102 protein-coding genes, 3 tRNA genes and 1 pseudogene (2 of these 106 only partly in view) are annotated in these 115,343 nt (G+C 56.1%); 28 read left to right on the forward strand and 78 right to left on the reverse strand.

From position 1 onward, the window contains the following. Window positions 1-380, forward strand: the 3' portion of a protein-coding gene (locus GA0071314_RS19545; RefSeq protein ID WP_156524122.1) for a hypothetical protein. Its footprint begins 265 nt before the window's first position; 380 of the gene's 645 nt are visible here — the last part of the coding sequence; its start codon lies off the left edge, out of view; the stop codon is at window positions 378-380. A gap of 390 nt (window positions 381-770) precedes the next feature. Here GA0071314_RS19545 and GA0071314_RS14335 read toward each other — a convergent pair whose 3' ends face one another. From GA0071314_RS14335 to guaB, 9 genes are all read right to left on the reverse strand, one after another. Then, on the reverse strand, window positions 771-1,220 hold the full coding sequence (locus GA0071314_RS14335) for a selenium binding protein (protein WP_074397281.1): 450 nt from the start codon (window positions 1,218-1,220) through the stop codon (window positions 771-773). Window positions 1,221-1,570: 350 nt separating this feature from the next. Then, a complete protein-coding gene (gene tnpC / locus GA0071314_RS14345) occupies window positions 1,571-3,166 on the reverse strand; it encodes an IS66 family transposase (RefSeq protein ID WP_074398367.1) in 1,596 nt (531 codons plus the stop codon). A gap of 46 nt (window positions 3,167-3,212) precedes the next feature. Continuing rightward, a complete protein-coding gene (gene tnpB, locus GA0071314_RS14350) occupies window positions 3,213-3,569 on the reverse strand; it encodes an IS66 family insertion sequence element accessory protein TnpB (protein ID WP_074394877.1) in 357 nt (118 codons plus the stop codon). Further along, window positions 3,566-3,778 carry a hypothetical protein gene (locus GA0071314_RS14355; RefSeq protein ID WP_074394876.1) on the reverse strand — a complete coding sequence of 71 codons (213 nt, stop codon included), beginning with the start codon at window positions 3,776-3,778 and terminating at the stop codon, window positions 3,566-3,568. The genes tnpB and GA0071314_RS14355 overlap by 4 nt, the downstream gene beginning before the upstream one ends. Window positions 3,779-4,018: 240 nt before the next feature. Beyond that, the gene (locus GA0071314_RS19550; RefSeq protein WP_156524123.1) at window positions 4,019-4,840 is read right to left on the reverse strand and encodes a hypothetical protein; all 822 of its coding nucleotides are present in this window, start codon (window positions 4,838-4,840) and stop codon (window positions 4,019-4,021) included. Further along, a complete protein-coding gene (locus GA0071314_RS14360; protein WP_074397282.1) occupies window positions 4,840-5,928 on the reverse strand; it encodes a DUF3696 domain-containing protein in 1,089 nt (362 codons plus the stop codon). The genes GA0071314_RS19550 and GA0071314_RS14360 overlap by 1 nt, the downstream gene beginning before the upstream one ends. Further along, a complete protein-coding gene (locus tag GA0071314_RS14365; protein ID WP_074397283.1) occupies window positions 5,921-6,958 on the reverse strand; it encodes a hypothetical protein in 1,038 nt (345 codons plus the stop codon). Before GA0071314_RS14365 ends, GA0071314_RS14360 begins: the two co-directional genes overlap by 8 nt. 586 nt (window positions 6,959-7,544) lie before the next feature. After that, window positions 7,545-9,122, reverse strand: a complete 1,578-nt coding sequence (gene guaA / locus GA0071314_RS14370) for a glutamine-hydrolyzing GMP synthase (RefSeq protein WP_074397284.1) — start codon at window positions 9,120-9,122, stop codon at window positions 7,545-7,547. Window positions 9,123-9,214: 92 nt separating this feature from the next. Next, entirely contained in the window at window positions 9,215-10,684 is a 1,470-nt protein-coding gene (gene guaB, locus GA0071314_RS14375; RefSeq protein WP_074397285.1) for an IMP dehydrogenase, read from the reverse strand. A gap of 170 nt (window positions 10,685-10,854) precedes the next feature. Here guaB and GA0071314_RS14380 point away from each other — a divergent pair, with 170 nt between their 5' ends. Both GA0071314_RS14380 and xseA read left to right on the forward strand, forming a co-directional pair. Further along, window positions 10,855-11,448: a DsbA family oxidoreductase gene (locus tag GA0071314_RS14380; protein ID WP_231896464.1), complete on the forward strand. Its 594-nt coding sequence runs from the start codon at window positions 10,855-10,857 to the stop codon at window positions 11,446-11,448. Window positions 11,449-11,452: 4 nt separating this feature from the next. Beyond that, window positions 11,453-12,796, forward strand: a complete 1,344-nt coding sequence (gene xseA / locus GA0071314_RS14385; RefSeq protein ID WP_074397286.1) for an exodeoxyribonuclease VII large subunit — start codon at window positions 11,453-11,455, stop codon at window positions 12,794-12,796. A gap of 35 nt (window positions 12,797-12,831) precedes the next feature. On the opposite strand, the gene GA0071314_RS19635 is transcribed toward xseA, so the two are convergent. Beyond that, window positions 12,832-12,975 (reverse strand): hypothetical protein, encoded by a 144-nt coding sequence (locus tag GA0071314_RS19635; RefSeq protein ID WP_172822107.1) that lies wholly within the window; start codon window positions 12,973-12,975, stop codon window positions 12,832-12,834. Window positions 12,976-13,362: 387 nt separating this feature from the next. On the opposite strand from GA0071314_RS19635, the gene GA0071314_RS14390 reads away from it, so the two are divergent. Beyond that, entirely contained in the window at window positions 13,363-14,217 is an 855-nt protein-coding gene (locus GA0071314_RS14390) for an SDR family oxidoreductase (protein ID WP_074397287.1), read from the forward strand. Here the strand turns inward: GA0071314_RS14390 and argA are convergent. The 3 genes from argA to GA0071314_RS14405 all read right to left on the reverse strand — a co-directional run bounded on the left by argA (window position 14,214) and on the right by GA0071314_RS14405 (window position 17,657). Then, complete coding sequence (gene argA, locus GA0071314_RS14395) at window positions 14,214-15,530, reverse strand: amino-acid N-acetyltransferase (protein WP_074398544.1); 1,317 nt, start codon at window positions 15,528-15,530, stop codon at window positions 14,214-14,216. The two genes, GA0071314_RS14390 and argA, sit on opposite strands and share 4 nt — an antisense overlap. Window positions 15,531-15,661: 131 nt before the next feature. Then, on the reverse strand, window positions 15,662-16,930 hold the full coding sequence (locus GA0071314_RS14400) for an inorganic phosphate transporter (protein ID WP_074397288.1): 1,269 nt from the start codon (window positions 16,928-16,930) through the stop codon (window positions 15,662-15,664). Between the two features lie 46 nt (window positions 16,931-16,976). After that, window positions 16,977-17,657, reverse strand: a complete 681-nt coding sequence (locus tag GA0071314_RS14405; protein ID WP_074397289.1) for a TIGR00153 family protein — start codon at window positions 17,655-17,657, stop codon at window positions 16,977-16,979. Between the two features lie 136 nt (window positions 17,658-17,793). Between GA0071314_RS14405 and GA0071314_RS14410 the strand changes: the two genes are divergently transcribed. Then, window positions 17,794-18,681, forward strand: coding sequence for a CYTH domain-containing protein (locus tag GA0071314_RS14410; RefSeq protein WP_074397290.1), 888 nt, complete (start codon window positions 17,794-17,796; stop codon window positions 18,679-18,681). Window positions 18,682-18,717: 36 nt separating this feature from the next. After that, entirely contained in the window at window positions 18,718-19,635 is a 918-nt protein-coding gene (locus GA0071314_RS14415; RefSeq protein ID WP_074397291.1) for an ion transporter, read from the forward strand. Between the two features lie 49 nt (window positions 19,636-19,684). On the opposite strand, the gene GA0071314_RS14420 is transcribed toward GA0071314_RS14415, so the two are convergent. Both GA0071314_RS14420 and GA0071314_RS14425 read right to left on the reverse strand, forming a co-directional pair. Further along, window positions 19,685-20,308, reverse strand: coding sequence for an L-threonylcarbamoyladenylate synthase (locus GA0071314_RS14420; protein ID WP_074397292.1), 624 nt, complete (start codon window positions 20,306-20,308; stop codon window positions 19,685-19,687). A 46-nt stretch (window positions 20,309-20,354) separates the two neighbouring features. Continuing rightward, complete coding sequence (locus GA0071314_RS14425; RefSeq protein ID WP_074397293.1) at window positions 20,355-21,275, reverse strand: PHP domain-containing protein; 921 nt, start codon at window positions 21,273-21,275, stop codon at window positions 20,355-20,357. A gap of 132 nt (window positions 21,276-21,407) precedes the next feature. On the opposite strand from GA0071314_RS14425, the gene GA0071314_RS14430 reads away from it, so the two are divergent. Both GA0071314_RS14430 and mnmC read left to right on the forward strand, forming a co-directional pair. Next, complete coding sequence (locus GA0071314_RS14430; protein WP_074397294.1) at window positions 21,408-21,707, forward strand: YciI family protein; 300 nt, start codon at window positions 21,408-21,410, stop codon at window positions 21,705-21,707. 157 nt (window positions 21,708-21,864) lie between these two features. Beyond that, window positions 21,865-23,871 carry a bifunctional tRNA (5-methylaminomethyl-2-thiouridine)(34)-methyltransferase MnmD/FAD-dependent 5-carboxymethylaminomethyl-2-thiouridine(34) oxidoreductase MnmC gene (gene mnmC / locus GA0071314_RS14435; RefSeq protein ID WP_074397295.1) on the forward strand — a complete coding sequence of 669 codons (2,007 nt, stop codon included), beginning with the start codon at window positions 21,865-21,867 and terminating at the stop codon, window positions 23,869-23,871. Here the strand turns inward: mnmC and GA0071314_RS14440 are convergent. The 13 genes from GA0071314_RS14440 to ccmA form a co-directional block, all read right to left on the reverse strand. Continuing rightward, window positions 23,868-24,143, reverse strand: coding sequence for a YheU family protein (locus GA0071314_RS14440; protein ID WP_074397296.1), 276 nt, complete (start codon window positions 24,141-24,143; stop codon window positions 23,868-23,870). The two genes, mnmC and GA0071314_RS14440, sit on opposite strands and share 4 nt — an antisense overlap. Further along, window positions 24,140-26,176 carry an NAD-dependent DNA ligase LigA gene (ligA, locus tag GA0071314_RS14445; protein ID WP_074397297.1) on the reverse strand — a complete coding sequence of 679 codons (2,037 nt, stop codon included), beginning with the start codon at window positions 26,174-26,176 and terminating at the stop codon, window positions 24,140-24,142. The genes GA0071314_RS14440 and ligA overlap by 4 nt, the downstream gene beginning before the upstream one ends. A gap of 112 nt (window positions 26,177-26,288) precedes the next feature. Beyond that, window positions 26,289-27,917: a cell division protein ZipA C-terminal FtsZ-binding domain-containing protein gene (locus GA0071314_RS14450; RefSeq protein ID WP_074397298.1), complete on the reverse strand. Its 1,629-nt coding sequence runs from the start codon at window positions 27,915-27,917 to the stop codon at window positions 26,289-26,291. Between the two features lie 471 nt (window positions 27,918-28,388). Then, window positions 28,389-31,880 (reverse strand): chromosome segregation protein SMC, encoded by a 3,492-nt coding sequence (gene smc, locus GA0071314_RS14455; protein WP_074397299.1) that lies wholly within the window; start codon window positions 31,878-31,880, stop codon window positions 28,389-28,391. A gap of 18 nt (window positions 31,881-31,898) precedes the next feature. Further along, window positions 31,899-33,143 (reverse strand): c-type cytochrome biogenesis protein CcmI, encoded by a 1,245-nt coding sequence (gene ccmI, locus GA0071314_RS14460; protein WP_074397300.1) that lies wholly within the window; start codon window positions 33,141-33,143, stop codon window positions 31,899-31,901. Continuing rightward, entirely contained in the window at window positions 33,140-33,610 is a 471-nt protein-coding gene (locus GA0071314_RS14465; RefSeq protein WP_074397301.1) for a cytochrome c-type biogenesis protein, read from the reverse strand. The genes ccmI and GA0071314_RS14465 overlap by 4 nt, the downstream gene beginning before the upstream one ends. Next, on the reverse strand, window positions 33,601-34,128 hold the full coding sequence (locus tag GA0071314_RS14470; protein WP_074397302.1) for a DsbE family thiol:disulfide interchange protein: 528 nt from the start codon (window positions 34,126-34,128) through the stop codon (window positions 33,601-33,603). Before GA0071314_RS14470 ends, GA0071314_RS14465 begins: the two co-directional genes overlap by 10 nt. Beyond that, window positions 34,125-36,107, reverse strand: a complete 1,983-nt coding sequence (locus GA0071314_RS14475; RefSeq protein WP_074397303.1) for a heme lyase CcmF/NrfE family subunit — start codon at window positions 36,105-36,107, stop codon at window positions 34,125-34,127. Before GA0071314_RS14475 ends, GA0071314_RS14470 begins: the two co-directional genes overlap by 4 nt. A gap of 49 nt (window positions 36,108-36,156) precedes the next feature. Next, a complete protein-coding gene (gene ccmE / locus GA0071314_RS14480) occupies window positions 36,157-36,645 on the reverse strand; it encodes a cytochrome c maturation protein CcmE (RefSeq protein WP_074397304.1) in 489 nt (162 codons plus the stop codon). Continuing rightward, window positions 36,629-36,841, reverse strand: coding sequence for a heme exporter protein CcmD (gene ccmD / locus GA0071314_RS14485; protein ID WP_074397305.1), 213 nt, complete (start codon window positions 36,839-36,841; stop codon window positions 36,629-36,631). The genes ccmE and ccmD overlap by 17 nt, the downstream gene beginning before the upstream one ends. Next, on the reverse strand, window positions 36,841-37,581 hold the full coding sequence (locus GA0071314_RS14490; protein ID WP_074397306.1) for a heme ABC transporter permease: 741 nt from the start codon (window positions 37,579-37,581) through the stop codon (window positions 36,841-36,843). Before GA0071314_RS14490 ends, ccmD begins: the two co-directional genes overlap by 1 nt. Before the next feature lie 13 nt (window positions 37,582-37,594). After that, window positions 37,595-38,293, reverse strand: a complete 699-nt coding sequence (gene ccmB / locus GA0071314_RS14495) for a heme exporter protein CcmB (RefSeq protein WP_074398545.1) — start codon at window positions 38,291-38,293, stop codon at window positions 37,595-37,597. 47 nt (window positions 38,294-38,340) lie between these two features. Beyond that, window positions 38,341-38,961: a cytochrome c biogenesis heme-transporting ATPase CcmA gene (gene ccmA / locus GA0071314_RS14500; RefSeq protein WP_074397307.1), complete on the reverse strand. Its 621-nt coding sequence runs from the start codon at window positions 38,959-38,961 to the stop codon at window positions 38,341-38,343. A gap of 246 nt (window positions 38,962-39,207) precedes the next feature. Between ccmA and GA0071314_RS14505 the strand changes: the two genes are divergently transcribed. Both GA0071314_RS14505 and GA0071314_RS14510 read left to right on the forward strand, forming a co-directional pair. Further along, window positions 39,208-39,582, forward strand: a complete 375-nt coding sequence (locus GA0071314_RS14505; protein WP_074397308.1) for a LexA family protein — start codon at window positions 39,208-39,210, stop codon at window positions 39,580-39,582. Between the two features lie 14 nt (window positions 39,583-39,596). Beyond that, window positions 39,597-40,220 (forward strand): IMPACT family protein, encoded by a 624-nt coding sequence (locus GA0071314_RS14510; RefSeq protein WP_074397309.1) that lies wholly within the window; start codon window positions 39,597-39,599, stop codon window positions 40,218-40,220. Between the two features lie 89 nt (window positions 40,221-40,309). On the opposite strand, the gene GA0071314_RS14515 is transcribed toward GA0071314_RS14510, so the two are convergent. The 3 genes from GA0071314_RS14515 to GA0071314_RS14525 all read right to left on the reverse strand — a co-directional run bounded on the left by GA0071314_RS14515 (window position 40,310) and on the right by GA0071314_RS14525 (window position 43,803). Further along, window positions 40,310-41,632 (reverse strand): sodium ion-translocating decarboxylase subunit beta, encoded by a 1,323-nt coding sequence (locus GA0071314_RS14515; protein ID WP_074397310.1) that lies wholly within the window; start codon window positions 41,630-41,632, stop codon window positions 40,310-40,312. A gap of 10 nt (window positions 41,633-41,642) precedes the next feature. Beyond that, a complete protein-coding gene (oadA, locus tag GA0071314_RS14520; protein ID WP_074397311.1) occupies window positions 41,643-43,454 on the reverse strand; it encodes a sodium-extruding oxaloacetate decarboxylase subunit alpha in 1,812 nt (603 codons plus the stop codon). A gap of 91 nt (window positions 43,455-43,545) precedes the next feature. Beyond that, window positions 43,546-43,803: an OadG family protein gene (locus GA0071314_RS14525; RefSeq protein ID WP_074397312.1), complete on the reverse strand. Its 258-nt coding sequence runs from the start codon at window positions 43,801-43,803 to the stop codon at window positions 43,546-43,548. Between the two features lie 172 nt (window positions 43,804-43,975). Between GA0071314_RS14525 and GA0071314_RS14530 the strand changes: the two genes are divergently transcribed. Then, window positions 43,976-44,926 (forward strand): tRNA dihydrouridine synthase, encoded by a 951-nt coding sequence (locus tag GA0071314_RS14530; RefSeq protein WP_074398546.1) that lies wholly within the window; start codon window positions 43,976-43,978, stop codon window positions 44,924-44,926. Window positions 44,927-45,044: 118 nt separating this feature from the next. On the opposite strand, the gene GA0071314_RS14535 is transcribed toward GA0071314_RS14530, so the two are convergent. From GA0071314_RS14535 to GA0071314_RS14575, 9 genes are all read right to left on the reverse strand, one after another. Next, window positions 45,045-45,121, reverse strand: a tRNA-Arg gene (locus GA0071314_RS14535). 58 nt (window positions 45,122-45,179) lie between these two features. Next, window positions 45,180-45,256: transfer RNA gene (locus tag GA0071314_RS14540), tRNA-Arg, on the reverse strand. A gap of 17 nt (window positions 45,257-45,273) precedes the next feature. Continuing rightward, window positions 45,274-45,366 (reverse strand) — tRNA-Ser (locus GA0071314_RS14545). A 121-nt stretch (window positions 45,367-45,487) separates the two neighbouring features. Beyond that, a complete protein-coding gene (csrA, locus tag GA0071314_RS14550; RefSeq protein ID WP_066321318.1) occupies window positions 45,488-45,676 on the reverse strand; it encodes a carbon storage regulator CsrA in 189 nt (62 codons plus the stop codon). Window positions 45,677-45,869: 193 nt separating this feature from the next. After that, the gene (locus GA0071314_RS14555; RefSeq protein ID WP_074397313.1) at window positions 45,870-47,120 is read right to left on the reverse strand and encodes an aspartate kinase; all 1,251 of its coding nucleotides are present in this window, start codon (window positions 47,118-47,120) and stop codon (window positions 45,870-45,872) included. 95 nt (window positions 47,121-47,215) lie between these two features. Then, the gene (alaS, locus tag GA0071314_RS14560) at window positions 47,216-49,825 is read right to left on the reverse strand and encodes an alanine--tRNA ligase (RefSeq protein ID WP_074397314.1); all 2,610 of its coding nucleotides are present in this window, start codon (window positions 49,823-49,825) and stop codon (window positions 47,216-47,218) included. Between the two features lie 157 nt (window positions 49,826-49,982). Continuing rightward, window positions 49,983-50,444 (reverse strand): regulatory protein RecX, encoded by a 462-nt coding sequence (locus GA0071314_RS14565; protein ID WP_074397315.1) that lies wholly within the window; start codon window positions 50,442-50,444, stop codon window positions 49,983-49,985. Window positions 50,445-50,459: 15 nt separating this feature from the next. Then, window positions 50,460-51,527, reverse strand: a complete 1,068-nt coding sequence (gene recA / locus GA0071314_RS14570; RefSeq protein WP_074397316.1) for a recombinase RecA — start codon at window positions 51,525-51,527, stop codon at window positions 50,460-50,462. Window positions 51,528-51,617: 90 nt separating this feature from the next. Beyond that, the gene (locus GA0071314_RS14575; protein WP_074397317.1) at window positions 51,618-52,151 is read right to left on the reverse strand and encodes a CinA family protein; all 534 of its coding nucleotides are present in this window, start codon (window positions 52,149-52,151) and stop codon (window positions 51,618-51,620) included. A 107-nt stretch (window positions 52,152-52,258) separates the two neighbouring features. Between GA0071314_RS14575 and mutS the strand changes: the two genes are divergently transcribed. Together mutS and fdxA are read left to right on the forward strand one after the other, a co-directional pair. Beyond that, window positions 52,259-54,829 (forward strand): DNA mismatch repair protein MutS, encoded by a 2,571-nt coding sequence (gene mutS / locus GA0071314_RS14580; protein WP_074397318.1) that lies wholly within the window; start codon window positions 52,259-52,261, stop codon window positions 54,827-54,829. Window positions 54,830-54,989: 160 nt separating this feature from the next. Then, a complete protein-coding gene (fdxA, locus tag GA0071314_RS14585) occupies window positions 54,990-55,313 on the forward strand; it encodes a ferredoxin FdxA (RefSeq protein ID WP_074397319.1) in 324 nt (107 codons plus the stop codon). Window positions 55,314-55,784: 471 nt separating this feature from the next. Here fdxA and eno read toward each other — a convergent pair whose 3' ends face one another. The 12 genes from eno to pilM all read right to left on the reverse strand — a co-directional run bounded on the left by eno (window position 55,785) and on the right by pilM (window position 72,850). Next, entirely contained in the window at window positions 55,785-57,074 is a 1,290-nt protein-coding gene (gene eno / locus GA0071314_RS14590; RefSeq protein WP_074397320.1) for a phosphopyruvate hydratase, read from the reverse strand. A gap of 59 nt (window positions 57,075-57,133) precedes the next feature. Next, window positions 57,134-57,997: a 3-deoxy-8-phosphooctulonate synthase gene (gene kdsA, locus GA0071314_RS14595; RefSeq protein WP_074397321.1), complete on the reverse strand. Its 864-nt coding sequence runs from the start codon at window positions 57,995-57,997 to the stop codon at window positions 57,134-57,136. Between the two features lie 12 nt (window positions 57,998-58,009). Continuing rightward, window positions 58,010-59,665 carry a CTP synthase gene (locus tag GA0071314_RS14600; RefSeq protein WP_074397322.1) on the reverse strand — a complete coding sequence of 552 codons (1,656 nt, stop codon included), beginning with the start codon at window positions 59,663-59,665 and terminating at the stop codon, window positions 58,010-58,012. A gap of 286 nt (window positions 59,666-59,951) precedes the next feature. Continuing rightward, window positions 59,952-61,370 (reverse strand): FAD-dependent oxidoreductase, encoded by a 1,419-nt coding sequence (locus tag GA0071314_RS14605; RefSeq protein ID WP_074397323.1) that lies wholly within the window; start codon window positions 61,368-61,370, stop codon window positions 59,952-59,954. Between the two features lie 36 nt (window positions 61,371-61,406). Further along, entirely contained in the window at window positions 61,407-65,849 is a 4,443-nt protein-coding gene (gene gltB, locus GA0071314_RS14610; protein ID WP_074397324.1) for a glutamate synthase large subunit, read from the reverse strand. A gap of 450 nt (window positions 65,850-66,299) precedes the next feature. Further along, window positions 66,300-67,406 (reverse strand): 3-dehydroquinate synthase, encoded by a 1,107-nt coding sequence (gene aroB / locus GA0071314_RS14615; protein ID WP_074397325.1) that lies wholly within the window; start codon window positions 67,404-67,406, stop codon window positions 66,300-66,302. Continuing rightward, entirely contained in the window at window positions 67,403-67,966 is a 564-nt protein-coding gene (gene aroK, locus GA0071314_RS14620) for a shikimate kinase AroK (RefSeq protein WP_074397326.1), read from the reverse strand. The genes aroB and aroK overlap by 4 nt, the downstream gene beginning before the upstream one ends. Next, complete coding sequence (pilQ, locus tag GA0071314_RS14625) at window positions 67,966-70,005, reverse strand: type IV pilus secretin family protein (RefSeq protein ID WP_074397327.1); 2,040 nt, start codon at window positions 70,003-70,005, stop codon at window positions 67,966-67,968. The genes aroK and pilQ overlap by 1 nt, the downstream gene beginning before the upstream one ends. Window positions 70,006-70,057: 52 nt before the next feature. Continuing rightward, entirely contained in the window at window positions 70,058-70,600 is a 543-nt protein-coding gene (locus GA0071314_RS14630) for a pilus assembly protein PilP (protein ID WP_074397328.1), read from the reverse strand. Continuing rightward, on the reverse strand, window positions 70,597-71,223 hold the full coding sequence (locus GA0071314_RS14635) for a type 4a pilus biogenesis protein PilO (protein ID WP_074397329.1): 627 nt from the start codon (window positions 71,221-71,223) through the stop codon (window positions 70,597-70,599). The genes GA0071314_RS14630 and GA0071314_RS14635 overlap by 4 nt, the downstream gene beginning before the upstream one ends. Then, a complete protein-coding gene (locus tag GA0071314_RS14640; protein ID WP_074397330.1) occupies window positions 71,223-71,792 on the reverse strand; it encodes a PilN domain-containing protein in 570 nt (189 codons plus the stop codon). The genes GA0071314_RS14635 and GA0071314_RS14640 overlap by 1 nt, the downstream gene beginning before the upstream one ends. Beyond that, window positions 71,789-72,850, reverse strand: coding sequence for a type IV pilus assembly protein PilM (gene pilM, locus GA0071314_RS14645; RefSeq protein ID WP_074397331.1), 1,062 nt, complete (start codon window positions 72,848-72,850; stop codon window positions 71,789-71,791). Before pilM ends, GA0071314_RS14640 begins: the two co-directional genes overlap by 4 nt. A gap of 193 nt (window positions 72,851-73,043) precedes the next feature. Between pilM and GA0071314_RS14650 the strand changes: the two genes are divergently transcribed. Then, complete coding sequence (locus GA0071314_RS14650) at window positions 73,044-75,575, forward strand: penicillin-binding protein 1A (protein ID WP_074397332.1); 2,532 nt, start codon at window positions 73,044-73,046, stop codon at window positions 75,573-75,575. A gap of 69 nt (window positions 75,576-75,644) precedes the next feature. Here the strand turns inward: GA0071314_RS14650 and GA0071314_RS14655 are convergent, their stop codons facing one another. Genes GA0071314_RS14655 through GA0071314_RS14665 form a run of 3 tightly spaced genes read right to left on the reverse strand, consistent with a single transcriptional unit; the run spans window position 75,645 to window position 79,215 of the window. Then, window positions 75,645-77,651: a TRAP transporter permease gene (locus GA0071314_RS14655; protein WP_074397333.1), complete on the reverse strand. Its 2,007-nt coding sequence runs from the start codon at window positions 77,649-77,651 to the stop codon at window positions 75,645-75,647. A 26-nt stretch (window positions 77,652-77,677) separates the two neighbouring features. Next, window positions 77,678-78,235, reverse strand: a complete 558-nt coding sequence (locus tag GA0071314_RS14660; protein ID WP_082934268.1) for a DUF1850 domain-containing protein — start codon at window positions 78,233-78,235, stop codon at window positions 77,678-77,680. 20 nt (window positions 78,236-78,255) lie between these two features. After that, window positions 78,256-79,215 (reverse strand): TAXI family TRAP transporter solute-binding subunit, encoded by a 960-nt coding sequence (locus GA0071314_RS14665; RefSeq protein WP_074397334.1) that lies wholly within the window; start codon window positions 79,213-79,215, stop codon window positions 78,256-78,258. A 287-nt stretch (window positions 79,216-79,502) separates the two neighbouring features. On the opposite strand from GA0071314_RS14665, the gene GA0071314_RS14670 reads away from it, so the two are divergent. Beyond that, on the forward strand, window positions 79,503-80,249 hold the full coding sequence (locus GA0071314_RS14670) for a sulfite exporter TauE/SafE family protein (RefSeq protein WP_074397335.1): 747 nt from the start codon (window positions 79,503-79,505) through the stop codon (window positions 80,247-80,249). A gap of 15 nt (window positions 80,250-80,264) precedes the next feature. Here the strand turns inward: GA0071314_RS14670 and lhgO are convergent, their stop codons facing one another. Next, on the reverse strand, window positions 80,265-81,461 hold the full coding sequence (lhgO, locus tag GA0071314_RS14675) for an L-2-hydroxyglutarate oxidase (RefSeq protein WP_074397336.1): 1,197 nt from the start codon (window positions 81,459-81,461) through the stop codon (window positions 80,265-80,267). A gap of 100 nt (window positions 81,462-81,561) precedes the next feature. Here lhgO and csiR point away from each other — a divergent pair, with 100 nt between their 5' ends. The 6 genes from csiR (at window position 81,562) to gabT (ending at window position 88,087) form a co-directional block, all read left to right on the forward strand. Then, window positions 81,562-82,251, forward strand: a complete 690-nt coding sequence (gene csiR / locus GA0071314_RS14680; RefSeq protein WP_074397337.1) for a DNA-binding transcriptional regulator CsiR — start codon at window positions 81,562-81,564, stop codon at window positions 82,249-82,251. 132 nt (window positions 82,252-82,383) lie between these two features. Next, entirely contained in the window at window positions 82,384-83,562 is a 1,179-nt protein-coding gene (locus GA0071314_RS14685) for an acyl-CoA dehydrogenase (RefSeq protein ID WP_074397338.1), read from the forward strand. A 19-nt stretch (window positions 83,563-83,581) separates the two neighbouring features. Continuing rightward, window positions 83,582-84,796 (forward strand): CaiB/BaiF CoA transferase family protein, encoded by a 1,215-nt coding sequence (locus GA0071314_RS14690; RefSeq protein WP_074397339.1) that lies wholly within the window; start codon window positions 83,582-83,584, stop codon window positions 84,794-84,796. Window positions 84,797-85,015: 219 nt separating this feature from the next. Further along, window positions 85,016-85,828, forward strand: coding sequence for an EAL domain-containing protein (locus tag GA0071314_RS14695; protein WP_074397340.1), 813 nt, complete (start codon window positions 85,016-85,018; stop codon window positions 85,826-85,828). Further along, entirely contained in the window at window positions 85,821-86,756 is a 936-nt protein-coding gene (locus tag GA0071314_RS14700; protein WP_074397341.1) for a GGDEF domain-containing protein, read from the forward strand. The genes GA0071314_RS14695 and GA0071314_RS14700 overlap by 8 nt, the downstream gene beginning before the upstream one ends. A gap of 56 nt (window positions 86,757-86,812) precedes the next feature. Continuing rightward, the gene (gene gabT / locus GA0071314_RS14705; protein WP_074397342.1) at window positions 86,813-88,087 is read left to right on the forward strand and encodes a 4-aminobutyrate--2-oxoglutarate transaminase; all 1,275 of its coding nucleotides are present in this window, start codon (window positions 86,813-86,815) and stop codon (window positions 88,085-88,087) included. 64 nt (window positions 88,088-88,151) lie between these two features. On the opposite strand, the gene GA0071314_RS14710 is transcribed toward gabT, so the two are convergent. From GA0071314_RS14710 to GA0071314_RS14730, 5 genes are all read right to left on the reverse strand, one after another. Next, the gene (locus GA0071314_RS14710) at window positions 88,152-88,400 is read right to left on the reverse strand and encodes a YkoF family thiamine/hydroxymethylpyrimidine-binding protein (protein ID WP_074397343.1); all 249 of its coding nucleotides are present in this window, start codon (window positions 88,398-88,400) and stop codon (window positions 88,152-88,154) included. A gap of 9 nt (window positions 88,401-88,409) precedes the next feature. Continuing rightward, the gene (locus tag GA0071314_RS14715) at window positions 88,410-89,237 is read right to left on the reverse strand and encodes an alpha/beta fold hydrolase (protein WP_074397344.1); all 828 of its coding nucleotides are present in this window, start codon (window positions 89,235-89,237) and stop codon (window positions 88,410-88,412) included. 112 nt (window positions 89,238-89,349) lie between these two features. Beyond that, window positions 89,350-90,396, reverse strand: coding sequence for a DNA polymerase IV (dinB, locus tag GA0071314_RS14720; RefSeq protein WP_074397345.1), 1,047 nt, complete (start codon window positions 90,394-90,396; stop codon window positions 89,350-89,352). A 44-nt stretch (window positions 90,397-90,440) separates the two neighbouring features. Further along, complete coding sequence (locus GA0071314_RS14725) at window positions 90,441-91,904, reverse strand: protein adenylyltransferase SelO (RefSeq protein ID WP_082934269.1); 1,464 nt, start codon at window positions 91,902-91,904, stop codon at window positions 90,441-90,443. A 186-nt stretch (window positions 91,905-92,090) separates the two neighbouring features. Further along, on the reverse strand, window positions 92,091-92,948 hold the full coding sequence (locus tag GA0071314_RS14730; protein ID WP_074397347.1) for an NAD-dependent protein deacetylase: 858 nt from the start codon (window positions 92,946-92,948) through the stop codon (window positions 92,091-92,093). Between the two features lie 120 nt (window positions 92,949-93,068). On the opposite strand from GA0071314_RS14730, the gene GA0071314_RS14735 reads away from it, so the two are divergent. After that, window positions 93,069-94,241 (forward strand): UbiH/UbiF/VisC/COQ6 family ubiquinone biosynthesis hydroxylase, encoded by a 1,173-nt coding sequence (locus tag GA0071314_RS14735; protein WP_074398548.1) that lies wholly within the window; start codon window positions 93,069-93,071, stop codon window positions 94,239-94,241. A 109-nt stretch (window positions 94,242-94,350) separates the two neighbouring features. On the opposite strand, the gene GA0071314_RS14740 is transcribed toward GA0071314_RS14735, so the two are convergent. After that, window positions 94,351-95,256 (reverse strand): alpha/beta fold hydrolase, encoded by a 906-nt coding sequence (locus GA0071314_RS14740; protein ID WP_074397348.1) that lies wholly within the window; start codon window positions 95,254-95,256, stop codon window positions 94,351-94,353. A 92-nt stretch (window positions 95,257-95,348) separates the two neighbouring features. Here GA0071314_RS14740 and GA0071314_RS14745 point away from each other — a divergent pair, with 92 nt between their 5' ends. Continuing rightward, on the forward strand, window positions 95,349-95,921 hold the full coding sequence (locus tag GA0071314_RS14745) for a CGNR zinc finger domain-containing protein (RefSeq protein ID WP_074397349.1): 573 nt from the start codon (window positions 95,349-95,351) through the stop codon (window positions 95,919-95,921). A 36-nt stretch (window positions 95,922-95,957) separates the two neighbouring features. Beyond that, window positions 95,958-96,380: a hypothetical protein gene (locus GA0071314_RS14750; RefSeq protein WP_074397350.1), complete on the forward strand. Its 423-nt coding sequence runs from the start codon at window positions 95,958-95,960 to the stop codon at window positions 96,378-96,380. Window positions 96,381-96,844: 464 nt separating this feature from the next. On the opposite strand, the gene GA0071314_RS14755 is transcribed toward GA0071314_RS14750, so the two are convergent. The 5 genes and pseudogenes from GA0071314_RS14755 to GA0071314_RS20000 form a co-directional block, all read right to left on the reverse strand. Beyond that, window positions 96,845-97,801, reverse strand: a complete 957-nt coding sequence (locus GA0071314_RS14755) for a ribonuclease Z (protein WP_074397351.1) — start codon at window positions 97,799-97,801, stop codon at window positions 96,845-96,847. Between the two features lie 252 nt (window positions 97,802-98,053). After that, complete coding sequence (locus tag GA0071314_RS14760; protein ID WP_156524125.1) at window positions 98,054-99,331, reverse strand: hypothetical protein; 1,278 nt, start codon at window positions 99,329-99,331, stop codon at window positions 98,054-98,056. A gap of 124 nt (window positions 99,332-99,455) precedes the next feature. After that, on the reverse strand, window positions 99,456-100,646 hold the full coding sequence (locus GA0071314_RS14765) for an MFS transporter (RefSeq protein WP_172822108.1): 1,191 nt from the start codon (window positions 100,644-100,646) through the stop codon (window positions 99,456-99,458). A gap of 67 nt (window positions 100,647-100,713) precedes the next feature. Next, a complete protein-coding gene (locus GA0071314_RS14770) occupies window positions 100,714-101,472 on the reverse strand; it encodes an SRPBCC family protein (RefSeq protein WP_231896466.1) in 759 nt (252 codons plus the stop codon). A 21-nt stretch (window positions 101,473-101,493) separates the two neighbouring features. Beyond that, window positions 101,494-101,868, reverse strand: a pseudogene (locus GA0071314_RS20000) (aromatic ring-hydroxylating oxygenase subunit alpha); the annotation flags it as partial. Between the two features lie 195 nt (window positions 101,869-102,063). Here GA0071314_RS20000 and GA0071314_RS14775 point away from each other — a divergent pair. The 3 genes from GA0071314_RS14775 to GA0071314_RS14785 all read left to right on the forward strand — a co-directional run bounded on the left by GA0071314_RS14775 (window position 102,064) and on the right by GA0071314_RS14785 (window position 103,919). Next, a complete protein-coding gene (locus GA0071314_RS14775; protein ID WP_074397355.1) occupies window positions 102,064-102,957 on the forward strand; it encodes a LysR family transcriptional regulator in 894 nt (297 codons plus the stop codon). A gap of 399 nt (window positions 102,958-103,356) precedes the next feature. Continuing rightward, window positions 103,357-103,602 (forward strand): type II toxin-antitoxin system CcdA family antitoxin, encoded by a 246-nt coding sequence (locus tag GA0071314_RS14780; protein WP_074397356.1) that lies wholly within the window; start codon window positions 103,357-103,359, stop codon window positions 103,600-103,602. Then, window positions 103,602-103,919 (forward strand): CcdB family protein, encoded by a 318-nt coding sequence (locus tag GA0071314_RS14785; RefSeq protein WP_074397357.1) that lies wholly within the window; start codon window positions 103,602-103,604, stop codon window positions 103,917-103,919. Before GA0071314_RS14780 ends, GA0071314_RS14785 begins: the two co-directional genes overlap by 1 nt. 68 nt (window positions 103,920-103,987) lie before the next feature. Here GA0071314_RS14785 and GA0071314_RS14790 read toward each other — a convergent pair whose 3' ends face one another. The 11 genes from GA0071314_RS14790 to GA0071314_RS14840 form a co-directional block, all read right to left on the reverse strand. Continuing rightward, entirely contained in the window at window positions 103,988-104,608 is a 621-nt protein-coding gene (locus GA0071314_RS14790; protein ID WP_074397358.1) for a LysE family translocator, read from the reverse strand. A gap of 90 nt (window positions 104,609-104,698) precedes the next feature. Further along, window positions 104,699-105,043, reverse strand: coding sequence for a nuclear transport factor 2 family protein (locus tag GA0071314_RS14795; RefSeq protein ID WP_172822109.1), 345 nt, complete (start codon window positions 105,041-105,043; stop codon window positions 104,699-104,701). A 249-nt stretch (window positions 105,044-105,292) separates the two neighbouring features. Further along, window positions 105,293-105,574, reverse strand: coding sequence for a type II toxin-antitoxin system RelE/ParE family toxin (locus GA0071314_RS14800; RefSeq protein ID WP_074397360.1), 282 nt, complete (start codon window positions 105,572-105,574; stop codon window positions 105,293-105,295). Further along, a complete protein-coding gene (locus GA0071314_RS14805; RefSeq protein WP_074397361.1) occupies window positions 105,571-105,843 on the reverse strand; it encodes a CopG family ribbon-helix-helix protein in 273 nt (90 codons plus the stop codon). Before GA0071314_RS14805 ends, GA0071314_RS14800 begins: the two co-directional genes overlap by 4 nt. A gap of 732 nt (window positions 105,844-106,575) precedes the next feature. Beyond that, window positions 106,576-107,100, reverse strand: a complete 525-nt coding sequence (locus tag GA0071314_RS14810; protein WP_074397362.1) for a hypothetical protein — start codon at window positions 107,098-107,100, stop codon at window positions 106,576-106,578. 100 nt (window positions 107,101-107,200) lie between these two features. Further along, window positions 107,201-107,761 carry a super-infection exclusion protein B gene (locus GA0071314_RS14815; protein ID WP_082934270.1) on the reverse strand — a complete coding sequence of 187 codons (561 nt, stop codon included), beginning with the start codon at window positions 107,759-107,761 and terminating at the stop codon, window positions 107,201-107,203. A gap of 113 nt (window positions 107,762-107,874) precedes the next feature. Beyond that, a complete protein-coding gene (locus tag GA0071314_RS14820) occupies window positions 107,875-108,222 on the reverse strand; it encodes a hypothetical protein (RefSeq protein ID WP_074397363.1) in 348 nt (115 codons plus the stop codon). A gap of 242 nt (window positions 108,223-108,464) precedes the next feature. Continuing rightward, on the reverse strand, window positions 108,465-109,334 hold the full coding sequence (locus tag GA0071314_RS14825) for a DUF7281 domain-containing protein (protein ID WP_074398550.1): 870 nt from the start codon (window positions 109,332-109,334) through the stop codon (window positions 108,465-108,467). A 14-nt stretch (window positions 109,335-109,348) separates the two neighbouring features. Further along, the gene (locus GA0071314_RS14830; protein WP_074397364.1) at window positions 109,349-110,593 is read right to left on the reverse strand and encodes a hypothetical protein; all 1,245 of its coding nucleotides are present in this window, start codon (window positions 110,591-110,593) and stop codon (window positions 109,349-109,351) included. Continuing rightward, on the reverse strand, window positions 110,590-111,231 hold the full coding sequence (locus tag GA0071314_RS14835) for a condensin complex protein MksE (RefSeq protein WP_231896467.1): 642 nt from the start codon (window positions 111,229-111,231) through the stop codon (window positions 110,590-110,592). The genes GA0071314_RS14830 and GA0071314_RS14835 overlap by 4 nt, the downstream gene beginning before the upstream one ends. Continuing rightward, window positions 111,228-114,911, reverse strand: a complete 3,684-nt coding sequence (locus GA0071314_RS14840; protein ID WP_074397365.1) for an ATP-binding protein — start codon at window positions 114,909-114,911, stop codon at window positions 111,228-111,230. The genes GA0071314_RS14835 and GA0071314_RS14840 overlap by 4 nt, the downstream gene beginning before the upstream one ends. Window positions 114,912-115,035: 124 nt before the next feature. Between GA0071314_RS14840 and GA0071314_RS14845 the strand changes: the two genes are divergently transcribed. Beyond that, window positions 115,036-115,343, forward strand: the 5' portion of a protein-coding gene (locus GA0071314_RS14845; RefSeq protein WP_442905894.1) for a type II toxin-antitoxin system RelE/ParE family toxin. 121 nt of this gene lie beyond the right edge of the window; 308 of the gene's 429 nt are visible here — the first part of the coding sequence; its start codon is at window positions 115,036-115,038; the stop codon falls past the right edge of the window.

Below are 115,343 nucleotides of genomic sequence, written 5' to 3' on the forward strand. Positions count from 1 at the left end.
TAGACTTAGCATTTAAATCCGATAGCACAATAAAAACATTAGAGACTTTAACAAAACTAAAGGGAGAAATAATATACGAAGAAGGGAAAATAAAAAGAAGGTTTTGGACTTATTTTCCAGATAAAAAGACTTCAACTAAATGGCGGTGGATTTCGTTTGCTTTTTATGTTTTAGCAGCAGTAATGTTTTTTGGTTCTTTACCCATTCAAAATATAGGATTAATACCCTTACCGACTGCAATTGTACTCACCTTAGCAAGTTTAGTACCCGCATGGTTATGTTACGAAACAATGCAGCAATGCTTGAGACTTCAGAGACTTGATCATATAAAAATGATAATAAAAAAACATAAACCAAGCCTTTTACCAACAAAGTGTTAAAAGTAAGCTATCATTTTTTAAACTATGGCCTAATTTTTCAAAAATTATGTAATTTTATGCCCACCCTTTAGAGCTGACTATAGCCTTTGCAGCTCTAAAATAAATTACTTTATGGCTACAACTACTTAAATCGATTGCAAAGTCAGAACGATCATCGAAAGTTGGTATCTGGCAATACAGTGAAAAATGACTAGATGAGCATTTGGTCTACTTAGCATCCGAAATAGCACGCGGTGTTAGCTGCGTAGAGTGCGCATATATTTCAACTCGCCCAAACGGACGATAGCCAATGACCTCAAATAAAACTTGCATACATGAGAACACTCTCGGTGTGGCACAACTGTCGCCTTAACTGAGCATATAGCCTCTTTACAAAAAATATCTTTAATCTTAATAACCTCTGAAAGAATGAAGCTGACTGCTTAATTCGTTGTTATCTCGAATAAACTTAAGAAGAAACTCTTCCGTTATATACTCTTGCTTCCCGTTTTTATACTTTGTGGCCAAGATTTGATTATCTTTATCGTCAGACATACTGCTGCCTTCAGGTGCCGTAACCTGAAAGCTATGCATTATTCTATTTCTTGTTTGTATGATATTACTGAAATTATTGGCAATTTTGGTATTTGATTTTTTTGTGATGGTATCTTTTATAGGTTTGGAAAGCTCACCAGACGTGCAGTCTATCAAATTATACCAACTATATACACCTGAGGCATCATTTTTAAGTATATTTTCAATTATAAAACTATTATTAGAATTAAAAACGCAAACAGCACTCCCTAATAGCTCTCTATATTTTTTAGATGGCAGAGACTGTCGACTGTATGTTTCATACATTTTTATAGCACCCTTTTAACACAAATAGGAATTTCATACTATTCACAAAAAAAATAACCACAGAATAAAATTTAGAAAATATTCACTGCTACAGGATATGTAATTCTTATCATGTTAATAACGACAGTTTAATTAAATATTACTTAATAATATCAAACACTATACAAAATTACAATAAAGCCCCCGCGTTAAGCAGGTTTTTATAGATTTAAATACCTAACACACCTACCCATTCGTAGTGGAGGCCGTCGCCTACTACTCCAACGAATTTCACCGGCAGGAAGACCGCAAAGGCTTGGCTAGTTTTTCGTACGTAAGCGCTCCACTAACCCCATCTATTCACGCGTCGCTTAGACCGGCAATGTCTCTTTCCACTGCCAGGGCAGCAGCGTGTGGAGCTCATCATCGTCGAGGGCGGGCAGTGTCGCAAAGACGTACTGCAAGTAGTCGTAAGGCGAGAGGCCATTGGCTTTGGCGGTTTCGATCAGGCTGTAGATCGCCGCGCTGGCGTGAGCACCGCTCGGGGTGTGGCTGAACAGCCAGTTTTTACGCCCCACCACGAACGGGCGGATAGCGTTCTCTGCCGGATTGTTGTCGAACGGGATCAGGCCATCGTCCAGGAACCGGGTCAGGCGAGGCCACTGGTTATCTAGATAGTGTAGGGCTTTCCCCAGCGCGCTTTTGGGCAACACCTGGGCCAGTGACTTGTCGAGCCAGGTGCGCAGTTGATCGATCAGTGGGCGGCTCTTCTGGTCACGCAGCGCGTGACGCGTCTCAGGCTCAAGGGCCTTCGCCTGTTTTTCCACGCCGTACAGCTTACGGATCTGGTTCAGCGCCCAGTCGGCTTTGCCAGTTTTGCCTTTGGGCTGCACCTTCTGGGCCTCGATGAACTTGCGCCGGGCATGCGCCCAGCAGCCCGCATGGGTGATCCCATTGCGACGCACGATCTCGGCGTAGCCTTCATAGCCATCGGTGATTAAGCGCCCCGCATAGTCGCCCAGCAGGTCAACGGGCACCCGTCCGGCGCGGCTGGCGGCGTAGTCGAACAGAACGACTTGTTGTCCCGGCGGACCACCGCGCTGCACCCACATATACGAGGTGGCACTGGCGGCACGATCCGCTTCTTGATTCACCTGGAGCGTCGTCTCATCCATGTGGATCAGCGGGGCGTTTAAGAGGTGATGGCGCAACGTGTCGATCAACGGGGTGATCCGTTCTCCCGCCTGCACCATCCAGCGTGCCAGGGTATTGCGGGGGATCTCGGCGCCATGGCGGGCAAAGATCTGGCTTTGCCGATAAAGCGGTAGCGCGTCCTGGTATTTAGCCGTCGCGATATAGGCGAGCAGCGTGGCGCTGGCATTACTCTTGGGCAACAGTTTGGCGGGTGCTGGGGCTGTGTTGACGCCCTCTTCGCACGTCGGGCAGGCATATTTGTGTCGCACATGGCGGATCACCTCGATCCGCGCGGGCACCACATGCAACTCCTCGCTGACCTCCTCACCGATCACCTTTAGCGCGGTGCCGTCATCGTGGCAGTGGCGAGCATCGTCGGGCAGTTCATGGACGATCTCGACACGCGGTAGCTCTGGCGGTAGCGCAATACGCCCGCCGCGTGTACGACGCTTAGCAGGCGTGGCAGTGTCGATCGTCGCGTCATCAGCGGTGGCGTCGCACTCCGGTGCAGCATCGTTGTCTTCCTCGTCAACCGACACTTCCGCTTCATTGATAAGCAGATCTTGCTGGTCGACACGGTACTTCTCGGTGGAAGGGCCGAACTGACGCTCCAGGGCAAGCCGGAACTGTTCAAATAGCGACTGTTTGGTGGCTTCCCACTGCGCTTCCTTTTTTTCCATCAACGCCAATAGCCGCGCATTTTCAGCGTCAGCAGCGGCCAGCTTGCGCTCAAGCTGGGTAACCGTCGTCGAGGAAGAGGCCGTGTTTTTCATACCGCGTAGTATACCAAAAGCGCCACCAAAATAGGAGGCGATTTTGTTAGCCAACTCGCTGAAAATACAGCGCTTTGTGAGGCTTCATGGCCTTCAGGTCGTAGCCATCCAGCAGCCAGTTAAGCTCTTGGCCGGTTAACGTCACGGTCTCGCCATTAAGGTGCGTTGGCCATTTAAACCGCTCACGCTCCAAGCGCTTGTACCACACCACAAAACCGTTACGTTCCCAGAACAGCAGTTTCACTTTATCCCGCTGGCGATTACCGAACACGAACAGCGCTTGATCGAACGGGTTCAAGGCCATGGCTTCCTGAACCAGCAGTGCCAAGCCATCGATTTGCTTACGCATATCCACGGGCTCTCGGCACAGGTAAACCTTTAGGTCAGTGCCTGGACGAATCATGCGACCACCTCCACCGCGACAAACCGGGCGGGACGACAACGCGGTGGCACGGGGAAGCCTTGCACGATTAACCGATTTTCCCACGCCATCAGGTCGGCTAACGTCACTGCCTGTGCGTTGGCATATTCACTTAACGGCATCTGCAACGCGGCAGCATAAGACAGATGCCCTAACCAAAACGCTTGAGTGGGATTGAGTTCGCGGCTCATGATGATCTCCAAAGCAAAAGAGACCATCAGTGTGATCAGACAACGTTAATGTGGGTAGATGGGGTTTATGGCGCGCTTACTTTCGTACCAGCCGGAGGCGCGTAGTTCTTCGATGCAGATGGCGTCACGGAGGATGTCTGAAGTGACCCCCTCCAGAGCTGCACAGGCTATAGTGCAGCTCTGGAGGGGGTCACTTCAAAAATAGGCTAATTAAAATTTACACAAGGATGGTATAATCTACTATAGAGCACAGAACTTATAGCCAGTATCTTTATATGGTGGCTCACCAAATACTCTTTTGATTCTATTGATAAACACATTATTCCCAGGCGTGCCAATAGGGTATCCATGATAGCGACCATCCACATGCTGTGGAAACTCATACCATTGCTCATTAGTAAAGAAGTATACATATTTACTATGCAAAACTTGAAACCCATTATTCAAACAGTCTTGAGCTACAGAATCACTCAGATCCATTTTTGAATGTAGTTTTCCTGCTATCACTTTATCTTTTTTAATTTTATGTTTAGGGCTAGACTCATATCTTCGGGTATAATTTTCACAACAGGCATCAGTGATAATATTTATAACCTTAACTACTCTCAGGCCAGGAACTTCAATTTCAAAATATGAAGAATTATATGCTCCAGAATTTTCTGCCGATATTAAAGCATGAATAGATTCTCTTTCTTTTGACAAATAATAATGTAGAGAACTACCGTCAACGGGTTCTTTACAAACACTTTGAATTTCCTTTACATCTGCATTCAACTCAGAATTGTCTATAAATGGGCCTTGAACAACATTCGTTAACAAGACCGTTAACAAAGTCTGATCTTCTGGTTTTTTTGACTTAAGGAGTTCTATTTTAAATTGATCAATTGTCTTGTCGCCGATAAAAGGTCTACTTGCAAGTAGTCTAGTCCTTCGAACCGGTTCGTTTCCGGTTAGTTTTTTAGAGGCTAAGGAAGCAAACGCTATTTTTTTTACACAATATTTTGCCTCATCTAATGATTTAAATTGACCTTTAAAAGACAAGTCGTTAATAGATATTTCCATTAGAACAGCCTCATCAAATCTTTATTAATTTGATCAAAGAACCCATCATCTAAAGCAGTGAGATTTCCATCTGAATCAATATGAATTTCTTTTACACTTCTTTTTCCTGAGTTCTCTGTAACGGAATAAACAATATTATCTCTTTCAGAAAAAATATTGTCTTTCGCAAACACCCTTACACCGTTAATAATATGATCGCTGTGAGTCTCTATAATAACCTGAACACCAGTCTTTGACAGTTCACATAAAATTTTAATCAAATCAGATTGTGCTCTAGGATGTAAATGAACTTCAGGATTCTCTATTATCAAAGTGCCTCCTGGTTTAATTAATGAAGCACTGATAATAATGGGAAGAACATAACTCACACCAAAACCAATATTTATTGGTCTGATACTTTCGGAGCCAGAGGTATACATATTGTATACTCTATCAATCTCATCCGCCTCTATAACTTTCATTGAAAAACCGGGGCATACTCGCCGCATTGCCTCTCTAACTAGTGCATCTGTAAATATTACTTCATCTATCTTTTTTTCAGGGTTAATTAAATGAGAACATATATTTCTAGCAAACTTTTGATTATTGGCTGGTTTATCTTGATTATCATGGTAAGAGGATAAAGAAAATTGACCAAATATACCAATTTCGAGTCTATCTTTCTTAGGCCCCAACTCAAAACTAGATCTTGGCCCAAATCTTTCTGCGCACAAATAAACAAAATCATTTAAAAATAAATTTTCAATATCTGAAAGACCAGTCACACTATCAGATTGCAGTAAAAACTCTTTATCATCTAACTGTTTTGCAAAGAGTTTAATTTTGAACTCATTGATTTCAACTTTTATTTCATTATCAACTGGGTTATGGGTCAACAAATCTTTTATTTTCCCAAAACTGAACAACTCACCATCTAGCCTAAAAACACCTTCAGAAATATGTTCTAAGTTTTGCTTTATACTCAGTATCGATTGTATCGCTGTTGATTTACCTGCGGAGTTAGAACCGCAGAATATAGTCAAAGGCGACAATTGAAAAGATTGCTCACTAAAGCATTTAAAATTTTTAACATGTAATTTTTTAATCATTTCCTAACCGCTCCATTAAACTGCCAATTGTTGTTGACTCATTTACTCTTAAAGAAACATTAACGTTCAGAAATGAATTGCACACAAGATCTAAAAGACTATGTTTATATTTTTCATATCTATAGCTCTTAGACAAGTTCTTACCTATGGTATCAACATCAACAGAATAAACATTAAAAACATCATTCACTATTTCTTTTAATAAACTAATCTCTTCATTCAATCTGTAATCATCAAACTCCAGCATGAACATTAGTTTATTTATAGCAATTTCAAAACTATCTTCTAGTTTAATGTCAATATTTTCATAGCTTGGGTAACTGGATATATGGCTGCGAGAATATGAATAACTTTCCAGACTCATATTATAATCAATCACTTTTTTTTGCCGAACCATATATATTATTAACAAACAAAAAAGAACCTCAGCCTGAAGTTTCAAATAATTACTAAACGAGTGCCTTTTGTTTGAATTTCTATTTGATTTAAATCTATCAAAGACGCTTCCAACATATTTATCTAAATCGTTTGAAGCTCGCTTAAAAATAATATTTCTTGCTAATTGCGCGGCGTTACTACCATACTCATCTCTATTAATGCTTTCAACAAACAAACACTTCAACATTGGGTCTGAATCATATTGAATGACACTAAAACCTATTTCCATTTGCATAAAATGCTTTTGCTCAGCATAATAAACTTCCGAAAAACGCAAACCTTCAAGATGTTTCAAAATCCTCATTCCACTCAGACGCAAGCGATCATTTCTAAAAGCCAGTATATTAGATAATACCTCGAACCCGGATAATAACTGAGTTTTACCCAGAGCATCTTGCTCAGCCCAAATCATTTCTATAGGCAAGCCTAAGATTAAAGATTCTACAATTTTAGATTTCTTGATTCGGGACAATTGATGAGAAGATTCAATATATGGTTTAGGGTTTAGCCGACCTATCTCCACCATATGAATAAGGTAGTCTACAGACACCAAGCGTGTTTCTTGCTGTATACGAGAAGAACTATATCTCATCACTAGGCTCTTTTTTGTCTTAGTTGACAGAAAATTAAACACCAAAAATAGCTCAATAGAAGATGCAGTAAATTATGCCCTAAGACGCATGGAATTAAGCTAAATAATTTTCATTATTTTGCTAATGTGGGCCGATGCTCATTTAGATTGCACACCTGCCTGTTGATTTTATTCGTTAGAGGCTCTACCTTTTCATTTTTCATCTAATTTATTTCCTGGCGTAAGGCATTTAACACCGCTCGGAAGCTAAGCAAACAGAATGTAAGAAAACCGCGCTCACCTATTAAAGTTTTTTAAAGCACGTTCAGAACTTCTACATTATGTAATCGTAATAGTTCTATATGTGTTAGACAGGCCGCTGCTAACAAGCTAAAGAACTAGTCATCTCACTATTAAGTATACAACATACACCTATAATCTCGGTGATCTCTTTGGATAATCATATCACTGCCTCTCAGTATGTGACTAGCGAGCACTGCATTCCTAGTCCTTAATGGGATAATTTCTGAGCTAATTGATTTTTTCAGTAAGGTTCAAAACCCGCCTTTTCCAGCGGGTTTTTGCAAACGTCACTTACGATTATCCCTCACTCCCACTCAATAGTAGCAGGCGGCTTACTGGAGACATCATAAGTCACCCGCGAAACCCCAGCCAACTCATTGATAATACGGTTAGAGACCTTCTCCAGCAGCTCATAGGGCAGGTGGGCCCAGCGGGCGGTCATGAAGTCGATGGTTTCTACCGCGCGTAGCGCGATGACCCATTCGTAACGGCGGCCGTCGCCGACGACGCCTACGGATTTCACCGGCAGGAACACGGCGAATGCCTGGCTGGTTTTTTCGTACCAGCCGGAGTTGCGCAGCTCTTCGATGAAGATGGCGTCGGCTTCGCGGAGGATGTCGGCGTATTCTTTTTTGACTTCACCCAGAATACGCACGCCCAGGCCTGGCCCCGGGAAGGGGTGGCGGTAGACCATGTCGTAGGGCAGGCCGAGTTCCAGGCCGAGTTTGCGGACTTCGTCCTTGAACAGTTCGCGCAGCGGCTCGACCAGCTTGAGCTTCATGGTTTCCGGCAGGCCGCCGACGTTGTGGTGAGATTTGATCACGTGGGCCTTGCCGGTTTTGGAGGCCGCGGATTCGATCACGTCCGGGTAGATGGTGCCCTGGGCGAGGAAGTCGACGCCTTCAATTTTGCTAGCTTCTTCATCGAATACGTCGATAAAGGTGTTGCCGATGATCTTGCGCTTCAGTTCCGGGTCGTTTTCGCCTTTCAGCTTACCGAGGAACAGGTCTTCGGCGTCCACACGAATGACCTTCACGCCCATGTGCTTGGCGAAGGTTTCCATTACCTGGTCGCCTTCCGCTTTGCGCAGCAGGCCGTTATCGACGAATACGCAGGTCAGTTGGGTGCCAATCGCTTTGTGCAGCAGCGCGGCGACGACGGACGAATCCACGCCGCCGGAGAGGCCAAGCAGTACGTGGCGGTCGCCGACCTGCTCGCGAACACGCTGTACCTGGTCTTCGATGATTTGCGCGGGCGTCCAGAGTTTTTCGGCTTTACAGATATCCAGCACGAAGTGCTCAAGAATGCGCTGGCCCTGCAGCGTATGGGTGACTTCCGGGTGGAACTGCACACCGTAGAACTGCTTGTCTTCCCAGGCCATGGCAGCAATCGGGCAGCTGGGTGTGGAGGCCGTCACGGTGAACTGGGCGGGCACTTCGGCCACCTTGTCGCCGTGGCTCATCCATACGTCCAGCAGCGCTTTGCCGGTGGCGGCGTCTACGTGGTCTTTAATGCCGTTGAACAGCGCGTTGTCGGCGTCGATTTGAATCTGTGCGTAGCCGAACTCGCTCTGATTGGAACCGGCCACGCTGCCACCCAGCTGCTCGGCCATGGTCTGCATGCCGTAGCAGATACCCAACACCGGCAGGCCCATCTCAAACGCGCACTTAGGTGCGCGCGGTGAGTCCAATTCGGTCACGGATTCCGGCCCACCGGCAAGGATAATGCCGTTGGGGTTGTACTCACGGATCTCTTCTTCGGTGATATCGAAGGCGCGGACTTCGGAATAAACGCCGATCTCGCGCACCCGGCGGGCGATCAGTTGGGTGTACTGGGAGCCAAAGTCGAGAATCAGAATCTTATGGGCGTGAATGTCACTCATGGCAGGGTCTCGGTTAAGCGGTGCAGGGCCGCAGGTAAGGCCAAAAAGCAAGCGGCGAGCAATGCCCGCCGCGATGTATCTAAACGTGCTGGTTAGCTCACCCGGTAATTGGGGGCTTCTTTGGTGATCTGCACGTCGTGGACGTGGGACTCGTTAAAGCCAGCGCCGGTAATTTGGACGAATTCGGGCTTGGTACGCATTTCCTGGATATCGCGGCAGCCGGTGTAGCCCATGGAGGCGCGTAGGCCGCCCATCATCTGATGAACGATAGCGCTCATCATGCCTTTATAAGGAACGCGGCCTTCAATGCCTTCCGGCACCAGTTTTTCAGCGCCTTCGCTCTTATCCTGGAAGTAGCGGTCGGCGCTGCCTTGATTCTGCGACATCGCCCCCATGGAGCCCATACCGCGGTAGGCTTTGTAGGTACGGCCCTGATAAAGCTCGACTTCGCCGGGGGCTTCTTCGGTGCCGGCCAACAGGCCACCGACCATCACTGCACTGGCGCCCGCCGCAATCGCTTTGGCCAAATCGCCGGAGTAGCGGATGCCGCCGTCGGCGATCACCGGTACGTCTAACTCTTTCAGTGCTTCCGCCACATTGGAAACCGCGGTGATTTGCGGCACGCCAACACCTGCAACAACGCGGGTGGTGCAGATAGAACCCGGGCCAATGCCGACTTTAACGCCATCCGCACCGGCGTCGGCCAGTGCTTTGGCGGCCGCGGCAGTGGCGATGTTACCGCCAATCACTTGAATGGCCGGGAAATGCTCTTTGATCCAGCGAACGCGCTCAATCACGCCTTGGGAGTGGCCGTGGGCGGTATCCACAATGATCACATCCACGCCGGCTTCGGCGAGGGCTGCGACGCGGTCCGGGGTTTCCGGGCCGGTGCCTACCGCCGCACCCACTAGCAAGCGGCCGTCGCTGTCTTTGGCGGCCATCGGGTAGGTGCGGGCTTTTTCGATATCCTGGAAGGTCACCAAGCCACGCAGGTGGAAGGCGTCGTCAACGATCAGCATTTTTTCGATGCGGTGTTCGCGCATTTTGGCTTTGCTGGTTTCGAGATCGGTGCCTTCCTTGACGGTAATCAGCCGCTCGCGGGGCGTCATGATCGCTTCAACGCTGTCGCCGTGGTTGGGCTGGAAACGCATATCGCGCTCGGTCACAATGCCCACCAGGGTTTCGCCTTCAACCACCGGGAAGCCAGAAAAACCGTATTCGCGCGCCATGGCCAACAGGTCTTCGAGCTTGGCTTTGGGGCTGACGGTGACCGGGTCTTTTACAATCACGCTTTCGTGCTTTTTCACCTTGCGCACTTCAGCGGCTTGCTGGGTCATCGCCATACTTTTATGGATAATGCCAATGCCGCCTTCCTGTGCCATCGCAATCGCCAGACGCGCTTCGGTTACCGTATCCATTGCAGCGGAAACCAGCGGAATATTGAGGGTGAGATGGCGAGTCAGGCGGGTTTTAAGGCTCACATCCTTGGGGAGAACGTCGGAGAAGCCGGGCAGGAGGAGTACGTCGTCGAACGTAAGTGCTTCTTGGGCCATACGTAGCATAGCGGCAACACCCAATTTGAAGTGGAAGACGGGGCGTGAAAAGTTAATCCCCCATTATAACGGTTAGAGGGCCGCCCCAGCAATGTAGAGACGCCATTACGCTTATACCAATGGCTAATGACGTTTAATGGTAGGCTGATACGGCGTTAATGTAAGACGAAAAGGGGTCGATGGTGAGCCAAGAGATTATTGTATATAGCGACTACGTTTGCCCCTTCTGCCTGCTGGCGGAAGAGGTGATTGCCCAGGCCACCGAGGGCTTGGATGTTGAGGTTCGCTGGCGCCCCTTCGAGCTGCGCCCTGCCCCGGTGCCTACCTTAAAGGTAGAAGATCCATACCTGCCCCGCGTTTGGCGCGAGTCGGTTTACCCCATGGCGGAAAAGCTCGGCGTGCCCATCAAGCTGCCCACTATCTCCCCGCAGCCGCGTACCGACAAGGCCTTTGAAGTATTCGCCATGGCCGAAGAACAGGGTGCCGGCCACGCCTATTCGATGGCCACGTTAAAAGCGTTCTTCCAGCAGGAGCGCGATATCGGCGACCCGAATGTGCTGGCCGACATTGGCGAAGCTGTCGGGCTGGCGCACCAGGCGGTGCTCGACGCCCTCGCCGATGGCCGCTACCGCGAGCAGCATCAAGCGGCGCTGCGCCACGCGGTTGAAGAGGCGCACATCCAATCGGTGCCTACCTTGATCATCGGCGGTGAAACGGTTCAGGGCGTACCCGACCCGCTGGCTCTGCGACGCTTCCTCACCGAGCGCGCCTAACACCATGGCTGCGACTACACCTCAGGCACTCTCCGTTAGCCAACTCAATCAGCGCGCCAAGCAAACCCTGGAACGCGATGTGGGCGAGGTATGGGTGGAGGGGGAGCTTTCCAACGTCTCGCGCCCGGCGTCGGGGCATATCTACTTCACCTTAAAAGATGACCGCGCGCAGATTCGCTGTGCGCTGTTTCGTCAGCGAGCACGCTTTGTGGCGGCGCCAATGCGCGATGGCGATCAGGTCAAGCTGCGCGGGCGGGTGTCGCTGTTCGAGCCCCGCGGTGACTACCAGCTAATTGCCGATGCCGTGCAGGCCGCGGGGTTGGGCGAATTGCTGGCGGCCTTTGAGCGCTTAAAAGCGCAGCTCGACGCTGAAGGCGTGTTTGCCAATGCGCGCACCCTGCCCTTTCCACCGCGCAAGCTGTTGATTTTAAGCTCGGCCACCGGCGCGGCGATTCGCGATGTGCTGGCGGTGCTGGCGGCGCGCTGGCCGCTTTCGGATGTCACGTTGATACCGGTGCCGGTCCAGGGAGCGGAAGCCGCGCCTGCAATGATATCGGCGCTGGCTCTGCTCAACCGCCAAGCGCGGCTCGACCCCGAGCGGGATGTGATTCTGATTACCCGCGGCGGCGGCAGCCTGGAAGACTTATGGGCGTTCAATAACGAGCATTTAGCGCAGGCGATTTTTCATTCGCGGCTGCCGGTGATGTCGGCGGTGGGCCACGAGGTGGATGTTACCCTGGCGGATTTCGCGGCGGATATGCGCGCGCCTACGCCGTCTGCCGCGGCCGAACGCTTGGTGCCAGACCAACACACCCTCAAGCGCCAGCTTGAGCATCATGAAAACCGCCTTATGCGGGCCATGCAGGCGCGGCTGGAGCGCGATAGCCAACGGCTGGATACCCTGCGCGCCAAATTACGTCACCCCGGCGAGCAGCTCAACCGTCAGCGCCAGCATTTAACGACGCTCAGCCAGCGCTTAAGCCGCGCCATGCAGCAACAGCTGACCCAGCAGAAGGCACAGGTCGCCCAGCTTACCAAGCGCCTCGCCAGCCAGGATATGGTCAAGCTGCACCGTGCGGAGCAAGAACGGGCAAGCCTGTTGCGCCGCCGCTTAGGCGTTGCCATGCAGCGCCAGCTGGAAACCCGCCAAGCGCGGTTAACCAGCGCCGCCCGCGAGCTTAATGCGGTCAGCCCACTGGCAGTCCTGGGGCGCGGTTACGCCATCGCTCAGAATGAACAGGGGCAGGTGGTGCGCCGCGCCGATGACACCGCACCCGGCCAGAAGCTCAAGCTTCAGCTAGGCGAAGGCAGGCTAAGCGTGGAAGTAAAACGGCGCTACAGGAAGTAGCGCCGCTAGTGCTTGGTTGACGGGGTCAACGTCGCTTATTTCTTGCCCTTGTCCGATTTCTGGGGCGAATCATCAGAATCTGGGTTCACGTGGTGCGTGTCGGGCATCGGGTTGGCTTCGTCGTGATGGTCGTCTTGATGCTTGGGATTTTTCTGGTCTTTCTTATCGGGTTGTGCCATATCACGTGCTCCTTACGATAAATGGTCTTTGGCATTACTTTGCCTGCTTTCACTGTAGCCTTTCCCCGGTAACTTGCAACGCAAAGGTTACTCGCTCCCACCTCGATATAAACGATTAAAAAACCTTAAAAACAAACGCTTGATGAACAAAAACCAATCATCAATAAATAAATTAGCAAACTAAATAACGCTAATGCACTGTCGCTATCGCAGTGTTTTTTTGTGTAGCGAAGTTACGTCGTGAATAGGTTTGCCCCTTCTGGCAACCTGGGTCTACATTGAGAACGGGTGCCCAAGGAGACAGGCATCCACCCCAAAATGTTTGCCCATTTTTTACCGGCAATATGTTTGCTAACAAGTTTTGTGCTACCAAAGGAGTGCCTGCACATGAGCGATCAGCATCAACCGCCTCAGCATCAAGCCAAGCAGCCGGGCGACGAGCACGCGATGCACCCCGAGCCCGAGTACATTCGTGAAAGCTACAAAGGGGCCGACAAGTTATTGGATAAAGTGGCTATCATTACCGGTGGCGACAGCGGCATCGGCCGCGCGGTGGCGGTCCACTATGCCCGGGAAGGCGCGGATAGCGTCATTGTACATTTGAAAGAAACCCAAGATGCCAAAGAGACTCAGCGGCTCGTGGAGGCTGAAGGTCGCCGTTGCTTGGTCTTGAAAGGCGATGTAGGGGCACCCAGCTTCTGCCGGGAGATTGTAAAGCGCACCCTGAAAGAGTTCGGCAAAATTAATATCGTGATTAACAACGCGGCCGAACAGTACGACTGGCGCGATATCAGCGAGATTCCTGACGACCAGCTCCAGCGCACCTTTCAAACCAATCTATTTAGCCACTTTTACCTGACCAAGGCGGCACTGCCTCACTTGAGCGAAGGCGATACGATCATCGCCACCTCGTCGATCAACGCCTTTAAAGGCAATGATACGCTAATTGATTACACCGCCACCAAAGGGGCAATTCAGGGCTTGGTTCGCTCGCTGGCCATGTCGCTGATGGATCGCGGCATCCGAGTGAACGCCGTGGCCCCTGGGCCGGTATGGACGCCGCTGATTCCTGCCAGTTTCGATGAGGAAAAAGTCGCTGCGTTTGGCGGCCAGGTGCCGATGAAACGCGCGGGGCAACCCAGCGAAATGGGGCCAGCCTATGTCTATTTGGCCTGCGAAGAATCCTCCTACATGACCGGCCAGACCATGCACTTAAATGGCGGCGTGATCCTGAACACCTAGCCCGTCAGCGTCTTGACCAGCACCTTGGATTTGCGCGCGTGGTTGTAGGTTTCGCGCTTCAGTGGCGGCAGCTCCTCAAGGCTCGCCGTGCGGAAGCCCCGCTCCACAAACCAGTGCGCGGTGTGCGTGGTGAGCACGAACATTTCCTGTAAGCCCCGCTGGCGGGCACGCCGTTCCAGCGCCTCGACCAAACGCTCGCCGCGCTCGCCGCCCCGGTAATTGGTGTGCACCGCCACGCAGGCCAGTTCGGCAATCGAGGTGCTGGGGAATACGTGCAGCGCGGCGCAGCCGATCACCATGCCATCGCGCTCGATGACCATGTAATCGTCGATTTCGTGTTCCAATCGCTCACGCGAACGGGCTACCAGCATGCCGCGATGCTCCAGCGGTTCCAGCAGCTCCAGCAGACCAGCCACATCGTTAAGCGAGGCGGGGCGCAGCTGTTCGTAGCGATGCTGGGTGATCATCGTCCCCACGCCATCGCGGGTAAACAGCTCACCCAGCAAGGCATCGTTGTTGCGCCAGGAAAGCAGGTGTGTGCGGGCCACCCCTTCGCGCGCGGCGGTGCAGGCGGCGTTGAGGTGGCGTGCTAACTCACTGCCGGGGGAGGCGTGCTGCAGGCGTGGTTCGGCCTCAAAGGGCGAAAGCTGGCGCAGCAGCGCGCCCTGCTCATCTTCCAGGCCTTCCGATTCACCCAGCAATATCAGCTTATCGGCTTTCAGCGCCACCGCCGCGTGCTGGGCAACGTCGGAGGCATCCAGATCGAACACCTCGCCGGTGCTGGAAAACCCCAACGGTGGAAGCAGCACTAACGAGCCTTTGTCCAGCAGGCCTTCAATGGCACTGGCGCGCACCCGGCGCACTTCGCCGCTGTGATCAAAATCGATCCCGTCACGCACGCCAAGTGGTTTGGCGGTCACCAGGTTGCCGGAAATCACGCTCAACTCCACGCCGTGCAGCGGCGTGCTGGGCAGGCCCAATGAAAGCCGTGCTTCCAGCCACAGCCGCTGGTGAGCCGCTACTTGCTCAACATGGGCCATTACGGCGCGGTCTGCCACCCAGCGGCCATCAACCCGTGTTGGCTCAACACCCGCCGCGCTCAACGCCTCGTGCACCTGAGGGCGAATGCCAAACACCACTACCAGACGTACGCCTAGAGTATGCAGCAGTGCCAAATCCTGGATCAGCTGCTCCCCTCGGCCAGACGCCATGGCTTCGCCTTCAATTAAGATGACAAAGGTTCGCCCCCGGTGCGCATTAATATAGGGGGACGCATTACGAAACCAGTCGACAAAAGGGAAACGTGTATCCAAGGGGCCGCTCTCCGGCAGCAGGTGAATGAACTCGCTATTGATTACTTTACCAGAGCGCAAAAAATAGCGGCACCTTCTAATGAAGATGCCGCCATGATTTTACGCGTAAGTTAACGTCATACTATGCATCGTTAGCCGCCGAACATACCCTTAAGCATAAAGAAGAACAAAATGGCCAGGCCAGCACCGGCGGGAAGCGTAATCAACCACGACATGGCAATGGTGCCAATTACTCGCAGGTTGAGCGCGGTCATACCCCGCGCCAAGCCCACCCCAAGCACGGCACCCACCAGCGTATGCGTGGTCGAGATCGGCAAGCCTGTGCCAGAAGCCAGCACCACGGTGGTGGCAGCGGCAAGCGTTGCTGCAAAGCCACGACTGGGGGTCAGCTCGGTGATTCCCGTGCCCACGGTGGCAATCACTTTATGCCCGTAGGTGATCAGGCCCACTACGATGCCGCCACCGCCGAGCACCAGCACCCACCAGGGCACCAGCGCCGAGCCTTCAATTTCGCCACCGGTTTGTACCACGCTGATGACCGCCGCTAGCGGGCCAACCGCATTAGCCACGTCATTAGAACCGTGGGCAAACGCCATGGCGCAGGCCGTGAAAATCATCAACACGCCAAAGGCGCGCTCCACATTGGCGTAGCCAAAATGGTCGTCGCTGCTTTGCACGTACTGTACGCGGCGCTCCATCAACACGCCAATGCCAGTGATAATCAAACCAAGAATGATCGACAGCACCAGGCTTTGTGAAAAGGTAATATCCAGCCCCACGTGCTTTAAGCCCTTGGTCATGGTAACCATGGCCACCACAAAACCCACCAGGAACACATAGCCGGGCAAATAACGCTTGGCGGCAGCTAGCGGGTCAGAGGCTTCAAATACCAAGTGGTGTACCGACTTAAACAGTACAAAGCCCACCGTGCCTGCCAACAATGGCGAGACCACCCAACTGGCAGCAATAGTACCCACGCTGCCCCAATCCACCGTCGCTGCGCCCAATCCGGCTACCGCAAAACCGACAATCGCGCCCACAATCGAGTGGGTGGTCGATACCGGCCAGCCTTTCATGGAGGCAATTAATAGCCAGGTCGCCGCCGCCAATAGCGACGCCAGCATACCGTAAACCAGAAGTTGAGGATCTTCTTGAAGCAGTTCGGGGTCGATAATGCCTTTGCGGATGGTGTTGGTCACCTCACCACCGGCAAGCCAAGCCCCTAGGAACTCAAATACCACGGCGATCATAATCGCCTGTTTAATGGTGATGGCCTTCGAGCCAACCGAGGTACCCATGGCGTTGGCGACGTCGTTGGCACCCACGCCCCAGGCCATAAAAAAGCCGAAAAGACAGGCCAGGATGATAAAAATATCACCATACTGAGCAATGATCTGCATAACGCTTCCCTTGTTTGGGGATCAGGTATTAATTTGGGCGCACAAATTAATTGGCGGTCATGATCTGAAGGCGGCTGCCTACGCGCTCAGCGCGGTCAGATAGCTCGCCGACCCAGTCGATAATCTTATAAAGGAAGACCACATCAACCGGTGGCAACTCACTTTCCAGGCTAAATAGCTGGCGGCGAATCGCGACCTGCTGGCCATCCGCCTGGTGCTCAAGGGTATGCAGTTCACGAATCATGTTCTGCATCACATCCGAGACGTTGCGTCCAAAGCCCGATTCCAACAGGTCCTTGAGTTCTTCCAGCGCCTGGCGAGCTTGCGCCACGCACGCCACACTAGTGCGGATGTAGTCACGCATGGGATCCGCCAATTCGGTGGGCACGGTCATTTTACGTCCCAGCATAATGCCGGTAATGTCGCGTGCTTTATTGGCGATTTTGTCCTGTACGCTGATCAGGTCGAGCAGATCAGAACGCGAGACGGGCAAGAACATGGTGTTGGGAAGGTTTAAACGCAGCTCGGTTTTGAGTACGTCTGCATCGTGCTCTAAGCGAGTGACGTTTTCGCGCAGCTGCCCAGCGCTCTCCCAATCGCCTGCCAGCGTTGCTTCGAAGAAAGGCAGGAGTTGGTCAGCACATTCGTTCGCCTTGACGATATGCGCGAGTAGCGGCTGGAATGGCGAGCGGCCAAACATCGCGGAGAAAGGGTTAGAAGTAACCATAAAGCCTTTACGCCTGTTTTCGGGAAGCCAGGAAATGGCGGCCACAGTATAGTGAGTGCGTCTGCCGCCGTCATGAAAAGTTCACAATGTCATTAAAATTTAATCTAAATGTCATAGTATAGAGGTGGCAATTGTTATGAAACCCTCAGCGCCAACCGAGATCGAACTGAAGCTTGCCCTCGCCCCTGATGGCCCAGTGGCACTTTGCCAGCACCCCCTTTTAGAGGGGTTGACGCCTCAGCGGCAAACGCTCATCAATACCTATTTCGATACGCCCCAGGGCGCATTGGCCCAGGCGCACATCGCCGTGCGGCTGCGTCAGGTGGATGATCAGGTGCTGCAAACGGTTAAAACGGCGGGTCACGGGGGCGGCGGATTTTCTCAGCGCCAGGAGTGGGAGTGGCCTGTGGCTTCGCTTGCGTTGGATACCCAAGGATTAGCCGAGCTGCCCCCTTTTCAGGGCGAGGCGAGCCAAGTGATTTCTGCACTTGCCCCCCGCTTAAATACCGACTTTGTACGCCAAAGCTGGCAAGTAGTGTGGCAGGAAAGCCACATCGAGCTGGCCTTGGACCAGGGGGAGATTCATAGCGGCGGGTATCAGGCCACTATTTGTGAAGCCGAACTGGAGCTTAAAAAAGGGGAGCCTGAGGCACTTTGGTCCCTCGCCCTGGCGCTGGCTGAGCATGTACCGCTGCGTCCCTCCGACAGCAGCAAGGCGGCCCGGGGCAATGCTTTAGCCGCTCAACACTGGCCACTGCCCGAAGCCACAACGCCCGCGCAGTGGATGCATCGCGCTACGCTGGCGCTGGACGCCTACCACGACAGCCACAGCGCCGAGCACCTGGCCATCGCTCAAACAGCGCTCGCCACGCTTTCGGCCGAGCCGTCACTCACCGATGAGGAGCATGATGATACCGAGACGATGCGCCATGCCTTGGAAATTTCTAATCAACCCAACGTTGCCTATGGCCAAGCGGCATTGGCCTTTGCCCATCGCTTGGCGTATCAAACCGCGCTACGCTAAACCTGCTGCTTTTACGGCTCTTTCAGGACGGTATTGATGAACTTTCCCTTACACCCGGGCGCAGAAGGATTGCGCACGAAGCTCTTCCATATCATTTTCGAGTCTGATACGCCGGGGGCCAAAGCGTTCGACATCGGCTTGATTTTGGCGATCTTGCTCAGCGTGTTAGTAATTTTGCTGAGCAGTGTTGAGGCCTATGCCGAGCGCTACGGTACGCTTTTATATGTGCTGGAGTGGATATTTACCCTGCTGTTCAGCGTCGAGTTGTTGCTGCGTATGTACTGCTTGGAGCGCCCTACGCTCTATCTGAAAAGCTTCTACGGCATTGTCGACCTGATCGCCATCCTGCCCACCTGGCTGGTGTTACTGATACCCGGTGCCCACGCCTTGGTGATTGTGCGGATCCTGCGGGTGCTGCGGATTTTCCGCATTCTACGGCTGATGGAGTTTGTCGGTGAAGCGCGGCTGCTGATTGATGCGTTAAAGCGTAGTCTGCGTCAGATTCTGCTGTTTTTCTTCGCCATTTTTATGGTGGTCACGCTGTTTGCCGCGCTGATGTATGTGATCGAATCGCCGGAAGCTGGTTTTACCAGTATTCCCATGTCGATCTACTGGGCGATCGTCAGTATGACCACGGTGGGCTATGGCGACATTGTCCCAGCAACGCCGCTAGGCAAGTCCATCACCGTGGTGCTCATGCTGCTGGGTTACTCAATTATCGCCGTACCCACCGGGGTGTTCTCCGCCCAGGTGATTCGTTCGATTCGCGAAGATCGCTATTCCGATGAAGCCTGCCCCGGCTGCGGCCACGACCACCATGAAAAACGCGCCCGCTACTGCCTGCGCTGCGGCACCTGGCTGGACGAAGACAGCGAAGATCCGCGTAAGCAAGACGATGAAAAGAAAGACGACCAGGGGAAAGACGCAGACAAAAACGCGCCCCAGGATAGTTAAACCTGGGGCGAGCATGAGTGACACGTGCCGTCGTTAGGTATAAAGCAATTTAAATAGTAAAGGGAGTGACATCCCCCCGTCCTTCGCGGACGATTTTGGGAGGCAGCTCGCGCAGGTCGATCACGCTGGTGGGGTCCAGATGGCAGGCACCGCCGTCAATAATCAGATCAAGATGGGTGCCAAACCGCTCGCGAATGTCTTCGGCGTCGCTCATCGGCAAATCCTCGCCGACGGGGATCAGGGTAACGCTCATCAACGGCTCACCCAGTGCCGCCAGCAGCGCGTGGGTAATCCGGTGATCCGGCACGCGCACGCCGATAGAGCGGCGTTTGGGATGCAACAACAGACGCGGCACCTCGGTGCTTGCATCTAAAATAAACGTGTAGGCGCCCGGGGTATGCGCTTTAAGCAACCGAAACACGTCGTTGTCGACCTTGGCGTAGGTGCCGATCTGCGACAGATCCGAGCACACCAAGGTGAAGTTGTGCTTATCGTCCAGCGAGCGCAGCCATTTGATTTTCTCAATGGCTTTTTTCTCGCCCAGGTGGCAACCCAATGCATAGCCAGAGTCGGTCGGGTATGCGACCACGCCGCCTTTGCGGATAATCTCAATCGCCTGGTCGATCAACCGCTTCTGAGGGTTTTCAGGATGAATCTGGAAATATTGGCTCATGGCTTGCTCCTGACGGTTATTAGTGGTCGATACCGCCTACCTTAGCTTACGCAGCGGCCAGAGGCCCAGCCGGCGCGTTTTGCAGATGGCGTAAACGCGGATGCTGCCAGATAGGTGGCGCTGCGGTGCGCGGTATCAAACTCATGCTACCGGGGGCGGCGTGGCTGCCGGGAAAGTGAAAATCACTGCCCATTGAGGCGTAGAGATCGCGCTCCACCAGTTGGCGAGCCAAGTCGCGTGTGCTGTCCGGGTTTTGCTGACCGCTGACCAGCTCCACTGCCTGTCCGCCAGCGGCCTGAAACGTGTCCATCAACAAACCGCGTTTGCGCCGGGTCAGCCCGTGTCGCAGCGGATGGGCCAGCACGGCAACGCCGCCCGACGCCACCACCCAGCCGACCGCATCGCTGATCTCCGGCCAGTGGGCCTTTACGTCGCCCTTCTTGCCGCTGCCCAAATAGCGTTTAAAGGCGCTTGCCCAATCGGCCACCATGCCGTCTGCCACCAATGCGCGAGCAAAGTCGGGCCGTCCCAGTGGGCGGTCACTACCCGCTTGCTCGCGCGCCTTGTCCAGCGCATCGGCCAAGCCGGCTTTCTCGAGTCGCTCGGCGATCACCTCGGCACGCTTGATTCGCGCCTCACGCTGGTGGATTAACCCGTCTACCAACGGGCCTTGGAGGCCGCCTGGCATGAGCGCCACCATGTGGATGTTAATGCTCTGCCAGCGGGTGGATAACTCGCAGCCGGGCAGCATGCATATGCCCGCTGAGGCGGCTGCTTGTCCCGCTTCGCTAACGCCATCCATGGTATCGTGATCGGTCAGCGCCATGTGGGTAAGTCCGCGCTCTGCGCACAGCGTTACAAGCTCGGTGGGAGTAAGCGCACCATCGGACGCCGTCGAATGCATGTGTAAATCAACGGGGTAACGCTGGTCAGTCTCAAACGTATTGGGAAGTCGGGGCATAGGCATGACGCCGTGTGGCGAGTTTGTCAGAATAAGGGCGATTTAATTCAATATGGTGCGCGCTTATGCCGGTGCGGTCAATTGCGCCACCCCTGTGGCTCGCCCTTTTGATCCTTTTTCATTCAAGGAGTTATGCACATGTTGTATGCCATCATCAGCGAAGATACCCCCAACAGCCTGGAACGCCGTTTAGCCGCCCGCCCTGATCACCTCGCACGTTTGGAAGCATTGCGCGATGAAGGCCGCTTGGTGCTCGCAGGCCCCCATCCAGCTATTGATGCCAATGACCCAGGCGATGCCGGTTTTAGCGGCAGCTTGGTTGTCGCTGAGTTTGCCAGCCTGGAAGAGGCCGAAAGCTGGGCCGATGCCGACCCCTACATGATTGCCGGTGTCTACACCCGCGTCACAGTCAAACCGTTCAAGAAAGTTATGCCTTGACCCTAGCGGGTGAATATGGAGGGTCCGTCGGCTTTTTCACAGAGGCTGTGGAAAACTCTGTGAAAACACGGCGGACGCTTTTCTGTAAGCCAGAGATAACGCCTCAATTCACAAATTGGTCATTTTTTAACCACCTTTCTTCAACACGGATAACCGCGTGACGCAACGTCCTTGCCTTTTGCCCCCTCTCGTGGCGTTAACGTCGCCATCGCTCACCTGGAACGGTACGGAACCGCATTCGGAGGCCTTCGACGACGTTTATTTTTCCCGCGATAATGGCCGCGCCGAAACCGAGCACGTTTTTATCAACGCTAACCACCTGCCCGCCCGCTTTGCTGCGTGGCAATCGCAACGGGCCTTTGTGATTGGCGAGACAGGCTTTGGCACCGGGCTGAATATGCTGTGTGCCTGGGCGTGTTTTGAAGAGCGAGCACCGTCGCATGCCCGGCTTCATCTGATATCCACAGAGAAGTTTCCCCTCGACCGCGCCTCGCTCTCACGTGCCCTTAGCGCCTGGCCAACACTTGCCATTTATACACAGGTGCTTTGCGATCAGTGGCCCGAGGCAGTCAGCGGTATCCACCGCTTGCACCTGAGCGAACGCGTGACGCTGGATGTGCATTTTGGCGACACTACCGAGCGTTTGGCATTGCTTGATGGCCAAGTGGACGCGTGGTTTTTGGACGGCTTCGCGCCTTCCAAAAACCAGGAGATGTGGAAGCCTGAACTATTTGAAGTAATGGCCGCCCGCTCGCGCCCCGGAGCCACGTTCGCCACCTTCACCTGTGCGGGTATCGTCAAGCGCGGTTTAAAAGCCGCCGGGTTTGCGTGGCAAAAGGTACCCGGCTTTGGGCGCAAGCGGGAAATGCTCGCGGGCCATATCGCCGCGCCCCCCTGCGACGCGCGACGCCGTGCTACGCCGTGGTTTACACCGCCTGAGTGCCTTGATCACCAGCATGTGGCGGTGATTGGCGCGGGCATCGCCGGTGCAAGCGTCGCCGCTGCACTGGCCAGGCGCGGGGTCAGTGTCACTGTGGTAGAGCGCGACGCACCCGGTGCGGGCGGTTCAGGCAATCGCCAGGGAGCGCTTTACGTCAAACTGGCGGCTGAAACCAATCATCAAAGCCGGTTTTATTTGGCCGGGCTCATGTATAGCCAGCGCTGGCTTAACCAGCAAACCACGGACACGCTGCTGTGGCAGTCAAGCGGCGTGGTACAGCTAGCGTTAAGCGATAAAGAAGCCCGCCGCCAACAGCGGTTTATAGCGCATCACACGCTGCCGCAGACGGTGGTCTCTGCCCAAGCGGAGGGGTTAAGCGAGCTTGCTGGGGTGCCCATCAGTGCTCAGCATGCGCTGTTTTATCCCCAAGCGGGCTGGGTGCGGCCCAAAGCGCTGTGCGAACACTTACTTAACCACCCGCTGATTAGCGTTCACCGAAGGGACGTAACGCAAGTGCACCGCGATGGGCAGTGCTGGCGCCTAGACCTGGTCAACGGCGATGCGATCTGCGCCGACCAGGTGGTGATCGCCAACGCCCAACTGGCCAACCGCTTTGCGCAAACCGCAGTACTGCCGTTACAGCAGGTACGTGGGCAAATCAGCGAAGTGACGCTGCCTGATGACGTGCAAACGCCTCAGCGTGTGGTTTGCGCAGGCGGCTATGTATCACCGCCCGTCGACGGCGTGCTGACCTTCGGCGCCAGCTTTGTGCCCAACAATGACAGCCGCCACGTCACCCATGACGATCACCAGCGTAATATCGACGAGTTACGCCTCGCCTTACCTCAATGGGTTGAAGCGCTTGAAGAGGCAGGCGTTGCGCTATCCCCTGAATTACTCAAAGGCCGCGCCGCGGTGCGGGCGGCTAGCCCCGATAAAAGCCCCTATGCAGGGCCGCTGCCGGTGGCTGACGCATGGCAGGAGGCGTACCAAGCGTTAGGCAAGGACGCCTCGAAAGTGCCAGATACCGTGGGCGAGCATTACCCAGGGCTGTGGATATCCACCGCTCACGGCTCAAGGGGGCTTGCCAGCGCGCCGCTGTGCGCCGAGGTGATTGCCTCGCGGATGTGCGGCGACCCGCTACCCCTGGAAGTGCCATTGGTGGACCACCTCCACCCGGGGCGGCGCATTATCAGCGCCATTATTCGCGGCACGACGACTTAAATGTCGCCTTCCTCCTCGTCATCGCCAATATCGCGCCCAAAGGCTCGCCATTGGGCCAGGGTCATCACCTCGGTCATTTCAAGTTCCAGGTCGTGGGCAATGATCAACTCATTGCGTTCAAGCTGCTTTTTAAGCTCTACGACCCAGCCGTGCATGCCCTCGCCGGTGGTATCGGTGGTGTCGTAGCCCTGGCGTGTCACAAAGGCTTCCAGCAGGGCATCTAAGGTTTCCGGCGGTAGCATGCGTGCCGGGACTTCGATGAATCGGCTCATTCGCGTTGCTCCCATTCGGCCAGGCGCTCGATAAAAGCCGCCTCATCAACGACCTCGACCCCTAGCTGCTCGGCTTTGGTTAATTTACTGCCCGCAGCTTCTCCCGCGACCAGGCAGGTGGTTTTCTTGGATACACTGCCTGCCACCTTGGCCCCCAGCGCCTGCAGGCGCGCCTTGCCTTCATCTCGCGTCATCGTTTCAAGCGTGCCGGTGAGCACCCAGGTTTGGCCATCAAGCGGCGTGGGGCCTTGGATGACTTCCGCTTCTTGCCATTGAATCCCCGCATTACGCAGCGCTTGTAGCGTGTCCTGATTGTGAGGCTGACGGAAAAAAGTATGCACATGAGCAGCAACAATCGGGCCCACATCACTAACCGCTTCCAATGCAATTACCTCAGCCGCTTGGATGGCTTCAAGCGTACCAAAGTGATGGGCCAGGTTAGCCGCCGTGGCTTCGCCCACCTCACGGATACCCAATGCGTAGATAAACCGCGCAAGCGTCGTGGATTTGGCTTTCTCCAGCGCATTAACCAAATTGGTGGCTGATTTTTCCCCCATGCGCGGCAGGCTTTTAAGCTGCTCAACGGTCAGATGAAACAGGTCGGCCGGGCTTTTCACCCAGTCCAGGTCGACAAGCTGCTCGATCAGCTTTTCCCCCAGGCCGTCGATATCCAACGCTTTGCGGCTGGCGAAATGTTTCAGCGCCTCTTTGCGCTGGGCGGCACAGTAGAGCCCACCGGAACAGCGTGCAACGGCCTCATCGGCTAAACGCTCGATCTCGGAACCGCACACCGGGCAACGGTCAGGAAAGGTAATTGGCCGGACATCAGCGGGCCGTAGTGAGGTATCCACCCGGACCACCTGGGGAATCACGTCGCCGGCTCGACGAATAGCGACGGTGTCGCCAATCATCACGCCTAAGCGCTCGATTTCATCGGCGTTATGCAGCGTGGCGTTGGATACCGTCACCCCGGCCACCGTCACCGGCTCAAGCCTTGCCACGGGGGTGATGGCACCGGTACGGCCCACCTGAAACTCAACCTCGTTGAGCGTAGTGACTTCTTGCTGGGCGGGGAATTTAAACGCCACCGCCCAGCGCGGCGCCCGGGCGACAAAGCCAAGTTCCCGCTGATGGCGCAGATCGTTGACCTTGATGACCACACCGTCGATGTCGTAGCCAAGCGCGTCACGCTTGTCGCCCAGTTGATCGCAATAATCAGCCACGGCTTTCGGGCCGTTCATGGTGGTTAGCTCGGCACTGGTGCGAAAGCCCAGCGTGGCAAGCCTCGCCATTAAGGCACTATGGCTCGTATCACCCAGGTCGGGCTCGAGCCGTGCCGCCTGGTAGGCATGAAACTCCAGCGGCCGTGTGGCAGTAATTCGCGGGTCAAGCTGGCGCAGGCTACCGGCGGCGGCGTTGCGCGGGTTGGCAAAGACCTTGCTGCCCTCTTCACGGGCGCGTTCATTGAGTGCTTCAAAACCCTTGTGACGCATGATCACCTCACCGCGCACTTCCAGCAGCTCAGGTACGTTTTTACCCATCAGCTTCAAGGGCACCGAGCGCAGCGTGCGCAGGTTGGAGGTAATGCCCTCGCCGGTGCGGCCGTCGCCGCGGGTGGCCCCGCTGACCAGCACGCCCTGCTCGTAGACCAGCGATACGGCGGCACCATCAAGCTTGGGCTCGCAGCTGAACTCGATGTCGTCTGCCTGGCACTCCAGGCGCTCGGCGACGCGCTCGGCAAACGCATGAATATCGTCGCGGCTGAAGGCGTTATCCAGCGACAGCATGGGAATGGCATGAGGCACTTCAGGAAAGCCGTCGGCGGGGGCGGCACCCACGCGCTGGGTCGGTGAGTTAGGCGAGACCTGCGAGGGATGTTCGTCCTCTAACTGCTTTAAGCGCTGGAATTTGCGGTCATAGTCCGCATCGCTCAGCGTAGGTTCATCAAGGACATAATAGCGGTAATTGGCGTCATCCAGCGCGGCGCGAAGCTGGTTGATCTCGTCCAGCACGTTAGGGTCAGGCTGACTCATTGAAACAGGTTCTCGTCGACAGGCTATTAGCGGTGATACAAGTTAACGGTATTATGCAATAAAAAACACCCGCCCTCTGCAAGAGGACGGGTGTCGGAGAGCAAGCGGCTGTTTAGTGGGCTTGCATATGGCGATGCAACCGATGCCTACGTTCGAACTCATGCACGCGTTGGCGAGCAAACTCAATGGTTTGTGCCGTCATCACGCTATGGTTCTCGTCTTTCAATTCGCCGCCCATGTGACGTACAACCACCATGGCGGTTTCGACCATGGCCTCGAACGCCGCCGAGCTATCGTGGGCGCCGGGGAGCGGCATCAGCAAAGTGATACCAGGCGTCACAAACTCATCCATTTCTTCAATGGGGAAGACGCCAGGTTTAACGACATTGACCATGGAGAACTGCAGTTCGCTGTCGGCGCTTTCGGTTTCGAAACGGTGGAAAACGCCCATAGCGCTGCTGTAGCGTAAACCGCAGGCCATCATCAATTCCAGCAGCTTGCCACCGTCAAAGCCGGCTGGGTCGCGTGAAAGCACGCTGATCACCACCACTTCGTCAGCATTGGTTAACGTTTCTTTGGCATGTTCTCCGCAAACGTCATGACGCAATGCTTTTTCTAACGCAGGGTGAGTACGTACGACCCCTTCAGGTGCTTCAGGCTCGTGTAGAGCCGCATGCGATTCTGCAGCAGCGTAAGCGTCTTCCTCAGCGGCATACTGGGCCATTTCGGCGGCACGGACGAGACGTTCTTCTTCGGCAGCCTGAGCTTCCAGTTCGCGTGCTTGCGCCTGCTCCTGAGCAATGCGCGCTTTTTCAGCTTCAGCCGCTTCCTCGGCCTCTCGGCGCTGCTCTGCTTCAAGGGCCTTACGTTCTGCTTTCTGTTTTGCCAGCGCTTCGGCGCGGCGCGCCTTTTCGGCTTTTTTCAGCGCGCGCGCTTTACGGTGAGCGATCATGCGCTGTTTCAGCGAACGACCAATCTCTTCAAAATCCACCAGACGATAGGCTTCTTCATCATCGTCATCATGGTATTCACCAGCAATATCGCTGCGTAACTGACGGCGTTTTGGCTGCGTGTCAGATGAAGCATGTTTAGCAAACGCTGCATCTTCAGGCTCAGCGCGCAGCACCGGCGTGTCGTCATGGCTCGTTTGCGCGGCCGCCATACGCTCGGTGTCGTTTTCGTCCATGGCACTCATTCGAGGCTCGTGGGCCACAGCGGTAACGGCAACATCAGCTACCGGCCTGACATCGTCGGAAGAAGACACCGCAGGCTCGCGATGGTGCTTTTCGGGCTCAGACGTTGGCTCAGGCATTTTCACCTCGGGGCGCTGGGCACGCGTCGCTGTCGCTGCTTTGGCGGTGCGCGTGGTGACTGGGTGCTCATCCCGACCCTCTTCAACCTTTGAGGCGGCAGGCGAACTTGCCTTATGGGTACTGCGCTTAAACTGTGAAAGTATCTTTGACGGTCCAGGGTGCTCTTGGCGTTCTAACTTCGGCTTTTGACTCAGACCGCTATAATCGGCGGGCTTAACCACACGCGCGCCACCATTGGGAAGTTCCCAGTTTATTTCAGCCTCTTTAGCCACATCACTGAACTCGGTAGACCGACTTGTTGGCGTCTCGCCGACGGCTTGGTCGAGGCGAGGAACGCGACGCTGACGCTGGAGTCGTCTTACCCCATCAATAACGATGAGGGATACCAACGCCAGTCCTAAAATGATTAGCCACTCTCTTAATTCCATGTTGAACATTCCATGGGTCATCTTGACGGTTGCTAAGGCGCGATGCCTAAAAATTAGAACACTACTATTAAATCTATACTTACCCCAAGCATAGCGCGATTACTACGAAAAGGGCCACTTTTTGTTAATTTTCACGTTATCGCACATTTTTTAACGTTATTTAAGTCAAAAATTCGACTATAACGCGGGCTATAAGTGCCCCATTGCCTTCCTATTAACTAATTACCCTGTGCGATAGCAACAACCTTTACCTTTGAGTCCCTTGCTAGCAACGCATGCTCACCCCTTTAAATCGTGCCCTGTGAGTGCCGGGCGCCGGGTATGCTTACTGCTTTTTCTTCGCTAATGAGGACTCAAAAACACTCAGTGCCGAATAATATAGATAAGTTTAGCGCCTTGAGTCACTTTTTTTAACTCTGGGCGTGGATTATTAAGCGCTAGGGTAGTTAATAACGTTAACGCTTGCGAGCTTTAATCCACCAACGCAGCCGCTTCTTCAATGCCTACCGAGACCATTCGCGAGACCCCAGGCTCTTGCATGGTGACACCCATTAAGCGCTCGGCGGCCTCCATGGCAATTTTGTTGTGGGTAATATAGATGAACTGAACGTTATCCGACATCTCTTTTACCAGCCTGGCATAGCGCCCTACATTGGCATCATCTAGCGGGGCATCTACTTCATCCAGCATACAGAATGGCGCTGGGTTTAACTGGAAGATCGCAAATACTAACGAAAGTGCTGTCAGTGCCTTTTCACCTCCGGATAGTAGATGAATAGTGCTGTTCTTTTTACCCGGCGGGCGCGCCATGATCGCCACACCGGTTTCCAATAAATCATCACCAGTGAGCGTTAGCCAAGCGGTGCCCCCGCCAAACACTCTGGGAAATAAGGTTTGTAGGCCTGTATTGACTTGATCAAACGTATCTCTAAAACGCACACGGGTTTCTTGATCAATACGCTTGATGGCACGCTCTAGGGTTTCCAGTGCTTCACTTAATTCGGCATGCTGAGCTTCCAGGTAGTCCCGCCGCTCAGCCTGCTGGTCGTATTCTTCAATCGCGGCAAGGTTAATGGCCCCTAAGCGGCGTATTTTGTCGGTAGTGCTTTCCAGCCGCGCCTGCCAAGCGGTTTCACTGGCGTCGCTTGCGAGTTGTTCCGCCAGTGTTTCGCTGTCGTGGCCCAGTTCAGCGAGCTGTTCATCTTGGGTGGCGGCTTTTAGCGCCAGCGCCTGCACATCCATACGCCGCTGCTGAAGCTGCTCGCGGCTCTGCTCTAGATTGCGTTCGTGCTGTTGGCGGGTGAGCTCGTCGTTACGCAACTGCTCCGCCAACGTTTGCGTTTGCTGGCGCGTGTCGTTTAAGCGCTGTTCCTGCTGCTCGCGCTGTTGGAGCAGCTCTTCAAGCTCTTCGGCGGCAAGTTCGTCGGGTTCCAGCAAGGTTTCCCGCGAGGCTTCCAATTCCTCAATCCGCAGTGCGAGGCGCTCTTCGCTGTCATTGCTGCGTGCTTGCTGGGAGCGCAGGCTATTACCCTCGGCGTTTAATCGTTCACGCTCCAGCGCTAGGGCCTGCTGGCGGGCTTTCAGTGGCGCCTGCTGCTGATTCAGACGTTCGCGCTGTTCGCGCTGGTTATCTCGCTGCTCGGCGCTGGTGTCGCGCGCCTCAGCAGTTATTTCCAACTGCTCCATTGCCTCGTGCCAGCGGGCACGCTGCTCATCGAGAGTAAGCGCTAACTCTGCTTCATCTTCTTGTAGCTGGCGCAGCTCGTCATCCAGCTCACTGGCGCGGCTTTCCAGATGTTCCAGGCGTTGGGCCAAGCGTTGCTCTGTTACCGCGAGCTGCTGAAGCGTGGCGGCATGAGCACGCTCTTCCTCTGCCTGCCGTTCACGGGTGTGCTCAAGCGTCTCGATGGTTTCACTGGCGGCCTCGCACTGCGCTTCGGCAAGCGCCAACGCCTCCTCGTCGTGCTCACGGCGAGTTGCCAACTCATCAAGGCGACGGCGCGTGACCAATAGCGCATCGACGCCTTCGCCGTTGGCCTGCTGATGCAACCAACCCCGCCCGCGCCACACGCCATCGCGGGTAACCACGCTTTCGCCAGGGCCAAGCGTGGCTAATAGCGCGTCGGCCTCGTCGCCACCCTCAGCATAGTGAACACTTGCTAACCAGCCACTTAGTGCGCCAGCGCCACTCACCAGTGCATCCAGGCGTTGGCCTCCGTGTAAGGGCGGCGGTGTCTGGTCAATCAAACACCAATCAGTGGCAAGCGCTTCGGGCAATGCTTTTAACTGATCACCGGCTACCAGCCGCGCATTGAGCCACGGCGCTAGCAGCCAGGAAATCACCCGCTCCCAGCCGGCCTCAACGCTAATCGCTTCACCCAACCGTGGCGCATCGGCAAGTCCATGGGCAGCTAACGTTTCGGTGAGGTGCGGGTCGTGATCAGCAAGAGCGGCATCAATCAGCGCTTGCAGCGAGGCAAGCTCCCCCTGACGCTGGCTTAACTCGGCACGTTGTTGGTCACGCGTCTGGGTAGCCTGCTGGTAAGCCGCCTTGGCCTCGTTGTAGCGCTGCTGCCAATGGTCGCGCTCGGTTTGAAATGCCTCGGCGCGCTGTTCAGCCACTTCTTTTTGAGCTTGGCATTCAGCGTGCTCGCTGCGTAACTCGGTGACATCGGCCAGCTCGCCACGCTGTTGGTGGCGGCGCTGGCGTTCGGCCTGTAGACGGGCAATGCGTTGTTCAAGATCGCGTAGCTGATCCTGGCGGCGTTCGGCTTCGCGGCTGGCATCGCGCCAGCGGCTTTCGGCATCCGCCCACTGCTGCTCGGCGGCTTCAAGGGAGGGGCTCGCGTCGGCTAGCGTTTGCTCCAGGGTTTCAAGTTGTTCGTCGAGCGCTTCATGTTCGGGCAACAATTCGTCTAAACGCGCTTCAATGGTCACTAAGCGCTCTTGGTCACCTTCACTGACCCGGCGCTGCTCGTCGAGGTCACGCCGGGCCGTCTCGATGTCGCTGGCGAGCTGGGCTTCGCGGCTGCGCCGGTGGGCCTGATCCTGTTCGAGGCGGGCGATACGGGTGGTGGTTTCAAAAAACTGCTGTTGGTGACGTTCGAGCACTTCAGCCAGTTCGTCGTGCTGCTCGCGGGCTTGCTCCAGACGCGTTTCGCACTGACGAACGCCAAACACGTCTTTTTCAACGGCGATCTCCAACTCGCGTACCCGGCTTTCTTGGTGGGACTGTTCAGCCCGCAGAGCCCGCCCGCGCAACACGGCGAGTTCACCTTTCAGTTGGAACTCCTGCTGCTTTAACGCCTGGTAGCGTTTAGCCGCCTCAGCTTGCCGCTTTAGCCGCTCGAGCTGCTTGTCGAGCTCTTCGCGAATATCGTCTAGCCGCTCTAGGTTTTCCTGGGTACGCCGCATACGATTTTCGGTTTCCCGGCGGCGCTCTTTGTATTTGGAGATGCCCGCGGCCTCTTCCAGCGTGGCGCGCAGATCGTCCGGGCGGGCGTCGATCAGCCGCGAAATCATGCCCTGGCCGATAATCGCGTAAGAACGCGGGCCCAGGCCGGTACCCATAAACAGGTCGGCGATATCCCGGCGGCGGCACTTTTGGCCGTTAAAAAAGTAGTTGGACTGGCCGTCGCGGGTCACCAGGCGCTTCACCGCGATTTCGGCGTATTGGGCATAGACACCGCCCATGGTGCCATCGCGGTTGTCGAACTTCAGCTCAATGGACGCCTGGCCCACCGGCTTGCGCCCCGTCGAGCCGTTAAAGATGACATCGGCCATGGACTCACCGCGCAGGGTCTTGGCGGAGGACTCCCCCATTACCCAGCGCACGGCGTCGATAATATTCGATTTTCCGCAGCCGTTGGGTCCGACGATAGCGGTCATATTGCCGTCGAAAGGCACGGTGACCGGATCGACGAACGACTTGAAGCCGACGAGGCGTATCGACGTTAAACGCATGGAGAGTACACGTTGAGATTATTCAAAAACACGATCAATGGTCACCTTGGTAGCCTCTCGCGCGTTAAGCGGGCCCACCTCGACCCGGTCTACGTCGCCCCATAAATCCCCTGCCTGGGGTGTTGCTTGGCCACTTGACGAGATACGCACCATCAGACGAACTTCGCTGACTTGCGATATCTGTGCATCTGCGGTCATAGCCGCGCGGTCGTCGAGCACGACGGTCATCGGTAGTTCAGATGCCAACCCCTGAACCACCGCCAGTGGTGGCTGTTCGCCCTCAATATCGCGGGCCAGGATAAAGACTTTATCATCACCGTCAACCTGACGCGCCAGCTCAGGATCAAGCGACACGCTGACCCGAACCCCGGGGCCGGTCGCCTCTGAGGTTTGATTATCGTCGCTATCGCCGAGACGCGCCTGCGCCGTTTTAATCCCTTCGCGAAGCGACGCGGCGATGTCAGGGTCTTCAACGTTGGCCACGGCACGCCGCCAGCGGTCAATAGCCGTGGGGTAATCACCCTGATCGAAGGCTTGGATGCCAAGTATGCCGAGTACGGTGGGCTGACGGGGATCAGCGTCACGCACTTCGTCCACTAGCGCTTGCACTTCGTCGGTGAGTTCGCGCTCGGCCATAAAGAAACGCAGTTGGGCAAGCTGAGCTAGCAGCGACGGCTGGCGTCCTTCAAGTTCGATCAAGCGCTCCAGCGCGGTGACAGCGTTATCCGTTTGGCCAGCCTCTCGATAAAGCGGGAATAAGGTGCTCCACAGGTTTGGGTTGGCAGGCTGGTGTGACATCTGCGCTTCCAGGCGCTCCACGTACATGTCCAGCGACCCTTGCGGATGCTCACGCACCTCCTGACCAATGGCCCACAGGATAATATCGTCCTCCGCGCCCTGCTGCTGATACCACACCAAGCTACCCCCCGCCAACACGAGCATCACTAGTGGAACGACCCAACGTCCCGAGGCATAAGACTTAAGCGGTCGCCGATGCAGGGCGGCCGTATCGTCCAGCAGGCTGCGCTCCAGTTCCAGGCGTTCTTCGGCAAACTGTTCTGCGTTTACTTTCCCGTCGGCGCGGGCATTCTCAAGCGCCGCCAGTCGACGCCGAAAGATGGCGACATTTTGCTCGGCGGCGGCGTCATGCTGTTCAAAGGTCAGTTGTTCATCGTGCCAGCGACGCGCCGTGCGCAGCGGCAGCACCAACAGCCACATCGCGGGCAACAATACACAGGCAAGCGCTATCCAAAGCAGCGTCACGATGACTCCTTACGCTCAATTAAGGCATTCAGACGCGCTTGCTCGTCAGCACTCAATGCCTTCGCTGAAGCATGGCGCCGAGTGCGGACGATCAATGCCACGACAACGACCGCAAGTATCAATAACCCCACCGGCAGCCCCCACAGCAAATAGGTGCGTCGCTCCAGGCGGGGGTTATAAAGAATGTAGTCGCCAAACCGCTGAACCATGTGATGGATGATTTCGGTGTCTGATTGCCCCTCGTTAAGCAACTGATACACCCGTTGGCGCATATCCACCGAGATGGGTGCGTCAGAATCATCAATCGCTTGGTTATCGCACAGCGGGCAGCGCATTGAGGCGGTTAAATCACGATAACGCTGCTCCGTCACCGGGTCGTCAAATTCGCGTATTTCTACGCCTGCCGACCAGGCGGGCAGCGCCAGGCAAAGCAGCGCCGCGAGACTTAACAAGCGAATCAGCGCCATTTCTCCACCTCCGGCAAAAGATGGTTATGGACATCCTCGGGCGACACATAGCCTTTATGGTGGTAGCGGATGATGCCCTGGGCATCTACCAAAAATGTCTCAGGCGCGCCAATTACCCCAAGCTCAAACCCTAAATCACCGTCGGGATCAAAAATATTGGCTGAAAATGGGTCACCAAATTCATCTAAGAATGCCTGCCCGTTCTCGCGGGTATCACGGTAGTTAATACCCACAATACGCAGTCCACGGTCGGCTAGATCAAGCAGTTGGGGCATTTCCTGGCGACAGGCGGCGCACCATTCTCCCCATACATTGACGAGCGTCAGTTCACCTTCCAGCAACGATTGATCGACCCGCTGTTGCTCATCTTCAAGCGTGGTGGCCTCAAAGGCGGGAAAATCGCGTGCCATCAGCGCCGAATCGCGACCTGTAGGGTCCTCTGACAAGCGCTCATAGAAAAACAACGCCAAGCCTAAAAATGCGACAGGTAAGATAAACAACAGCAAGCGCCGCTTCATGCCCGCCCCTCCTGCGCCAATCTGGCCGGGCGCGCGGGCCGGTAACGCTTATCCGCTACCGCCAGCACGCCGCCCAACGCCATTAGCAATCCTCCCAGCCACAGCCAGCGCACAAACGGTTTGTATTGGATACGCATCGCCCAACTGCCGTCATCCAATTGCTCGCCCATGGCCACGTAAAGATCACGGAAAAGGCCCGGGCGCAACGCCACCTGGGTCATGGGCATGCCGGTGGCCAGATACAGCCGCTTTTCAGGCCGCATCTCGAAACGCCGGCTGCTCTCACCGCGCTGAACCTCGATCACCGCGGTATCGGCCAAGTAATTGGGGCCGCGCCGATCGGTAAGATCGGTCATAGTAAAGTGATAACCTGCCACCTCGACGCTTGTATCCGGTGACATGCGCACGCTTTTCTCCACCGCATAATGGGACACGACAGTCGCGCCGACGATGGTGACCGCCACGCCCAAATGGCCGAGCACCATACCCCAGTAGGCTAGCGATAGGCTTTGCAGGCCTTTCCACAGTGACGAACGCTGCTTGCGCAATTTATCGAGCAAGTCACGGCCTAGTGACAGCATAATCCACAGCGAGGTGGACAAGCCCAGCGTGACCCATAGGTTCCATTCACCGCGATACAGCAGCGGTATCAATGCCCCAAGCACAAGTGCCGCGAGCCCGGCTAACCACAGTTTGCGCACCAGTTCACCAGGCGAGGTAGACTTCCAGCGCGCCATCGGCCCCAGGCCCATAAACAGGCAGAGGATCACCGTAAGCGGCACGAACAGAGCATTGAAATAAGGCGGCCCCACGCTGATTTTGCCCAGCCCCAGCGAATCCAGAATCAACGGATACAGCGTACCAAGCAGCACGGTCATCGTTGCGGTTACCAGCAGGCCGTTATTGATCAGCAGTAAGGCGTCGCGTGACAGCCAATTAAAGCCCACGGCATGGCTAACGCGGGGTGCGCGCAGGGCAAACACCACTAGCGAGAGCGTCACGGTGATCGCCAGCAGCACCAGGATAAACAGCCCCCGCGACGGGTCGTTGGCAAAGGCATGCACGGACGTCAGTACCCCGGAGCGGACTAAAAAGGTGCCCATCAGTGAAAGCGAAAAGGTGGCAATGGCCAGTAGTACCGTCCAGCTTTTGAAAGAGCCGCGTTTTTCGGTGACCGCCAGGGAATGTATCAGGGCGGTACCGGTCAGCCATGGCAACAGCGAGGCGTTTTCCACCGGGTCCCAAAACCACCAACCGCCCCAGCCCAACTCGTAATAGGCCCACCAGCTACCCAGCGCCACCCCAACCGTCAAAAACGCCCAGGCGGCATTCGTCCAAGGCCGTGCCCAGCGGGTCCAGGCGGCATCCAATCGCCCACCGAGCAAAGCGGCGATAGCAAAAGCGAACACCACGGAAAACCCCACATAGCCCATATACAGCATGGGTGGGTGGATGATCAGGCCGATGTCCTGCAACAAGGGGTTAAGGTCCGCGCCGTCCGCGGGGATATCGGGCAGATTCCGCTCGAAGGGGTTGGAGGTCAACAGTATGAACAACAGGAAGCCGGCGCTGATCAAGCCCAATATTCCGAGAACGCGCGCCAACATGTCGCGGGGCAAGCGCCGCGACCACAGACCGGCGACGCATCCCCACCCCGCAAGCATCAGGCTCCACAGCAGCACCGAACCTTCATGGTTACCCCATACGGCACTGAACTTGTAGTACCAGGGCAGCAGCGAATTAGCGTTGTTGGCGACATTCGCCACGCTGAAGTCATCCATCAGATAACTGGCCGTTAAGCAGCCGTAGGCGAGCAAAACAAACAAAAACTGGCCAGTGGCCATCGGCTGACCGTACGCCATCCACAGAGGGCGACGCGTCGCCGCCCCCGCCAATGGCAGCAGCGCCTGCACGACCGCCATTAGCAGTGCGATAATCAAGGCAAAATGACCAATTTCGGGCAGTATCCGGGTCAGCATAGATACTCCGGCTGAATGCTAAACCCAGCGGCGACGGGCTGAGGTGGTTTCACGAATCGTCCTCGCGCTGCTGATCCATCTCCGCGGCTTTGGCCTGAAAATCGGCGGGCGAGTAGCCAGCATCTTCCAGCGCTTTGGCAACCTCGGGCGGCATATAATTCTCGTCGTGACGGGCGAGTACGTCCTCGGCACGAAAACGACCATCGTCTTGCAACTCGCCCACTACCACGACGCCCTGCCCCTCGCGAAACAGGTCGGGCAGGATGCCCTGGTAATCAACGTGCAAGTCGTCCACATAGTCGGTGACAGTGAACGCGACGCTCAAGCTATCGTCATCGCGGGACACCGAGTCAACTTTCACCATGCCCCCCGCGCGTATTGAGCGCCCCATTGGGGCCTCGCCCTGGGCAATCTGCACGGGGCTAAAAAACAAATTAATGTTGGCGCGCAGGGCATATAGCGTCAACCCGATGACCAGTGCGGCCAGGCTGACCAAGGTGAGAATTACATAAAGCTTGCACTTACGCCTTGGGGTCATCGCAATAGCCTCTTTGCTGCGTGGTCGTTGAGCGTCGGCGCGCCTGCCGCTTAAGGTGTTTCAGCAATCGTTGGCGCTCAACGCGAGCGTAGAGCATCAACCCCAGCATAAACACGGCCGTCACTCCCCAGGCAGACCACACGTAAAGGCCATGCCCGCCCATGGATGCCCAGTCAGCCAGCGAGGCAAATACCATCAGTTAGCCCCCTCAAAAAGCGTCTGAACCCATCGGGTGTTGGCTTCGCGGCGCAATATTTCACTGCGTGTCCGGGTAAGCGTAAGAGCAATAAAGAAGCAGTAAAAGCCTAGCACCATGATCAGCAACGGTAGCCACATTTCAAGCGGCATTGAAGGCTTGGAAGTCAGCGTAAACGAAGCGGGCTGGTGCAGGGTGTACCACCAATCCACGGAATATTTGATGATAGGAATATTAATCACGCCGACCATCGTCAGCACCGATGCCGCCTGGGCCGCGCTATCCCGACGGGTAAAGGCGCCGCGCAGGCCGATCACCCCAATATACAGAAACAGCAGGATCAACATGGAGGTTAATCGGGCGTCCCACATCCACCATGTTCCCCAGGTCGGCACACCCCAGACGGCACCGGAGAATAACGCCACAAAGGTCATCACGGCGCCTAATGGCGCCATGGCAGCCGCCGCCATATCGGCGATCTTAATTTTCCAGACCATGTAGATAAGCCCTGCCACCGCCATGGCAACAAAGACCGACTGGGCTAAAAAAGCGGCCGGCACATGGACATAAATGATGCGGAAGCTGTTGCCCTGTTGGTAGTCAGCGGGGGCGAAAACAAGCCCCCATAGGGTGCCCGTCAGCAACAGTAACGCTGCCACACCCCAGCACCATGGCTGCAGCGCTGCACTACGGTAGTAAAACCATTTTGGCGAACCCAACTTATGTATCAAGCCCCACATATAGTGCCCATCCCTACCCGTTTATACTGATACGCAACGACGCGGCGATGGCCCAGGGAGCAAACATCAGCGCCGCGGCCAGTAACGCGCCAAGCATCGCCAAGTGGGGCAACACGGCGTCGCCCAAAATGGCGGCTTGAACCGCCCCCGTCCCAAAAATCAGCACCGGAATATACAGCGGCAATACCAGTAGCGAGAGTAGCACGCTACCTCGGGGCAAACCGACGGTTAACGCCGCGCCAATGCCCCCAATAAGGCTCAAGCTGGCACTCCCCAACGCTAACGACACCATCAACACCCCAATGCCATGCAATGGCAGCGCTAGCATGATGCCCAGTAGGGGCGACACGAGGGCCAAAGGCAAACCACTCAATAGCCAATGGGCAGCAACTTTGGCAACGCTTAACGCCGCCAACGGCTGAGGAGCAAGCATCATTTGCTCCAGGCTGCCGTCGTCGAAGTCGCTACGGAAAAGGCTATCCAACGACAGCAATGTGGCGAGCAGCGCCGTGACCCATAAAAGCCCAGGCGCCATGACGGCCAGCAGCTCCGCCTCGGGGGAAATACCTATTGGAAATAAGCTAACGGCCAAGGCATAGAATACCAACGGGTTCAGAACATCCCCCCGGCGTCGCCACATGCGGTTAAGGTCACGCATCAAAGTGGCGCTAAGCGCTATGCGGAGGTGATGCTTAGCGACTGGCTCGGTCAGTACCGCAACACGCTGCGTGGTTTCTAAAGGCGGCAATACAGGCTCCTTTACCCCAACGAAATATGACATAGCGGGTGGGCAATTTTAAGTACGTGGTGGGTCGTTATCACCACGGCTCCCCCAGCCTTAGCGTGCGCTACCAACTGCGCTTCCAGGGTCTCGACACCATCATGGTCAATGGCCGTAAACGGCTCATCCAGTACCCACAGGGCTCGCGGCGTGAGGCTTAACCGTGCCAGGGCCACACGACGCTGCTGGCCTGCTGATAAATGCCCGGCGGGGACATCTTCCATGCCATCCAGCCCCATCGCCGACAAGGCCGCTTCACGCTGCGCCTCGCTGCCGCGCTCACCATGCAACGCCTGGTACCAGGCTAAGTTTTCCAGCGGCGTTAGCGCCATGCTTACACCAAGCGAGTGACCAAGGTAAAGCAAGTTGGCGGCAAAGTGCTCGCGTACTTGTTTAAGCGGCTGACCCTGCCAGTGGAGTGACCCGGAAAACTCATTGAACTGCCCGGACAGCATTTTTAATAGCGTGGTTTTGCCACTGCCATTGGGGCCAGCCACATGCCATATGTCACCGTGTTTGACGTCAATATCCAGCCCTTGAAAAAGCCAGCGATCATCGCGCTCACAGCCTAGCTGACGGCCTTGCAAACACAGCGTCAAGCGTCACCCCACGTAAGTTTATTTTGGCTCGAACTCTACACCTAAAGCCATTCCATCGCTAGTCGACCGCGGCTGCATTACGCATGCGACCAAGGTCGTCAAACATCTCGACAATTATTTCTGGCACTGTATGCAAAAACAGGTTTATACTGACCAAACACTGTATGAAAAAACATGTATAACCTATAAACGTATTGTGTCTACCGATAGCTTGCCTAGGGATAGGGCGCTGATTTGGAGAAAGCCATGAACATGTCGATGAACGCCTCATTGCCGACGATTCGCCCAACGCCCCGCCCTTATACCATTCCGCCATCGACCGCGCGGATGACACGCCGCAACACCTACACATTAAAGGTGCGAGGCAACCGCATGTCAGACTGCAACCTGTTTGATGGCGATGTTATCGTCATTCGTCGCTATCAGCATGACAGCCAGGACGAAACCGTTATTGCTGAAATCAATCAGCAAACGCTTGCCCTCAAACAGCTATCCATCAGCCGAGCGGGTGTGCGCCTGTTGCTCGACGACGCGCAGCACCCCGAAGTGTTTTTGCATAATCGTGATATTCAGGTACTTGGCATGTTCATGGGAATTGAGCATCATCCCGTGACACACTAAACGCCGGGATATACATGCGCTATCGCGTCCCCCAACTACCTCCAGGCACTTGGCACATTAACGAGATTGAGATTGAAAAAAGCCGCTTTATCGCCTGGGTCGCCCACACCCCTGACCTTGACGCCGTCAATGCTCTGACAACGGCGGCCAAACAGGCCCACCCCAGCGCTAGTCACCACTGCCTGGCTTATATCGCGGCCGCCCCGGGCGAGCAGCAACGCATTGGCTTCTCCGATGACGGTGAGCCCGGCGGTACCGCGGGCCGCCCCATGTACCAAGCGCTTCAAGGTAGTCAACTGGGTGAAATCGGTAGTGTCGTCATTCGCTACTTTGGCGGTACCAAACTAGGCACGGGTGGACTGGCGCGCGCCTACTCCCAGGCAGTGAATCATGCCCTGGCCTCGCTTCCCACACAGGAAATCGTCGAGCGAAATCACTACCTGGTCCGTTTTGCCTTTGCCGACGAGTCGTTAGCCCGCGCGTGGTGTGACGAACAGGCCATCCCAGTGGTTAATGCCGACTATGATGGGAATGGTGTCGCGCTGACGATCGGCTGGCCCAGTGACCACGCACTTGATCTTAGCCCGCTGGAAAGCCGCCTCAAGCAGTCCCTTAGCGCGCAGACGATCTCACTATAAGCAAAAAAACGGCCGCCCCTCTTCAGGGGCGGCCGATTGCGTGGCTATCGAGGCGTTTTAGCCCAATTGTTGGTCAGCCCCAGCACTGGTTAACCTAAGTACTTGATCATCACACCCGCAGCCACCGCCGAGCCGATCACCCCGGCCACATTGGGACCCATGGCGTGCATCAGCAGGAAGTTATGCGGGTTGGACTCGAGCCCCACCTTGTTGGCCACGCGTGCCGCCATCGGCACCGCCGAGACCCCCGCCGCACCAATCAGCGGGTTGATCGGCATTTTACTCACCAGGTTCATTAGCTTGGCCATCAACACCCCGGCCGAGGTGCCGATCCCGAAGGCCACGATCCCCAGCGCCATGATGCCGAGCGTTTCAAGCGACAGGAAGCTTTCAGCCATGAGCTTGGAGCCCACGGCAAGGCCCAGCACGATCGTCACGGTATTTATCAGCGCGTTTTGCGCCGTGTCGCTTAGCCGCTCGACCACGCCACATTCGCGCATCAGGTTACCAAAGCAGAACATCCCCAACAGCGGCGCCGCATCGGGCAGAAACAGCGCCACCAGGATCAACAGCAGCAGCGGAAAGACGATCTTCTCGAGCTTCGACACCGGGCGCAGCTGCGTCATGGTGATTTCGCGCTCTTTCCTGGATGTCAGAAGGCGCATGATCGGCGGCTGGATCAACGGCACCAGCGCCATGTAGGCGTAAGCGGCCACGGCAATCGCACCCAGCAGTTCAGGCGCCAGCATGCTCGCAACGTAGATCGAGGTCGGGCCATCCGCGCCGCCGATAATACCGATGGCAGCGGCCTGGTTGAGCGAGAAGTCCATCCACCCCATCGACGACAGCAGCACGGCGCCGAACAGCGTGGCAAAAATGCCGAACTGCGCGGCGGCGCCCAGGAACAGCGTGCGCGGGTTGGCCAGCAGCGGGCCAAAGTCGGTCATCGCGCCGACGCCCATGAAGATGATCAGCGGGGCAATGCCGGAGGTAATAGCCACGGTGTAGAACACGTACAGCAGACCGTCGCCATAACCCGAGCCTTTGGCCACGGTTTCCGCTGTGGCAATCTGCTCCACCGAGGCCTCGTCAGCTATCATCTGCTGAATCGACGTGCGCCAGCTGTCGACGCTCGCCTGGCTATCCAGGCTGCCGCCAAGCGCCGAGGCCAACTGCTCCAACAGTGCGGGCCGGCCGACCTCGATCGCCTGATCAAGCGCCGATAGCGCCAACCCCGCCTCAGGAATGTTGGCGAGAATGCCGCCAAAGCCGATTGGCACCAACAACAGTGGCTCAAACTTCTTGTAGATGGCGAGGTAGAGCAGCAATAGTCCCACTGCAACCATCACGACTTGGCCAAGCTCAAGGTTATAAAGCCCGGAGCCTTCCCATAAGGTAATTAGTTTATCCATGCGGGAGTCCTTAGAGTTCGATCAGCGTATCGCCGACGGCAACGCTGTCGCCCTCACTGACGCTCACGGCCGAAACGGTCCCGGCACTGCTGGCGCGCACTTCGGTTTCCATTTTCATCGCTTCAAGGATAATCACCACGTCGCCCTCGGCCACGCTATCACCCGGGCGTACATTGACCTTGAAGATATTGCCGGCCAAGGGCGCGGTAATCGCCTCACCGCTCGGTGCCGGCGCTTCTTCTTTGGGCGCTGCACCCGCGGCGGTTTGCTCCTGCACGTCGCTGATGTCGCCGCCTTCGGACACTTCGACGACAAATGCTTTACCTTTGAGCTTGACGGTATAGGTTTCCGGGCCACTGCTTGCCACGGGCGCTTTGCTTTCCGCTTTGGCAGGCACCTTGGCGCTTTCCGCCTCGGCCGCCTGGGGCTCGGGCTCAAAGGCGTCAGGATTGTCACGGTTCTTAAGGAATTTAAGACCAATCTGCGGGAACAGCGCGTAGGTCAGCACGTCGTCCACTTGCTGCTCGCCGTCAGCCAGGCGGATGCCATCGGCTTTGGCATGGTCTTTCAGCTCACCGGCGAGCCTGTCCATTTCCGGCGATAGGTTGTCCGCCGGGCGGCAGGTGATCGGTTCGCCACCTTCCAGCACGCGCTGCTGCAACTCGCGGTTAAACGGTGCCGGCGCGGCGCCGTATTCGCCTTTGAGCAGCGCTTGGACTTCCTTGGAAATCGACTTGTAGCGCTCGCCCATCATGACGTTCATGACGGCTTGGGTACCGACAATCTGCGAGGTTGGCGTCACCAGCGGGATAAAGCCGAGGTCTTCGCGCACGCGGGGGATCTCGGTCAAGACGTCGTCCAGCTTATCGCCGGCGCCCTGCTCCTTGAGCTGGCCTTCCATGTTGGTCAGCATGCCACCGGGCACCTGGGCGATCAGAATGCGCGAGTCGATACCGCGCAGCGAGCCTTCAAACGCCGCGTATTTCTTGCGCACGCCGCGGAAGTAGCTGGCAATGTCTTCCAGCAGTTCAAGGTCCAACCCGGTATCGCGGTCGGTGTCCTTGAGCATCGCCACCACCGATTCAGTAGGGCTGTGGCCGTAGGTCATCGACATCGACGAAATCGCGGTGTCGACATTGTCGATGCCCGCTTCGACCGCTTTAAGAATCGTAGAGGTGGAAAGCCCGGTGGTGGCATGGCAATGCAGATGCACGGGAATCGACAGTTCTTTCTTGAGACGCGAGACCAGTTCAAACGCAGTGTAAGGCGTCAGCAGCCCCGCCATATCCTTGATAGCCAGCGAATCCGCGCCCATGGACGCAATGGTCTTGGCGAGATCGATCCAGCTATCCAGGGTATGTACCGGACTCACTGTGTAAGAAATGGTGCCTTGCGCATGGCCGCCCACTTGGCGCACCGCCTTGATGGCGCGCTCCAGGTTGCGCGGGTCGTTCATCGCATCAAACACACGAAATACATCGACACCGTTGGTTTTGGCACGCTCGACGAACTTGTCGACCACGTCGTCAGCATAATGCCGGTAACCCAGCAGGTTCTGGCCGCGCAGCAGCATCGCCTGAGGGGTATTGGGCATAGCTTCTTTGAGGGCGCGGATACGCTCCCAGGGATCTTCGCCCAGATAGCGAATGCAGGCGTCATACGTCGCACCGCCCCAGGTTTCCAAAGACCAGTAGCCGACTTGATCCAGCTTTTCGGCAATCGGCAGCATGTCCGCCAGCCGCAGCCGGGTAGCGAACAACGATTGATGGGCATCACGCAGGACGACATCGGTAATGCCTAGTGGGCGTTTGGTTTCTTTCATGGCTTGGCTCGTAGTCAAGGAATGTTTATTTGTAGTAAAAATAACAAAAAAATGTCCAGCTTGCGCGAATCCCCCCCGGCAAACAGGGAAGTTAACGACGTATTTTGGTACGATAACGGTGCACTGCAGCACTGATCACGGCGAGGGTTTCATCGTCTTTGGCAGTCGATTGCGACGGTCGCTTAGTATTACCATTAGATATAACCGGCGCAGGGGCAGGCTGGAAACGCCTGATGACGCCCGACATAAGCGTCAGCGAAAACACTAAAATACCAAGAAAAACAAATACAAACCCCATGCCCAGTGCCATCAGGCCAAGGCCTTCCTGTAATAGTTCCAGGTCCTGCATATGGCATCTCCTGTCTGGTAGCCAATAACACCATCAACGCCACTGCTTATTGACGCTTGGCGCAGTGCTGGGAATACACTAACCTGCCACACCCTCTGAATATTGCAATGTCGCGATGGTTTAAGTCATGGTTGTTAATTTACTACATAAAGGCGAAATCGGACTAGCCCCCATGGAGGGCGTGATCGATGCCGTCACACGCGAACTGCTAACCGTCACGCCTGGGTTTGATTGGACAGTGACCGAGTTTGTACGCGTTGTCGACGCTCGCCTACCCCCGCGCGTGTTTTATAAACATTGCCCTGAACTCGCCCACACTCACGTTGCCACACCGAGCGGTGTCCCCGTGCACTTGCAACTGCTGGGGGCAGACCCTGTGGCACTTGCTACCAATGCTCAGCAAGCACTGTCGCTCGGCGCGCGCAGTATTGATCTTAATTTTGGCTGCCCTGCCAAACTCGTCAACCGCCACGACGGTGGCGCATCCCTTCTAAGGCAACCCGAGCGCGTCTACCAGGCCGTTAAAGCGGTCGCCGACGCGCTTGCCGGCGAAATTCCCGTAACCGCCAAAATTCGCCTTGGGTTTTCCGACCGGCGCCTGGCCGTCGCCTGTGCCCAGGCCACCGAGGCAGGTGGCGCGGCGCGACTGGTGGTTCACGGCCGCACCCGCGACGAAGGCTATCGTCCTCCCGCCCACTGGGAATGGATCGCCAAAATTCGCCACCGCGTATCGCTGCCAGTGGTGGCAAACGGCGATATCTGGACCCTGGAAGATTACTGGAAAGCACGCACGCTCTCAGGCTGCCGTGATGTAATGCTGGGACGCAGCGCGCTGGCCGATCCCTGGCTGGCGCCTAGGATACGACACTGGCAGAACACCGGTGAGCGCCTGGCCGACACCACCTGGTCAATGCGCGCCAGCGTTCTCAAGCAATATGCACACCGCCAACGCCAGCACCTGCCGCAACGCGTTGTGGTTTCGCTGGTCAAGCAGTGGCTCGCGCAAATGCGACAGGGCAATGCGGAGGCCAACCGTCAATTTCAGCGCGTCAAGCGGATTACCGAGCTGGATACCCTGCTTGAAAACCTTGTGGTGCCAGCCAAGATTGCCGAAACCGCATAAAAAAAGCGCCCTACCGTTAAGCGGGGCGCTAAACACAATCGTCAGACCCAAGCGCGAGCCACTTGAGTCCGACAAGAAACAGAAAACCCGCCCTTGTAAAAGGACGGGTTTGAAATTCTGGCGCGCCCGGGAGGATTCGAACCTCCGACCCTCTGATTCGTAGTCAGATACTCTATCCAGCTGAGCTACGGGCGCGTGGATGCTATTCCACGTTTGCTATGTCATTAAGACGTCAAAACAACATCTAAAAAGGTGGCGCGCCCGGGAGGATTCGAACCTCCGACCCTCTGATTCGTAGTCAGATACTCTATCCAGCTGAGCTACGGGCGCTTACCTTAGTGTGCGGCTGGCGGAGAGAGAGGGATTCGAACCCTCGATAGGGCTATAAACCCTATACTCCCTTAGCAGGGGAGCGCCTTCAGCCACTCGGCCACCTCTCCTTAACGGCACGGCGCGAATATTACCGATTTGGCGGAAAGTTGTCCAGCCCTGCTCGGTTTTTTTTCGCGCCGACCTTACCTTACGCGCATGACGCGACTTTATTTCGTCGCCAACCAGCGCTCATTCCGCTTCACTTTCACCGCTTCGTTCGCGCTGAATGCGCTGATAGATCTCTTCGCGGTGAACCGCCACGTCTTTTGGCGCATTAACGCCAATACGAACTTGGTTACCTTTCACACCTAGTACGGTGACGGTGATTTCATCCCCTATCATCAGGGTTTCGCCGACACGGCGGGTTAGGATGAGCATGGCTGATCTCCTTCTCAGACGTTTTTATACAACGGGATGTGTCCGCCGGAAGCGGCACCATGCCATTATGCGGCATGGCACCTTCTACCACCAATGGCACCGGCTCCATGACACCTCAACCTCCCGTTGAAAGAAAGCTCACCACCACACGGCAGCAAGTACCCTTCAGCGTAGAAGGTTTAAGGCGACAATGTTATTCAGATTCGATATCTGATTTATCTAGACCAAATGCTTTGTGTAAGGCATTAACGGCGAGTTCCATGTGTTTTTCATCAATCACCACCGAAATTTTGATTTCCGAGGTGGAGACCATCCGGATATTGACATTTTCATCGGCAAGCACACGAAACATTTTAGACGCCACGCCAGCGTGGGAGCGCATACCAACACCCACCAACGATACTTTGGCAATATTATCGTCGCCACGCAATTCACCCCCGCCCAGGCTAGGAATGACGGTTTCTTCAAGCAGCTTTTTGGTGGCTTTATAGTCGCCCTTGGCGACAGTAAAGGTAAAGTCGGTGTAATCACCCGCCGGTGCCACGTTCTGCACGATCATGTCGACTTCAATATTGGCGTCGGCGATCGGGCCCAGAATACGCGAGGCAACACCCGGCACATCAGGAGTATTCAGCAGGGTCAGCTTGGCTTCGTTTTTAGTGAACGCGATACCGGAAATCAGCGGTTCTTCCATGGAGTCCTCGTCTTGGTCTGCTTCAGCAACAATTAGGGTACCGGGGCCGTCTTCAAAGCTCGACAGCACCCGCAGGGGAACATTGTATTTACCGGCAAACTCGACCGCGCGAATTTGCAGCACTTTTGAGCCCAGACTTGCCAGCTCGAGCATTTCTTCAACGGTGATACTTTCAAGCCGCTGCGCCTTGGTGCAGACGCGGGGATCGGTGGTATAAACGCCATCGACATCGGTATATATCTGGCACTCATCAGCACCTAACGCCGCCGCCAGGGCTACCCCGGTGGTATCCGAACCGCCGCGCCCCAGCGTGGTAATGTTGCCGTCTTCATCCACGCCCTGGAAACCCGCGACCACAACAACTTGGCCCGCGTCCAGATCGGCTTTTAGATCGTCGGTCTCAATGCGCTGAATACGTGCCTTGGTGTAGGCACTGTCGGTGTGAATGCCGACTTGCGCACCGGTATGCGACGTGGCGGCAACGCCGGCCTGCTGAAGCGCCATGGCTAACAGCGAAATGGTCACCTGTTCGCCGGTGGAGAGCAGCATGTCCATTTCGCGCGGAGCAGGGTCATCATTCAACGCGTGCGCCATGTCGGTCAGGCGATTGGTCTCACCGCTCATCGCGGAGACCACCACCACGACTTGGTGGCCTTGATCGCGGAAGCCTTTGACTTTTTCCGCTACGGCCTTGATACGGTCGACAGAGCCCACCGAAGTGCCGCCGAACTTCTGTACGTATAGTGCCATATGCCGTTTTTCCTATCGTTCGGGAATGGAGGATGAATGTTGTTATTGCTAATAAGTGAAAGGCCGATGACAAATAATGCCACCGGCCTTCCTGTTTAGTTAAGCGTGTTTTCCAACCATGCCGGTACGCTGTTCAACGCACCGGGCAAGGCATCGGGTTGACTGCCACCCGCTTGGGCCATATCTGGGCGGCCACCGCCTTTGCCTCCCACCTGGGAGGCCACGTGATTGACCAGCTCACCTGCTTTCACCCGGCCGGTGAGGTCTTTTGTCACACCGGCGATCAGACTGACTTTACCCGCCGCCTGGTCGGCAACGCCTAGGATAATCACACCGGAGCTTAGCTTGTTCTTAAGCTGATCCAGCACACCGCGCAGGTCTTTACCAGAAACGCCCTCAAGCTGCGTTGCCAGCAATTTCACCCCGTTAATATCCTGCACCTGACTCAGCATGTCGCTGCCGGCGGCACTGGCAAGCTTCGCTTTAAGCTGCTCAAGCTCTTTTTCCAGGCTGCGATTGCGCTCTGCCAACGCCTCCACCCGCGCTTCGACCTGCTCAGGCTTGGTCTTCAGTCGCTCACCCAGCCGCTGAATGCGGGCTTCCTGCTCACGGAAATACGCCAGGGCATTCTCGCCGGTAATCGCCTCGATACGGCGTACGCCCGAGGCAATGCCCACTTCGCTAACCAGGTGACAACAGCCGATATCGCCGCTGCGTGCCACGTGAGTGCCGCCGCATAGCTCGATTGAGAATTCGTCCTGACCGATAGTCAGCACGCGCACGTTATCGGCGTATTTGGCCTCAAACAGCGCTGCTGCACCCTTGGCCTTGGCTTGATCGAGACTCATCTGCTCGACCTTGGTCGGGGCGTTGGCGAGGATCTGCTCGTTGACCAGCCGCTCAACTTCCGACAGTTGCTCATCGGTCATGGGTTCAAAGTGGCTGAAGTCGAAGCGTAGCCGTTCGGCATTAACCAGCGAGCCTTTCTGTTGAACGTGATCGCCCAATACCATGCGCAGCGCTTTGTGTAGCAGGTGCGTCGCCGAGTGATTACGAATCGTGGCCGTACGCAGGCTGGCATCCACCTCGCCGCGCACGTGGGCCCCCACGTTTAACGTGCCTTCTACCATAATGCCCTGGTGGAGGTGGTGGCCGCTCTGCTTTTGAGTGTCAGTGACCTGGAAGCGACCGCCGTCGACGTATAAATAGCCGGTGTCACCCACCTGGCCGCCGGACTCACCGTAGAACGGGGTACGGTCCAGCACCACAATGCCTTTCTGCCCCGCTTCCAGCGCGGCAAGCTCGTTGCCTTCCGTATCGACCAGCGCGGTAACGCTTGCCTGATCTTCCAGGCGGTCGTAGCCGGTAAAGGTGGTTTCGCCGTCGAGCTCAATGGAGGTGCTGTAATCGGCGCCAAACTGGCTGGCCGCCCGGGCGCGCTCACGCTGGGCTTCGAGTTCGCGGTGAAAGCCTGCTTCATCGAGGCTGACTTCGCGCTCGCGACAGACATCGGCGGTTAAATCATAGGGGAACCCGTAGGTGTCGTAGAGCTTGAACACGGTTTCGCCCGGCAATACGTCGCCCTGCAGTTCGTCAAGCGCCGCATTGAGCAGACCCATACCGTGATCCAGCGTACGCGCGAACTGTTCTTCCTCTTTCAACAGTACCCGAGCGATCTGGCTGTTGGCTTCGCGCAGTTCGGGATAGGCATCGCCCATCTCATCGTCTAGCGCATTGACCAGCTTATGGAAGAACGGCTCTGTGGCTCCCAGCTTATGGCCATGGCGAATCGCCCGGCGAATGATCCGGCGCAGCACATAGCCACGGCCTTCGTTGGACGGCAGCACGCCATCGACAATCAAGAAGGCACAGGAGCGGATATGGTCAGCAATTACGCGCAGCGACGGTGTTTGGGTATCGCTGTGCCCGGTGGCGCTGGCGGCGGCCTGAAGCAGGTTCTGGAACAGGTCTATCTCATAGTTGGAATGCACGCCCTGCATCACGGCGGCCACCCGCTCCAGCCCCATACCGGTGTCGATCGAAGGCTTGGGCAGCGGATTCAGCGTCCCCTCAGCGTCGCGATCGAACTGCATGAACACCAGGTTCCAAATTTCGATGTAGCGGTCGCCATCCTCTTCGGGGCTGCCGGGAGGCCCGCCCCACACCTCGGGGCCGTGGTCAAAGAAAATCTCGGAGCTGGGGCCGCAAGGGCCAGTATCGCCCATCTGCCAGAAGTTATCTTCATCGAGCTTGGAGAAACGCTCAGGGTCGATGCCAATGTCGTCTTTCCAGATACGCTCGGCTTCGTCGTCGCTGATATGTACCGTCACCCATAGCTTGTCTTTCGGCAGCCCTAGCGTTTCAGTAAGAAAGGTCCAGGCGAAGCGAATGGCATCACGCTTGAAATAGTCGCCGAAGCTGAAGTTGCCCAGCATCTCGAAGAAGGTATGGTGACGCGCAGTATAGCCGACGTTATCCAGGTCATTATGCTTACCGCCCGCCCTGACGCAGCGCTGCGCCGAGGCTGCCCGCACATAGGGGCGCGGGTCGCGACCGAGGAAGACATCTTTGAAAGGCACCATTCCTGCGTTGGTAAACAGTAGCGTGGGGTCATTGCCCGGCACCAACGAGCTAGTGGGCACGATGGTATGCCCTTGATCTTCAAAGAAAGATAAAAAAGCCTGTCTGATCTCTGCGCTCTTCATAGGGTATCCGTAACAAGAAAGCGTGATGCCCCAGGGCGCTGTCGCCGCTACCCGCTGGGGTCGCAAAGGGGCCATTATAGCGCAGTTGTCAAACGACTAAAGCCGCAGTTAGTGGCAGAGTTATTTGAAAGGGGGCTTTATCGCCCATTGAAGCGGACTATAGACTGTCTAACGCGTAGCGGATTTGGTCAAAATCAAACCCGCGCGTGGCAAGAAAGCGTTCCCGCTTAGCGCGTTCTTTGGGGGTAGCGCCGGGAGATGAAAAGCGTCGTGCCAGGGTGTCACGGGCGAGCTCAAACCAATCGACTGCCTCGCGCTCTTCAACCGCGGCAAAGGCTTCCGTGGCTATTTCGCGGTCGACCCCACGCTGGCTTAGCTCGCCCTTAATGCGAATGACGCCTTGCCCACGATTGATACGCGAGCGGATAAAGCTTTCGGCAAAGCGCGCGTCCGACTGTAATCCCTGCTCGGCCAATGTCTCGAGGCAGGCATCAATCTCTTCAGCGGCAAATGCCTTCTGCTCAAGCTTGCGCGCCAGCTCGGCGCGGGAGTATTCCCGCCGAGCCAGCAGTTGAATGGCCACCTCCCGAGGGGTGGCGTCTTGGGACGATGAAAACATACTGACGCCAGCGGCTTAGAGCAGATCGTCTTCGGTATCGGCGTCGGCTGCCACATCCGCCATGGCGGCTTCTTCTTTTTTAGGGTCGGGCTGGGCAAGCAACTGAGCGCGGATCTGGCTTTCGATCTCTTCCATGGTCTCCGGATGTTCTTCCAGGTACTGAGCAGCGTTTGCCTTACCCTGGCCGATCTTCTTGCCCTTGTAGCTGTACCAGGCGCCCGCTTTATCCACCAGGTTCTGCTGCACACCCAAGTCGATGACTTCGCCGGCGTGGTAAATACCCTTGCCGTAGAGAATTTGGAACTCGGCCTGGCGGAACGGTGGTGCCACCTTGTTTTTGACCACTTTTACGCGGGTTTCATTACCGGTGACTTCATCCCCTACTTTCACCGAGCCGGTGCGGCGGATATCCAAGCGTACACTGGCGTAAAACTTCAGCGCGTTCCCCCCCGTGGTGGTTTCGGGGCTGCCGAACATCACACCAATCTTCATGCGGATCTGGTTGATGAATACGACTAGGCAGTTGGCGTTTTTAATATTGCCGGTAATTTTACGCAGCGCCTGGGACATCAAACGCGCCTGCAGACCCACGTGGGAATCACCCATTTCGCCTTCAATCTCAGCACGCGGCGTTAGGGCGGCAACCGAGTCGATGACGATGACGTCCACACCACCTGAGCGCACTAACATGTCGGTGATTTCCAGGGCTTGCTCGCCAGTATCCGGCTGGGATACCAGCAGGTCGTCCAGATTAACACCCAATTTTTCTGCATAGCTGGGATCAAGGGCGTGCTCGGCATCCACGAAGGCACATACTTTGCCTTGCTTTTGCGCTTGGGCAATCACCGACAGCGTCAGGGTGGTTTTACCCGACGACTCCGGGCCAAAGATTTCGCACACACGGCCAAACGGTAGCCCTCCGATACCCAGGGCAATATCCAAACCCAACGACCCCGTGGACACCGATGGCATTACAACGCGGGGGGTATCGCCCAAACGCATGACCGTGCCTTTACCAAACTGGCGATCAATTTGGGTGAGCGCAGCGTTGAGCGCTTTGGTGCGATTATCATCCTGTGCCATTCAGTCAATCCTCATCAGAAGCTGTATAATTAGCCAGTAGTATGCCAAAGATTAGCCGCTAAACAAATCCTCAGCCAGTGTTTCGCGCGATTATTTCGCGCGGGCATCGCCTACCTTTTCTGCCAAGCGCGCCACCAGGCCTGCCAGCGCCTGACGTACGGCTTGCTCGCGCACCGCCTGCCGGTCGCCAGGAAAATGATAGCGCTCAGCCTGTTGGTGGTCCTCGTTCCCCCAAGCCAGCCAGACGGTGCCCACGGGCTTATCGTCGCTACCGCCCTCGGGGCCCGCTACACCGCTGACGGCCACGGCAAGCCCAGCACCGCTTTCACGGCAGGCGCCGGCGACCATCTGCTTAACCACGGTTTCGCTGACCGCGCCATGGGCGTTCAGTGTGGCTTCCGGCACGCCCAATAAGCGTGTTTTGGCTGCGTTGGCGTAAGTGACATACCCGGTAGTGAAGTAGGCAGAGCTACCCGCCACCGAGGTAATGGCACTGGCAATACCCCCACCGGTACATGACTCTGCCGCGGTAACTTCGAGCTGCGCTTGCTGGCAAAGACGCCCCAACCGCTGGGCCAAGATGGATAAATCCAAATTTATTAAGCTTGAGACACTGGGTGACATGGTCGCTCCTTCATGTGCGTCATCAATTCAGCGTAGAATACTGCGTTTCAGTTGCTCAAAACAGACGGCAAGCCCGCGCGCTTGCACAACGCTCAATTAGGACACCCATGTCACAGGCCAGCCCCGCGCACACGCCAATGATCGCGCAATACTTAAAGATCAAACGCGAGCACCCTGAGGTACTGCTGTTTTACCGAATGGGGGACTTTTACGAGCTCTTTTTTGACGACGCAAAACGCGCCGCCACCCTACTGGACATTACCCTGACCCAGCGCGGGCAGTCCGGCGGCAAACCTATCCCCATGGCGGGCGTCCCCTACCATAGCGCCGAAGGTTATTTGGCACGCTTGGTCGGCGCCGGTGAATCCGTCGCCATCTGCGAGCAAATTGGCGACCCCGCCACCAGTAAAGGCCCCGTCGATCGCCAAGTCGTGCGTATCGTCACCCCCGGCACGTTGCACGACGAAGCATTGCTGGATGCCCGGCGCGACAACGTACTCGTGGCCGTGGCTCCCACCAGCGAGCGCTGGGGGCTTGCCTGGCTGGAGCTTTCCAGTGGCCGCTTTAGCGTGCTGGAAGTCGATAGCGAAGCCGAGATGCTCGCCGAGCTAACGCGCCTCTCTCCGGCAGAGTTACTCGTCCCCGAGAGCCTCACACTACCCGACACTTGGTCGCAAACCCGCAGCCTGCGCCGCCAGGGTGAATGGCTGTTCGATTTGCAGAGCGCAACCCGTAGCCTGTGTGACCAGTTCGAGGTGCAGGACCTGCGTGGCTTTGGCTGTGCGCACTTAACCACCGCGCTGGTCGCCGCCGGGGTGCTGATCGACTATGCGCGTGACACCCAGCGCTCACGTTTGCCCCATGTCACCGCTATCAGCGTTGAGAACCGCGACGATGCGGTGGTCATTGATGCCGCCAGCCGACGCAACCTGGAAATTGACATCAACCTCGGCGGCACCACCGACAACACTCTGGCCAGCGTGCTGGACACCTGCACAACGGCCATGGGCTCGCGCCTGCTCAAACGCTGGCTGAACCGTCCGCTGCGGCAACGCGAGGTCATCCAGGGGCGTCAGGCAGGCGTCGCGCTATTAGGCCTTGACGCCCGCTACCTGGCGATACGCGATACCTTAAGTGACGTGGGCGACGTCGAGCGCATTCTGGCCCGCGTGGCGCTTTACAGCGCCAGGCCCCGCGACCTGGCACGTCTGCGTGATGCTCTGACCACGCTGCCCGCTCTTGAACAACAGCTGAGTGAGGTCGAAGAAGGCAGCCTGCTGGATAGCCTTCGCCCGCATATTCGGCCTTACCCTGAAGTAGCCGACACCTTACAGCGGGCGCTGGTCGACAACCCACCGGTGGTGATCCGCGACGGTGGCGTCATCGCTCAGGGGTACGACGCAGAGTTGGATGAACATCGCGGCCTGGCTGAAAATGCTGGCGATTATCTGGTGCAGCTCGAACTGCGTGAGCGAGAACGCACCGGCCTGGCCAATTTAAAGGTCGGCTATAACCGCGTGCATGGCTACTTTATCGAACTGCCCCGCGCTCAAGCCCAGCAGGCCCCTGCAGACTATATTCGCCGCCAAACGCTGAAAAATGCCGAACGGTTTATCATTCCTGAACTTAAAGAGTTCGAGGATAAAGCGCTTTCGGCCAAATCACGCGCTCTTTCCCGGGAAAAATGGCTTTACGACCAGCTGCTTAACGAGCTTAACGAGGAGCTTAACGCGCTACAGCGAACCTCCCAGGCGCTCGCCGAGCTGGATGTGCTGTGTGCCTTTGCTGAACGCGCTGAGGCACTTAACTGGGTGCGCCCCACCCTGGCGGCGTCCACAGGGCTGACCATCCACGCCGGGCGTCACCCGGTGGTCGAGCAAGTCAGCGATCATCCCTTCGTGCCCAACGATGTCACGCTGACCCCCGAGCAGCACATGCTGATCATTACCGGCCCCAACATGGGCGGTAAATCGACCTATATGCGTCAAACCGCGCTGATTGCGCTGCTGGCCCATAGTGGCAGCTTTGTGCCAGCCGATGCCGCCGAGATAGGCCCTGTTGACCGAATATTCACCCGTATCGGCTCGTCGGATGATCTGGCTGGCGGGCGCTCGACGTTCATGGTCGAAATGACCGAAACCGCCAATATTCTGCATAACGCCACCGAGCACAGCCTGGTACTGATGGATGAAATCGGCCGTGGCACCAGCACCTTTGATGGCCTGTCACTGGCCTGGGCAAGCGCCGAGCACTTGGCCAATGCCCGCGCGCTGACGCTGTTCGCGACCCATTACTTTGAGATGACCGGGCTACCCGACCAAGCCGACGGCGTGGCTAATATTCACTTAACCGCTACCGAGCACGGCGATAATATCGTTTTCATGCACCGCATCGAGGCAGGCCCCGCCAGCCAGAGTTACGGTTTGCAGGTCGCCCAGTTGGCGGGTGTTCCAAGCCATGTGATCCAGCGGGCACGCGAAAAACTCGTCGCGCTTGAACAACGCGATGTGGAAGAACAACGCCAAATGCCGCTGTCTCACCAGCCTGCGCCTCAGCAGAATGATTTATTTGCCAGCGCTCCTCATCCCGTGGTCGAGGCGCTGGAGCAGGCCGATGTAGACGGCTTATCGCCACGTGAGGCATTGGCGCTGTTATATCAATGGCGCGAACTGCTCTAATTTGACGCATCAGAACAGCACCGCGGTGCTTGCCGCCGCGTTAGGGCACCTCTAGAATGTCGCCCATACTTTTTAGCTTATAAAAAACGGCTGATTTATAACCATTCACGATTGACCACGACCAAGGGCGTCCCCTTGGTCCCGCAAGAGGGATAGCAAGATGACGTTTGTCGTTACCGAGAACTGCATCCAATGCAAATACACTGACTGTGTCGAGGTCTGCCCAGTCGACTGTTTTTACGAAGGCCCGAATTTTCTGGTGATTCACCCGGACGAGTGTATCGACTGCGCGCTGTGTGAGCCCGAGTGCCCTGCGGAGGCGATTTTCTCTGAAGATGAACTGCCCGACGGGCAAGAGCAGTTTATTGAGATCAACGCCGAGCTGTCTGAGGTGTGGCCAAACATTGCCGAGAGAAAAGACCCGCTGCCCGATGCCGAAGAATGGGATGGCAAAAGCGGTAAGCTGGAAAAGCTCGAGCGTTAATCGAGACAACGCTGCGATTAAAACCAGCGATTGCGCTGGTTTTTTTATATGGACACAAGCGGGCGCAAAAAAAAGGCGGCCCGTAGGCCGCCCGCTCCAAGCACTTCCTCCTGACCACTCCCTGTGTCAACGTCCTTCGGTGCCGTCCTTGCCAGGGCTCACATCACTGTGTCATCCGGCGCACCACCTGCATCCCGTTGCATCCTGCATGAGAGCATCCTTGCCTCCCCTTATCCTTGATAGGCATTGTGGCAGAACGCTGTCGCATCACAAGGCGGTCCAAAACGACGAAGGGCAGACCACGCTGGTCCGCCCTTTTTATAAAAAATCATTAAAAACAGAAGCTTAAATTTTAATTAGTGAAAAATTTCTGTTTTTCTTACGCAGTTCGAGCGATTTTCGACGGCATTTGTAAGAGATATCTTACAAAACTTTGAGAGATCTCTTACAAAGCAACCGCCATTTTTTGCTTTATTGCCCTTTAATGGCCTTGATCCCTGGATAGCTAACATCGCCCAATTCGTCTTCGATCACTAGCAGACGGTTATATTTGGCGACACGGTCGGAGCGGCACAGCGATCCTGTCTTTATTTGACCAGCGCAGGTACCCACCGCCAGATCAGCGATCGTGGTGTCTTCGGTTTCACCGCTGCGGTGGGAAATCACCGCGGTGAAGCCCGCATCCTGGGCCATTTTGATCGCATCCAGGGTTTCCGACAGCGAACCAATCTGGTTGAACTTGATCAGGATCGAGTTACCGATCTGCTCATCAATACCGCGCTTGAGGATCTTGGTATTGGTGACGAACAGATCATCGCCGACCAGTTGGACCTTATCGCCCAATTTATCGGTCAGCGCTTTCCAGCCGTCCCAGTCCGACTCGTCCATGCCGTCTTCGATAGACACGATCGGGTAGTCGTCGCACAGGCCTGCCAGATAGTCGGCAAAGCCTTGGGCATCGTAGCGCTTGCCTTCGCCGGCCAGGTTGTACTGACCGTCTTTATAGAATTCAGACGAGGCACAGTCGAGCGCCAGGGTGACGTCGCTACCCAGTTGGTAACCGGCATCGGCCACGGCTTGCTTAATAATCGCCAGTGCATCGGCGTTGGACGCCAGGTTGGGCGCAAAACCACCTTCGTCGCCAACGGACGTAGACAACCCCTTCGCCGACAGTACTTTTTTCAGCGCATGGAAAATCTCAGCGCCCATGCGCAAGCCTTCGCGGAAGTTGGCCGCGCCCACCGGCTGGACCATAAATTCCTGAATATCGACGTTGTTATCCGCGTGTTCACCGCCGTTTAGGATGTTCATCATGGGCACCGGCATCAGGTATTCACCCGGCTGGCCGTAAAGCTCGGCGATATGGGCATAAAGCGGCACGCCTTTAGCATTGGCCGCGGCTTTGGCGGCCGCAAGCGACACGGCAAGAATGGCATTAGCGCCCAGGTTAGCTTTGTTGTCCGTGCCATCTAGCGAAAGCATAGCGCTATCTAGCCCGCGCTGGTCACGCGCGTCCATGCCCAACAATGTTTCCCGGATTTTGCCATTGACCGCATCCACTGCCTTGAGCACGCCTTTGCCGAGATAGCGCGTTTTGTCGCCATCACGCAGCTCAAGCGCTTCCCGTGAGCCAGTAGAGGCACCGCTGGGGGCGCAGGCTTCGCCTACCGCGCCGCTGGCTAAACGAACGCTCGCTTGCACCGTGGGGTTACCCCGGGAATCGAGCACTTCCAACGCACGGATATCAACAATTTTGGTCATGACAGTGTCCTTAGTTGTCGGTCTAATGGAGGTTTAACGTATCACGTTTGCTACCGCAGTCAGCGAATGGTCAATGGCGTAAAGCCTTTGATCAGCGCATCCAACTGCGCGACCTGGGTCAGAAACAGCTCCAACTGATCCAGCGGCAAGGCGCAGGGGCCATCGCACTTGGCGTTGTCCGGGTCGGGATGCGCTTCCAGAAACAGCCCGGCCAAGCCAACCGCGACGCCTGCGCGGGCAAGCTCGGCTACTTGCGCACGGCGACCGTCGGCGCTGTCGGCACGGCCTCCGGGGCGCTGTAGCGCATGAGTCACGTCGAAAAACACCGGATAGCCGGTTTGCTTCATATCGCCAACGCCCAGCATATCCACAATCAGGTTGTTATAGCCAAAGCTGGTGCCGCGCTCGCAGAGCATCAGGCGGTCATTACCGGCTTCCTGAAACTTGGCAATAATATGGCGCATTTCATGGGGTGCCAAAAACTGCGGTTTCTTGATATTAATCGCCGCACCGGTTTTGGCCATCGCCACCACCAGGTCGGTCTGGCGCGCTAAAAAGGCAGGCAGTTGGATAATGTCGGCCACTTCAGCCGCCGCCGCTGCCTGCCAGGGCTCATGAACGTCGGTGATCACCGGTACGCCGTGGCGGGCCTTGATATCAGCCAAAATCTGCAGGCCTTTCTCGAGGCCAGGCCCACGATAGGAATTAATCGAACTGCGGTTGGCCTTATCGAAACTCGCTTTATAGACGTAGGGCATGCCCAGCTTTTGCGTCACATTGACGTAGGCACTGGCCACTTCATCGGCCATGTCAGCCGATTCCAATACGTTCATACCGCCGAGCAGCATGAGCGGCAAAGAATTGCCGGCGGTTAGGCCGGCAACGTTAATATGGCGTTCTTGGGATGTCTCTTGAGAAGACATGTTGGCTCCCCCTTATTCTTGAGGCGCCGCATGGGCACGAGTGCGCGCGGCTTTATGCTCCACCGCGGCGTTAATAAAGCCCGAAAACAACGGATGACCATCGCGCGGCGTCGAGGTGAATTCCGGATGGAATTGACAGGCGACGTACCACGGATGATCCGCCAACTCGACCACTTCCACCAGGGACTGGTCGACGCTCTTACCCGAAACTACTAACCCGGCCTTTTCCAACTCATCGATAAACTGATTGTTGACCTCGAAACGGTGGCGATGGCGCTCGACAATTTCATCGGCACCATAAGCATCACGCGCTTTGCTACCCGATGCAAGATGGCACACCTGGCCGCCCAAGCGCATGGTGCCGCCTAAATCAGAAGCCGCATCACGCAGCTCAATTTTACCTTCAGGGTTGAGCCACTCGGTAATCAAACCAACAACTGGATGCTGGGTGTTGTGGGTAAACTCGGTAGAGTTGGCGTCTGCCCAACCGGCCACGTTACGCGCAAACTCGATCACCGCGACCTGCATACCCAGGCAAATCCCCAGATACGGCACGTTGTTTTCGCGGGCAAACTGGGCGGTCATGATTTTGCCTTCAACGCCGCGCTCACCGAAACCGCCAGGTACCAGAATAGCGTCTTTACCGGCCAACCGCTCGGTGCCGTGGCGCTCGATGTCTTCGGAATCAATGTAGTCAACGTTGACCTTGATACGTCCTTGAATACCGGCGTGAATCAATGCTTCGTTAAGCGATTTATAGGCATCGAGTAATTCCATGTACTTGCCGACCATGGCGATGCTCACCGACTTCAGCGGATTGAGCTTCGAGTCGAGTACTTTCACCCATTCGGAGAGGTCAGCCGGGCCGGCTTCCAGGCGGAACTTATCGCAAACGATATCGTCCAGCCCATGCTCGTGAAGCATCAGCGGGATACGATAAATGGTGTCAGCATCCTGCAGCGGCACGACCGCACGCTCTTCCACGTTGGTGAACAGGGCAATCTTGCGACGCTCGCTTTCTTCAAGCTCGACTTCGCTGCGGCAGATCAGGATATCCGGCTGAATACCAATCGAGCGCAGCTCTTTAACGCTGTGCTGGGTCGGCTTGGTTTTGGTTTCGCCTGCCGTTTTGATGTAGGGCACCAGGGTCAGGTGCATAAACAGCGCGCGATTGGCGCCCTGCTCACTACGAATCTGGCGAATCGACTCTAAAAACGGCAGCGACTCGATATCGCCCACCGTGCCGCCGATTTCCACCAGCGCGACGTCAAAGCCTTCGCCACCAGCGTAAACGCGCTGTTTGATTTCGTCGGTGATATGCGGGATTACCTGCACGGTACCGCCCAGGTAATCGCCCCGGCGCTCTTTGCGCAGTACGTGTTCGTATACACGCCCAGTGGTGAAGTTATTACCTTGGGTCATTTTAGTACGAATGAAGCGTTCGTAATGGCCCAGGTCCAGGTCGGTTTCGGCACCATCCTCGGTGACAAACACCTCGCCATGCTGGAAAGGACTCATGGTACCCGGGTCCACGTTGATGTACGGGTCGAGCTTGAGCATGGTGACCTTAAGGCCGCGCGCCTCGAGAATCGCCGCCAGCGAGGCCGACGCGATGCCCTTGCCAAGGGAGGACACAACGCCGCCGGTCACGAAGATATATCGTGTCATGAAAAACCTGTCGAAACGTGATCAAAAGGCACGGCAGAAAGCCACACCAGGATGGGACGACAGAATAGCAGACTACGCCTAAAGGCTCAATTACGGCAGAAGCACGTCTCGAGGCGCCGATGGTGATGACCGATCGATAGCCCAGGGCTGGGTGCGTGCACCGGGGTTCGTAGGAGCCCAATTCATTGAGCGATCAGCAATCATCAAGCCGCCGCAAGTTATCGCTTGTAGACGGCCCGATCGCCCGACAAGTCGGGCGCCTACAAGCCCTGTGCTGGAATCCGGATTAAACGCCCAGGTAGTCCAGCATGCCTTCCGCTGCCTGGCGGCCTTCGTAGATGGCGGTGACCACCAGGTCTGAGCCGCGCACCATATCGCCACCGGCAAAGATTTTCTCGTTGCTGGTCTGGAAGGCGTATTGGCCATGCTCCGGCGCTTTGACCCGGTCGCGCTCGTCAACCTGAATATTGGCTGGGTCGAACCACGGCGCGGGGCTTGCCTGGAAGCCAAAGGCGACCACAACGGCATCAGCGGCGATAATCTCTTCTGAGCCCGGTACCACCTCGGGACGTTGGCGACCGTTTTCGTCCGGTTCGCCCAGGCGAGTACGCACTACCTTAACGCCCTCAACCTTGTCGTCACCGACCACGGCCACCGGCTGTCGATTGAACAGGAACTCGACGCCCTCTTCACGGGCATTGGCGACTTCTTTACGCGAACCGGGCATGTTTTGTTCGTCGCGGCGGTAGGCGCATGTCACGCTGGTCGCGCCCTGACGAATCGAGGTGCGATTACAGTCCATCGCCGTATCACCACCGCCCAGCACAACGACGCGCTTGCCTTCCATCGAAATATAATCGTTGGGGTCTTTTTCAAAGCCCAGGCAGCGATTGACGTTGGCAATCAGGAAGTCGAGTGCTTTATAAACCCCTGGCAGGTCTTCACCCGGGAAGCCACCTTCCATGTACTTATAGGTGCCCATGCCCAGGAAGACGGCGTCGTAATCCTGAAGCAGGGTTTCAAACTCGATATCGGTACCAATCTCGGTATTAAGACGGAATTCCACACCCATCTCTTCGAAGACCGCACGGCGACGCTCCATGACGTTCTTTTCCAGCTTGAATTCGGGAATACCGAACGTCAGCAGTCCACCGATTTCAGGGTACTTGTCGAACACCACCGGCTTGACGCCATTGCGCGCCAGAATGTCGGCGCAACCAAGGCCCGCAGGGCCAGCACCGACAATCGCTACTTTTTTATCGGTCCATGTGACCTGGGACATATCCGGTCGCCAGCCCATGGCGAAGGCCGTGTCGGTGATGTATTTCTCGACCGAACCAATGGTGACCGCACCGAAGCCGTCGTTAAGCGTACAGTCGCCTTCACACAGACGGTCCTGTGGGCAAACCCGGCCGCACACTTCGGGCAGCGAGTTGGTCTTATGCGAAAGCTCGGCGGCTTCAATAATATTGCCTTCCACCACCAACTGCAGCCAGTTGGGGATGTAGTTGTGCACCGGGCATTTCCACTCGCAATACGGGTTGCCGCAGTGCAGGCAGCGGTGCGCTTGGCTAGCCGCTTCATTCGGCTTGTACGGCTCGTAAATTTCGGCAAATTCTTTGGCACGCTTACGCGCATCTTTTTTCTGTGGGTCTTGACGACCCACATCGACAAACTGGAAATCGTTATTCAAACGGTTGGCCATGATCTCTCTCCTGTCAGCGATAGGGGGCAAAAACGGTTATTCCGGCTGACGCCGAGACTGGTCCAGCAGGCTACCCAAGCTTGCCGCTTTAGGCTTCACCAGCCAGAAGTGGCGCGCGTAGTCGCTAAAGTCTTCCAGAATAGCCGCCCCACGCGCCGACCCTGTCGCTGCTACGTAGGCCTCAATCATTTCGCGTAGGTGGCGACGATACGCCTCCATCGCTTCGGTGTTAACACGATGAATCTCGACCAGCTCGTGGTTGTACTTGTCCACGAAGGTGCGCTCTTCGTCCAGCACGTAGGCAAAACCGCCGGTCATGCCCGCGCCGAAGTTAACCCCGGTTTCGCCCAGCACACAGACCAAACCGCCGGTCATGTATTCGCAGCAATGATCGCCTGCGCCTTCAATCACCGCCGAGGCGCCTGAATTACGCACCCCGAAGCGTTCACCCGCGGTGCCCGCCGCAAATAACGTACCGCCGGTTGCGCCATACAGGCAGGTATTGCCGATAATCGCGGTTTTATGGCTTTCAAACTCACTGGCTTTCGGCGGCACAATCACGATGCTGCCGCCGTTCATGCCTTTACCCACGTAATCGTTGGCGTCGCCTTCGAGATAAAGGTTCAGGCCACAGGCATTCCACACCCCGAAGCTCTGCCCTGCAACGCCGGTAAAGCGGGCGGTGATCGGCGCGGCTTCCAGGCCTTGTTCACCGTAGCGCTTGGCAATCGCGCCGGACGTCAGCGCAGCCACGCTACGGTCGCAGTTGGTAATGGTAAAGTCGAACTCGCCGCCAGACTGATTTTCGATGGCGTCTTTCAACGCCGCCAGTACTTCCTGGTTCTTAGCGCCCGGGTCGTGAGGCACGTTACGACTGACGTTACAGAACTGCGGCGCGTCTTTCGGTACAAAATCGTTGGCCAGCAGCGGCGTCAGATCCAGCTTGCGCTGCGACGCGGTGTTGCCTTCCAGCACTTCCAGCAAGTCAGTGCGGCCAATTAGGTCGGTGAGCTTGCTCACCCCCAACATAGCCATCAGCTCGCGGACTTCTTCAGCAATAAAGCGGAAGTAGCTTTTGACCATATCCACGGTTCCGCGGAAGTGTTCGCCGCGCAGGAAGTCATCCTGGGTGGCGACACCGGTGGCGCAGTTGTTCAAATGACAAATACGCAGGTACTTGCAGCCCAGCGCGACCATCGGCGCGGTCCCGAAACCGAAGCTCTCGGCGCCCAGAATTGCCGCCTTGACCACGTCGAGCCCGGTTTTTAAGCCGCCGTCCGTCTGCAGACGGATCTTGTCGCGCAGGCCGTTGATGCGCAGCGCCTGATGGACTTCGGGAAGACCCAACTCCCATGGCGACCCCGCATGCTTGATCGAAGTCAGCGGGCTCGCTGCGGTGCCGCCGTCGTAGCCGGAAACAGTAATCAGGTCCGCGTAGGCTTTGGCAACACCCGTCGCGATAGTGCCGATACCCGGCTCGGATACCAGCTTGACCGAGACCTGGGCGTCCGGGTTGACCTGCTTGAGGTCAAAGATCAGCTGCGCCAAATCCTCGATGGAATAAATATCGTGGTGCGGCGGCGGTGAAATCAGCGTCACGCCGGGCACCGAGTAGCGCAGCCGGGCAATCAGCTGGTTGACCTTGCCGCCGGGCAACTGACCGCCTTCGCCGGGCTTGGCGCCCTGTGCCACCTTGATCTGCAAAACTTCCGCGTTGACCAGATAATGCGGCGTCACGCCAAAACGGCCCGAGGCAATCTGCTTGATCTTTGAGCTACGGATGGTGCCGTAGCGCGCCGGGTCTTCGCCGCCTTCGCCCGAGTTGGAGCGTCCACCGGCCTCGTTCATCGCCTGGGCCAGCGCCTCGTGGGCTTCCGGTGAGAGCGCACCCAGCGACATGCCAGCGCTGTCGAAACGCGGCAGCAGGTCTTCAACGGGCTCGACGTCATCCAGGGGAATCGGCGTTTCCGACGGCTTGAGCTTGAGCAGATCGCGGATCGTCGCCACCGGCCGCTCATTGACCAGCTGGGCGAATTTCTTCCACTTGGCGTAGCTGCCTTCCTGCACGGCGGCCTGCAGCGTCATCACCACGTCCGGGTTGTAGGCGTGGTATTCGTGGCCATGCACATACTTGAACATGCCGCCTTGTAGAATACCCTTACGCGGAATCCAGGCGTCTTTGGCCAGCAACTCCTGCTGAAGCTGGAGCTCGGCAAAACCTGTGCCCTGGATGCGTGATGCCATGCCTACAAAACAAGTATCCATTACTTCGTCGGCAAGGCCCACGGCTTCAAACAGCATTGAGCCACGGTAGGAGGCCAGCGTCGAGATACCCATTTTGGAGAGAATCTTGAACAAGCCTTTCTGCAAGCCTTTGCGGTAGTTTTCCCGCGCGTCTGCCGGGTTGCCGGTCAGCTCGCCGGTTCGGTGCATATCCGCCATGACCTGATATGCAAGCCAAGGGTACACCGCTGTGGCGCCCACACCGAACAGCACTGCCATCTGATGCGCATCACGGGCGTAGCCGGTTTCCACCACGATATTTGCGTTGGGGCGCAGCGCCAAACGGCCTAAATGCGAGTGCACTGCACCTACCGCCAGGGCGGCTTGAATCGGCAGCTCGCCTTTGGGCAAGTCGGCATCAGTAAGAATCAATAAGACTTTGCCGGCACGCACCTGTGCTTCTGCATCCTGGCACAGCGCCGTAAGCGCCTGCTTAAGCGACTGCTGTTCGGGGTCGTAGCCGAGCGACAGCGTATGGCTGGCAAATGCCGGGTCGTCCTGGCTGACCAGGGCGGTAAACTTGCGCGGCGACAGCACCGGGGTGGTTAGAATCAGCCGGTGGGCATGTTCCGGGGTGGCCTTGAAAACATTAAGCTCAGCACCACAGCAGGTTTCCAGCGACATGACGATCGCTTCGCGCAGCGGATCAATGGCCGGGTTGGTCACCTGGGCAAACTTCTGGCGGAAGTAATCGGTGAGTAGCCGCGGACGGCTGGACAGCACCGCCATAGGCGTGTCGTCGCCCATCGAACCCACCGCCTCCTGGCCGCTTTCCGCCAGTGGGCGCAGCACCTGGTCGCGCTCTTCAAAGCTGACCTGGAACATTTTCTGCTGCACGTTCAGCGCGTTACCGTCCATGTTTTGGAAACGTGCAAGCTCAGTGAGCGCCGACTCCAGGTAGTTGGCTTCCTGCTTCAGCCAGCGCTTGTAGGGATACGCTGACTTCAGACGGCTGTCGATATCCTCGGTATGCAGCACTTCACCGGTATGGGTGTCCACCGCCAGCATTTGACCGGGCCCTACGCGGCCTTTGGCTACCACGTCTTCCGGCTTATAGCCGTAGGTGCCGATCTCGGAGGCCAGAGTGATATAGCCGTTTTTGGTGATCACCCAGCGCGCCGGGCGCAGGCCGTTACGGTCAAGCATACACACTGCCTGGCGGCCGTCGGTCATGACCACGCCCGCCGGTCCATCCCAAGGCTCCATGTGCATGGAGTTGTATTCGAAGAAAGCGCGCAGCTCGGCGTCCATGGTTTCGACGTTCTGCCAGGCCGGCGGTACCATCATGCGCACCGCGCGGTGCAGCTCCATGCCACCGGTGAGCAGCACTTCCAGCATGTTGTCCATGCTCGAGGAGTCAGAACCGGTGGTATTGACGATTTCATCCAGCTCGGCGATATCCGGCAGGCGTTCGTTAACGAAGTTGGCTTTACGCGAGTTCGCCCAACCACGGTTGGCTTCAATGGTGTTGATCTCGCCGTTATGTGCCAGCAGGCGGAACGGCTGGGCAAGCGGCCAGCGCGGTGCCGTATTGGTCGAGAAACGCTGGTGGAAAACACAAATAGCGGTTTCCAGACGAGGATCGTTAAGGTCTTTATAGAAAGCTGGCAGGTCTTCGGGCATCACCAGCCCTTTATAGGACACTACCTCGGACGACAGCGACGCGACGTAAAAGTCTTCATCATCGCGCATGGTCTGCTCGGTATAGCGGCGTGCCATGAACAGGTCAACGTCGAAGTGCTCACCGCTGCCCGGCTGCACAAACACCTGTTTAATCCGCGGCAGGCAATCAAGTGCCATGGGGCCACACACGCTGGAATCGGTGGGCACATCGCGCCAGCCCAACACGTTTAACCCCCGCGCCTTGAGCGCATCTTCCAGGGTATCGCGTCCACGCGCCGCACGCGCGTCGTCATCGGGCAGGAACACAACCCCAACGGCAAAACGCTCGCCAAGCTCAACGCCCAACGCGTCTTTAGCCACGGCCTGCATGAAGTGAGTAGGCATTTTAAGCAACAGCCCGCAGCCATCGCCGGTTTTACCGTCAGCGGCAATACCGCCCCGGTGAGTCATGCAGGTAAGTGACTCAATCGCGGTTTTCAACAAATCGTGGCTGGCCTGCCCTTCCATATGGGCAATCAGGCCGAAGCCGCAGTTGTCGCGGAACTCGCCGGGCTGGTGAAGACCTTTGTTCATGGGCGTGCCTCTAGTCAGCGTGTTTTTTTGGTAGCGGGGTTGTGATAAAAAGGCAGGTTATTGTTTTTTTAGTGGTGGTGGCCGGCCCGTTAAGGGCGTCACTTGCCTTACGCTACCGTTAGAAAAATGGCCGGTCAGCATAGCGATTTGCAGCTGCTTTGCGCAATCTTTCCTCGCCCTTAAAGTGCTTAAAACCCTTTCCAAATCCTGTAGTTGCATAATCAATCAATTAAAAAATTGATATCCTTCAACCACTTGCAACGAGTGAAAACGCTATTTTAACGAAAGCAGATTATTTATAGACTTTAGTCTAATAAGGCGGTTTTTATCCATGCCGATGCTGCATAAGGCATGCGGATTAGCTAAATCAAAAACACTTCTCTTGGCCAAAACCAAAAACACCCCGCTCAAACAGAGCGAGGTGTCGCGTGCAGTGGGTATATACAATCACTACCGACGCGGATAATCATCCAACAGCGTACGTAGAACGTCTACGGGCACCGCATCGCTCACACAGGCATCGCCCAAGGCGTTAAGCAGTACCAGGCGAAGGCGGGTATCGATATTTTTCTTATCCAGCCGCATGCGGGCTAAAAAGTCATCGCTGGACATATTCGCCGGTGCCGCCAACGGCAGCTCGGCGCTCTCAATCACTGCCAGGCTGCGCGCCAGGGCCGCGTCGTCGATCCAGCCTAAGCGGTTAGAAAGCGTGGCCGCCATGGCCATGCCAGCGCCCACAGCTTCGCCGTGCAGCCAGTTGCCGTAGCCCTGGTGGGCCTCAATGGCGTGGCCAAAGGTGTGACCCAGGTTTAACAGCGCACGCACGCCCTGTTCGGTTTCATCCTCAGCGACAATCTCGGCTTTGATTTGGCAACTGCGGGCGATGGCTTCGGCTACCACCTCGGGCTCAACATCAAGCAGTGCTGGCATAGTGGCTTCCAACCAGCTTAAAAACGCTTCGTCGCGAATCAAGCCGTACTTAATCACCTCGGCCATACCCGCCGACAGCTCTCGGCGGGGTAGGCTCTTAAGTGAATCAATATCCACCAGCACGACTTTCGGCTGCCAAAATGCGCCAATCATGTTTTTGCCCAGCGGATGGTTGACGCCGGTTTTCCCCCCGACAGAGGAGTCCACCTGGGAGAGCAGCGTGGTCGGTACCTGAATAAACGCCACACCACGCTGATAGGCAGCCGCCGCATAGCCGACCATATCGCCAATTACGCCGCCACCCAGCGCGACCAACGTACAGCGACGATTAAACCCGGCTTCCAACAGCGCATCCCAAATACGGCTGACATGCTCAATGGTTTTGTACTGCTCGCCATCGGGCAATACCACCGTGCGCACGTCTAAAGACGCTGATAAACCAGCACAGAATTTATCTAGATACAGCGGGGCAATAGACTCGTTGGTGACCACCATGACTTGCTGGCCTGCCAGGTACGGCGTCAACAGTTCGGGCTTGCCCAGAAGCCCCGTACCAATGTGGATCGGATAGCTGCGCTCGCCGAGCGCTACCTTAAGCGTACGCTGTACGCCGTCAACGTTGGTCATGGGGATACCTTGTTAGACGAATTTTCGGTTTCAAGTGGGTCGACCAGGCGCTTAACGCGGCGCAATATCTCGTTGACCACCGCGCGCGGGCTACGTCGGTCGGTGCGCACGGTGATATCGGAGGTGGCGCGATATAGCGGGTCGCGGGCAGCGAACATATCGTTCAACACCTGCTCTCGATTGGCGCACTGCAACAGCGGGCGGTTGCGGTCTTTGGCGGTGCGCCTGAGCTGCTGATCCACGGTGGTCAGCAAATACACTACCGTGCCGCGCTCACGCAGCGCGCGGCGGTTTTCCTCACGCAGCACTGCACCTCCGCCCGTTGCCACCACCACCGAGTGGCGCTGGGTCAGTTCGTCGATCATCTGAACTTCGCGCTGACGAAAACCCTGCTCACCTTCTACATCAAAAATCCACGGGATATCTGCCCCGCAACGCGCCTGGATGGCGTGGTCGCTATCAAAAAATTCGCGCGAAAGTTCGGCCGCCAATAGCCGACCAATCGTGCTTTTGCCAGCCCCCATGGGGCCAATTAGAAAAAGGTTGGGTAAATCCTGCATCAGCGAACCGTTAAGCCATCATCAAGAAGTCGGGGTGTAATAAAGACTAGTAACTCTACCTTTTCATTGCTCTCTTCGGTATAGCGAAACAGTCGACCTAGCAAAGGAATATCGCCTAACAGCGGTGTTTTGGCGATTTGACGCAGTTCTTCGGTGGTTAAAATACCGCCCAACACCACGGTTTGACCGTTATCGACCAGCACCTGGGTCTCGATTTCGTTGGTATCGATGGGTGGCTCACCACCAAATTCAGATTCCCGGAAACTGTCGTTACGAATCAACAGGTCCATGATAATACGGTTATCCGGCGTAATCTGCGGGGTTACCTCAAGCGATAGCTCGGCTTCCTTGAACTCGGTATCCGGATTGTCGTTGCCGTCTACGCTTTGGAAGGCCCGTTCCTCGCCCTGGCTGATGGTCGCGGTGCGTTGATTAGCGGTAATGATTTTGGGCTGTGAAATCGTCTGGCTTTTGCCCTCGCTTTCCAACGCGCGAAGCTCGAGGTCGAGCAGCACGTCGCCGGCCAGATAACCGAAACTGAACCCGGTGCCGGCATCGGACGTATCACCCAAGTCCACCGAGAGCCCGCCCCGCGCCCGGTTCAGCCCCTCGGGGTTGATATCGCGGCCTTCGAAATTGCCGTCACTACCCTCCTGAAAGCCGCGTGTGCTGGACGCGCCCCAGTTAATACCTAACTCCCGGGAGGCGGTATCCCGGGCAATCACAATACGCGCTTCGATCTGCACCTGGCGAACGGCAACATCCAAACGGTCCAGGGTACCCATGATTTCGCGCACCTGAGCAGGTGTGTCCTGAATCAGCAGCGTGTTGGTGCGCTGATCAACACTTACCCGCCCCCGCTCGGTGAGCAAACCGAAGCCGTCGCCGCCGCGCAGTAGTTCAGCCAGGTCTTCCGCACGAGCGTATTTCACTTCAACATACTCAGTAATCAGCGGCTCCAATGTTTCCTGCTGGTCGCGAGCTTCCAGTTCCTGGCGTTCCAGTTCAGCGAGCTCACCGGCTGGCGCCACCACAATCACGTTGCCTTTTTCACGACTGGAAAGCCCCTGGCTCTGTAGGATCAAATCCAGCGCCTGATCCCAGGGAACGTCGTTTAAGTTTAGGGTCACGCGCCCACTGACGCTATCGCTAGCCACCAGATTCAAGCCGGTAAAGTCGGCAAGTGTCGCCAATACAGCGCGCACTTCAATGTCCTGGAAGTTCAGGCTCAGCCGCTCGCCCGTGTAATCTTCATCTTGCTCCTCGCGGGCTTGCTGGGAATCCTGGCTAACGGGCTGAACTTCTACAGTCAGCTGATCTTCTGACTGCGACGACACCATGGCATAGGGACCATCCGTTGCCAGCACCAGCTCGCTACCCCCCTGCCCACGGCGTGGCGTAATGCGCGAGATAGGTGTGGCAAAGTCAGTCACATCGTAGACCTGATTAAGCGCGTCAGGCACATTGACCTCGCCCAGATCAACGACCACTTCATCGTTTCCGCCTTCGCGAACACGGGGGGTCACACTATCGCGGTCAAACGTCACGATTAAGCGTCCTGCACCATCTTCACCGCGCTGGAAATCGATATCTTCTACTTGTGGCCCCCCGGCCGTTTCAAGACCTTCGGCTGGGGCTTCATTTGGCTCGTTGGCGGCCGCGAGCGTTACCGTCAATCGATCCCCCGACACCGAAGAGCGAAACTCGCGGGGGGCGTCCAGATCCAGCACCAAGCGTGTGCGACCGCTGCCCTCCAACGCCGTAATTCCTTCAATGCCACCTTGATCAACACGCATTCGTCGCTCAGGCAGCCCGTTTTCCGCCCCGGCCAAGTCCAGAGCCAAACGCGGGGGATCAGTTAACGGATAGCCGTTGAGTTCGGGTACATCGCCGCTAAAGCGCAAATCCAGTGCCACGTCGCCGCGTTCTGTCTCACGCACATCCAGGTCGGTGAGCACCGAGGCTACTGCCCAACTGGGAAGTAACAACATTGCCAACAGCATGCTTTGCCGAAAACGGCTTACCAACGTGACTGCCATGGGTCTCCTTCCACTTGCTTAGGGGGCTGAGTGATCAGCGCCCACGATTTTTTTAGCGCTCATCGTCGATGGTGAGCGACGCCGGGCGTGCCTGCCAGCCGTTTTGCTGGGTGTAAATGCGTTCGCGAATATCAACTTCCTGGGACGAGATGCCGACAATGCGGCCATAGTCGGTGCCTATATAATTACCCTCTCCGACCGTTACCACTTCTCCCTCCGGCGTGGCAATCATCGCCACCTGCCGCCCGGTCATACGCAACGTACCCACCAGTTGAAGCTCGCTCAAGGAAAAACGCTCAAGCGGCTCGGAAGGCCGCTGTTGGTCAGGCGCGTCACCTCCCTCCGCTAGTACGTTAGGCACGCCGTCTTGTATCGACTCAGGCGGCAAAAAAGGACTGCGCGAATCGCTGTGTTGATAGCGTTGCGTAGGGTAAAGCGGCACATAAGGAATCACCATGGTCGCCTCACGGCTGGGCATTTGCCGGATATCGCTGAGGGTTGACTCCAATTGCTCAAGCGATGGATCGGCGCAGCCCGTCAGCAAGGCGAGCCCCGCCATCCATCCTCCGGTTAGCCATCGGCGTGGCAACGTCATGGGGCTTCCTCCCGGTCACGGTAGGTACGTGCCAACAAAGAAAGCCTTAGGGTGTCGCCACTGCCCTCTGCGGGTGCCAGTGTAAAATCGTGCTGGGTGACTAGCCGCGATAAAGAAGCGATATCAGCGGCAAACCGGGCAATTTGATGAAAGTCGCCGCGCACCTGGATATCCAGCGGTTGCTCAACATAATGCGGTTGGGTCACCGTAGGGCGCAATCGAATCGTTTCAATGGTCAGCCGGTTATCCACGGCGGCATCACTGATGCTGTCAATCAACGAAGGGATTTCCGCGTCGGTGGGTAGGATGGCACGCAGACGCGACATCTGATCTTCCAGCGTGGCAAGCTGCTCGCGCATTTTGGGCAGTTGAACGGCTTCACCCGCTTGACGACGATACTCGCTAAGCAAGCGCGTCTCCTGTTGCTGCGCACTCACAAGCGCCGCCCGTCGCTCGCCAATCACCCACCATTCCATCACCAACAGCGCCACCAGTAACGCAAGCACGCCGCACAATGCTTTAAGCAGCACCGGCCAGCCACCGGCTTCTTTAACATCCAGATCGCGCCAGTCGACAGCGCGTAGCTCTTGCCATTCATGCGCCCAGCGCGTTCGCTTCCACATCACGGCTGCTCCTCGGCGGGTGCAGACGCCGCCAACGACGGCTGTTGTACGTCAAAGCGAAACTGACGGCCGCTGCCTTCAGCATCGCTCTCGACTTCCGATAGCGAAGGCACGCCAAGCGCCTTACTATCGGCGACTCGGCGTAACTGGTCAGACACCTGTCGCTCGCTGGCCGCCAACCCCTCTACGCTTACCTGGGCGCCGCTGCGCGAGACCTGCTGGTAGACCACACCGCTGGCCACACTACCGGCTAGCGCATTAAACAATTCTACGGTGCTGGCCCGCTGCGTTTGCAGCGTTTGAAAGAGAACCAGTTGCTCACCGACCCGAAGGGCATCGGTTTTATAGCGCGACAAGTCGCCAATATCCTCGCCCAGTTCGCGCGCCTGCGATTCGATGAACGCATTGCGCTGCTGCTGGGTGGCCACGTGGGCGGCATAAAATTTAGCGATCCCCCAGCCCAGCGCCGCGCCGACCAGCAACATTATCAGGAGGAAGTAATAAAAACGCCGCGTACGCCGCTCACGCTGCTGATCCCGCCATGGGAGTAAGTTGATGGTGATACTCATCGGCCTATCCTCATGGCCAGACCGCCTGCGGTAAGCATTGCCGGGGCATCATTGGTTAACGCCTCGACATCCAATCGCTTATTGACGCCCATTGCTTGGAAAGGATTGGCGATGGTTACCGTCATGCCGCTATCTTCGGCGATACGTTCCGCCAAACCGGGAATCACGCTTGACCCACCCGCCAACACAATATGCTTGACCTCGTGCTGACGGCCCGCCGTGTAATAGAGCTGTAGTGAGCGTCCAACCTGCTGGACGACCGTTTCTAAAAACGGGTTGAGCACACTTGCGTGATAATCATCGGGCAAACCGCCACGTTTTTTGGCGAAGCCAGCTTCTTCCATACTTAACTGGTAACGGTCACGAATGGCATCGGTCAGCTGACGGCCACCAAACACGGTATCGCGGCTGTAAACAATGTGCCCACCGCGCACGACGTGAAAAGCGTTCATGTTGGCGCCGATATCCACCAAGCCGACGCAGGCCTCAGGGTCGTCTTGAACGTGTAGCTGGCGTCGCAACTCCTCAAACGAGCGCTCTACGGCGAAGGTCTCGACTTCTACCGCCGCAGGCTCCAACCCGGCACGCTCAAGGGTCTCGGTTAACTGGCTGACATCTTGCTGACGGCAGGCGACCAATACCACTTGCTGGCGGTCGCCATCAAACGGGGATGGGCCCAGGCACTCAAAATCAAACGCCACTTCATTGAACGGGAATGGAATATGTCGGTCTGATTCGGCGATAATCTGGGCTTCTATGTCGTCTTCGCTAAGCGAAAGCGGAAAGCTAAGCGTTTTGGTAATCGCCGCGCTTGCTGGCACCGCTACCGCCGCTTTACGCGTTGAGGGGTTGGCATGCTCTACCGCGCGGCTGAGTACATTGGCAACGTCGTCAATGTCCCGAATGCGCCGCTCCACGACAGCCCCTTCACGCAGCGGGCGCACCGCATAGCTTTCCACCTGATAGTTTTGATGAGCATATTTGAGTTCAAGCAGCTTGACGGTCGCCGACGTAATATCGACACCGATCAACCCGTTACGGGGTTTGAGTAAACGCATTATGGGTCCGGTATCGCCTGCCTATCGCGTTGGTCGAGGTTACATGATTTTAAGCCAAGTCACACTCAAACAGCATCATGGCACATCAACACTGGTGGCGGCCGCCTCGGCTTCCTATAATGGCAGCCAGTTGCGTGATACGGTCGTTTAGATACCGTCTCTTTTTTATTCATCCCATGGGTACTTTCCATTCATGACGTTTCTCCGCACCCTTATTGTGTCGCTGTTAGGCATCGTGGTATCGCTTGCCGGTGCCGTTATCCTCGCCGTGGTCGGCGCCGCTATCTATTTCGCCCCCGGTCTTCCAGACGTTCGTCAGCTGCAAAACTTTGAGCTGCACACCCCATTACGCATTCTGACCCGCGACGGGCTATTGATCGGCGAGTTTGGCGAAGAGCGGCGGATCGAAATTGACTTCGACGCAATTCCCGACGAGATGATTAACGCCCTGACCGCCGCCGAAGATGCCAATTATTTCGACCACCAAGGCGTAGACCCGCGCGGCCTGGCCCGTGCCTCGCTGGAATTGATGCAAAGTGGCGGGGCAATCCAGTCCGGTGGTTCCACCATTACCATGCAGGTGGCGCGTAACTATCTGCTGACGCTGGATCAAACCTTTACCCGCAAAATTCGCGAAATCCTGCTCGCTTTGCAGATGGAGCAATTGTTAAATAAAGAAGAAATTTTCGAACTCTATGTAAACAAAATATTTCTAGGTAACCGTGCGTATGGGATCGCCGCCGCGGCCGACACCTATTACGACAAACCCCTGGAGGAATTGACGCTGGCAGAAACCGCCATGATTGCCGGCCTGCCCAAAGCCCCTTCGGCGTTTAATCCCTTGGCCAATTCAGAGCGCTCGCTGATTCGTCGCAACTGGATTTTATTCCGCATGCGCGAACTGGGGCATATTGACGAAGATACCTATCGCGAGGCAGTTCAAGCGCCGGTCACAGCGCGCCGTCACTCAACCGAAACGGAAGTGGATGCATCTTACGTTGCCGAAATGGCCCGCCAATATGCTGTCGACCGCTTCGGCGACGATGCCTATACCGGTGGCTACCGCATTTACACCACCATCGACAGCGAGCTACAACCTTCGGCTCGCCGCGCCTTGGCGGATGGACTAATTGCTTACGACCGGCGCCACGGCTGGCGTGGACCAGAGGAGCGCGACATTGCCTCAAGCCTAGTGGAAGCTCAGGAGCAAACCGAGACCCAGGGGCTTGAAGAAGAACTTGCCGAGTCGCCGGAGATTCGCCAAACCGCTCGTCAGGCGGCCGAACGCAGCCAAACCGAAGTCGACGGTATCGAAGGCGATGTCAGCAACTGGATTCAGGTGCTTGATCGCACGCCGCGCTATGGCTTACTCCAACCAGCGATTGTCGTCGAAAGCAGTGGACAAGAGATGGACGTGCTGGTCGATGGGGAACTGCGCAGCATCCCTTGGGAAGGCTTAAACTGGGCGCGCCCCTTTCAATCGCCGCGCAGCCAAGGTGCCGAACCTAGTTCCGCAGAAGAAATTGCCACACGCGGCGATTTAATCCGTGTAGTGGAAAATGAAGAAGGCGAACTGCGCTTATCTCAACGCCCAGATGCCGAAGGTTCATTAGTCGCCCAGGACCCACGCACTGGCGCTATTCTGGCGCTGCAAGGTGGCTTTGACTTTAACGCTAGTAAGTTTAACCGCGCCGTTCAGGCTCAGCGCCAAGCCGGCTCTATTTTCAAACCGTTTATCTATCTCGCCGCACTTGAAGAAGGCGACATGAACGCCGCCAGCGTGGTTAACGATGCGCCGGTAGTGATGGATGATGGTAGCGATACCATGTGGCGCCCGGTTAATTCTAGCCTCGATTTCCAAGGCCCCACGCGGCTGCGCCCGGCGCTGGCACGCTCGCGCAACCTAGTCACCATCCGGGTACTACAAAGCATGGGGATTGACTACACCCTGGAATACTTACAAGGCTTTGGTTTCGCTGAAGGCCGTCTGCCACGTGGCTTAGCCCTAGCGCTTGGCAGTGCCAGTCTCACGCCGTTGGAAATGACCAATGCGTACTCTGTGCTCGCCAACGGCGGCTTCCAAGTATCTCCGTGGTTTATCGAGCGGGTTGCCCGGGAAGGCGGTGACGAGGAAGAAATTCTCGACGAAGCCACCCCACAAGTGGCTTGCCGTGAATGCGACGATGACCAGGAGACGGTAGAAATTGATGGCCGCGAATACCCCGTCGCGCCCCGCGTTGCCGACCCTGCTGCCTTGTACATTCTGCGCGATATGATGCGTGACGTTATTGAAAGCGGCACCGGGCGTGCGGCATTAAGCTTGGAGCGCGACGACATCGTCGGCAAAACCGGCACCACCAATAGCCAGCGTGATACCTGGTTTGCTGGCTTTAACGACAACCTGGTCACGACTATTTGGGTCGGTAAAGACAGCAACGAAACCATGGCCGAATACGGTGCCAATGCGGCGCTACCCATTTGGATTGACTTTATGGGTGAGGCATTAGAAGGAACGCCTTCGGCGATGCCCGAGCAGCCGGATACGGTGGTTAGCGCGAGGATTGATCCTGATAGTGGCCGCCGCTTGCGCGACGAACAATCCGGCGGCATTTCCGAGTTATTCCACGAGGATTATCTACCCGACTACCAAAACAGCCAGATTAGCCGTGAGCTGGAAGAAGAAAGCGGCTCTCAAGGCTCGGGTACGGCGGAATCCATTTTCTAACGTACAAGCCCCAAAGTAAAAGGCCTGGCAATATGCCAGGCCTTTTTTGTGCTTACGCTAATCCCTCAACTAGGCAACGGCAGATTCTCGCCTGCTCGCTAGCCAGTTGGCGATAATCGCCACGCTCATGACCACCACCCCGGCCGCTTCGGCCATCAGGTTGGGGTAGAACACGCCGATAATCGCGATGCTAATGGCGATTCGCGACAGCCAGCCCATTCGAGTGAATAGGTAACCCTCCAAGGCAGCGGCAAACGCTCCAAGCGCCAGCAGGGCAATCACCCCGTTCCAAATCACCAGCGGTACTGGCCCACCAACAATAATCTCCGGATTGAATACCATAAACAGCGGAATCAGATACAGGCCCTTGGCAAACTTCCAGGCCTGGAAGCTGGTTTCCATCGGTTTACTGCCGGCAATTGCTGCCCCCGCAAACCCGGCGAGGGCGACGGGGGGCGTCACGTTGGAATCCTGGGAATACCAGAACACCACCAGATGAGCGATCAACAGCGGAATGCCAAACTCTTCGGTCAGCGCGGGGCCAACCAGTACGATGAGTACGATATAGCTAGCGGTAACTGGCAGTCCCATGCCCAACACCAAGCTCGCCAGTAGCACCATGAGCAGCGCCAGCAGGATGTTGCCGCCGGAAAATGCCATCATCATCGAGGAGAATTTAAGCCCCAGGCCGGTAAGCCCGACGACGCCGACGATGATCCCCGCCACCGCGCAGGCCATGGAGACTGCCACCGCATTACGTGCGCCTAACTCGAGCCCTTCGACAAGCTTTCTAAGCCCGGCAGCCGAAACCTCCTTGATACGGTGCGCGGTCACTGCCTCGCCCTGTTTGGGGGCGATGAACATAAACCACACCGCATAACGCAGCACGGCAACCGCCACCATGGTGACCACCGCATAAAAACCTACGCGCATCGGCGACATGCTCATCGCCAACAGCCACACCAGCACCGCCAGCGGCAGCAAGAAATGCCAGCCATCGCGCATTACCTGGCGCATCTGCGGCAGCTCGCTTTTCGCCATGCCCTGCATGCCCTGCTTAAGCGCGATGATATGCACAAACAAGTACACCGTGGCGAAATACATGATCGCTGGCAAAATGCTGATTTTGACGATTTCCAAATACGGCGTATTGGTGTATTCGGCAATCAAGAACGCCCCGGCGCCCATTAACGGCGGCATGATTTGCCCACCGGTGGAAGCAGCAGCTTCAATCCCCCCCGCTTCCTTGGGTTTGTAGCCAAGCTTTTTCATCAACGGAATGGTAAACGCCCCCGTGGTCACCACGTTGGCAATCGCGCTACCTGAAATCGAGCCCATGCCCGCCGAGGCAAGTACAGCGGCTTTGGCCGGGCCGCCGCGCTGGCGGCCGGTGGCGGCGTAGGCCATGTCGATAAAAAACCTGCCCGCGCCGGTGCTTTCCAAAAAGGCACCAAACAGTACGAAAATAAAGATATAGGTCGCCGCAACCCCAAGCGGTAGCCCAAAAATACCTTCCTGGCCGAGATAAAGCTGCCCGGCGATTCGATCAAGACTATAGCCACGGTGATCTAAAATGCCCGGCATCCACTCCCCAAGCCAAGGCAACTCACCGCGCGGCCCAGCCATGGCATAGAGGATGGCGATCAACCCGATCACGGTCATGCTGAAACCAACCGCTCGACGGCTAGCTTCAAGTACCGTGACCGTGGCGATGCAGGCCACCAGGATATCGGTCTCCGACCAAAAACCCGCTCGGTTGATAATCTCGTCGAGATACAGCACCAGATAGCCGCCAGTGATCACCGCACCGGCAAAAAACACTGCATCGATCGCCCAGCTTAGAATGCCGCGCGGACGAGTGCCCCCGAAGACCGGAAACATTAAAAAGGCCAGCATCATGATCAATGCAAGGTGAATGCTACGCTGATAGAAAAGCCCCAACGGTTGTATGCCCGCTGAGAAAAGTTGGAACAGGGAAAGCCCCACCGCCACAATGGTGATGCACCAAAGTATCGCACGGGGCTGAATCACATTGCCGCCGGGCATGACAACCGGTGGTTGTTTGGATTCGTTCATGAAGTCCTCATCAGACGATGTCTTGCTTACTTGTTGTCCACGCCGGATAGCGCGGTTTCAGTCAACTGCAGGGTAACCCGCTCACCTGCAGCGCGACGGCTCAAGCTGAAGCTTTTCGCCTCCCCATCACGCTGCCATACCAGGCGATGGTCAACCGCGAGCGCCCCCACGCGCAAAGCGTACCGATTCCCCGGAACGGGTTCATCAATGCCTTCAATCCAATACCCCCCCTCTCCATCGGAAAGCTGTTCACCTCGGCCTTGGGTATGCCCCAGGCCAGCAGCAAAATCGGGTTGGTGACTGCGCTCTAATTCCATCACACCCGCGTGATTACGGTAACAATCCAATACCGCAAACTTCTTTACCGAGTGGTGCCATTGCAGGCACCAGCGCGCCCCTTCAGGCATCGCCGTTTGGAACAGTGGTTCGCCCTGCTCGTCGGTCACCAGCAGGTACGCAGACGCATTAGCCGGAGCTGAGGAAGACTCCGCTCCGGCTAATGGTGAGCAGGTTAGCCCCAGCACAAGCGCTGGGGCTAACCTCCCGATGGTGATCCAAGGCAGGCGTCGTCGTTGCAGATGCATGATGATCGCCCGCGCGTGGATTAGGGACGTAGACGATCCGGAATGTCGGCGTCAACTTCTTCGAAATAACGAATGGCACCTGGATGCAGCGGCACCGGTGTGGACTCCATGGTGAAATCAACGGTGGTGTCGTTGGCCGCCGGATGCACCGCGATCAGCTCATCGGTGTTTTCGAACAGCAGCTCGGTCAGCTGGTAGGCCAGATCCTCGTCCATATCTGAATTAACGACCAGAACGTTCGGAATGCCGATGGTTTGCACCGCTTCGTCCATGCCTTCGTAGAGGCCTTCTTCCAGCTCGTAAGGAGCAAAGACTTCCTCTTCTTCCTGAGCGTTCTCAATTTCTTCGTCGCTCAAACCAATCAGACGGATATCCCGCGTGGTGGCCAGGTTCATGATGGAACTGGTGGGCGGGCCAACGCTCCAGAAGCCGGCGTCGATGTCGCCATCGCGAATGGCGTCAGCGGTTTCGTTGAAGTTAAGGCGCTGGGGCGTGAAGTCGTCGTAACTCATGCCGTTGGCTTCTAATAGCGCGCGAGCGTTCAGCTCGGTGCCGCTACCCGGAGCGCCTACCGAGACGCGTTTGCCTTCCAGGTCCGACAGCGACTCAATGTCCGAGTCGGCCAGGGTGACCAGTTGCACGGCGTTGGGGTAAACCGAGGCAAGCGCACGAGTATTTTCGACCTGACGACCTTCGAAATCGCCCGAACCTTCATAGGCTTGGTAAGCGGTATCGGCCAGCACCAGCGCTAAATCGGCTTCGCCGCGCATGATCAGACCCATATTTTCCACTGAGGCACCGGTGACTTCTGCCGTCGCCTGAGCGCCTTCGATGTGCTCGTTAATCATTTCGGCAAAACCGCCGCCGATGGGGTAATACACACCACCGGTTCCACCCGTGGCGATAGCAAGCTGTTGGGCGCTAGCAGGCAATGCCACCGCCAGTAGGGAAGCAGCAGCAGCTGTAGATAGAGTTCGCATATGCGTTTCCTCCGTCCTGTTTGGACTTATAGGTATGGTTGACGATTAGGAGGTGATTCATCCAACTTCCGTTCCAATGGAAGCAGTGACAAAGAAATTAGCACGCATTCGCCGTTAGATGCCAATAACTTGACGTTAACGCTCACTAAACCCTGGCCATTTTGCCAAGCTTAACAGTGCGCCGAGATGCGTTTATTCCGCAATGCTTATATGATCCTGGGCTAACATTTCTGGCGAGGAGTCTGCCCCATGTCATATTTTCAACGCCCCGCTAATGAGGAACGCGCATGATGCTTTGGGAGGCCGCCGCGCTGGTAGGCATTGGTATTATTGCCGGGTTTATTAATGTGCTCTCAGCGGGCGGCTCGATGCTGGCGCTGCCGCTTTTGATGTTCCTCGGTTTACCCACCCAGGTGGCAAACGGCACAAATCGCGTCGCCATCGTACTGCAAAGCGTTTCCGCAATTGGTAGCTTCATGCGCGCCGGCGCCTCGCATCTCGCGCTGAGCCTGCGCCTCTCGGTGCCCGCTGTGGTTGGCTCGCTGGTAGGTGCCTGGCTGGCGCTACAAGTCAGCGATGCCTTGTTTGAAGCTATATTGATCGCTGTCATGGCGGGCTCCGCGCTGGTCATGGTGCTGCCGCAGCCCGCGCTGGATACTCGGCCACTTACTGCCGAACGGCTAACACCGATGATCTACCTCGCCATGTTCGTGATCGGCGTGTACGGCGGTTTTATTCAAGTCGGTGTGGGCGTGCTGTTTATCATCGTGCTGTACCGTATGCTGAAAATCGACCTCGCCCAGGTCAATGTTTTCAAAGTTCTGATCATTCTCGTTTACAGCCTTCCGGCGCTGGCAATGTTTATGTGGTTCGATCAAGTACGCTGGAGTTATGGGCTGCTGCTGGCACTGGGCAGCATGATTGGCGCCTGGCTGGCGGTTAAGGTCAACATGAGCCCCCGCGGCGCTATGTGGATCAAATACCTCACGCTGGCAATGATCGTCGCGATCTTGCTGCGCCTGCTAATCGGCTAGGCGGCCACGGCGTCATTAGTCCATCAGCAGTGCCTGTACCTGCTTCACAATATGCGCCCCGATCGGCAACGCTGACGTAGCCGCGGGTGATGGCGCGTTACCCACGTTGAGCGTGCGCCGGGTGTTAACGAATAGAAAGTCGTCCACCAGTTTACCGTCACGGGATACCGCCTGGGCCCGCACACCTGCCGGATAAGGCAGTAGATCCTCGGCAGTGAGGCTCGGGCAGTACTTGCGTACCAGTGCCAGATAGCCGCGTTTATAAAGCGAATTTTTCATTTCAATAAGCCCCGGCCGTAGATGTCTACCCAAGACTTTTAAAATGCCCGGATGGGTCAACATCTGACCCATATCGATCAGCGACACATCCCGCTTACGATAGCCTTCACGCTTTAATGCCAGTACTGCGTTGGGCCCCACGGTCACGCTGCCGTCGATCATGCGGGTCAAATGCACGCCCAAAAATGGCATTGCCGGATCGGGTATGGGGTAGATCAGGTGGTTCACAATCTGGTTATGGTGCTTGGGCAGTTGATAATACTCGCCACGGAACGGACAAATCGTAAAGTCGGGTTTTTGCCCCAACATGCGGATCACCTTGTCCGCCATTAACCCTGAGCACGACACCAGGTAGCGGCTGGTCAGGGTATCGCGGGTGGTGGTCACCACCACCTCTTGGCGGCGCTCCTCCAGCGCTGTCACCTCCGCCTCATAGCGGATTTCTCCACCCAGACGCTCGAAGGTTGCGGCCATGGCACGAGTCACTTCGGCGTAATCAACAATGCCGCTGGAGGGCACATGGATACCCGCCACCCCTGTAATATTAGGCTCTCTTTCGCGCAGTGCATCGGCGTCCAACCACTCACGCTGCAGACCGTTAGCCGCCGTACGCTCCCATAGCGCCTCCATGCGCTGCTTTTCGACATCGTTCGTCGCCACCAGCAGCTTGCCGCAGATATTGTAGGCAATGCCGTGCTCGTCACAAAACTCACGGGTAGCGCGGTTACCCTCGAGACAAAATTTAGCCTTCAAGCTCCCCGGCGTGTAATACACCCCAGCGTGAATAACGCCGCTGTTATGACCCGTTTGGTGTTGCGCGAGGGTCTTTTCTTTCTCGAGCACCAACAGACGTTTATCCGGGTAGCGCTGCTGAAGTTGCATCGCCGTGGACATACCCAGGATGCCACCGCCGATAATGATAAAATCCCACATCAATCTCTTCCTCTAGGCCAAATTAATAACATTTGTTGATAATAGCCGTTATTCTTTGGATACCGATATAATCCAGCCGTCACCAGGGAGCTACTACGCCATGGAGCCAGACGCGCCGCGTCAGAATCTCGCCATTCGCGCCTACCGGGAGCTTAAGCACGATATTATCCGTGGCCGCTTCGCGCCGGAACAGAAGCTGCTGATGAGCCGCCTTAAAGACTACTATGGCGTAAGCACGGGGCCGCTACGCGAAGCACTATCCCAGCTGGTGGCTGACCGTTTAGTGGTCGCCATCAGCCAGCGGGGCTACCGTGTTGCGCCCATGTCGCTTGCCGAACTCAACGACATTTACGATGCCCGAGCCCAGCTTGAAGGGCTCATTCTGCGGCTGGCCATCGAGCGCGGCGACGATGATTGGGAAGCCTCGGTAGTGGCAACCGCACACCGGCTAGCCAAAGTCACCGATATTAGCTCACCGGATGAGTTGCTTGACGGCTGGGACCTGCGCCATAAGGCGTTTCATACTGCCATCGCCAGCGGCTGTAATTCGCCGCACTTGCTGCAAATGCGCGATACCTTATTCAATCAGGTAGAGCGTTACCGCCATTTGTGGCTTCAAGAAACCGTGATGTCTCCCTCAGCCCTTGAGCAAAAGCGCCAAGAGCATGCAGCGCTGGTCGACGTTATCTTAGCGCGGGACACAGATCGAGCCGCCACCTTAATGCGCGACCATTTAATGACCCCCGTCCCCATCATTACAAGGGTCTTACAGTCTCGAGGCATTAAATAAATTCTGCGTTTCAAAAAAATGTAGATATTTTTAACGAACGGCGATACATTGTTTGCAGCGTATACATCGACTGCCACGTTATTGCCGTGGTCGCTTGCGGGCGTCTGCGGGACTGCACCAAGGAGTTCAGCCATGACCCACTTCAATTGGGATGACCCGCTGCTGCTGGAACACCAGTTAAGCGACGAAGAACGCCAAATTCGCGACGCCGCCCACGACTACTGCCAGGAAAATCTTCAACCACGGGTGCTTAGCGCCTTTCGCGAAGAGCGCTTTGATCGCGAGATCATGAGCGAAATGGGCGAGCTTGGCCTACTCGGCGCCACCGTTTCCCCCGACTACGGCGGCGCCGGCGTCAATCACGTCGCCTACGGTCTGATTGCCCGTGAAGTGGAGCGGGTCGATTCTGGCTACCGTTCCGCCATGAGCGTGCAGTCGTCACTGGTGATGTATCCCATTGAGGCTTACGGCTCCGAAGCACAAAAGCACAAATACCTGCCCAAGCTGGCCAGCGGTGAGATGGTCGGCTGCTTTGGTTTGACCGAGCCAGATCACGGTTCTGACCCCGGCGGCATGATCACCCGCGCGGAAAAAGTCGACGGCGGCTACCGCCTGACCGGCGCCAAGATGTGGATCACCAACAGTCCAATTGCCGACATCGCCGTGGTCTGGGCCAAGTCGGCGGCGCACGATAACCAGATTAAAGGCTTCATTGTGGAGCGCGGCACCGAAGGCTTCACCACCCCGAAGATCGAAGGCAAAGTCTCGCTGCGAGCGTCGATTACCGGCGAGATCGTGCTTGAGAATGCCTTTGTTCCAGAAGACAACCTGCTTCCCAACGTCAGCGGTTTGAAAGGCCCGTTTGGCTGCCTGAACAAGGCCCGCTACGGGATTGCCTGGGGCGTGATGGGCACCGCGGAATTCTGCTGGCACGCCGCCCGCCAATACACCCTGGACCGCAAGCAATTCGGCCGTCCGCTGGCCGCCAATCAGCTCATCCAGAAAAAACTCGCCGACATGCAAACCGAGATCACGCTTGGCCTGCAAGCCGCGCTACAGGTGGGCCGCCTGATGGATAGCGGCAACTGGTCGCCGGAAATGGTCTCTCTGATCAAGCGCAACAACTGCGGCAAGGCATTGGATATCGCCCGCCAATCCCGCGATATGCACGGCGGCAACGGCGTTTCCGACGAGTACGGCGTTATCCGTCACATGGTGAACCTAGAGTCGGTCAACACCTACGAAGGCACCCACGACGTGCATGCGCTGATCCTGGGGCGCGCCCAGACCGGCATTCAAGCGTTTTTCTAAGCGGCAAGAAGGACTCTTTATGAGCACAACTCCCAAACCGCTGGCAGGCATTAAAGTACTCGATATTTCCCGGGTGCTGGCAGGCCCGTGGTGCGGGCAAATGCTCGCCGATATGGGCGCGGATGTCATCAAGGTGGAACGCCCCGGCTGCGGCGACGACACCCGCCACTGGGGACCGCCGTGGCTGTCGGGCAGTAAAGAGTCTGCCTACTACTTGTGCGCCAACCGCGGCAAGCGCTCGGTCACGGTAGACATGGCCAAAGCCGAAGGCCAGGCCCTCATCAAACAGATGGCGGCAGACACCGACGTGGTAATCGAGAACTTCAAGGTCGGCGGCCTCAAAAAGTACGGCTTGGATTACTCAAGCCTCAAAGCCCTAAATCCCGGCCTTGTCTATTGCTCCATTACTGGCTTTGGCCAGGAAAGCCCCTACGCCCATCGCGCCGGTTACGACTTTATGATCCAAGCCATGGGCGGGATTATGAGCATTACCGGCAAGCCCGACGACGAGCCGGGTGGCGGTCCGGTCAAAAGCGGCGTGGCCTTTACCGATATTTTCACAGGCCTTTATGCCGCCAACGCCGTGCTGGCGGCACTTTATCAGCGCCGCGATACGGGTATTGGCTGCCATATTGATATGGCGCTGATGGACGTTCAGGTGGGCGTGCTCGCCAATCAGGCACTCAACTATTTAACCTCCGGCAATGTCCCGCAGCGGCTGGGCAACGCGCACCCCAACATCGTGCCTTACCAGGCGTTTGCTACCCAGGACGGCCACATGATTGTCGCCGTGGGTAACGACGACCAGTTCAAGCGCTTCTGCCAGGTGCTCTCGCTAAGCGCTTTAGCCGACGACGCACGCTTTGCCACCAACGGCGCGCGGGTGCAACACCGCGATCAACTGGTGCCGGTACTCGAAGCGGCGCTTGCCCAACGCGCTACCGATGACTGGCTAGCAGCGTTTGAAGCGGTAGGCGTTCCCAGCGGCCCCATCAACACGCTGGACCGTGTATTCGATGATGCACACGTCAAAGCGCGCGGACTAAAGCAGACATTGCCGCACATTCAGGCGGGCCAGGTCGACCTGGTCGCTAACCCGATTCGCATGAACGGCGAATCCATCAGCGCCAGCACAGCACCGCCCTATCTCGGTGAGCACACTGACGATGTGTTGACCGGTATTGGCATTACGCCTGAACAACGTCATGCCCTACGCGATGCGGGCATTATCTGAATCCGAGCTGCTTCCACCAAATGCCTGTTGTACTGCATCAAGCGCCCAATCGGGCGCTTTTGGTCTTGATATCATTACACACCCAAAAGCTATACAATGAATATACAGAACTCTGACAATCATTTAATATATTTATACAACCAACCTGCTACTATGTGTTTAGGTCCGTAAAGTAGCGCTTGTATCGGTATTGTCGAGCGCAGGATACTTGGAGATACAATGAGTCAGTGCGCACGCGTAAATGGAACCTGCAAACGCTGCGAAGGCGAGCTTCCCTTCGAATTCACGATGGCATTCCAGCCCATTGTGGATATCTCGCTTGCCAAAATTTACGCCTATGAAGCCCTCGTGCGTGGCCCACAAGGTGAGTCTGCCTGGAGCGTGATTTCCCAGGTGACCGATGAACTGATGTATCGCTTCGACCAAGCCTGCCGGGTAAAAGCGATTGAAATGGCCAGCGCACTGGACATGCATACGCCCCTGTCGATCAATTTCCTACCCAATGCGGTCTACGAGCCCGAAGCGTGCATCCAGGCGACTCTTGACGTCTCACGTCGGGTCGGTTGGCCAATCAATCAGCTGATTTTTGAAATTACCGAAACCGAGCGCGTTCGTGACCGCCAGCACTTATGCAATATTATCGATGCCTACCGCTCAATGGGGTTCACCACCGCGTTGGATGACTTTGGCAATGGCTACGCCAATCTGGATCTGCTAACAGAGCTCGCCCCCGATAAAATCAAGATTGACCGCGAGCTGGTGATAGACTGCGACCATCATCCTCGTCGTCAGGCGCTGCTGCGCTCGGTCATTCAACTGGCGACAGAACTGGACATCAAGCTGATCGCCGAAGGCGTTGAGACCCACGCAGAAGCACTATGGCTCGCGCGTGAAGGCATTTCTTGCCAACAGGGGTTCTACTTCGCGCGACCGGCCATTAACGCTCTTGCTCAGAGCAATGGTTTAACCCAGCGCCTGAAGGCCCTCCGTGATGAGTCACAGCAGGCCAGTGGAGAAGTCCCTGATGATTAGTAACGCCGATCCATCGATTCATCAGCTCCTTGACCGCACAAAGCGCAATACTGAAAACGTCATCAAGGCGGCACCGCTAGGTATTTGCATCACCGATCCAAATGGCTATTTCGAGATGGTCAACCCTGCCTACTGCGATTTTTACGGTTACACCGAAGAAGAATTATTGGGTCAGCCTTTCACTATGGTGTTTCCAGAAGTCCACCGCGACAAAATGCGCGCGTTGCACGACGCCTTTCTTGCGGGCAACCAGCCCCATGAACTTCGCCAGGAACTGGAAGTGCGTCGCAAAAATGGCGAGGTTCGCAATATCATTACCGAAGCTGCACGCCTTGAAGGCGCTGATGGGCAAATGCGAAAAGCCACCTTTATTGTCGATATCACCCAGCGAAAACGGCTGGAGGAACGCCTGCAGCATGCTAATCAGCGCCTGCACTACCTCGCCCACCACGACGAACTCACCGGGCTGTTGAACCGCCGGGCTGGCTTACAGCGCCTAGAGCAGGAGCTAAGCCGAAGTTCGCGCTACCGCAACCCACTGAGCGTAGCGATGTTTGATCTGGATAATTTCAAGGCGATTAACGATAGCTACGGCCACAGTGTGGGCGACGATATACTTCAAGCAGTGACGGCTAAAGTGAACGAAATACTGCGTGAGACCGACGTTTTGATACGCTTGGGCGGCGAGGAATTTTTGGTCATCATGCCTGAAGTGGATGCCGATGACGCACAGCAGGCCATGGAGCGTGTGCGAAGTGCTGTGGCCCAGACATCGTTTACCCAACTGGCCTTGGCGGTTACGCTCTCCGCAGGAGTGGCAGGTTACGTTGAAGCCTCTACGACCCGGTTACTTGATCATGCCGATAAAGCTATGTATCAAGCTAAGCAGTCGGGTCGCAATCGCGTAGTGGTCGCTTCATCCATGTAATCCTGCCTGTTGAGCACTATGCTGAAGCCTACCCCCATCAACCCAGGAGTTGAGCTATGAGCAATGCCGAGCTAAACGAGTTAAAAAAGAAATACGTCGCCGCCGGTGCCGCGAGCCCCGCCACCGCCTTTGCCGCACGCGCTGAAAATGCCGAGGTGTGGGACGCCGACGGCAATCGCTTTATCGATTTTGCCGGCGGCATTGGTGTACTTAACGTCGGCCACCGCCACCCCAAAGTGGTCGCCGCGGTTAAAGCCCAGCTCGACAAAGTGATGCACACCTGCCAAACGGTGATGCCCTATGAAGGCTATGTAAAAGTCGCCGAGAAACTGAGCCACATTGTGCCGGTGCGCGGCCACGCCAAGGTGATGCTGGCCAACTCGGGCGCCGAGGCGCTTGAAAACGCTGTCAAGATTGCCCGCGCCGCCACTGGGCGTTCAAACGTCATCTGCTTTGACGGTGGCTATCATGGCCGCACCTTCTATACCATGGCCATGAACGGCAAGGTCGCACCTTACCAAAACGACTTTGGCCCGATGCCGGGCACGGTATTCCGCGCGCCCTACCCAGTGCCGTATCACGGTGTGAGCGAAGACGAAGCCATCCGCGGTTTGAAAATGGCGCTGAAAACCGACGCCAACCCCAACGATACCGCGGCGATTATTCTAGAGCCGGTCCTTGGTGAAGGCGGTTTCTACCCAGCCCCCAAAAGCTTCCTCGAGAAAATCCGCGCCATCTGCGATGAGCACGGCATTCTGATGATCGTCGACGAAGTGCAGTCGGGCTTTGGCCGCACTGGCAAGATGTTTGCCATAGAGCACAGCGGCGTTGAGCCGGACATGATGACCATGGCCAAGAGCATGGCCGATGGCATGCCAATTTCTGCCATCGTGGGTACCGACAAGATCATGGACGCGTCTGGCCCCAACTCATTGGGCGGCACCTACACCGGCAGTCCGACCGCCTGTGCAGCCGCCCTTGCGGTGATGGAGGTATTCGAGGAAGAGAACATTCTCGAGAAAAGTCAGGCGCTAGGCGACAAATTGGCCACCCGCTTCAAGAACTGGCAAGGCAAGTTTGATTGCATCGATAACATCCGCAACATGGGGGCAATGGCCGCGTTTGAACTGGTATCCGACAAAGCCAACCATACGCCCAACCCGGAACTTGCTGCCAAGCTTTGCGGCAAAGCACGCGAAGAAGGGCTAATTCTGCTTTCCTGCGGCATGTACGGCAACACGATTCGCTTCCTGATGCCGGTCACCATCGAAGACGACGTGCTCAATGAAGGACTGGACATTATCGAGTCCTGCCTGGATTCGCTGGTGTAATAAATCGTTAGCCAGCCACGAACCAAAACGCCGCCCAAATGAGGCGGCGTTTTTTGTGCTTTCATTAACGTGGCCGGCGGTCGCCTTCCAGGTAATTCACCGAAAACACCGCTTTGCCGTGGGTCTCAAACGACCACTTCATGACATCGCTCAGCGCTGCCATTACCTCATCGAATTCGCCAAATACCTGCGTGCTCATGCGGTTAGGGTGTACTTCCAGGCCTGTGGCTTCCAAACGTTTTACCACCTCTTTCACCGCTGGTTTGAAATCATCGGCCAGCGGGTAATAACTAAGCTGTACGGAAAGGTACATAACGCCTCCTTACGCTGTCTGTGAGGTTGTGCTGCGTGGCGCCATTCGCTGCCAGGCAGCCAGAATCGCGCCCCGGGTTTCGTCGGGGTGCTCCATGGGGAACATGTGCGTGCCGGGAACGCTGCTCACCTCAACGCCGTGGCGCTTCAAGCGCTGAATGCGCGACGCCGTCAACAAATGTGACTCCTCCCCCGCCACGACCTCTAACGGCACGCCTAACCGACGCGGCAAACGGGTTAAGTGATCGGGCAAATGACGGAAAATCTCCACCTCGATCCGCGGGTCAAACGTAAGCTCAGCGCTACCGTCTGACAAGACCTTTGTTCCTGCTTCAATGTAGTCGTTGAGCGCCTCAGGGGTAAAGCGACGAAACAACCCGCGGCGTTGCAGCGTGTTGGCCATTGCCTCTCGGCTCGGCCAAATGGTCCGCCGCCCAAGGGTTTTACCGGCAGGCGTCACTCGGTCGACAAAACCAAAACGCTTAGCGGCCTTCATCGCCCAGGCATCACGCCCCAGCATCAGCGGCGGGTCGAGCATAATCACGCCACAGAAGCGCTCGGGCTGTTTATCGGCGGCCATGGCCATCAAGGTCCCACCCAGTGAATGCCCAACGCCCAATAGCGGCGTGTCGCTCTCGGGCAAATAGCTCAGCAGCTCATCCACCAGGTTGCCCCAGTTGTGGTTAACGGGGTAATCCGGATGGTGGCCCAGACGATCCAGCGGATGCAGATCAAAGGACTCGGCCAGTGGCGCCAGCAAGCTGCGATAGCTTAACCCTGGAAAACCATTGGCATGGGCAAACACTAAACGTGGGCGTGATGCGGTATCAGCAGACATAGCGGGGCTCGTGGTTAAGTCGATAATTCAGCGATGACGAAGCCATCTATCATACATCTGTTTTAATGCACGCCTGAAAAAGCGTCAATCAACATCCGTCTTAACCGGCTAATTAAAATAGCGACAGTTGCTGTTCCTGGCTGTTTTCCGCCAGCCGGTAACCCACGCCCAACAGGCGCACGGGTCGCTCACCCCGCGCCCAGCCGACGTTCAGCAGCGTTTCGAACTGGGCAAGATTCGGGGCGGGGTCGGCGTGTTCCACGGTGGTCTGGGTGAAGTCGTTAAACTTCACTTTGACGATGAGCCCACGCACTGCCAGGGGCGGATCAAGCCTTGCGTAGCGGCGCTCAAGATCTTCAATCAAGGCTGGCAACTCACGGCGACAGGCCTCAAGGCTAGGCAAATCCTGGGCGTAGGTTTGCTCGGTGCTAACTGATTTACGCTCGCGGTGGGTTTTCACCGGGCGCTCATCGCGCCCCCAGCTAAGTTCATGCAGCCGCCGCCCGAAACGGCCAAAGTGCTCGACTAGCTCCGTGAGCGAGCGGGCACGCAAATCGGTGCAGGTATGAATATTAAGCCCTGCCATTTTCTCCGCCGTACGCGGGCCAACGCCGTGAATCTTTTTCACCGGCAACTGTTGCACGAAAGTATCCACCTCATCCGGCGTGATGACACACAGACCGTCGGGCTTGTTCCAGTCGCTGGCGATTTTGGCCAGAAACTTATTAGGCGCGACCCCCGCCGAGACGGTAATACCTATCTCGCGGCTGACCCGCTCACGGATCGCTTCGGCCATTAGCGTCGCGCTGCCGTGATGCAGCGTCACCTCTGAGACATCCAGAAACGCCTCATCCAGGGAGAGCGGCTCGATAAGCTCTGTCACCTCGCGGTAGATGGCAAATACCTGCCGGGCCACCGCTTTGTATTTGGCCATATCGCCACGAATCAACGTCAAATGCGGGCAGCGTTTGAGCGCCTGAGCCATGGGCATCGCCGAGTGAATGCCGAACTCACGAGCGGGATAGTTGCAGGTGGCGACCACCCCACGCTGCTCGACACTGCCGCCTATCGCAATAGGAATATCGCGTAACGCCGGGTTATCGCGCATCTCCACCGCAGCGTAAAAACAGTCACAGTCGCAGTGAATGATCTTGCGCACTGGCCACCTTTATACACTGTAAAAAACCACAGCTTATCACAGCATCATGTACCGCAGAACGTTCGCAGCACCTGCTCGTTTTCTGTTGCCGGTGCCGCTAAACGGCGCGCTTCAACAGAATCATCAAACGGTCGGGTTACGACCGCCAGCAGCGTATGGAATGGCGCAAAGTCGCCCTCGTAAGCGGCATTGATGGCTTCTTGAACGCGGTGGTTGCGGGGTATCACGATCGGGTTGGTGCGCTGCATAGCGGTCAGGCGGTCGGCGTTTTGGCTGGCCACCTGCGCCGCTTGCCACTGGCTTAACCACTCGCCTAGCCCATCGGGGTTTTCCGTTAGCGCCAAAAGCGCCTCATGGTGATTGTCACCCGAGGACGCCGCATATTGGGTCAGCGCGTCAAAGGTGGCGGTCATGTCCATCCGGCCCTGGTGCATCTGGCTTTCCAGCCCTTCCATCAAGGTCTCGGCTTGATCGCTTCCAGCATCAAGGCCGAGCTTGTCCGCATGCAGCTGGCGCTGTTGCGCACTGAACAACGTATCGAAATAGCGGATGGCATCGGTGGCTTTTTCGACCAGCGCGTCACCCTCCCCCTGGATCAACGGCAGCAGCGTTTCGGCAAAGCGCGCCAGGTTCCACTGGGCAATTGCCGGTTGATTGGCAAATGCATAGCGGCGGCCTTGGTCGATGGAGCTATACACCTTTTGCGGATCGAACTGCTCCATAAAGGCGCAGGGGCCATAGTCGATGGTTTCCCCGGCAATGCTGCAGTTATCGGTATTCATCACCCCATGAATAAAGCCGACGCTCAGCCAGCGGGCAATCAATTCCGCCTGGCGAGCGACCACGGCTTCCAGCAGCGCGAGGTAAGGATCCTCCGCCGAGGCAGCATCCGGGTAGTGGCGTTCAATCACATGATCAGCGAGGGCCTTTAGCGCCGCTTCATCCTGGCGGGCGGCGATAAATTGAAACGTCCCCACCCGGATATGGCTGCTGGCGACCCGGGTGAACACCGCGCCGGGCTCGGGCAACTGGCGCACTACACGCTCGCCGGTGGTGACCGCCGCCAACGCACGGGTGGTGGGGATACCCACGGCGGCCATGTATTCGCTAACCAGGTATTCACGCAGCACTGGCCCCAAGGGCGAGCGTCCATCGCCGCCGCGGGAAAACGGCGTACGTCCGCTGCCTTTTAGCTGCACATCGCGGCGTTTGCCGTGCTGGTCGACGACTTCACCAAGCAGCAGCGCCCGGCCATCACCCAGTTGGGGCACAAAGTTGCCGAACTGGTGGCCCGCGTACCCCAGGGCTCCCGGCTTGGCACCGGGCAGTAATTGGTTACCGCTGAACCATTCGGCAAGCGTGGTGGCCTCTGGGATGTCCTGGGCGCCCAGCTCGTGGGCGAGCGGCGCGTTAAAGGCAACCAGCTCAGGGCGCTCAACCGGCGTTGCCTGGCTGGCGACCCAGAGAGGTTCTGGTAAGGTGGCGTAGCGATGTTCAAATGACAGCACGACTAACTCCGCGTCTATTGGCTGTGGACTGCTAATACCCTAGCATTTTACTCAAGTAAACGCCGAGACAAAGCTTCCCAAGCAAACCAGGTGTTGCACTTGATCCAGGAAGCGTGTCCATTGCTTACCGGGGATAATAATCTGCGCGCCCTTGCTGGGCTTGAGGGTGTTGATATAAGAGGCACACTAGCGCTCACGCAGACAGCGTACCGCCTCCTCCAGCACCGGCGTTAACGGCGCACGCCACTGGTGGGTGAGCAGCGCGTCGGCGCGGGTGACGCCTAACGACAGCGACGCCACCGGCAAGCCCATGGCATGGGCCTCGCGGCAAAATCGATAACCCGAATAGACCATCAACGAGGTTCCCACGGCCAGCACCGCCTCGGCGCTTTGCAAGCCTGCCTGAGCGGCGAGCCGTCTTGCTGGGGGAACAACGTCGCCGTAATACACCACGTCCGGCTTGAGGATGCCGTCGCACCGCGGGCAGTCGAATATCTTGAAAGATGAAAAATCGGCTTCCAGGTCGGCGTCACCATCCGGGGCATGGCCCGCATCCAGGGCGGCAAAACGTGGGTTCAGCTGCGCCATTTCGCTGTGCATGGCGTGGCGCATCATGTGATATCCGCAGTCCATACAGCTGACCGTATCGGCCCGGCCGTGCAGGTCGATCACTCGTTTAGACCCCGCCCGCTGATGCAGGCGGTCCACGTTTTGGGTAACCAATAGCTGTACGTAGCCCATGCTCTCAAGCGCCGCTAGCGCCCGATGGGCACCGCTGATCTGCGCCTCGCGCAGCGCCTTAAAGCCCACCAGCGCCCGCGCCCAGTAGCGCTTGCGCACCGCATGAGACGCCATGAAGTCGCCGTGCTGCACAGGGGGCGAGCGTTTCCACTGGCCTTGTGCATCGCGATAGTCGGGGATACCGCTGTCGGTGCTGACGCCCGCGCCGGTGAGTATCCAAAGCTTTGGGTAGCGCGTAATGAAAGCGGCCAGTTCCTCGCCTGCCTGGGCTACGCTATTGGTAATTTCCACTGCCTGCGTCAAATGTTCACCTCTAGGCAATTTCGCTCTCGCTAGACGATACTGTATGACAACGACGGCGCCTACTATGTGCCAGGCATTTTATCCGAGGAGCAACGTATGCAAGAGTCTAATCAAGGGACGATGCAGCATCATCATGATGTGATTATTGTCGGCGGCGGCATGGTCGGGGCCGCGTTGGCGGCCCGCCTGGGCAATGCAGGCAAATCGGTCGGGCTCGTTGAGCAAGGCGATGCACCAGCAAAGCCCGAAGGCGACTACGACCTGCGCATCTCATCGCTCAATGCGCGATCATTGGCGTTTATCAACGCCAGCGGCACGCAACTGCCCGAAGAGCGCAGTTGCCCCTTCCGGCATATCGATGTGGCCAATCAGGATGGCACCGGCCATTCGCTGTTTTCCGCGGCCGACAGTGGCATGGACGACTTCGGTATTTTCGTTGAAAACCGCACGCTGCAGTACGCGCTTTGGCAGCGCTTGGCCGAGCTCCCCGGCGTCACCTGCTATACCCAGTGCGCACCGCTGAGCACCCTGGCCACGGGCAATGCGCGCATGCTTGAGCTGGATAACGGCCAGACGCTAACCGCCGCGCTGATCGTCGGCGCCGACGGCGCAAGCTCCACGTTACGCGAGCTAGCCAGCATTGGCGTGACTCATTACGACTACCATCAGCGGGCGATGATCATTAACGTGGAAACCGAACTGCCCCAGCAGGACGTAAGCTGGCAGGTGTTTACCCCCACCGGCCCGCTGGCCATGCTACCGTTGCCCGGGCAGCGGGCGTCGCTTGTGTGGTACGACAACGACGAGGCCACCAAAGCGCGGGAGCTGCTGGACGATGAGGCGCTCAAAACAGCCATTGAAGACGCCTTCCCCGAACGACTGGGCAAGCTTACCCGCGTCGTGGCACGCGCCAGCTTCCCCATCAAGCGCCAGCACGCCAAACGCTATATCGGTAAACGTCTGGCGCTGATTGGCGACGCCGCCCACGTGGTGCACCCGCTGGCGGGGCAGGGGCTGAACATCGGCCTGCACGACGCCGACACTCTGGCCGAGATTATCATCCAAGGCCGCGACCCCGGCGACTACCTCAACCTGCTGCGCTTTGAGTGCCAGCGCCGCGCAGCTAACCAAGCGATGATCGCCGCCACCGACAGCTTCCACCACCTGTTTACCGGCGCCAAACCGCTACGCCAGTTGGGCGATCTCAGCCTGCATATCGCCGAACGCATTCCGTTCGCCAAACGCATGATGATGCAGCAGGCGAATGGGCTGAACCCGTTTAAACGGCGCTAGATGTGATATGAGCAACGATGTTTCGCTGATGACCAAGCCCAGCGGTTCAGCTTGGCCTCATCACATGAAGTAGCCCAGACTGAAAAAGCGCCTGCCCCGTTGCATGCCTTTATGCTTTCAGGTGGTTATCCAGAAACTCACGAATCACCGGGATAATCACATCGCCATGGGTCTCCAGGGCAAAGTGCCCCGTGTCGTAAAAGCGAATATCCGCCTGAGGAATATCCCGCTTCCAGGCTTCAGCACCCGGCGGCAGAAAGAACGGATCATGCTTGCCCCACACGGCGAGCAACGGAGGCTGATGCGCCCGAAAATAGGCCTGAAATTCGGGATACTTGGCCACGTTGGTGGCGTAGTCCAATAATAAATCGAGCTGAATATCCGCCATCCCAGGCTGAGAGATCTTCGCCCCTTCCAACGTATAGGCATCCGGTGCTACAGCACTTGTGTCGCTTACTCCCTCCACGTACTGCCATTTGATGGACGCCGGCGTCGGAAAGTCGCTAAGCGCATCACGATTCGTCTTTGAAGGGTCGTTCCAATACGTCTGAATAGGCGCCCAGCCTTGCGAAAGCCCCTCCTCATACGTATTGCCGTTTTGCGAAATGATCGCGGTGATTTTTGACGGGTGAGCCAGCGCCAAACGCCAGCCAACAGGTGCACCATAGTCGTGAACGGCAATGGCGTAGCGATCAAGCCCCAATTGCTCAGTAAATTGATCGGTCGTCTTCGTCAGGTTGGCAAAGGTGTAGTCATACTCACCACGCGCCGGTGATTGGGTAAAGCCAAACGCCGGCAAATCCGGTGCCACGACGTGATAGCCATCGGCAAGCGCCTCAATCACATCGCGCCACATATATGACGAGGCAGCAAAGCCGTGCAGCAGCAGCACCGTCGGTGCGTTCGGATCACCCGCTTCACGATAGAAAACGTCCACATCGCCCACTTTCTCGAAACGATAGCGAACCTGCCGCGTGGTTGATCCAGAAGCCAGAGCTGTATTTTCAGATGTCATCGACAATCTCCTTAGTAACCATTAATAAACACTTTTGAAGGTTACGAATAACTGTAGTAACCTGTCAAGTATATTTTTAAAGGTTACCCAACATGTCATCTAAAATTTCGCCTCCGTTTATCGCAAGCAATCTCGCTCTCGATTTCATCAACACACAATTTGGCATGGGGGAAGAACGCCAGGAATGCCTGGATGAAGACAGCAGCGTCGTTGCATGGCTTCAACAGGCGGGAGCACTAACGAACGGTTGTGAAACGCCACCGGCGGGGTTAGCCCAACTGGCTCGGGAATTGCGCGACAACATGCGCGATCTCCTCATCTCGGCCCAACAGGGACGGGCCGCAGACCCCACATTGATGAATCGCGTACTGGAACGGGGTTGCCACTTAGAGAAAATTGAATGGCAGCCAACAGAGGCGGTGTTTCAGAAAAAAATCGAAAAGCGCAACATGGAAAGCGAGAGCCTGTTACAGCCTGTCGCAGCGTCGTTGGTGCAGTTGCTTACCGAGGAAGACCTGCAACTCGTCAAACAGTGTGAAGCCTCGGACTGCGTTCTACTGTTTCACGATCAAACAAAATCTCACCGTCGCCGTTGGTGCAGCATGGCCGCTTGCGGCAACAGGATGAAAGCGGCCGCACACCGTGCCAGGAAAAAAACGGGGTAGTAAGCTTTAGGTGATATCCATTAGGTGACACTCGACATGATCAAAATAGCGTTAGCTCTGAGCACCCTGATACTGATCAGCGGTTGTGCTCACGATAGCAATACCGAAACCTCCGACGTGACCGAGTCAGGCACAGCAACCGAACAAAGCGCGTCCCACCATCAGATGACCGATCAATGGGTCGGCCGATGGACTGGCGTAGAAGGGTTATTCCTGGAAATCAGCAAGGACGAGTCGGCAGGCGCAGGTCATTATCGACTTCACATGCGCTACGGCCTGGATGCTGACCAAATCGGCACCTTCGAAGGGCAAGCAACAGCCGAAGGCATTCGCTTCAACCGTGGGGACGGCCCACAGTTGCTCCGCGCGGGTGACGGCGAAGCCACCGGCATGAAGTGGCTAATGGAAAAGGAAGATTGCCTGATAGTCAGAACAGGTGAAGGCTATTGCCGAGACTGATCTGCCCGATGGTCTTTCAATGAGCGGCGCGATGTAATCAGCTATTCGCCTGCCACTTCAGAAAAGTGGCCCGCTTTATCCAGTGTGAATTCGTTCAAGAGGCGCTGAAGCACGTCGGTTGGGAGTGTTGGCAACGGCAGTCGGTTTATTTAATCGCTCTGTGCGCTAGCCAACAGACCATCCGACGCCAGCCACCTACGCTGACGATAATGAGGTAATGGACCAACCTCAAAAGGAAGCCATATCGTGCGCAACACGGAAGGTAGCGCAACTGCGATTCGGGCTTATGAAAAGGAGTATTAAAAATGAACAACATCGTCTATATCATCGGGGCAATCGTTATTGTCGTAGCGATTCTTTCGTTTCTTGGTTTGCGCTAGCACGTCGCAAACATATAGTTTTTATAAAGATTTACCCAAAGCCTGCGGCTGTTAACCACTCGCAGGCGTTTACGTGCCCTGGCGTTATTCCACTTCAGTGACATCGCCTAACTTGCTTAGGGTGAGTTCGAGAAAATCCCGCGCTAAGTAAAGCGTCCCCGAATAGACGCTTTGGGCCTCCTTTCGGATATCCTCAATGGAAGGCGACGCATGGGGGTTGGGCTGGTAACGGGGGCTAAAGTGCGTCAGCACCAGGTTGGGGAGCTGTACCGATTCGGCAAACGCGGCGACCTGCTTGGCGTAGCTATGCCCGAAGTCACGCGCCTTTTCGTCCATGGTTTCAGTGTAGGTGGCTTCATGCACCAATACCTGCGCCCCCGCGCACGCCTCAGACAACAAGTCGGGCTGGTCATTGTCCCCGGCGATCACGACTTTTCTGGGCTTGTGTTTAGAAATCAGGAAGTCACTACTTTTTAACCGCTCGCCCGCAAATTCAATATCCGTCCCTTGCTTCAACTGCCCCCATAAAGGCCCTCTCGGAATCCCCTTTTGCGCTAGCTTATCCACATCCAGAGCAGACTCGACCTTTCTCTCCGTAAACCCATAGGCATAGGACGACGCCCGGTGTGAAAGCCTGTAGGTGGTAACCGTGATGCGCTCAAACTCGACGTTTGGCAGCTCATCGGAGACGACAAATTTCACATCGAAGGGTAACGATAGCTGGGTGGCCTCAAAGGTGGCATCCAGCCATGCTTTTATACCTGTGGGCGCCACAATGGTCAGCGGCGCTTCCCGGCCGCTCATGGCCGCACTCGCCAGTAGGCCCGGCAGCCCATAGCAGTGGTCGCCGTGCACATGGGTAATCAATATGGCTTTCAATGCATTCAGCGACAGCTTGGTGTTCAATACCTGATGCTGGGTCCCCTCACCGCAATCGATCAGGTACCAGCCCTTCCCCTTGCTCTCTCGCAACGCGACCCCGAAGACGTTTCTACTTTTGGTGGGTACGCCAGCGGAGGTGCCGAGGAATAGTAAATTCATATCGCGTCAGTGCTCTCTCTTATGTACTTCCTTTAGAGCTAAGGCATCGGATTGCCAGCCAGCTAAATTTAAACAGTAGTGCTTTTACGATGCTCATTAGGCATATATTCATGCAGTTAGGGCCTACCTGCATTCGGCAAGCTCGACTGCCGCCAATGGTTAGATGCTTATTTTCCTCACCCAATTTTGGCGTGTTGTAATACCGATCTGCTACGCGCCCTCCCCAGAATTACATACGAGATAGTGATCACGTTAGCCATCGACCAACCGCTTTAAAAACTCAGCTATTTTCCTAGTTCCGCCGGAAAGCCCCCGAAGGGTTGGCCGGACTAACCGCCGCCTATCATAGGCACTACGTTGATCTAGATTGGCAACTTTTGTCGTCGAATTAGCTATTTTCCCACCCACTACGGCAGCTAGAGCGATATACAACCACCACCGTTGGTATCGGTCCTGCTGATTGCTTGCGATTGCCGCGCTCGAATTTTCCTGACGAGCCCTAGAAACAACCAGTGTTGGAATGATGCATTCACTAGCGAGAGCAACCGAATGTGTGATCATATATTTATCTACTAACCCTTCCGGTGGATCAGGGAAAGAGGTGCAGAATGCAGATGGCACTTGTTGACAGACTCCAGACGGTCTAGCGTATCGCCGAATACCTTCGCCAAGTTCTTCGATAGGACAAACAGTGCGGTTATATTGTTCGATCTCATTACGGATTTCGATGATTTCTTTTTCTGACATCGACCTGCTATTACCAGCATAGATGTCAGCACTCTCAGTGGGGCCAAAGAGGTGAAAAGTGCCCGGACCATAGGCCGCGTATTCATTCAATGTTTGTTGCACATCAGAAGCCCATATACACGAAGGCGTTTCTGTCAGGCCTTCTGCCTTACAAACCTGATCGTAGCTCCGCACTTGATTCAATAAATACAAGCTCGCTTGTCGGCTTAGTCGATTTTCTTCGGCAAGGTTTGACGCATGGCGATTTCCAACAGAGTCTGCCACAAAAAATATCCCAGCAAAAAGCGCCGTTGCATACCAGAGATGATCATAGTAACCGCGAAATTTATCATTTAAATGGAGGGTGTCGTAGGCAATTACGGTTATGCACCATCCCGTTAACAGGCTAATAATCAAGAGAGGAACAAGTCCCAACGGGCTCCCTAGAGCACCACCTCCACCAATGTAAAAAGAATCAGGAAGGTAGTTTATTTGAGGCCACTGCCCAGCAAGGTTCAATAATCCAGGAAGAGCTAATACCGCAGAGATAGCGGCAACGCCCCGCCACCGAGCAATCACAAATCCTGCAGCTAAAAGCGCACCAATAAGGATAATCGAGCACATCAAAAGGAGGCCGAGAATCGGAGTTACTGCCTCTGCAGGGGACCAGTAACTTCCAACTATAACTCCATCATCATTTAGTTCTAAAAAGTTCGAAGATGCTAGGCCAATTCCCTCTAAAATCTGTTGAACGCTATATGCTGCACCGTAGAGAAATGCGATATAAGGAAATAAAAAAGACAAATCCGACTCCCAACTTATCTTGCTTCTAAAAGTAATCATACGAGTGGCTATATTACTTCCTGACATGACTACTACATTCAGACACAGTATCTCGTCACTCTTTTAGCCTCTCACTCACTAGGCCTCATTCTTTCAAAAGCAAGGATGCCACTACACCCAAGCCGCTTATAGCTAAGGGTAGAATTAACGCGAGTTGATAGCTCTGAAGGCTTGGAACGGTTTCTGGTTCAGCAGCAGAGACGCTATCAAGAATGATCCCAAAACCTGATTGCACCAAAGCTGCTGTCAGGAAGGCCCCCATGTTAACTAGAGCAGTCGCAAAACCAACATTCGCCAAGGCGACTGTCTCCTTGGTAGCTGCAAAGATAACACCGACCGGCCCGCCAGAGAGTCCTAAAAGTACAAACAGTGCCATTGCCGCCCAACCAGGCTCCCACTCTGCAAACGCCATAAGCGCCCATACCGCGACGGACAGCATAGCCGTCACAATAATGATGGGTTTCTTCGCCCCAATCCGGTCAGCGATCCACCCCCAAAATAAAGAACTCAAACCATACACCATTAAAGCAACGGTGGCATATTGTGCTGCTTGCGTTGATTGGATGCTGAACCCATCGGCCAATAGCGGTACAGCCCATAGTCCTAAAAACGCATACAAGGTTCCGTTGGTAGCCGCGACACAAACAAATAGTAACCATACCTGGCGCTCTCTAAAGACATATCGATTTCCGCGCAGTATTGGATGCACAGTCGTCTTGGCTTTCGAGTCGCGTATCCGCTTTGGTGCTGCGTCGTCTTTACAGAAAATAAGCAGACATGCAGTGGCCAATAAGGTTAAGGCTGCGAAGAAAAGGACGACCTCTCTCCAGTTGAACCAATGCAACAAATGCGCTGTTGGGGTCTGCGCTATTACGCTTCCTAGCGCAGCCAGGAGCATGGTTGTACCCATAACCAGGGAATGGCGCTCTGGGGAAAACCAAGTAGCGTTGTAACTCATCAGGGCGACAAATACAGCTGACAGGCCCAGCCCCAATAACGCTGACCCCACAAGCAAAACGACAAGATTGGGCGCAAAACCAAAGGAAAAAGCACCTATCGCCGTTACTGTACCGCCGATAATGCCACCCTTCCGTACCCCCACCGAGTCAGTAAAAATGCCAGCGGGCACCTGCATCAGCGTATAAATCCAGAAATGCATTGATGCCACAATGCCGAGCGTAGTGGCCGTTAAACTGAGCTCTTGCTGCATACTCCCTGAAAGGGTCGAAGGGGCAAAGCGGAAAAAAAATCCACTCATGAAAATACTAATGAGCAAGCACCAGCCTCCCCATTTAAGCCAGGTTATTGGAATCCGAAGGCGCCTCCCCATAACGGTACTTGTGCTATTCATACCCCGCCTCCAGGAGCCTTGTTTCGAGTAGCTCCGAAAAGTAGGCGGCCACCGGCTCAACTGGTGTGAAATGCCCTCGCACACGATTGCTCAATCCTTCTAGTTGGTATTCACAAATCTGGTCATCCTCAAGAATTACTTGATCGAGTCTTTCGAAATAGTGTGGTGCGATCTCGTTAAAGTCATGCCTCGCCAGGGTTTCATCATGAAACGCGTAACCAACATTGACGCTTGTGCGAGTAGCTGAGATCGGGGTCTTCTGAATCCACCACATAACTTCGGGTGCAGTTACAATGAAAAAACCTGGCAGTATGACGCAGAAGTGGGTGCCTTCTGCCGCTTCACCGATAACGCCACGGGGAGTTGGAAAGGCGAGGTTACGTTTTTCAGGAAATAATGCTGGAGAAAGAGAGTTCTGATGATAAACACCAAACCAGTTGCGATCATGTTCTACCGGCCTAACTGTTTGGCTACCAATCGAGCGACTGTGAATGAAGTTGGTATGAAGAGTCTCCATATCTACTTCAATATATAGCTTCCAATTGGTCGTTAATGCATAGGACTTTTCTTGAACACAATGCATTCTCTGAGTTTGGTGTGGTAGAGCTACCTTATCGATGTAGTTGCCTAGGTAGACCTCAAGCGGAATCTCGTTTTCTTCATTAAGATTGATGAATACAAAACCAGCTACAGCTTCACATTGAACTGGAACCAGATTTAGATTTAACTTTTTAAGATCACTTCTTTTCACACTCCCACCTAAGCCAGGAGCGCTCATCAAATTTCCGAATGTGTCGTAAGACCACTTGTGAAAAGGGCATCTAAAGTGCGCATTCTTTCCGCAACTTTCGCTCGTTAAAGGAGCCCCACGATGTCTACATGTGTTTAGAAAGGCTCTGATAATACCGTCTTCACTACGAACAACGATGACACTGCGTTCCAAAAACCGACGGCTTACAAAACTTCCAACGTTAGGGAGGGAAGTCGACAGGCAGGCAAAATGCCAGGCTGGAAAATGGATGGTTTGTAGTTCTCGTTCAAACCAGTGGTCATCGATATAGCATTCAGGGCGGAGCATTTTTGAGAGGTCTGCTTTATCGCATCCACCCTCAACGCTAGTGTGTAAGGAACTATTCGTCTCTGTCATATTTGTATCCACGTGTTTGTTTTCACAACAAGTGGTCTGAGCGTACAAAGCGATATGGGATAATTGGAAACGGAAATATTTGCTGAGGGGTATCAATTAATTCGATACTGGATCAGAGCCCTTTTTACATCACTCGATCGCCACTTCATCAACATGCATGGCGAATAAGACGATCCGACGGTAGGAGGTACCACAATGAAATGGAGCTTGGACCAGCTGCGCACATTTATCTATGTTGCAGATTTGGGCGGTTTTTCACGGGCAGGAGAGCGACTCTTTCTGGCCCAATCTACTGTCAGTTGGCAAGTTCAGCAGCTTGAACGCCAGATTGGCGTTCCACTGCTCTACCGCACCCCAAAGGGCGTTACCCTTACCGAAAAAGGCCATGCCTTCTACCTAAGGGCACAAAAAGTCATTACCGCAAACGATGAGGCTGAGCGATGGTTGGCGCAGAGTTTTGCTGATCGTCAGATCATTCGATTCGCTACCACAGACTGCTACGCGACTTGTCTGTTGCCAAGCCTACTTGAGCTTTGGAAATGTCAGTTCCCCAATGTTCAAGTAACATTGGATTGTAGCTTCAGCACTGATATCTGGAAGCGTTATAAAAACGGGGAATTCGATATTGCTCTGGCTCAGCATTGTCCTTCTGACATCGATGCAGAGCCTATTCGAGTTGAACCATTGGAGTGGGTATGCGCCAGAAGTTCGCTCGTATGGAAACAGAGTACGCTACCTGTCGCTTTATTCGAGTACGGCTGCCCTGACAGAGAATTCATCCTAAATGCACTCAAAGGCGCAGGCCGTGAGTATAGAGTTGAGTTCGAAACCTACAGCTATGGAGGGCTTGTGGCAGCAGTGGAAAGCGGCGCTGTCGTTTCGACGCTGCCCAAATCAACGATACCGCCCACCCTCAGGCGCCTTGATAGCCAGCATTCTCTCCCGCGGCTGCCCTCTTTAAACGTAAATTTAGCAAGCCCCAAAAAAAGTAGTGACCACATATGCAGCCAACTGTATGACGCTGTTGTACTGCACTTGGCCGAACACGAGCAGAGTTTAGCAACAATAGGCGAGAAGTTACTCCAATAAGCACTGGCTCTCCCTTCTAAGAGCTATTTACGAGACTAACGTCAACCCATTTTCAGTAGCCGCGTTTTCGCAAGGATGGTCGAAACACAACCAACCTATTCGCCCACCACCTTAGAAAAGCGGCCCGTTTTATCCAGGGTGTATCCGCCAAAATCCTGCGCCAAGTAAAGCGAGCACGAATAGACACTCTGGGCCTCTTGGCGGATCTCCTCAATGGAAGGCAAGGGGGTACGGCTGGTAACGGGGGCTGAAGTGCGTCAGCACCAGACTGGGAAGCTGCACCGAATCGGTAAACGCGGCGCAATTACAGCTGACAATATTTAACGTTTTAGTTGCTTGAATGCGCACTGCCATGCGCATATGCTATTTATACGCTTATGACAGTCACAGGGGGCTGCAATGGCCGCGCTATATAACACCGCAGCACCGAAAAAAGCCGCTAATTTGTCAGTTAACAGCGACTTGCTTCAAAAATCTCGCGCTTTGAACATTAACCTCTCTGCCACACTAGAACGAGCATTGAGAGAAGAGTTGGCAAAATGCGAGGCTTCCCAGTGGGTTGAAGAAAATCGAGCTGCGATCACAAGCTACAACGAATTTGTAGAGCAGCATGGCTGCTTCGGTGACGAATTCAGGGAGTTTTGATGGCACAGTTCGATGTTTACCCTAACCCCAGCAAGACCAGCAGAGCGTACTACCCTTACCTTGTCGATATTCAGAGCAGCCTACTGAGCGAACTGACAACTCGCATCGTCATCCCTTTGGGGAAACGCTCCGCATTGGGTGGCAACGCCATGCAAGGGCTCACGCCAGAAATCAGCTTTGCAGACCAGGAGCTTCTATTGTTGACCCCACAAATTTCCTCTGTTTCTGAAAAGCATCTCAAAAACCCGGTGGGTTCTTTATCGCATTTCAGAGACCAGATTGTTGGCGCCTTGGACATGGCCATCACTGGCATTTAACGCCCGCAATAACGGCGTTAGGAACGAGCGTCCGGCGACCGCAGAGAACAAATAATTGCTTTGCTAGCTCATTCACGACGCGCTAGCAAAAGCCCAATACCAGCGCTACCCAGCAGGCCCGCGCAAACCCGGTTGAACACACGACGCATCGAAGGTCGAGAGAACCAATGACGCAATACTTGCCCAACAAATGCATACCCGGCTATCGCTATCCATTCAAGCACCAAAAACAGGATACCTAGCACCAGGAACTGAAATCCGACAGAACCGGCAGGGTCGACAAACTGAGGCAGGAAAGCGGTAAAAATCAAAATAGCCTTAGGGTTACCGGCCGCCAGAAGAAACTCTTGCCTCCCCAATTGGAGCAAGCTTCTACCTCCAAGGGCTTCATTTTCATTGTCAGAAGGGTCTGCAGTCCACAATTGAAAAGCAATCCAAAGCAGATAAAGGCCTCCGACAACCTTTATGATGAGAAATAACTTTTCAGATGTGTACAGCACGGTGGCAAGCCCCGTCGCCGCAAGCGTAATCATGCCCACGAAGGCAACCAGCCGACCGATACCAGCATAGCAAGCAGTTCTGACGCCGTACCGCTTCGCGTTAGCCATTGACAGCAGATTATTGGGCCCAGGCGCCATGTTCAGAGCAAAGCACGCTGGTATGAATAATAAGATAGTCATTAGCGACACAGCTAATTCCCCTTTTTAAACGCCCGCAGCACCGGGCAATTTGGAGCGCTAGCGAACAGTTGCTCCGCATGATGGCGCTTGTTAAACGGCTCAAGTCACTACGGTAGATTGGTGATGCAGCATTTGCCAGCGACCATCTTGCTTTACCCACACAGAGCTTCGATAGGCTATTTCCCGAGCTGATTTTATCGACCGATACGTAACCAAAATGTGCTCATTTCCCAATGATTTGAACTTGAAACCACTGAGCTGATAGGTGGTTGTGCTCGGAGTATTGGCGTTGTCTAGTACGTCCCTCTTATGGATAACCACTCCAGAGCTACCGAACTCAAGAAACTCATCAGAGAGTAACTCCTGCAGACGAGCAGCATCCTTTCGGGTGCCAGGATCAACCAACTCCATTTCTAAAGATTCAATTTCTTTGAAAACGTCCATTTCTGATTCCATTTAACTTTTATTAGCTCGATGAGGGTAATAGCCGTACAGGCCGTTTGATCAAAATGCAAACGACACAAGTCATTATTTATGGTTTGTAGCGTGCCCTATCAATCGCTGATCAAGGCTTGGCTTGCGGATGATGTAAACGACAGCCGGCGACCTGAGGTGGTAACGCAGAGCGCATCGGTGGCCTTGATGCAACGAAGCGTAGACAAGGGCGTCCAAGTGCCGCATTTGGTTAAATTGCTATCGCTCACCCTCAAGGCCAGGCCAAATCCGGAGAATAATGATGGCACTGGCATGAATTGAATATCGAATGACGTATTTTCCGAAAACCATATTTCGAACAGAGTCAGGCACCGGTGCCATTTCAACGGGTGTGCCCATGTTGAAGGAGTCTGGAAGTAATTCGATTTTGCCAACCAGCTCTGAAGCTATCCTGGCTGCCGCCGTCGGATTATGCACTGCAATAAACTCCCGAAGACGTATCAAATCACCAATGGCTTCGTCCGTGTAAACCAGTTTCACTTACCTGACCCCGGGGCATCCTGCTCGTTTTCGGTTCCCCAGCTCTTAAGCCAGTTGTGAACCTCGCTAGCATCAACAACCTTGCCCTGGGCGGCAGACTCCATTGCCTCTAACGTTTGCCTCCACCGCTCTTGCTCGAGCTGCTGCTTTTCTATGTATTCCGCAAGCGCCTGGTTAATCACCCAGCCTTTGCTCCTGTGCAGCCTGCTGGCGATGGCTTCCAGATGCTGTTCAACGTCTGCTTGAAGGCGAACTGTGGTGACACTCATGGCTATACCCCCAAATTTGGCGACTACAACGTATTACAGCATAGTCACTGAGGGTGCGGCAAAAATTTAACGCCCTATGTTCAGCGATGCAGCTCTGCTACATCCGGTGCGGTCCTCCGGCCGCACGGACTGAAACGTACTGTTAGTCGCGTAGCACATCGTCTATTAGATCCCATCGTCCCTCGTATTGAGAAATGTTCCAGAAATAGGGTGCTGCACCCTGTTGGACTGCTACTGCACGAACTAAGCTATCTTTTCTTTGCTGCCCCTTCTTCCCAGGAGTAGACAGCCACGTTCGGTGCCGTTCGGCTACGTTAAGGGCCATTTCATTACAGGGAACTATGTAATACCGAAATGGATCTGAGGAACCGGGCGTAGGTATTCCAGCAATTATCCAGAAGAACCGCGAGCCATACACTCGTTCGGCTTTCTTTCCCACGCTGCATGTCTTGTTACTAGGTACGAATGTTTTCACTTGAATATGAACGAACTTTGTACCGTCCCTGTTGCTACAGAGCACATCAGTATTCGGAGTGTTTCCAAGAGTTACTACTGCCGCATAACCTCGGCGACACAGCTCACCTGCCACAAAGAACTGACTCGAATTACCTCTGTGACTTTTGTCTCTAGCGGATGAGTTCATCTATACCTCGTAGCTACTAACGCAAAGCACACGGGCGCGAGTTTACGAGCGTCCCGCCGCCGCTTACGGCGGCGTAGTGATGCGACTGGTTATGTGTTGATAAAACGAGCAAGGCGATTCCTTACGGAGTCGGGCCAAGATTTAGGATTCTTGCCGAAAAGATCTATAGCTTGCTCATATTCTTTTTGCAGCTCAATGAGCTCGCCTGCTTCAAGGAGCTTTTCATACTGCGAATGAAAGTCTTTAGCATATCTTTCAAAAAGAGACTCATCATCGGGCGACTTTTCTCGTTTAGCACAAAGCTTTAACTTTTCATAGACAGACGAAACACCTAGGTTCTGAAATGCTTCCTGAATTTCTTTACACTTGTGGCCAAATGTCTTTTTGCAGTCATCTCTAAAGGCCGGGATTAGTGTCCTCTCTGCGTACTCAACCCCCTCCTTATAACGCCCTGCTTTCTGAAAATAGGGGATTATCTTTGTATATAGGCCACCAGAAAACCCGCCAGTTTTTGCCATTTTCGGGATAATAGATTGCAATAGCGATATAGCGCCATCATAGTCTCCGCTTTTAGCCAAGGCTGTCGCAGTTTTGGTAGATTCTCGAATATCCATAGTTCTCCCGAATTTTACACATAACGCCCGTGCTCAAGTGCAATTTTGGAGCTGTAAAGCAGCGGAGAAATTTTCGCTTGCAGCCGATTGTTAAGTGTAATCACCACCGATTGTACCTCTGCATGTTGGGAGTAAAACCCTCTAGAAGATGAGGGTTATTCCGCAAATGGTCTCGCGCCCATGGCTGAATGTTGTAAGCCCAGCCATTAACCATATCACCCATATTGCTAGCTCGGTACAATATATTTCTTGCTTCTAAGCTGCCTTTAATACCATCCTCCATCAGAAAATATTGAGTAGTTTCCTCGCCGAAAATATAAGGAGCAAGATAAGCCTTTTCGTTTGGTGTTAGGTTTACCAAATCGGCTTTTCTAAGCTCCATTAGTTTTCTGGACTTCCTCGACTTTTGCCACTTCACAACCTGTGCTTTGGAGAAACTCAACAACCCGGTAATTGATTGAGCAAAAACAATAGAGAGCGACAGAACGAAGCAACCTCCGATATATGGCGTATTGGCATCTCGAAATTCATTCAACCCGATAGTTTCAATTAGCTCCCCACTGCCAAATAGCACGATGCCGGAAGCTATAGCCAAGCCAGTAAAAATCACTGGACTTGTTTGTTTTATCGAGCTCAAAAGCCCGCTGAATGCTTCGATCATATTAGACACTTAACGCCAATATTAAGCGGCGCCCTTGGAGTGCAACGGAAAGGGCGTCCGGTGGACGGCCGCCAGGCCGGGAACGAACTTGAATGACTGGTTAGAAGGCATGATCACCTGCCCACTAGGTAATATAGGGTGAGACCACCAATCACGGCGCCCACGATACCAAACATCCAAGCAAGAATAGGCTTTGCGACCCTCCACAGAGAGGTACTTCTATCCACGCCGGATTCATTCTTAACCTTGAATGATTCCAAGTACTCACGACCGGGCAGAGTAATACGAGGCTCAAGGTAGGCATCGCCATCATCCGAGCACGCATCCGCCGCATCTAAATACCCGGACTCGACCAACTCCTTCACGACTGAAACCGGATAATCACTGGATTCATTGATTTCATCAGGAAGAGTCTGGTTGGCGGCTGCCTCAAGAACTCGTTGATGTTCGGTGGTTGGCATGATGCTTTCTGCCCTTCTAACAGTGATTATACGGAAGGCAGCAAAACCTCAATAAACGCGACAGCACATTCATTGGGATTTTGCAGCCCACTATGTTGACTCTACCTCACTGATTCTTCTGAAAGCAAAGCCAATTTTGGCAACATAGCCAAAATTCGCGTGCCTTCTCGTTTTGCTCGTTTCAATCATACTGGACCGCAACCACATCATCCGGCCCTGCGTATTAGGTCGACGGGGCTCCTTCACACCAGCGCCACACGCTCCAACCGTTCACCCAACCACTGCTGCCTTAGCCCGCTCTGCTGATCGAGTAGCAGCGTTAGATACGGCTGTAGCGGATGTGTGGCAGGTAGTTGGTCGCGGTGGTGTTGCAGGCGTGGGCGGTGTTCGAGTTGTTTTGCGGGGTCGTGGAAGGGGGTGGCCTGCTCGGTGAGCCATGCGAGCGGCGGGAGTAATAGGTGCGAGGCGCCGCTGGAAAGCGCGATACCAATGCCTCTTATATCGAAGTCACCGGCGTAGAGGTGCGGCTTTTGGGTGGCCTTCCAGGCGCTGGCGATTTGCTTGAAGCCGCCGCCGTAGTGGCTATCGCCGCGGTAGACGACCAGAGGGTTTGCGTAGTCGCTTAGCGCGGGGATTGGCGGTGAAAAGGCATAAAAGCTGTCCAGGTTTTCAACCTGGATAAGCACGTCGCACTGCTCAAGGTTTATCTCTCGCCAGTCGACATCGTGCATTGAGCGCGGCTGGGCCGAGAGCCAGGCGGGGGGACTGGCGGGAATGTTAACCAGCACCCGCTGGGCGCGTGGGCCTTGGCGGTTGGTTTTATCTTCATTGACGCCCTGCTCCGCTTGCTCAGCACTGGTCAAGCCGCTTTGCCATTGCTCAATGGTGACCAGTCGTTGGCTTTCAAGTGCTTCGTTTACCTGCTGAATAAGGGCACGGTCAAAGCGCAGGGATTGGTGGCTAATTCTGGGGCCAAGCTCAATATGCTGCGCATCGCACCAGTGGATGAAGGTTGCGATCCATTGCTGGCAGCGCTTCTTGTCGATCCACGACTGCTTGCGCAGCTGACGCTCGATTTCGCTCAATTTTTTGTAAGCCTGGGCAGTGAGCATCTGGTCATCCATCGTTACACCGCCAGGCCTAACGAAACGTCGCGGATCAGCTTCACATCGTTGTAGGCGCTCGCCCGCTCTTCCTGCTGATGAAGATGAAACGCGCGCTGCTCGCTATGCGGCAGGCCCTGGTGCTCGGCGATGACCTGAAACAGCCAGATTTCTGGAGGCCATTGCAGCTCGCTTTGGTTGAGGTAGTCCAGGGCGCTGATGGAGGCTTGCTCGGCGCGGTCCACCACGTTGAGGTAGAAGGTTTCGACGTCATCCTTGAGCGCCTGCTGGCGGGCGGCGATGAGCATGTCTTCGACGTGTTCCGCCGGGCGTGCCGCGGTGACCGACTGGGCGGCACGTAACGGCGTGGGCACATTTTCCAGCAGCGCGCTGAGGGTGGGCATGTCCTGGGCGCGGTCCAGCGCGACGGCCCCGGCGGCGGTGAGGGGGGCGGCGTGGTTGAACAGCGCGGGCACCTCGCTGCGGCGGGCGTAGTTGCCGGGGGTGAAGCCTGGGTGTTCGCGCAGGAAGGCGGCCATGCCTGAAACCAGGCGGCTGCGTGCCTGCATGCGGCGAAAACGCGCCATCAACTCGATCAGGCGGTGCTGCACCTCACGCAGGCTGGTGTAGTGCTGGCTGAGTTGCTGTTGCAGCTGACTGATCAACACCTTGCGCAGCGTACCGTCGCTGCCCACCAGTTCGATCAACTCGTCAAAGTCGATCAGCGCCAGCCCGTCGAGCAGGCGGACCACCTGCTTTTGCGCGCGGTCGTTTTCGCGCACCTTGTCGTTGAGCTGGCTGACAAAGCCGAAATCGCTGTTGAGCCGCTGCCACAGGCTGTCGATAGCGTCGGCAAAGCGGCCGTTCATGTCATCCACCGCCTGGCGCAGGCGCAACAGTTGCTGCTCCTGCTGCCAGTAGTCGCCGCGGCTGCTGGAATCGCGATAGCTCTGGATCAGGCTGCGGATCAGCTCCAGCGCCTCAGCCACATCGGCGTTGACGTGGCGCCGGGCTTCATCGGACACCATTTCGGCGATCAGTTCGCGGACCTTGGGGGTCAGCTTGAGACCGCCCTGCTCGTCGGGCCGCCAGACAATACGCGCGCTTAAAAGCTTGCGCAGCGCGGTGTGGCTCAGCCCTTCCAGGGGCACTTGATCGTTGGCGTAGCCCTGCATCAACGCCTCGGCGTGGCGGCCCAGCAGGGCCAGGCGCTCCACCCCGGTGGTGATCAGGCGACTTTCCAGCCCTGGCGTTTCCGCGTCGTTCACAGCAGCGCCTCCTGAGTATCCTCGCCCTCGTCGTCCACCGGCAGGTGCTCTTCGTCGCGAATAAAGCGCACCAGTTCGAGCAGGTAGTCGACCTTGCCGGTGACCAGAAACACCTGACGGTCGGCGTGGGGTTGCAGCAGGTAGCCGTGCTCTCTTAACCGCTTGAACACCTGCTTGACCTGGGCGTCCAGCTGGTCGCTTTGGGAGCCGAAGAAGCTGTCGGTGGCCAGGCGCTCAATGCGTTCCCGCAGGCTGGGGTTGTCTTCGCTTTTGGCCTGCAGCTCGCCGGGTTTGAGCACATCACCGGGGGACAGCACGCTGTCGCGGCCCAGGGCTTCCTGCACCAGCTGTAGCCATTCCAGCAGCGGCAGCAGACTGTTGACGGTGTCGCCCAGTTGGCGGGCGAGCTGGTCCCGCGCGCTGTCATCCAGCTGACGCCAGGCGAGAAAATACACGCCTTCCTCCTGGCTGCTGGCCACGCGGCGGTTGAGCGGGCGCAGGTAGCTGTCGATGGCCTCGCGCGTGGCGTCATCCTGCAGGCGCTTGAAGGCGCTTTCGTCGCTCACCGCGCAGATAAACTCGCCCGCCAGCAGCCGTTCCAGCAGCGGGCCATGGGGTAGAAGACTCATATCGCTCATACCGGCACCTCCTCATGGCGGGCTTTGAGCCGCTCGGCCAGGCGGCTTTGGCGGGGCTCGATGCGTTTTAGCCGTCGTTTGGCGGGGTCGTCGGCGTCGCGGTCGATCAGGTAGCGGTTGTGGAACAGCAGCAGCACGTCGGATTCCGGGTTGGGGAAGGCGCCGACAATATGAATCTGGTTGCTGTCGCAGGCGTCAAACAGCTTTTCGACGTTGTGGTAGGCCAGCGTGCCGATCTCATCAATGGGCCAGTGAATGGCGATTGCCGCCCGGCCGCGCAGCAGGCGGGTAAAGGCGAGCAGGAACTTGCACAGAATCAGATACGCCATGCCGTGGCTGGACGATTCGAGCAGTTGGCGGTCGTTCTTGATGATCAGGTCGGTGCCGCCTTCGTTGAGGTGCAGCTCCAGGCGCAGCAGGCTTTCAAAGCTGTATTGCTGGTCGCTGCGCAGCAAATCGACCACGTCCGCCAGGGCGTTCAAGTAGTCGTCGCTGGGCAGGGTCTGCTCGGAGTCGCGCCAGGCCTTGTAGCGCTGGGCAAACAGCTTGAGCGGCTCCCAGAAACCGAGTTCGTCAATGGTCGACTGGATGCGCACCTCGGCCTTGCTGATGCCATCCAGGCGCAGGTCGTCGGCCACTTCATCGGAGAGGCGCTTGCTCTGGGCGCTGATGCGGCGATTGAGGTCGCGAAACACGGTGAAGAACTTGTCCAGATCGTCGCTGAGATTGCGCCCCTGCTGAATCAGCTGTTGCTGCTGGTCTTCCAGCAGTTTGACCATGCCGCCGAGCAGCGGCAGCAGCGCTCGCGGGTCGTCGGGGTCGGCCAGCCGGGCGCGCTCGCTTTCCAGCGCATCGACAAAGCTGGTGCTGGCCCCTTTGATCAGTTGGCTCTCCGCTTCCTGGCAGCCTTTGCGCAGCGTATCGCGCTCCTGGGCCCGGCGCGAGAGTGCCTGACGGGTGCGCGCCAGCCGTTCGGCGACATCGCCGGGAGCCTCCTGCTGGGGCGTGGCGTCCGAGGTCAGGGTGAGTTCATCAAGCTGCTTGAGCAGCGGCTTGAGGTCGTTGAGCACCTCGTGGCTTTCGCGGCGCTTGGTTTCAAACGCGGCGACGTGCTGCTGGTGGGCGGCCTTGGTGGCTTTGAAGGCCTGCTGGTGTTCTTCGCGCTGTCGCTGGGCGGCGTCTATCTCACGGCTTAAACGCCCCTCCTGCTCGACCAGCTCCGGTTTGCGCTGCCCCCAGCTTACGCGCATAAAGCGCTTGTAGGCGTCCAGCTCGTCCTGACGGGCGGCGGTGTGACGGATGTGCTCGTCCAATTGCTGCAGCCGGGCGCGGGTATCCCGCAGTTTTTCCGGATCGACGCCCTGGGCTTTCAATTCCTGGTCGAACGCCTCTTCCAGCTCTTCGCACTGGCGCTTGTGCTCGGCTTTCTGCTCGGTGAGCTGGGTCTTGTACTGCTGAATCTGCCGGTCGATGGACTCCAGCTGGCTTTGCGCATCGGCTTTTAGCTCCAGCAGTTCGGCCTGTTGGGCGGCGTTTAGCTTGTCCAGCGCAGTCTGGCGTTCGTCGCGCAGGGCTTGCTGCTGCGCTTGTTGTTCCTCTAGGGCGGCTTCGTGGTCGGCCTTGCGCTGACGCTGCGCCTCGGCATGGCGCGCCTGGCACTGGCGACGGGCCTCCTGGGCGTACTCGACTTCTTCATCGGCGCGCTTCACCGCCAACTGGGCCTGGCTTAGCGCTTCATCGGCGGCCTGGACGCGCTCGTTATGCCGTTTGAGCTGCTTTTCGCTGTTGGCAAGCTCGGCCTCGGCGCGCACCACGGCGTCGTCCGCCGCTTCAATGGCGGCCAGCAGGCTGGCTTCATCCTGGGCGTAGTCCGGCGGCTCGATCAGGTGGGTATCCAGCACCAGGCCATAAAGGTCGTCGCTGGGTTGCTCGGTCAAGGCGGGCGAAAGGTCACGGCGCTCCAGCAGCTCGGGGGCGATCACCTTGCCCAGCCGCTGCTCCCATTCGGGCAGGTGGTAGCGCAGGAAATGGCGCAGCGAGCCTTGGGCGGGGTCGCGCTGGCGGTGCAGCGCCTGGCTGGTTTGCTGGGCGCGGGTCAGCGTCCGGCGTGCATCCGCGTGGGCCTGTTCGGCGCTATCGCGTTCGCGCTTCAGGCTATCTAGCTCGCGGCGCTGGCTTTCCCGCTGGCTACTGGCGGCGTTGTGGTCGCTTTGCGCCTGGTCGATCCGCGCCTGCACTAGCGCGGCCTCTTCGCTTTCCTCCGCCGTGGGGCCGCTGTGGCTAAGCGCGGCTTTCAGCGCTGCCAGCCGTTCAACCCCCTGGTTGAGGCGTGCCTGAAAACCGGCTTCTGTCTCTTCACGCTGGGTCTGGTAGCGGGCATCGAGATGGCGCTGGGCCTCCCAGTGGGCTTCCTGGTGCGCGGCTTTTTCTTCAGCCAGGGCGTCGACCAGCCCCTGAATCTCTTCGCTTTGGCGGGCCAGCGCTTCGCCCAGCTCGCGCAGCCGCTCTTCCTTGCGGGCCTGGCTTGCCTGCACGGCCTCTTGCAGGGCAGTCAGGTGGCTTTTCAGTTGCTCGAACTGCTCGCGTTTTTGGGGCAACGCGTTGAGGTCGCGCTCAAGGGCGGGCATGTCTGCCGCCTCATAAGCTTCATACTGGTCCTGCAGGTCGCTCAGGTCGCGCTGGGTTTGCTTGAGACCGCTTTCCAGCTCGCTGAGCTGCTCGTTCAGCTCATCCCGGGCCGCCTCGTAGGCGTTTTTCTCGGCGTCGAATGCCTCTTGGCGCGTATTCATATCGGCTTCGGCATCGGCCAGGGTGCGCTCGACGTGGTGGCGGTCGGCTTCCAACTGCGGTTTCAGCTGCCACAGTGCGGCCTCCACATCCGCCAGCTCGCGGTCAACGTCGTGCAGCTTGGCAAGCGAGCGCTGCAGCGGCTCCAGGCGCATGGATTGGCGCATCTGGTCAATCCACTCCCGCGCCTTGGCACTGCGAATGCGCGTCACCGGCAGCTCGACGCCGTCCTCTTCGAAAATCGCCGCTAGCATGGTCTTGAGGGTATCCATCTTGCCCTCTTTGGCATGCACCGCTGAGACCAGCTTTTCGATGTGGCGAATGCGATGCTCGGGCTTGACCAGGCTAAACTGCGCGGCCATCTGGCGCAGCTTGAGGGCATCCTTACGATTGCCGTGGGGCATGATGCCGGGCGTGGGGGTAAAGTCGTTCTGGATCACCGCGCGGTATTCGGAGGTGGCCGTGAGCTTGGACGATACGCTGATGTTCTCCCGCCGCAGGCCGTTGGCCCACTGGGCGTATTCCAGCGCCACGGCGCCGTCTTCCCCCTCCACCAGATAATCTTCTGGCCGGTAAGGCGCGGCGACAAAGCGATACTCTACCCCGCCTTCGGATTTGCGGGTCAGCACCACCTGGCAGATATTGCCCGCTTCGCGGCGGTATTCGTAGACCAGATAACTGTTGCGGTGGGGCAGGTAAAAGGCATCGAACTTCATGCGCGTTTTGGGGACGACTTTATTGGGTAGCTCGCCATAAAACACCGGTACCAGGCGCTGCAGCGTGGTTTTACCCGAGGCGTTGGTGCCGCAAATATTAGTGTGGCCATCCACACTCAGTTCGACCACCCCTTCCAGGTGGCCGTGAATCATCACGATGCGTAGCAGGTGGGCCATGCCGTGTCCTTTCGATGACTAACCGGATCGTTTACTGATCGCTGAAAGGGACTATCTTGCCAGACACTGATCAGAGCGGCTATCGGGTTGACGAAGCGCGACAGTTAGAATGGCTGAGTAAAGGATGGCAAAATATAGCACCCAGTGCTATAAAAAGGGATACGCACAAGGGAATAAGATGCGAATATTTAAAAATAAGGCGTTCAGCAAATGGGCAGCAAAGGAAGGGTTAGACGATGCTGACTTGCTGGCCGCAGTTGATGAAATGGAGCGTGGCCTGATTGATGCCGACCTGGGCGGTCATGTGGTGAAAAAGCGCGTGGCAATGGGTGGCCGAGGCAAGAGTGGCGGGGGCAGAACGTTGTTAGCTTACAAGATCAATAATAGAGCGTTCTTTGTTTATGGTTTTTCCAAAAACGCTCGCGCTAATAT

The organism is Halomonas sp. HL-93, assembly GCF_900086985.1.
In the GTDB taxonomy this organism is placed as follows: Bacteria; Pseudomonadota; Gammaproteobacteria; order Pseudomonadales; family Halomonadaceae; genus Vreelandella.

Bases quoted from the DNA above. Each gene is read 5' to 3' on its own strand.
- GA0071314_RS14335 (WP_074397281.1), bottom strand. From the start codon at position 1,220: ATGTATGAAACATACAGTCGACAGTCTCTGCCATCTAAAAAATATAGA.
- tnpC (WP_074398367.1), bottom strand. From the start codon at position 3,166: ATGAAAAACACGGCCTCTTCCTCGACGACGGTTACCCAGCTTGAGCGC.
- tnpB (WP_074394877.1), bottom strand. From the start codon at position 3,569: ATGATTCGTCCAGGCACTGACCTAAAGGTTTACCTGTGCCGAGAGCCC.
- GA0071314_RS14355 (WP_074394876.1), bottom strand. From the start codon at position 3,778: ATGAGCCGCGAACTCAATCCCACTCAAGCGTTTTGGTTAGGGCATCTG.
- GA0071314_RS19550 (WP_156524123.1), bottom strand. From the start codon at position 4,840: ATGGAAATATCTATTAACGACTTGTCTTTTAAAGGTCAATTTAAATCA.
- GA0071314_RS14360 (WP_074397282.1), bottom strand. From the start codon at position 5,928: ATGATTAAAAAATTACATGTTAAAAATTTTAAATGCTTTAGTGAGCAA.
- GA0071314_RS14365 (WP_074397283.1), bottom strand. From the start codon at position 6,958: ATGAGATATAGTTCTTCTCGTATACAGCAAGAAACACGCTTGGTGTCT.
- guaA (WP_074397284.1), bottom strand. From the start codon at position 9,122: ATGAGTGACATTCACGCCCATAAGATTCTGATTCTCGACTTTGGCTCC.
- guaB (WP_074397285.1), bottom strand. From the start codon at position 10,684: ATGCTACGTATGGCCCAAGAAGCACTTACGTTCGACGACGTACTCCTC.
- GA0071314_RS14380 (WP_231896464.1), top strand. From the start codon at position 10,855: ATGGTGAGCCAAGAGATTATTGTATATAGCGACTACGTTTGCCCCTTC.
- xseA (WP_074397286.1), top strand. From the start codon at position 11,453: ATGGCTGCGACTACACCTCAGGCACTCTCCGTTAGCCAACTCAATCAG.
- GA0071314_RS19635 (WP_172822107.1), bottom strand. From the start codon at position 12,975: ATGGCACAACCCGATAAGAAAGACCAGAAAAATCCCAAGCATCAAGAC.
- GA0071314_RS14390 (WP_074397287.1), top strand. From the start codon at position 13,363: ATGAGCGATCAGCATCAACCGCCTCAGCATCAAGCCAAGCAGCCGGGC.
- GA0071314_RS14400 (WP_074397288.1), bottom strand. From the start codon at position 16,930: ATGCAGATCATTGCTCAGTATGGTGATATTTTTATCATCCTGGCCTGT.
- GA0071314_RS14405 (WP_074397289.1), bottom strand. From the start codon at position 17,657: ATGGTTACTTCTAACCCTTTCTCCGCGATGTTTGGCCGCTCGCCATTC.
- GA0071314_RS14410 (WP_074397290.1), top strand. From the start codon at position 17,794: ATGAAACCCTCAGCGCCAACCGAGATCGAACTGAAGCTTGCCCTCGCC.
- GA0071314_RS14415 (WP_074397291.1), top strand. From the start codon at position 18,718: ATGAACTTTCCCTTACACCCGGGCGCAGAAGGATTGCGCACGAAGCTC.
- GA0071314_RS14420 (WP_074397292.1), bottom strand. From the start codon at position 20,308: ATGAGCCAATATTTCCAGATTCATCCTGAAAACCCTCAGAAGCGGTTG.
- GA0071314_RS14425 (WP_074397293.1), bottom strand. From the start codon at position 21,275: ATGCCTATGCCCCGACTTCCCAATACGTTTGAGACTGACCAGCGTTAC.
- GA0071314_RS14430 (WP_074397294.1), top strand. From the start codon at position 21,408: ATGTTGTATGCCATCATCAGCGAAGATACCCCCAACAGCCTGGAACGC.
- GA0071314_RS14440 (WP_074397296.1), bottom strand. From the start codon at position 24,143: ATGAGCCGATTCATCGAAGTCCCGGCACGCATGCTACCGCCGGAAACC.
- ligA (WP_074397297.1), bottom strand. From the start codon at position 26,176: ATGAGTCAGCCTGACCCTAACGTGCTGGACGAGATCAACCAGCTTCGC.
- GA0071314_RS14450 (WP_074397298.1), bottom strand. From the start codon at position 27,917: ATGGAATTAAGAGAGTGGCTAATCATTTTAGGACTGGCGTTGGTATCC.
- smc (WP_074397299.1), bottom strand. From the start codon at position 31,880: ATGCGTTTAACGTCGATACGCCTCGTCGGCTTCAAGTCGTTCGTCGAT.
- GA0071314_RS14465 (WP_074397301.1), bottom strand. From the start codon at position 33,610: ATGGCGCTGATTCGCTTGTTAAGTCTCGCGGCGCTGCTTTGCCTGGCG.
- GA0071314_RS14470 (WP_074397302.1), bottom strand. From the start codon at position 34,128: ATGAAGCGGCGCTTGCTGTTGTTTATCTTACCTGTCGCATTTTTAGGC.
- GA0071314_RS14475 (WP_074397303.1), bottom strand. From the start codon at position 36,107: ATGCTGACCCGGATACTGCCCGAAATTGGTCATTTTGCCTTGATTATC.
- ccmE (WP_074397304.1), bottom strand. From the start codon at position 36,645: ATGACCCCAAGGCGTAAGTGCAAGCTTTATGTAATTCTCACCTTGGTC.
- ccmD (WP_074397305.1), bottom strand. From the start codon at position 36,841: ATGGTATTTGCCTCGCTGGCTGACTGGGCATCCATGGGCGGGCATGGC.
- GA0071314_RS14490 (WP_074397306.1), bottom strand. From the start codon at position 37,581: ATGTGGGGCTTGATACATAAGTTGGGTTCGCCAAAATGGTTTTACTAC.
- GA0071314_RS14505 (WP_074397308.1), top strand. From the start codon at position 39,208: ATGAACATGTCGATGAACGCCTCATTGCCGACGATTCGCCCAACGCCC.
- GA0071314_RS14510 (WP_074397309.1), top strand. From the start codon at position 39,597: ATGCGCTATCGCGTCCCCCAACTACCTCCAGGCACTTGGCACATTAAC.
- GA0071314_RS14515 (WP_074397310.1), bottom strand. From the start codon at position 41,632: ATGGATAAACTAATTACCTTATGGGAAGGCTCCGGGCTTTATAACCTT.
- oadA (WP_074397311.1), bottom strand. From the start codon at position 43,454: ATGAAAGAAACCAAACGCCCACTAGGCATTACCGATGTCGTCCTGCGT.
- GA0071314_RS14525 (WP_074397312.1), bottom strand. From the start codon at position 43,803: ATGCAGGACCTGGAACTATTACAGGAAGGCCTTGGCCTGATGGCACTG.
- GA0071314_RS14530 (WP_074398546.1), top strand. From the start codon at position 43,976: ATGGAGGGCGTGATCGATGCCGTCACACGCGAACTGCTAACCGTCACG.
- csrA (WP_066321318.1), bottom strand. From the start codon at position 45,676: ATGCTCATCCTAACCCGCCGTGTCGGCGAAACCCTGATGATAGGGGAT.
- GA0071314_RS14555 (WP_074397313.1), bottom strand. From the start codon at position 47,120: ATGGCACTATACGTACAGAAGTTCGGCGGCACTTCGGTGGGCTCTGTC.
- alaS (WP_074397314.1), bottom strand. From the start codon at position 49,825: ATGAAGAGCGCAGAGATCAGACAGGCTTTTTTATCTTTCTTTGAAGAT.
- GA0071314_RS14565 (WP_074397315.1), bottom strand. From the start codon at position 50,444: ATGTTTTCATCGTCCCAAGACGCCACCCCTCGGGAGGTGGCCATTCAA.
- recA (WP_074397316.1), bottom strand. From the start codon at position 51,527: ATGGCACAGGATGATAATCGCACCAAAGCGCTCAACGCTGCGCTCACC.
- GA0071314_RS14575 (WP_074397317.1), bottom strand. From the start codon at position 52,151: ATGTCACCCAGTGTCTCAAGCTTAATAAATTTGGATTTATCCATCTTG.
- mutS (WP_074397318.1), top strand. From the start codon at position 52,259: ATGTCACAGGCCAGCCCCGCGCACACGCCAATGATCGCGCAATACTTA.
- fdxA (WP_074397319.1), top strand. From the start codon at position 54,990: ATGACGTTTGTCGTTACCGAGAACTGCATCCAATGCAAATACACTGAC.
- eno (WP_074397320.1), bottom strand. From the start codon at position 57,074: ATGACCAAAATTGTTGATATCCGTGCGTTGGAAGTGCTCGATTCCCGG.
- kdsA (WP_074397321.1), bottom strand. From the start codon at position 57,997: ATGTCTTCTCAAGAGACATCCCAAGAACGCCATATTAACGTTGCCGGC.
- GA0071314_RS14600 (WP_074397322.1), bottom strand. From the start codon at position 59,665: ATGACACGATATATCTTCGTGACCGGCGGCGTTGTGTCCTCCCTTGGC.
- GA0071314_RS14605 (WP_074397323.1), bottom strand. From the start codon at position 61,370: ATGGCCAACCGTTTGAATAACGATTTCCAGTTTGTCGATGTGGGTCGT.
- gltB (WP_074397324.1), bottom strand. From the start codon at position 65,849: ATGAACAAAGGTCTTCACCAGCCCGGCGAGTTCCGCGACAACTGCGGC.
- aroB (WP_074397325.1), bottom strand. From the start codon at position 67,406: ATGACCAACGTTGACGGCGTACAGCGTACGCTTAAGGTAGCGCTCGGC.
- aroK (WP_074397326.1), bottom strand. From the start codon at position 67,966: ATGCAGGATTTACCCAACCTTTTTCTAATTGGCCCCATGGGGGCTGGC.
- pilQ (WP_074397327.1), bottom strand. From the start codon at position 70,005: ATGGCAGTCACGTTGGTAAGCCGTTTTCGGCAAAGCATGCTGTTGGCA.
- GA0071314_RS14630 (WP_074397328.1), bottom strand. From the start codon at position 70,600: ATGACGTTGCCACGCCGATGGCTAACCGGAGGATGGATGGCGGGGCTC.
- GA0071314_RS14635 (WP_074397329.1), bottom strand. From the start codon at position 71,223: ATGTGGAAGCGAACGCGCTGGGCGCATGAATGGCAAGAGCTACGCGCT.
- GA0071314_RS14640 (WP_074397330.1), bottom strand. From the start codon at position 71,792: ATGAGTATCACCATCAACTTACTCCCATGGCGGGATCAGCAGCGTGAG.
- pilM (WP_074397331.1), bottom strand. From the start codon at position 72,850: ATGCGTTTACTCAAACCCCGTAACGGGTTGATCGGTGTCGATATTACG.
- GA0071314_RS14650 (WP_074397332.1), top strand. From the start codon at position 73,044: ATGACGTTTCTCCGCACCCTTATTGTGTCGCTGTTAGGCATCGTGGTA.
- GA0071314_RS14655 (WP_074397333.1), bottom strand. From the start codon at position 77,651: ATGAACGAATCCAAACAACCACCGGTTGTCATGCCCGGCGGCAATGTG.
- GA0071314_RS14660 (WP_082934268.1), bottom strand. From the start codon at position 78,235: ATGCATCTGCAACGACGACGCCTGCCTTGGATCACCATCGGGAGGTTA.
- GA0071314_RS14665 (WP_074397334.1), bottom strand. From the start codon at position 79,215: ATGCGAACTCTATCTACAGCTGCTGCTGCTTCCCTACTGGCGGTGGCA.
- GA0071314_RS14670 (WP_074397335.1), top strand. From the start codon at position 79,503: ATGATGCTTTGGGAGGCCGCCGCGCTGGTAGGCATTGGTATTATTGCC.
- lhgO (WP_074397336.1), bottom strand. From the start codon at position 81,461: ATGTGGGATTTTATCATTATCGGCGGTGGCATCCTGGGTATGTCCACG.
- csiR (WP_074397337.1), top strand. From the start codon at position 81,562: ATGGAGCCAGACGCGCCGCGTCAGAATCTCGCCATTCGCGCCTACCGG.
- GA0071314_RS14685 (WP_074397338.1), top strand. From the start codon at position 82,384: ATGACCCACTTCAATTGGGATGACCCGCTGCTGCTGGAACACCAGTTA.
- GA0071314_RS14690 (WP_074397339.1), top strand. From the start codon at position 83,582: ATGAGCACAACTCCCAAACCGCTGGCAGGCATTAAAGTACTCGATATT.
- GA0071314_RS14695 (WP_074397340.1), top strand. From the start codon at position 85,016: ATGAGTCAGTGCGCACGCGTAAATGGAACCTGCAAACGCTGCGAAGGC.
- GA0071314_RS14700 (WP_074397341.1), top strand. From the start codon at position 85,821: ATGATTAGTAACGCCGATCCATCGATTCATCAGCTCCTTGACCGCACA.
- gabT (WP_074397342.1), top strand. From the start codon at position 86,813: ATGAGCAATGCCGAGCTAAACGAGTTAAAAAAGAAATACGTCGCCGCC.
- GA0071314_RS14710 (WP_074397343.1), bottom strand. From the start codon at position 88,400: ATGTACCTTTCCGTACAGCTTAGTTATTACCCGCTGGCCGATGATTTC.
- GA0071314_RS14715 (WP_074397344.1), bottom strand. From the start codon at position 89,237: ATGTCTGCTGATACCGCATCACGCCCACGTTTAGTGTTTGCCCATGCC.
- GA0071314_RS14735 (WP_074398548.1), top strand. From the start codon at position 93,069: ATGCAGCATCATCATGATGTGATTATTGTCGGCGGCGGCATGGTCGGG.
- GA0071314_RS14740 (WP_074397348.1), bottom strand. From the start codon at position 95,256: ATGACATCTGAAAATACAGCTCTGGCTTCTGGATCAACCACGCGGCAG.
- GA0071314_RS14745 (WP_074397349.1), top strand. From the start codon at position 95,349: ATGTCATCTAAAATTTCGCCTCCGTTTATCGCAAGCAATCTCGCTCTC.
- GA0071314_RS14750 (WP_074397350.1), top strand. From the start codon at position 95,958: ATGATCAAAATAGCGTTAGCTCTGAGCACCCTGATACTGATCAGCGGT.
- GA0071314_RS14755 (WP_074397351.1), bottom strand. From the start codon at position 97,801: ATGAATTTACTATTCCTCGGCACCTCCGCTGGCGTACCCACCAAAAGT.
- GA0071314_RS14775 (WP_074397355.1), top strand. From the start codon at position 102,064: ATGAAATGGAGCTTGGACCAGCTGCGCACATTTATCTATGTTGCAGAT.
- GA0071314_RS14780 (WP_074397356.1), top strand. From the start codon at position 103,357: ATGGCCGCGCTATATAACACCGCAGCACCGAAAAAAGCCGCTAATTTG.
- GA0071314_RS14785 (WP_074397357.1), top strand. From the start codon at position 103,602: ATGGCACAGTTCGATGTTTACCCTAACCCCAGCAAGACCAGCAGAGCG.
- GA0071314_RS14795 (WP_172822109.1), bottom strand. From the start codon at position 105,043: ATGGACGTTTTCAAAGAAATTGAATCTTTAGAAATGGAGTTGGTTGAT.
- GA0071314_RS14805 (WP_074397361.1), bottom strand. From the start codon at position 105,843: ATGAGTGTCACCACAGTTCGCCTTCAAGCAGACGTTGAACAGCATCTG.
- GA0071314_RS14810 (WP_074397362.1), bottom strand. From the start codon at position 107,100: ATGGATATTCGAGAATCTACCAAAACTGCGACAGCCTTGGCTAAAAGC.
- GA0071314_RS14815 (WP_082934270.1), bottom strand. From the start codon at position 107,761: ATGATCGAAGCATTCAGCGGGCTTTTGAGCTCGATAAAACAAACAAGT.
- GA0071314_RS14820 (WP_074397363.1), bottom strand. From the start codon at position 108,222: ATGCCAACCACCGAACATCAACGAGTTCTTGAGGCAGCCGCCAACCAG.
- GA0071314_RS14825 (WP_074398550.1), bottom strand. From the start codon at position 109,334: ATGCTCACTGCCCAGGCTTACAAAAAATTGAGCGAAATCGAGCGTCAG.
- GA0071314_RS14835 (WP_231896467.1), bottom strand. From the start codon at position 111,231: ATGAGCGATATGAGTCTTCTACCCCATGGCCCGCTGCTGGAACGGCTG.
- GA0071314_RS14840 (WP_074397365.1), bottom strand. From the start codon at position 114,911: ATGGCCCACCTGCTACGCATCGTGATGATTCACGGCCACCTGGAAGGG.